The sequence below is a fragment of the Saccharopolyspora elongata genome (assembly GCF_004348985.1).
GTDB classification, from domain to species: domain Bacteria; phylum Actinomycetota; class Actinomycetes; order Mycobacteriales; family Pseudonocardiaceae; genus Saccharopolyspora; species Saccharopolyspora elongata.
Genome location: NZ_SMKW01000038.1, coordinates 1 through 91,653, shown reverse-complemented (window position 1 = coordinate 91,653; position 91,653 = coordinate 1). Strand labels below are relative to the sequence as shown.

Genomic DNA, 91,653 nt, shown 5'->3' with positions numbered 1-91,653 from the left:
CTCGACCAACCGCCACCGCGCCACCCGCCACGACGTCGGACGAATCCTCGCCACCGGCCAGGCCTACCAACGCCCCACCCACCACAAGACAGGCACCAAACCCAGGCGCAAGGGTTAAAGATCAAGCTGAGGCCGTCATCCCGCAGGATGGGGGCGACTACGACTCAGGTCTGACCCGAGGTCCAGACGCTGGGTCGATGCGGGCGCACGGGGCGACCGGGCACCCTTTGTGGTGTGGCCCGGTTGGGCCGCGGCATTGTCGGCTTACAGGAGTGATCATGATCGAGGCGATCGGCCTCACCAAGCGCTACGGCCCGAAAGTCGCGGTGAACAACCTGTCGTTCACCGTGAAGCCCGGCCGGGTCACGGGTTTCCTCGGCCCCAACGGGGCAGGCAAGTCCACCACCATGCGCATGATGCTCGGCCTGGACCGGCCGACGTCCGGTGAGGTGCGCATCGACGGCAAGCCCTACCGCGAGCTGAAGAACCCGCTGCGCACCGTGGGCGCGCTGCTCGACGCGAAGTGGGTGCACCCCAACAGGTCGGCGCGCACCCACTTGCTGTGGTTGGCGAAGTCCAACGGCCTGCCCGCGAAGCGCGTCGACGAGGTCCTCGGCATGGTCGGCCTGGAAGAGGTCGCGAACCGCAAGGCGGGCGGCTTCTCGCTGGGCATGTCGCAGCGGCTCGGGATCGCGACCGCCCTGCTCGGCGATCCGAAGATCCTGTTGTTCGACGAGCCGGTGAACGGGCTGGACCCGGAGGGCATCCACTGGATCCGGCGGTTCATGCAGGGCCTGGCCGCCGAGGGGCGCGCCGTGTTCGTCTCCAGCCACCTGCTTTCCGAAATGGCCCTGACGGCCGAGGAACTCGTTGTGATCGGCCGCGGCGAGCTGATCGCGCAGTGCAGCACCCAGCAGTTCGTGGACAACGCAGGCACCCAGGGCGTGCTGGTGCGCTCGCCGGGGGCAGCACAGCTGCAGCAGCTCATGAGCGCGCAGGGACTGAGCGTGCGGTCGACGGCCCAGGACACGCTGGTCGTCGACGAGGCCGAGACCGAGCAGATCGGCGAACTCGCCGCACAGCACGGGATCGTCCTGCACGAGCTCACCGCGCAGCGGAGCTCGCTGGAGGAGGCCTTCATGCAGATGACCGGCAACGCCGTTGAATACCAGACCAATCTCGGCGCCGCCGCGTCCGCGCTGAACACCTCGGGGGTGGCCCGATGACCCTGCTCGCCGTCGAACGCATCAAGCTCTTCTCCACCCGGTCGCCGTGGTGGTGCACCTTCCTCGCGCTGGCGTTGACCATCGGCTTCACCACCCTGTTCGCGTCCCAGCTCGAGAACGAGATGTCGCTGTCGATGACGCAGGCCGGCTACCAGTTCGGCCTGATGGTGGTCCTCGTGCTCGCCGCGTTGTCGATCACCACCGAGTACCGGTTCGGCACGATCCGGGCGACCTTCCAGGCGGTGCCGAACCGGACCGCCGCGCTGCTTGCCAAGACCGTCGTCGTCGCGCTGGTGGCGCTGATCATCGGCGAGGTGGCCGCATTCGGCTCGTGGGGAGTCGCGAAGCTGCTGGCACCGGGCGCGGATCTCGCCTTCGCCACGAGCGACGACTGGCGCCAGGTCGCCGGGGTCGGCCTGGTGTTCGCGATCGGCGCGGTGCTGGCGGTCGCGGTCGGCGCCATGCTGCGGCAGACGGCCGGCGCGGTTGCCCTGCTGCTGCTCTGGCCGCTGCTGGTGGAGAGCCTGGTCGGACTGATCCCGAAGATCGGGGCCGACGTGCAGAAGTGGATGCCGTTCAACGCCGCCGCCCACTTCCTCTCGGGCACCGACGGGGTCGGCGACATGCCGTTCGGCCCGTGGGGCGCGCTGGCCTACTTCGCGGCCGTCGCGGTGGTCCTGTGGGTGATCGCTTTGATCATCGTTCGGCGGCGCGACGCCTGACCAGCGAGAACCGAAGCGGCTGTGGAACCTTTCATGATCAACTATAGAAATGCCCAGTTGGGCACGGGATAGCAAAACGTTACCCGGCCCGGCCGAGAGTCTGATCACGTCAACCGATAGGATCAGCGGCAAGATCGAGCCGCAGACGTCGCCTCCCGGTGCGTGCGGCACCGCAGGGTCCGCTGTGGACACCGCGCGAGGCTGACGACGGGGCCGACTGGCACAACCGAATTCGACCGACTGCAACAGCGCTCGGGGGCGCCGGCGGTCGGGACGGGGGAGGGCCCGGGCTGTCATTCGGGGGATGGCCCGGGCCCTGTGCTTTCCGGATGTCCGCGGCGGCTCCGACGGCCTCGCATCAGACGCTGGGGCGGACCACCAGGACCGGGCAGGCTGCGTGCCGGACGCATTGCTCGGCGACCGAGCCCAGCATCAGGCCCGCGAACCCGCCGCGCCCGCGGTGGCCGACGACCAGCAGGTCCGCTCCCCGCGATGCCGACAGCAGCGCCTGCGGCGACGGCGAGTGGACGACGTGTATGTGGACTGGGAGATCGGGATGTTCACCGAGCTTGTTGGCCACGATGCGTTCCGTGTCGGCCAGGACCGACTGCTGGAACTCGTCCATGCTCGGCACGACGTTCGGCGGGCAGTCCGCCGGGCGTGGTGCGGTCCGGAAGCTCCAGGCCCGCACGACGTGCAAGGGGACGCTGCGGCGCCGGGCCTCCTCGGCCGCCACGATCAAGGCGCGCAGCGACGATGCGGAACTGTCCACGCCGACGACGACACCGCCGTCGATCTCCACCTGTTGGATCGTCTGGTCTGGCACCCTCCCACTTCAACCGCATCCGGGTGACTTGTCGAGTCGACCTGCGGGGTCTCAACCGAACACGTTGTAAACATGTGACTTTTGACACAATCGACATGCTCGCGTCATTCTTTGTATCCGCTGTGGTAAGGCATGAGTAAGGGATGTCCCGAACCAGCGTCGCTTGGGGGCATGCGCTGGCCGAGGGCGAGTTCGTGGCTCGCAACTTTCTCAACAGCAGAAGGGTGGGCCGAGGGTGCAATCGAAGGAAATCCCGGCAGTTCCGGCGCAGCAGGACGGTGCGCGAGTTCGTTCGACGGACGACGTCCAGCTGGAGCCGGTGCCCAGGCTCGAATGGTCGCTGGCCACCGAAGCACACCCACCCGCGCTGGAGGCGGCGACACCAGCATCGCTGCGTCGGAGCTGGATCCACACCGCGCCCGAACACCAGGTGCTCGAACTGTTCCGCAAGCTGCACGGCGCCAAGCGCCGGCTGCCGGCCCCGTGGTGGCTGCGGGCGCTGGATCGCGGCGAGATCGAATCGCGGAAAACGGCGTTCGAGATCGAGGACGAGGCGCACGCGGTCCTCGGCACGCGACCGGGCTGGGTCTTCGTGCCCTGGGCCGGCATCGGCGAGGCCGGGTACTGGGAGTTCGCGCCGTCGGACCGGGCACCGATGCGGATGCCGACCACCGTGGTGCTGACCGACGAGCACCGGGGCTGGCTGAACGTGGTGCCGGCGCACGGCGAGACCGAGCCCGTTCCGGTGCCGGTCAAGCGGTCCACCGGCCTGGTGTCGATGCTGGGGCAGATCGAATCCTGGTGATCCACCGGCCCCGCCGCCCGGACGAGTGGGTTCGGTCGTCGGGGCCCATCACCGGTTTGCGATACTGAGTCCCCGTGAATGCCTCTGACCAGCAGGTTCCGTTTCGTCGTACCGTCGTCAGCTACGTCCAGCGCGGCGAGCGGATGACGGTGGGCCAGCAGCGCGCCTGGGATCGCCACTGGTCCGAGCTGGGTTCCGAGGTGACCGCGCTGCCCGAGGGCCCGCTGGACCTCGCGGCCTGGTTCGGTCGCTCGGCGCCGGCGGTGCTGGAGATCGGCTCCGGCATGGGCGAAACGACCGCGCAGCTCGTCGCCGCCCAGCCCGACGCCAACTACGTGGCGGTCGAGGTCTACAAGCCGGGGCTGGCCCAGCTCATGCTGCGGGCCGAGAAGCTGGAGATCACCAACCTCCGGTTGCTGCGCGGCGATGCGATCGTGCTGCTTCGCGAGCACATCGAGCCCGCGTCGCTGGCCGAGGTGCGCATCTACTTCCCCGACCCGTGGCCGAAGAAGCGGCACCACAAGCGCCGTCTCGTGCAGCCCGACTCGGTTCGGCTGATCGCGTCCCGGCTCGCGCCCGGCGGCGTGCTGCACCTCGCGACGGACTGGGAGAACTACGCCGAGCAGATGCTGGAGGTCTGCCAGGCGGAACCGCAGCTGCGCAACCGGTACGCCGACGAGCCGGGCGGTTGGGCGCCGCGGCCGGAGTGGCGACCGGTCACGAAGTTCGAGAACCGGGCGCACGAAGAGGGCCGCGAAATCCACGACCTGATCTTCGAGCGCGTCTAAGCGGTTCCGCGGCAGACCTCGGCGAGCTGCTGCCGCCCGGGATCGGTTGTCGTGTCGGATCTTTCTGCCACCGTGTGCTCGGAACGAGTTCTCTGAGCAGAGGGGGACGAGCGCGATGACCATTGACCGCCAGCGCGCAGCGCAGCCGGAGGACCTCAACCGGTTCGTGCTGGAACGGCTCAACGCCGGCGACGTCGACGGACTGGTGGCGCTGTACGAGCCCGACGCCGTGCTGATCGTCCCGACCGGGCGAGTTGTCGGGCACCGGGAAATCCGCGCGGCGTACGAGCAGCTCGTGGCGGCCAAGCCCGAGTTCGCGCCCGGCGAGACGCAGCCCGCGATCCGGAACGGCGACCTGGCGCTCACCTCGGTGCGGCTGGCCGACGGCGGCGTCACCGTCGAGGTGGCCCGCCGTCAGCCCGACGGCACCTGGCTCTGGGCTATCGACCAGCCCAACCTGCTCGGCTAGGCCTCGTCGCGCCGGTCGCCGGAAGGTGTTTCGCCGAGACCGTGCCGCTCCGCGAACTCCGGGGCCGTCACGCCCATGACCACCAGGTCGTGGTGACGACCGGCGAAGAATTCGTGTTCGCGCAGCAGGCCCTCCTCGATGAAGCCGAGCGTGCGGTGCAGCGCGAGCGACGCCTCGTTGTCGGCGTAGATCTGCGCCTCGCACTTGTGGTACCGGCGCTCGCCGAACATGAAGCGCAGCAGGAGCACGACCGCTTCGGCCGCATAGCCACGCCGTTGGTACTGGTCGTCGATAGCCACGCCGTGGGAGAACCGGCCGGTGCGCGGATCCGCGTCATGGGTCGAGACGGACCCGACCAGCGCACCGCTGTCCAGCGCCTCGATCACCAAGCGGAGCGAGTCGCCGACCGGTTGCGCGGCGGACTGCTCGGCCGTCCACGCGCGATATCCGTCGGCCGAGCGCGGCGGGTAGAGCGTGTCCGCCGATCGCTGGTGCTCGGAGTGCGAGTCCATCCGCATGAACGCTCGCCAGTCCTCGGGCTCGATGCCGCGCAGCCGAACGAGCCGGCCCGTCCAGAAGGAGCTCATCCGGCTATCCCAGCAAGCGTTTCGCCCTCGCGTCCAAGGCTTTTCCGCTCTCTGCGCGCAATGTCAACCGGCTTGGACGAGCGCTGGTCACGCGTTCGTGCAGGCTTCCGCGATCTCTGCGGTGTCCCAGTAGAACGGGCGGATGTCGCTGATCTGCCCGTCCTGGATCTCGATCGTTTGCAGGATGGGGAATTCGAGCCGGCGGCCGGTCGCCCGGGAGCGCGCTCGGACCTGGGTGAGCACCACCAGCGGTCCGGTCGTGTCGCTCGGCGTCAGGAAGTCCTGCGCCAGCATCTCGAACGATTCCCAGGTTCGGCTCATCTCGAGGAAGAACCGTTCCATGCCCTGGTGGCCTCGCCAGCTTCCGCCGTAGGGCAGCGCCTCGGCCTGGTGCAGGACGACCTGCGGCGAGAAGAACTCGGCGAGCGGTTCGAAGCTCGCTTCGCCGGGCCCGCCGGCCGCCAGGTACTCGGCCTCCGCCGCGTACATGCCCTCCAACACCTGCATCTTCGTTTTCATCGCCGTCACGCGTCCAGCTTTGCCGCGCGGGAGGCCGGATGCTGGCGGTGATCAGACACCGCACTTGGTCTGGCCATCCACGACAAACAGCAAGTTGTTCACTCAATTGGGCGATCAAGCGTCGCGACCTGCGCGTCGATAGGAGTCACGATGAGTGGGTTGCCGCGCGATCGTGGTGTTGTGAATTCACCGAAAAGAAGAATGCTCATGTAGTGACGAGTGAGCGACGATCGCGACTACCTTCCGGCCCGTGACGGATATCCGTGATGAAGTCATCCCGACCCAGCAGCGCCCGCCGGGCACCGGTGGCGAATACGCCACCAGCACGAGCCGACTCGTCGCCGATCGGCCCGAACCGACCACGGATATCTCGGCGGCCGAGCAGTTCCTGCGGGCCTTCCACGACGCTCATCCCGAGGCAGGCTCCCTGTCCCAGCGCCTGGCCGAGGTGCGCCAGGAGTTCGCCGATACCGGTACCTACCGCCACACCAGCGAGGAACTCGCCTACGGCGCGCGCGTCGCGCTGCGCGACAGCGGGTGGTGCACGAGCGGTGTGCCGTGGCGCCGGCTGAAGGTCCGCGATCTTCGCGGCCTGCGCAACGCCTCAGCGATCGCCAGCGAATGTTTCGAGCATCTCCGGCTGGCCACCAATGTGGGCCGGATCCAGCCGCTGATCACGGTTTTCGCCCCGGACTCGCCGGATAGTCCCGGCCCGTGCATCTGGAACGAACAGGTCGTCCGGTACGCGGGCTACGCGTTGTCCGACGGCGGCGTGCTCGGCGACGCCCGGTACAGCGGATTCACCGCCGAAGCCCAGCGCCTCGGTTGGAAACCGCCGACCCAGCGCGGGCGCTTCGACCACCTGCCGCTGGTGGTAGAGACCGCCCACGAAGGCCCAAAACCGGTGACCGTTCCGCGGGACGTCGTGCAGGAAGTCCCGTTGGAGCACCCGGAGCTCCCGTGGTTCGTCGAGCTGGGCCTCCGTTGGCACACGGTGCCCTTGATCAGCAACATGCAGCTGCTCATCGGCGGCATCCGGTACCCGGCTGCGCCGTTCAACACCTGGTTCGTGGGGACCGAGATCGGCACCCGCGGCCTGGCCGACGAGAACGCGTACGGCGTCACCCGGCACGTGGCCGAACGGCTGGGCATGGACACCTCCACCGAACGAACCCTGTGGCGGGACCGGGCGATCGTCGAGATCAACCGGGCCGTGCTGTTCTCGTTCGACTCCGCGCGCGTCACGATCACCGACCACCACAGCGAGGCACTGCACCGGCTGGCCTGGTTGCGTTCCGCGCCCCGGACCGGTGCCTCCCGGCCGATGTTCACCGTCACCACGGAAGCGACCCGGCGTGCCCGGCAGGGAGCACCGAGTGGCTTCCGGTCCCCCGAACCGAGCCGACCGCGGTACGACGTGCTGGCCCGGATGAACCGGCGTTGCCTGGGAACCGGCCTGCCCGAGGACTGACCCGCGCACCGGCCTGCGACGCACCTCTCCGGGCCGCGACGCGATCCATGATCTCGGGGAGAACCGAGCTGAGCGACATGAGCAGCAGCACCGCGAGGGCGATGAAGGCTCCGATTCCAGAAACGATGTTGGCGAGCATCTCTGACCTCCCTGGTCTTTCCTTCCGACTCTTCAAGCATCACGTTCGGGACAGGTTCAGCGGATCGGTCATGTGGTCGGCCCCGGATGGCCATCCGGCCAGTCCCGCGCGGGCGGAACTGGCCGGATGGTCGCTGGCGGGGCGCTCGCCCACTACTCGTCGGCGATGGGTTCGCTGCTGATCCTGCGCAGCATCGGGCCGCTGGTAGAGGCGGCGAGGACCGCGACGGCCACACCGATCACGACCGGCGCGAAGATCCAGCCGCTGATCACCACCGGGGTGTCATCCCCGAACAAGGTCAGCATCGAGGCCCCGATCGCGATGCCGCCCGCACCTGCGGTCAGCGTCGCGACCAGCGCGGGCAGCGCTGCCTCGGTCCGCAGAGCGCGCCCCAGCATGCGCACGGGGGTCCCCGCGGCGATCAGCGCGCCGAAGGTGCGTCGGCGATCGACCACCGACGACGCGGCGGTGATCGCGGCGCTGCTGCCCGCGATCAGGGACGCCAGCCCCAGGCCGATCGCGGTCACGCGCTTGAGGTCGCCCAGCATCGTCTGCTGGTCCTCCAGCCGCAGCTCACGGCTCAGAAAGGTCTCGGCGGGCATTGCCGCGGCCAGCGCGGTCCGCACCTTCTCCCGGTCGGCGTCGGTCGCCGGGTTCACCACCAGCGTCGACTCGCCGACGTTCGCGACCTCCGGCACCAGCTCGGGGTCGATCAGCACCGAACCGCTCAGCTCGGGGTCCTGGCCGCCGAGCGGCCGGGTCACGACGTTGGCGGGCAGGTCGAACGTCTTCGGCTCCTCGTTGGAGCCCACGGCCGGGTAGGCCCGGAGGCGCAGCCCAGAGGTCTGCAGCCGAGTGGCCGGATCAGCGCGGATCGCCGGCGGGCCCGCGCACACGCCAACGGCCATCCGGGTCACGGCCGCGGCGTCCGGGCAGCTGATCACCAGGCCGGCGTACGCCCCTCCTTCGGAGGTCTCGAGGATGACCTGGTTCGCGCTCACGACCGTGGCGTTCGCACCGCGGCGCTCCAGCTCGCCGACGATGCGCTTCTCCTGGTCGGCCACGGTCGCGGACGGAACGTCCACGTACAGCACGGAGTCCTTGAAGGAACGGCCGCCGCCCGCGAAGGTCTCGAAGCTGGGCAGCAGCGTCAGCGCCATCGACCCGACGAACACCGCGAGGACGATGCCGGACACGGATCGGTAGGCGGCCTTCGGATCGCTGCGCAATCGCCGACCCGCGAGCAGCATCGCCGGCCGCCGCCACATGGTGGCGAACAGCTTGCCGAGCGCGCCGGTCAACCACGGCCCGACGACCGAGGCGGACACCAGAACCGCTGCGAGCGCCGCGAGCATTAACGTCAGGCCACCGGTCTTTTCGGCGGTGGCGAGCCCGAACGCGAAGAACACCGCTGCCGCGGGCAACGCGAGCAACCGCCACGCCTTGGGTGCCTTCCGCGACTGGTTCATCGCCGCGCCGACCGGTGCCTGCACGACGCGGCGCAGACCCAGCACCGCAGCCAGCACGACCAGCAGCGGAATCACGACCGCCACCGCGACGACCGTCGGCACCGACGGGGTGAAGTCGCTCGGCAACCAGGTGCCGCCACCCCACGGGATCTGCGCCCCCGCGAACCGCAGCGGCCAGCTCAGCAGGAGGCCGAGGACGGTTCCCGCCGCCGCGGAGATGGTGGTCTCGGCGGCGACGGTGCCGACCACCTGCCCCGGCGTCGCACCGGCCAGCCGCAGGGCCGCGAGCCTGCGCTCCCGCCTGGCGGCGGTCAGCCTGGCCGCCGATGCGACGAGCACCAGGCTGGGAATCGCGAGCAGCACGATCCCCACCCCCGCAAGGAACGTCAACAGGAAGTCGTCGGTACCGACCGCGATCCAGCCCGATTCCTCGGCCTTGACGGCGTCCAGCGTGCCCGGCTCGTGCCCGACCACCGCGACGAGCTGCTCCGGGAACTTCAGCGAGGTCTCGTCCAGAACTCCGACGACGTTGCCGTCGAAGCGGTTGGCGAGCTCTTCAGGCGGGTGCTGCTTCGCCAGCTCGGCCAACCGCGGCGAAAGCAGGACCTCGCCGGCACCGGGGAAGCTCGGCGCGCCGTCCACCGCGGGCCGGTCTCCCGACACGTCGAGCCGGATGATCTTCTCGTTCTCGAAGAAGTCCAGGCTGGCCTGCGAAACCGCGCCGGAGGGATCGGCGGCGCCGCGCTGCCACGCCGCCCGGTCCATTCGAGCATCCGTCGCGTTCGGCAGGGTCGCCAGGAACAGGACCAGCGCGGTGGCGACCGCAACCCCGGCGGCGGTGAGCAGCGCCGACAGGCGGCTGCGCGAGTCGACGCGCAGCACTCGCAGCGCCAGCTGCACGGGATTCATCCGACCATCACCCCGCCCGCGATCAAGCCGTCGCGGATCTCCACGATCCGCCCCGTCTTGGCGGCCAGATCCCGGTCGTGCGTCACGATGACCACGGCCGCCTGGGTCGCCGCAGCGGCGGCGAACAGCGCCTGCGTGGTCTCCTCGCCGGTGCGGGTGTCCAGGGCGCCGGTCGGTTCGTCGGCGAAGATCACCTTGGGGCTGTGTGCGAGTGCCCGCGCGATCGCCACCCGCTGCGCCTGACCGCCGGAGAGCTCGCCGGGCAGCCGCTTCTCCAGCCCGCCGAGGCCGAGCCGGCCCAGCCAGTCCCGCGCGCCCGCCAGCGCCTGGTTCCGGTTCGCACCGGCCAGCAGCAGCGGCAGCGCCGTGTTCTCCTCCGCGGTCAGCTCGCCGACCAGCATGCCCTGCTGGAAGACGAAGCCGAACTCGTGCCGCCGCAGCGCGCTGCGCTTGGCCTCGCCGAGCTGGTCGATGCGGTGCCCGTCCAGGAGCACCTCGCCGCCGTCCGGGCGCAGGATTCCGGCCAGCACGTGCAGCAGCGTCGTCTTGCCGGAGCCCGACGGCCCGACGATCGCCATCACCTCACCGGTGTGGATCGCGAGGTCCACCCCGGCCAGCGCCCGGTAGGAGCCGTAGTTCTTGACCAACCCGCGCCCCACCAGGAACGGCTCCCCGGGCCGCCGGTCGACGATTGAAGCCGACATCTTCCTTCCTCCTGCTCGTTTCGCGCCGCTAACGCCGTTCGTCGCCGTGCTGGCCCGTGCTCGCCGTGCCTGCGGTTGCTCGTGTTCGGGCCGCGGTCCGGATCTCGGGGCCCCACCGGTGCGGGACCTGCTGGATTCGAGATTGGCGGTCGGCGGCGGATTCCGGATCGGCCTCGGGGCCGCTGATCGACGCGCGAGGGTCGGCCGATCGGCCAGGGCATTCGAACCATTCGGCCAAGGTGTTCGAATCGGGCCACCGGTTACGGTCGAGCCGTGAGCAACATCGCGACGAGCCCCGGACCCGGGCCGACCGCCCCGTGGTGGCGCCGGCTCGGTGATCTCCTGCGCGAGCAGTGGATCTTCGCCGGGCTGCTCGGGTTGATCTGGCTGGGGAACACGCTGGGGTTGTTCGAAGACGACATCGTGCTGATCCCAGGGATCACCGCGATGGCGCTGCTGGCGATCCTCGGTCGCCGCGCGCCAGTCTGGTGCGGGCTCGCGGCCGCGGCCGTGCTGTGCGGCAACACGGTGGTCGGCCGGCTGAACGGCGCGTACTTCCACTCCCTGGGGCTGGAGAAGATCACCCCGACCGAGAACCTGGCGGGCCTCCTGCTGGTGCTCTACCTGTTCCGGTTCCGCCCGCTGCGCAAGGCCATCCCCGTCACCGCGGCGCTGGTGGTGGCCTGCGTCGCATCGGTGCTGGTGCGCCTCGACTCGTCGTGGGCCTACCCGGGGATGGTGTTCGGCCAGACGCTGAGCTTCGGCTTCCTCCAGCTGATGCTCACCGCGGGCACCGGCATCTACCTGCGCAGCCGACGGTCCGCGCCGGAAGAATCCCGGGAAACCCCGTTGCGTGCGCTGGTGCGCCGGCAGTGGCCGGTGATCGCGGTGCTGGGCGCGCTGGTCTTCTTGGAATTCACGAAGACCGGGTACGACTCGCTGATCAGCGGCGTGGTCTTGCTGCTGTGCGGTGTCGTGATGTCGGTGCTGGCCGTCGTCGGGCCGGTCCGGCCGTTCGAAGCGGCGGTGCTCGGAGCCACGGCGCTGGCGCTGACCGCGTTGATGATGCGCTTCTGGGGGCTCGCGGCCGACGTCAGCATGATCGGCGGTATCCCGCTCGCCTCCACCGGAGCGGGAATGCTGCTGATGACCTACGCCACCAGGCACGCGGAGCCGCAGCGCGCGTTGCTGGCGGGCGTCTCGCTGGTCGGTTCGGCGCTGTTCGCCCTGTTCGTCATACCGGTCGACTCGTCGTCGCTCAACGAATTCAACGACTACCTGCAACCGGTCTTCATGGGCGGGTTGCTGCTGGTCATCTCCGTCGGCACCGGGCTGTACTTCCGCGCGCGTGACACGGAGCGCGCGAAGACCGTGCGCAGCGCGGTGTCGGATGCGCAGCAGGCCGAGCGGATGGCCTTGGCGCGGGAACTGCACGACGTGGTGGCGCACCACGTCACCGGCATCGTGGTGCAGGCCCAAGCAGCCCAGATGGTCGCGGAGAAGAACCCGAAGGCGGCGACCGACGCATTGGCCCGCATCGCCGACAGCGGTACCGAGGCGCTGACCGCGATGCGTCGGCTGGTCGCGAGCATGCGCGGCGCGGAACCGGCCGGCGCGTCGACGGCCACCGAGCAGGCCACCACCGACCTCGAAGCGGACCTCGAAGCCCTCGTGAACGCCACCCGGCGGGTTCCGGTCGGCGACCACCGGCCGACCACTGTGGACCTGCGCATCGACCTCGGCCGGGAGATCCCGCCGGAGGTCGCCCGGTCCACCCTCCGCGTGGTGCAGGAATCCCTGACCAACGCCGAAAAGCACGCGCTCGACGCGAGTTACGTGCAGATCGACGTCCACGCCGACCCGGTGAACATCTACGCGCGGATCACCGATGACGGCACGGCGGTACGCCAGCAACCGGTCGGCGGCTCGGGCGGATACGGTTTGGTGGGGATGCGGGAGCGGATCGAGCTGCTGGGCGGCCGGTTCCGGGCCGGTCCCGGAGACCACATCGGTTGGTGCGTCGAAGCAGTTCTGCCGTTGGCGGAGCAGAGCGGGGAAGTGGGACAGCGATGATCCGGGTGTTGATCGCCGACGACCAGGAGCTGGTGCGCGCCGGTTTCCGGATGATCCTGGAATCCCAGGACGACATCGAAGTGGTGGCGGACGTCGCGAACGGCGTGGACGCGGTCCGGGTAGCGCGGGAGAAGCGGCCGGACGTGTGCCTGATGGACATCCGGATGCCCGGGATCGACGGGTTGGAGGCCACCAAGCAGCTGGCCGGCCCCGATGTCACCGACCCGATCAAGGTGGTCGTCGTGACCACCTTCGATCTCGACGAATACGTCGACAGCGCGTTGCGGAACGGGGCGAGCGGCTTCCTACTCAAGGACGCCGGCCCGACGCTGCTGCTGGAGGCGATCCGGGCGGCGGAGCGCGGCGATGCGCTGGTCTCGCCGCAGATCACGGTGCGCCTGCTCAAGCACTTCTCGCAGCCCCGGGTGCAGCGCCGCGCGGTGCAGGCGCCGACCGTGGACCTGACCGAACGCGAGCTCGACGTCGTGCGGGCGACCGCGCGCGGCCTGACCAACGGCGAGATCGGCCAGGAGCTGTTCATGTCGCTGTCGACGGTGAAGACGCACCTCGCCTCCGCGCAGGGCAAGATCAAGGCCCGCAACCGGGTGGAGACCGCGGCTTGGGCCTGGCGCAGCGGGCTCATGGACGAATGATCTTCGCCGCGGCACGCGTTGGCGCGGCTTAGCCGGCCAATTCCGGGCGGCGCGTGCGCCGCGTTTGTGTGCCACGCCGTTGGTTTCTTGCGGTGGAACAGCATTGCCCGGCGAGCCGCGGCGCTGTTCCACCGGCGCTGCTGCACGGCCGAACCCGCCTGCTGCGCCTACCCGTTCGGGGTCGGTCGACCGGTCGGCTGGGACTGACCGATCGAACGAGGTCGACGGGCCGATCAGCCGAGGTCCAGGGGCCGGAGTCCGGCGATTCTGGAGTCATGACGAGGCGCACGCAAGACATCTTTTTCATGGCGGTGCTGGGCGGTATCGCGGGGCTGGCGGGGGTGATCATGTTGCTTGTCATAAGCACGGTGGGCGGCGGATAAGCGTCGGGCAGAATGCGGGCATGTCGATCGCACTGCGCCTGCACGCACCGATGGTTCTGCCCTGCGATCCCGGCTGCTCGATGATCCGGGACGCCGTGGTGGACGTCGACGGCGAGGGTCGCATCGTGTACTGCGGGCCGCGGGTCGGGGCGCCGGAACGTCCGAACGACGCGACCGTCCGGGAATGCAGCGGAATCCTGCTGCCGGGCCTGATCAACGCGCACGCGCACAGCCCGATGACACTGCTGCGGGGGATGGGTGGCGGCCTGCCGCTGCTGCGTTGGCTGCACGAGGTGATCTGGCCCGCCGAGGCTCGGTTGCGCCCGGCGGACGTCCGCGCCGGGATGGAGCTCGGGTGCGTCGAGATGCTGCGGGCCGGCGTCACGACGAGCGCCGAGATGTACTTCATGGGCGAGTCGGTGGTGGAGGCCACCCTGGCGGTCGGTTCGCGCGTGGTGTTCGCATCAGCGGTGATCTCCACGCCGGCGCTGGAGAAGCTCGGCGGCTGGCAGGGCATGGTCGACGGGATCAACCGGTGGATCGACGCCGACGGCCTCCGGTTCGGCCCCGGTGACCGGGTGGAGCTGGCGTACGGACCGCATTCGGCTTACACGCTGCCGCCGGAGGCGCTGCAGACCATCGGCGAGTCCGCGCAACAGCGCGCCGCCCTGGTCCACACGCACGTGGCGGAGAGCGCCGCCGAAGACGCCGAGCAGCGCAAGCAGTTCGGTTCGGTGCCCGCGTTGTTGGAGAAGCTCGGCGTGCTCGACGGCCGGGTGCTCGCCGCGCACGGTGTGCACCTGTCGGACGGCGACATCGAGTTGTTCGCGCGCCGCGGGGTGGGCGTGGCGCACTGTCCGGGATCCAACGCGAAGCTCGCGTCGGGGACCGCACGGCTGGTCGACATGCTTGCCGCCGGCATTCCGGTGGGACTGGGCACCGACGGGCCGTCCAGCAACGACGATCTGGATCTGTGGGAGGAGGTGCAGTTGGCAGGACTGTTCGCACGGACGGTCACGGGCGATGCGACGGCGCTGAGCTCGCGGGCGGCGCTGCTCGCGGCGACGCGAGGCGGGGCCGAGGCGCTGCACCGCGACGACGTCGGTGCGCTGGAACCCGGACGCTGGGCCGACATCGTGCACCTCGACATCGACAACCCGGCGTTCGCCACGGGCCTGGACGCGCCGGACGATCAGGTGTTGGCCAACGTGGTGTGGGCCGCCGGTTCCCGGTGCGTCCGGGACGTCTGGGTCGCGGGTGAAGAAGTGCTGCACGAGCGCGAGCCCACGCGGGTGGACCGGCGCACCGTGCAGGCCACGGCACGCAAGTCCGCGCAGCACATCCGGGGCTGAACCGGGACCACCTGCTCGGACCGGATGCTTCGACCGGTCCCGGTCCCGGTCCCGGTCCCGGGGCAGGGCGCGCTTCGCGAGGCGGCGTCAGCCGCTTGCGGCATGCGGTGCTGCTCGGACTGCGGTGAGGTCGTCCGGCTGGGACGGCTCCGACGTAGCGGCCAGGGCTTTCGCCACGCCGGAGCGGCCACAGCGAGACTGCGGCTCCCGCACAGGGCTTAGGTACCCGCGTCGGCTCATGCGGGCCGGCCCTTGCGGAACGGGCCTCAGGACGGCCGGATGACGATCTCGGTGAGGTGTGCGTCGCCGGTCGCCCGCACCGCGGACACGATCGGCGCGGCGACCGACTCGGGGCGCAGGTAGTGGTCCGGCTCGAACGCCCCGCCCTCCTGGTCGCGGACGGTGCGCTGCATGTCGGTGGCGGTGCGCCCCGGGAACACCGAGGTGACCCGCACGCCGTGCCCGGCTTCCTCGGCGCGGAGCACGTCGGCGAAGGCGCGCAGCGCGAACTTGCTCGCGGCGTACGAACCCCAGTTCGGCTTCGCGGACAGGCCGGCGCCGGAGTTGACCAGCACCACGTGGCCCTTCGCGGCGCGCAGCGCGGGCAGCAGCAGGCGCGTCAGCTCGGTGACGGCGAAGAGGTTCAGCTCGAAGGTGCGACGCCAGGAGTCGCTGGAGGCTTCGGCGACCGAGGCCAGCTCGACCAGGCCGGCACTGTGCACCACCACGTCGAGCCGTTCGATGTCGGCGACCGCAGCGGCCACGGCGTCGTGGTCGGTGAGTTCCACGGGCCACGATTTGGCGCTGGGGAGCTCGTCGACGAGCTCCTGCAGCGCGTTGGCGTCGCGCCCGCCCAACAGCAGGTCGTGCGTGTCGGAAAGCGAGCGGGCGACGGCGGCACCGATGCCTCGCGAGGCGCCGGTGACCAGGGCAATTGGGCGTTCGGGCATGTCCTAACGGTATCGCCGTACGGTTTCGGCCCGGCGACCGGCCGTCCCAATCAGCGGACTCCCCCTTGACCCTTTGGGGGTACGAGGCTTAGGTCACCTGAGTGAGCAGTGTCGACGCCGCCCCTGCCGGTGCCCAGAACCGCATCCTCCGCAAGGTCGCGGTGCGGTTGATGCCCTTCCTGATCTTGCTCTACTTCGTGAACTACCTGGACCGGGTCAACATCGGCTTCGCCGGCCCGAACGGCATGAACGACGAGCTGGGGCTGACCGCGACGGCGTTCGGTTTCGCGTCGGGCATCTTCTTCATCGGCTACCTGGTGCTGGAGGTGCCGAGCAACCTCGCCCTGCACCGCTTCGGGGCGCGGAAGTGGCTCGCCCGCATCATGATCACCTGGGGCGTGGTCGCGACGGTGATGGCGTTCGTGCCGAGCCCCACCGCGCTGATCGTGCTGCGGTTCCTGCTCGGCGTGGCCGAGGCCGGGTTCTTCCCGGGCATCATCCTGTACCTGACCTACTGGTTCCCGGCGGTGCAGCGGGCGAAGGCGGTCGCGCTGTTCATGACCGCGGTCCCGGTGTCCAGCGCCATCGGCGCCACCGTGTCGAGCGCGCTGATCAGCACCGGGCACGGGGTCTTCGGCCTGTCCGGCTGGCGGTTCATGTTCCTCGTCGAGGGCATCCCGGCGATGCTGCTGGCGGTGGTGACCTGGTTCTACCTGACCGACCGGCCGTCCCAGGCGAAGTGGCTGTCGCCGCAGGAGCGGGCGTGGCTGACCGAGCAGCTGGAGGCCGAGCGCGCGCAGACCGAGACGGCGCACGGCTGGCCGCTGCGGAAGGCGCTGACCCATCCGCGGATCCTGGCGCTGGCGTTCGTGTACTTCGGCATCGCGTACGGGCTGTACGCGCTGGGCTTCTTCCTGCCCACCATCATCAAGGGCTTCGAGCAGCAGTACGGCACCGACCTGTCGACGATGGAAACGGGGTTGATCACGGCGGTGCCGTACGTGATCGGCGCGGTGGCCATGGTGCTCTGGGCCGCGCACGGCGACCGGACGCGGGAGCGCGTGTGGCACGTCGCGCTGCCGATGCTGCTCGGCGGCATCTCCATCCCGATCGCGCTGTACCTGGGCAATCCGTTCAGCGCGATGGTCGCCGTGACGATCTGCGCCGTCGGTGTCTGCGCGGCGCTGCCCACCTTCTGGGCGTTGCCGAGCAACTTCCTTGCGGGCGCGGCAGCCGCGGGCGGTATCGCGCTGATCAACTCGCTGGGCAACATCAGCGGGTTCGCGGCGCCCTACATCACGGGAGCGCTCAAGGACGCGACCGGCTCGCAGAAGATCGGCCTGTGGGTGGTGGGCATCGTGATGGTCGCGGCGGCGATCACGGTGGTCGCCCTCCGCGCGGCGCCACGCGGGGAGCAGCGGGAATCGACCGGCAGCCGATCCGAAAGCTGACGCGCGGCATCCAAAGTGGACGCCACAGCGCGCTTCAGGAGCGAGCAGCGGCGTACAGCCGCAAGAACGCCCGCACACCGCTCACGATGAGCTCGTCGGCCTCGGCCTGCGGAATCGGCATCGAGCCGTAGAACGTCCGCTGGAGCACGGCGGTGATGGTGAGCAGGTTGAGGTGCATGGCTGCCCGCTCAGCGTCGTCGAACTCGAGCAGGCCGTTGTCGGCGATCTTCCGGAGGTACGGCGCGAGCCGCTCGTGCGCCGACTGCGGGCCCGCGGCCAGCCACTTCTCCAGCACCGCCGGGGGGATCCGGGTCACCTCCGCTTCCAGCGTCCGGACGAGCGCGAAGTGGTCCGGGAACTCCGCCACCGCCGCGACCCGGTCCCGGCAGAAAGCGACGAGGTCTTCCTCGAGGTCGACGATCTTGCGCAGGTGCAGCTCCATCAGCCGCGCGATGGCGTCGGTGACCTCGTGCGCCCCGTCCAGCGCGACCGACAGGAAGAGCTGTTCCTTGTCGGCGAAGTGGTTGTAGATGGTGCGCTTGGACACCTGCGCTTCTGCGGCGATCGCGTCCACGCTGGCCCGCGTGTAGCCCTCGCGGCCGAACACCTTGCGCGCCGCCTGCTCGATGGCGCGGCGCTTCTCCGGTCGGCCGGTCGGTGACACCGGAGCCCCCTTCCAGCAAGCTGCACTACTCCGTGCAGTCTACGTCGGGCCCTACCGGGAGTTGCCGCTCTTGGGGCCGGAGCGCAGGTCGGTGAAGTAGCTGTCGTGCTCCACGAAGAACCGCTCTCTCTCGGCGTCGCTCAAGGCCGCGATGTGCCCGACGCCTTCGAAGTACTCCTCGCGCGGGGCACCCGGCGCGAACAGCATCAGGAACGACACCGGCTCGTCGGACTCGTTGTAGAAGGAGTGCAGTCCGCCCGGGGGCACGTAGAGGAAGTCGCCCTTGGTCGCTTCGCGCCACTTCGCCCCGTCGTAGACCTGCAGCGATCCGTCGGTGACGAAGAACGATTCGGACATCGCCTTGTGGAAGTGGGTGCCGGTTCCGGCGCCGGGAGCCAGGTCGACCACGTGGTAGAGCCCGAATTCGCCGTCGGTGGCGATGTCGTGGGTCCGGCCGGTCGGTTTCCCGGTGGCCAGGTAGTAGGTCCTGGTGCCGGACGGGTTGACCAGCTCCGGGTCGGCGTCCGCCGGGCGGAAGGAAGCGCTGATCTCGCCGGCGTCGCCCCGGTACCGGTCTGGTGGGTAGGACATGGTGATCCTCCTCTGGGTCTCACCACGAAATTACACTCACCAGTGCACTAGCTCAACTACTCCGTACAGTTTACCGCCTGCGGCGATGCGGTGGGCCCACCCGCCAGTCGGATCCGGCTCACCGATGCGGTGAAAACCCCGCGGCAGCAAGCCATCCGCCGTCTCGGGCCGACCGCGCAGCACTGCTTTGCACGCCCCGAGCGCGTTCATCGCCGCGCTCTCCGGTAGCGACCAGTCGGTGCCGGATAGCCTGCGGAACGTCGGCGTCGAAGGCGTGCGACGCGGCCCATAACTGCAGGTCGAGCCGCCAGAACAACGGCACACCGCGAAACCGCGCGAAGACCAACCGGTGCAACGCGGATCGCTGGAACTCCGGAGCCGACCGCACGGACGCGACCTCGGCGACCGCACCGAGCGCCGCGCCCAGCCGATCGGCTGCACTCGACACCGCACCGCCCGGCACCACCCAGGCGAGGTCGATATCGCTCGGTACCGGCCCCCAGCGACCCGATCAACGGCACCCGCGAGCCCGGCATCGCATCGACGAGCGCGGCTGATTGCCGTGGCGAAAGCGCGCTGGCCCGAAAACACCGCCACAGCACGAGGTTAGCCGTGCTGGTGGTCCTGCGACCGGCAACCCGCGCGCCTGCCCAGGAACGCAACGAGGGCCTCCGGACCTGCCGGAGACCCCCGCGCTCGCAAGGTGGATCAGCGTCGGCCGATCTCACCGCCGTCCTTGCGCCAGACCGCCACGACCGACGGACGCGGCTGCGAGTCGCCGCCGTCCGGCCAGTGCGAGGCCGGCTTGTCCGCGCTCGCCCCGTCGAGCTCGCCCGGGTGCTGCACGGACACGGTCACCACGGTGTCCCGGACCACCGGGCCGCAGGTCTCCGCGCCGTGCGGCACCGTCAGGAACTGCTTGACCCGACCGCGCTCCGGGCCGTCGACCGGCACCGCGAACAGGCCGTCGTTGCTCTTCAGCGCGTTGCCGTCGGTGGAGATCCACAGGTTGCCGTGCCGGTCGAACGCCACGTTGTCCGGGCACGAGATCGGGCTGACCTGCGACTTGTCGAACCCGCCGAAGTAGGTGCCCGCGTCGTTCGGGTCGCCGCACACCAGCAGCAGGTCCCAGCGGAACTTGGTGCCCGTCGCGTCGTCGTCGACCTCCAGCACGTGGCCGTGCTTGTTGCCGACCCGCGGGTTGGCCTCGTCCGGCGCCGCGTTGCCGGTCGAGCCGCGGTTGGAGTTGTTGGTCAGCGCGCAGTAGATGCGGCCGTTGACCGGGTTCGGCTGGATGTCCTCCGGCCGGTCCATCTTCGTCGCGCCGACCTTGTCGGCGGCGAGCCGGGTGAAGATGTAGACCTCTTCGGCGGTGAAGCCGGGCACGAACGACTTCTTGCCGCTGGCCAGCGGAATCCACTCGCCGGTGCCGTCGAAGGCGCCGTCCGACGGCAGCTTGCCGGTGCCGTCGATCTCGCTCGCCGGGCTGTTGCCGGTGAACCGCGCGACGTACAGGGTGCCGTCGTCGAGCAGCGTCATGTTGTGCCGGCGGGCGTGGGCGCTGTTGCCCCGCTTCACCTTGCCGTTCGACACGAACTTGTAGATGTAGTCGAAGCGCTCGTCGTCGCCGGAGTAGGCGACCACCCGGCCGTCGTCGGCGATCTTGACCGCCGCGCCCTCGTGCTTGAACCGGCCGAGCGCGGTGTGCTTGACCGGCGTGGAGTTCGGGTCGTGCGGGTCGATCTCGACGATCCAGCCGAAGCGGTTGGCCTCGTTGGGCTCCTGCGCGAGGTCCCAGCGCTTGTCGAACTTCTCCCACTTGCGGGTGCTCGCGGCGCCCTTGATGCCGTAGCGGGCGTAGCGCGCCTTGGTCGCCGGGTCGGTGACCGAGTCGGCGTTGGCGAAGTACTGGTTGAAGTTCTCCTCGCCGGAGAGGATCGTGCCCCACGGCGTCAGGCTGCCCGCGCAGTTGTTCTGCGTGCCGAAGACCTTGGTGCCGGTCGGGTCGACCGACGTCTTGAGGTAGTCGCTGCCCGCGGCCGGGCCGCGCAGCTCGAAGGGCGTGTTCAGGGTGATGCGCCGGTTGTACCGGCTCGGCTTCGGCTTGAGGCCGCCGCGCCGCTCCCGCTCCACGTACACCACCGAAAGGCCGTGCGCGGCCCAGGCGATGCGCACCTGCTCCTCGGTCGGGTTGTTCTCGTCGTAGCCGACGAACATGTGCGTTTCGGTGGTGTACTCGTGGTTGACCACCAGCAGGTTCCGCGTGCCGCTGCCGTCCAGCGGGACCAGTTCGGCGAAGTCGTTGTTGTAGCCGAACTGCTTTTCCTGCGCCGCAGCGGTCTGCTTGTTGAAGTCGAACTCGGGCGCGCCCGCCACCACCGGGTCGCCCCAGCGGATCACGATGCCCTGGTCGTAGCCCTCGGCGATGACCACGAGGTCTTCGGTGTTCGGGGCGACCGGGGTGAAGTCGGTGCCCGGGACGTTCCCGCGGCCGGGACGGACCGGCGGCGCCGGGGCCGCGGTCGCGGTTCCGGTGAGCGCCGCTGCGCCGCCGACGGCCAGCGCGATCACGCCGCTTGCCTTCAGCGCGGACCGGCGGCTGAGCACGCTCTCGACGATGTCGCCGAAGTAGGCGTTGGCCGAGGTGTTCGGGGCCTCGTGCGCGCACGCGTTGCCGCAGCGGTACTTGCAGGTGACCGAGGCGCGGTTCGCGGAGTGGTGGGAAAGCAGGGGGAGCGGGATTACCCGCCCGCTGTCCGGTCGGGAAGGCAAGCGGACCTCCAGGTGCTCGTCGGGGAACATCTGGAAGTTAGGTCGATCAGGCGATGGTTCCTGGACGCGAAGGTGAACGGGGCCTGAACAAGCGACGCAGAGTTATCAAAACGGCGCCGGGGCAACCGAAAAGGCCCAACGCACCGTATCCGGACGGACACGGATCATCAGCAGTAGGGCCGCTGGTCGGTGAGCGAAGCGGCCACGTTCAGCCACACCCGGAACTGCCGGTAGACCTCCGGAACGGGGCCGCTGATCGCGACGGTGCGGTCGTCGCGGCCGGTGACGCCGGGGAGGTTCAGCAGCGAGTCGGCCACCGAAGCCGACTGCCAGCGCACCGCGAGCGTCGTGGTTTCCGGCGCGGGCCGCGGAGCCGGGAGTTCGCCGGTCAGGGCGGCGGCGGTCGCGTCTTCGATGGCATCGCGCGCTTCGGCGAGCGGCAGCAGTTCGGCGGCGAAGCGGCCGCGCGCGTACTTCACCACCGCGGTCCGCACGCAGGAATCCCATTCGGCCATCTCCGCGCACGCGGTGTCGTCGCCGGAGAGCAGCACCACCGGGACACCGAGCGCGGCGGCGGTGGCGTGGGTGAGGCCGATCTCGCCGGTGGGGCGGTCGTCGAGCCACATGTCCTCGATCTCGTGGCCCATGAAGCTGTGGCTCAGCACGCCCGACGTGCCCGCTCGCGAGTGGTAGCCGATGCAGAGCGCGGCGTCGAAGGTGTCGTCGAGCCCTTCGAGCATGCCCATGCGCTTGGGCTTGCCACGGATCAGCCGGGCCGACGGGTGCAGCATGTCGGAGCGCAGGTTCCGCATCGGTCCGTGCGCGTCGTTGACGGTGATCTCGGTTGCCCCCGCGGCGATCGCGCCCCGGACCGCCGCGTTGACGTCCTCGGCCATCATCTGCCGACCGTGCTCGTAGTCGCGCCCGGCGGGCTGGACGTCTTGGGCGTCGACGAGGCCGCTGACGCCTTCCATGTCGACGCTCAGGTAGATCCGCATCCGCCACCTCCGAAGATCACCGATCACCGCATGGTTTCACGCGACCGGGTGCTCAGCGAAGAGGATTGGCCCGCAGCCAGGTCAGGACCTGCTCGGCGTGCTCGTTGGGCGGGAAGATCGGGTAGTGGACGTGTTCGATCACGCCGTCGCGGATGATCAGCGTCAGCCGCTTGTAGAGCGTCATCCCGCCGGCCTCGAAGGTGGGCAGGCCGAGCGCGTCGGCCAGGCTCAGCGCGGGGTCGGAGAGCATCTGGAACGGCAGGTGGAGCCGCTCGACGACCTCGTGCTGGTAGTCGGTGGACTGGCTGGACAGGCCGAACACGCGGGTCGCGCCGGCGTCGTGCAGGTCCTCGTGGTGGTCGCGGAAGCTGCACGCCTCGGGGGTGCAGCCACGCGCGCCGGGGATCGAGTCCCAGCCTGCCGGGAGGTCGGTGCCGGGACGACCGGTGAGCGGGTAGATGTAGAGCACCGCGCGGCCCGGACCGAGCGCGTCGACGCGGACCGTCTCGCCTGCTGTGCTCGGGAGTTCCAGGTGCGGCATCCGCATCCCGGGCAGGTGGTCCGCCGCGCCGTCGTCCTCGGGCACGGGCAGGTCGGCGGGCAGGTTCAGGTAGTCGTTCATCGGGTCCTCTCCACTGGTCGCGCAACTGTTGCGATGGGCGGCTTCTTGCAGGTGCGCGATCAGCACCGCGCGACGGGAGGTGAGCGCTTCGATCCGCTCGGTGAGCTCGTCGATCGCCTCCCGGTACCCGGCGAGCGAGGCCGGGCAGTCGTCCGCGTGCTGCCGCCCGGCCACGAGGCAGTCGAGGAAGGGCCGGGTGCGCTCGACGGGGATGCCCAGGTTGCTGAGGGCCTTGACCTCCCGAACCAGTCGTACGTCGGCCTCGTCGTAATCCCGGTAGCCGTTGGGCAGCCGTCCGGGTGCGATCAACCCCAACGATTCGTAGTAGCGCACCGCTTTGGTCGTCACGCCTGCCCGCCGGGCCAGTTCGCTGATCCGCATTCCTGTCACCTCGACGAACGCTAAACCCAGCCCCCGGGGGCAAGGTCAAGTCGAGTTGCGGTATTCCCCTCAGACCATGCCTCCGGGGGCTGCCGATTGAATGGTGCGGAGAAAGGGAGTGCGGCATGAGCGAAGACGTCCTCTCGGTCATCCCGGCCGATCCGCGCTGGCAGCCGGACCGGGCTGCGGCCGACCGTGCCGCCGCGGTCGCGGCGCGCCTGGCTCCGGGGACTGCCGGTGGCGCTTCGGTCGAGATCCGCGTGACCTGGCACGACGAGATGACGGCCATCGACTGCGGCGACAACCTGGAGCGGATCGGCTGCCCGCGCTGCGGCGCGTCGATCGACCTCGCGTGGTGGTCGGGCTTGCTGGAAGTCCTTCGCGGGGCGGGTTTCGAGACGCTCGCGGTGCAGGTGCCGTGCTGCCGTGCCGAAGCGTCGTTGGACGAGTTGGACTTCGACTGGCCGTGCGGCTTCGCCCGCTTCGAGATCGCCATCTGGAATCCGGAGCGCATCTGGTTCGACGAGGCGGAGCTCGCCGCCCTCGCCGCAGCGCTCGGACATCCGGTGCGTCAGATCCGCGCCCACCTCTGACGGGCGGGGTGCCTTGGGCGCCTGGACGAGGTGAACGGCCCGTTCGCCTCGCCGGATGCTCTCGCTACGCGCCGCGTAGTGGCTCGACTCAGGGAAAAAATCGGTTTCACCGGCCTGGCGTGCATTGCTACGTTCCCACGCATGGCTTGTTTTGCTATCGCCGTTTTCATGCGGCTGCGTTCCGCCTAGGCGGCGCCGGGTCTTCTGAATTCGCGCCGCCGTCCGCGTCCGGGCTCTCGTTTCCCGACGCGCGGTTCGTCGTGCGGTGATTCCACGCTGACCTGCGCTCGCGAGGGCCCGGTTCCGACCGGTCCACGAACGCAGGAGCAGCCAACATGCCTTCCCGCCGGAATTCGGCGCGCGATCGTGCGCGCCGCGAACTCGGCCAGAACTTCTTGATCGACCGCGACGTCGCCCGCCGCATGGCCGATCTGCTCGATCCGTCGCCGGTTCCCGTGGTGGAGCTCGGCGCGGGACGTGGGGCCATCACCCGCGAATTGGCCCGCACCGGACGACCGATCACGGCCGTGGAGCTCGACCCGCACTGGGCCGACGAGCTCCGCGGCAAGTGGCCTCGGGTGCGCGTGATCAGGGGCGACATGCTCGAATTCCGCTTCCCCGACGCGCCGCACGCGGTGGTCGGCAACCTCCCGTTCGGCATCACGACCGCGGTGACGCGACGACTGCTGGACACCCGGTGCTGGTCGGAGGCGGTGCTGCTGGTGCAGTGGGACGTCGCCCGGAAGCGCGCCGCGGGCGGCAACCAGCTGACCGCGCAATGGTCGCCCTGGTACGAATTCCGGCTCTGCGGCAGGGTTTCCGCGCGTTCGTTCCGGCCGGTGCCGGCGGTCGACGGCGGCGTGCTGAGGATCCTGCGCCGCGCGGGTCCGCTGGTGCCCTTCGGTGAACTCGGGCGCTACCAGCGGTTCGTGGAGGCGGTTTTCACCGGCCGCGGGCGGGGCCTGGGCGAGATCGTCCGCAACGTCACGGGATGCCGGGTCCGCGACCTGCCCGCGCTGCCCCGGGATCTCACGGCCGAAGGCTGGGCCCGCCTCTACACCGAAACCACCTGACCGCAGCCCGGTTTGGAGTGAACGGACCGTTCGCCCCGATAAACGAGGCGAACAGGCCGTTCACTTCAACGCTCGTCTCTCGGGCGCGTTGGGTCAGGACTGGCGCTGCAGGAACTCTTCGAGGGTTTGCAGCGACGGGTGCTGTTGGCGCAGGGACGGGATGTCGGCCTGGTAGCCGCTCTCCTCGAACCACTCGAACATCCGGTTCCGGCCTTCGAACGGGGCGGGTTCGTAGCGGGTCGGGGTGCCCGTGACGCGCTGGATCGCCTCCGCGACCTGCCGCAGGGTCCGCTCGTCGCCCGCGATCTCGATCTGTTCGCCGAGGTAGCGCTGCGGGTCGTCCAGCACATTGGCCGCGAAGAAGCCGATGTCGTCGGGAGCGATCATCTGCACCGGCATCGCCGGATCCAGCGGCATCGACAGGACCTGCTCGCCACCATCGCCGGTGCTGGTGATGCCGACGAGGTTGGTCATGAAGAACACCGGGCGCAGCACGGTGGCGGGCACGCCGATGCGCCGGATGTGCTCCTCGATGGCGAACTTGCTCTCGAAGTGCCCGATGCCCGAGTCGCGTTCGGCGCCGCCGACCGAGCTGTAGACCAGGTGCGAGACGCCCGACTCCAGCGCGACGTCGGCGACCGTCGAGCCCTGGCGGACTTCGGCTGCCAAGCCGGCCTCGTCCAACGCCAGCGCCTGGACGCTGAACACCGCGTCCACCCCGGCCATCGCCGCGCGCAGCGAATCGGCGTCCTCCAGGTCGCCCCGGACCAGCTCCGCGCCGGAGCCCTGGAGCTCCCGCGCTGCGGGCTTTTCCGGATCGCGCACCAGTGCGCGCACCCTCCAGCCGCGTACCAGCAGGTGGCGGGCGGTCGCGCCGCCCTGGTTTCCGGTGGCACCGGTAACGAGAGCGGTCCGGCCGTCGGTCATGAGAACTCCTATGTCGTGGCCCCCGAGATCACCCCAACTCTCGAACTTCGACTTCACTCGAGCTCAATTCAGTGTGACGCAGCGCACAACATGCGATCGACGGGAGTGGCCGGGCGCCGGGTCGGGGCGAAAGCGCCCGGCCACCATGCGGCCCGGCGAGGGGAGGGGGTTCGCCGGACCTGGTCTCGGGGTCAGATGCGCAGGCGCGCGAGGGTTTCGGCGTTGAGGCAGTGCCGCCCGGTGGACTCCGCTTCCCGTTGTCGCTCGGCCTCGACCTCTTCGATCAGCTGCCACACGTTCAACGCGCCGTCGCCTGCGCCGGCGTGCTGCGCGCGCGGAGCGCGGACCAGCAACATGCTCGCGATCAGCACGTTCACCAGAACCAGAGTGCTCACCTGAAGCCAGAACATGGTTACTCCCTACCGTTGAAGTTGACGTTTCCGCTGCTCAGGTCTCGTGCGCACTTTGGATCGCCATAGCGCTCCAAAACACTCACGAACCCGGGGCCCACCGGCCGCTGACGCGCCGCCAGCAGTCCATGCAGGTGTCCTCGTTGATCCACTCCAGCTCCCGAGGCAGCCGCTGCACCTGCCACGCTTCGACCTCCACGCCGCAGAAGGAGGTCACCGCCGCATACGGCTCCGCCCGCTTCGCGGCCACGCCGAACGCATGCCGCCCAACCCCCACCGGCCGCCAAAACCAGTCCACACCAGCACTTTCGAACATCCCCGCCTCCCAGTTTGATGCAATCCCACTTTACTGTGATTGAAGTGGATGTTGTGATGCAAGCCAATCGCCATGGCGCCACGCGAAAGGGTGTAAGCAGCAAAATCAAGGGCAGGTGCGATGCTCTAGACATGCCAACACCGACCGTGCGGCGACTGCTGGTAGGTCATCTGCTGCGCCATGTTCGGGAGGAAACCGGACTGGATCTCGATGACGCGGGCAAACTCATCGGGAAGACCAACAGCACGATGAGCCGCGTTGAGCGCGGCCACACCGCGCTTCCTCAGCATGTCCTGCAAAAGCTCCTGGCTGCCTACGAAGAGAGCGCTCCAGGTGTGATCGACCGCGACGAGATATTGGACCTCGCGCGCGGCAGCCAAGATCGCGGTCGATGGTCGGGCTACCGCTCGGTGTACTCCAAGTACTTCAGGATGGCGGTCGACCTCGAAGCCGACGCATCCGCGATTTTCCAGTACCAGAACGAGATCGTCCCAGGTCTGCTCCAGAGCGAGGAGTACATCAGGGCGCTGTTCACGACCGCCCAGCTCCAGCTGAGTGATCAATCCACCGAGGACGCGCTGGAAGCACGACTAGAACGTCAAGCCGTGCTGACGAAACGCAATGCCCCGCATGTGAGCTTCGTGCTCTCCGAATCATCGATTCGACGAGTGATCGGGAGCCGAGAGCTGATGGCGAACCAGCTGCGCCACTTGGCCAGCATCGCGCGGCTACGCAACGTGCAAGTCCAGATCTTGCCCTTCGATGCAGCCACCGCCCCGCGTGCGACACACGATTTCAACCTGTTCCGCGTTCCGTCGCCGGGCAACGCCGGCCCCTTGGAGTTCGTCTACGTCGAGGACTTCACGGACGGCCGCTACCTGGACAGACATGACGATGTGCACGCATACACTCTGCTGTGGCAACAGCTTGTCGCGGCTGCGCTTGATCCGGTGGAATCTGAAAAGTTCATCGCGCGAGCCGCAGACGAGTTCGCTCGATGATCAGCGAAGAGGGCACGATGCGCAGCACAGAACCGATCAACTGGCGCAAGTCCAGTCGCAGCCCCAACAACAACAATTGCGTCGAAGTTGCCCGTCTTGGCAACGAGGCCGGAGTACGCGACAGCAAGGACCCGGACGGTGGGCACTTAGCCGTGCCGGTGCCGAGCTGGCACCGGTTCATCGGCGCCGTCAAGGGCGGCACCTTCGACCGATAGCGGGGTGGCGAGGGACACCGTTGACCGACTATGGAGCCCGCCCCGCTGCGCTGCGGGTCGGCCACCGAGCGTTGCGATCGGCGCCCGGAGATGACCAGGTCCTTCATCTACGGAACCCACGCCCTCTACCCTGCGTCCTAGGCGTTGCAGTTGATCGGCGGCTGAGAGGTTGCGGACGTGTACATCGAGGAGACCGGCGCGGGAGACGGTGACATCAAGGTCACCGTCGAGGGCGAGGAGTACACCGCCGAGGCCAACTACGACCTCGACGGCGATGGCGTCGACGAGACAGTCGCCGTGATGACCGACGACGGCTACGTCGCGTACATCGACGAGAACGGCGACGGCCAGGCCGACGTCATGCAGTCGATCAACAGCGATGGCGTGGTCGTCGAGCAGGCCCGCTTCGACGCGGAGACCGGCGGGTGGGCCGGCGAGGCGCCCCAGCAGCACCCGGGCGGCGCCGACCCGGAGGACCAGCAGCACGGCCGGGCGATGGTCATCGACACGCCACAGGGCGACATGCAGGTCGGCCCGGCCACCGAGGACACCAACCAGGACGGCATCGCCGACACCGCGGTCGTGGAGACCGAGGCCGGCGGCACCATGCTGGTCACCGACGTCGACGGCGACGGGTCCGCCGACCAGGTCGTGGAGATCAGCCAGACCGGCGACGTGACGATCTCGCACCACACCGGCGACGGCCAGTGGACCGTGGTCGAGCAGGGCAAGATGACCGACGACGGCCACTACGCCCCGAACCAGGCGACCGGGGCGACCGACGACGCGGCCTGGACCTTCGACGACGCGGCTCAGCCGCACGCCGCCAACGTCGACACGCACAGCGGCGGAGCCGGCGGTGGCGCGGGCGGTGGCGCCGGCGGCACGGGCGGCGGACAGCGCGGCGGAGCGGGCGGCAAGGCCGACTCCGACGAGGTCTGGGGCTGACCTCTCGACGCGATTCCCACCCCGCCCGATGCTCATCGGGCGGGGTTTTTCACGTCCGCGGCGGGGAGCAACCGCCATTCGGTCGATGCCTGCGCGTAACCCGGTGTTCGCGAACGCGTCCGGTTCGCCGGAAATTCTGGATCCAAGCGATCCCGGCACGGCGAGATTTTCGTCCAGACCACTACTCAGGTCGCTTCTGAATCGATTCCCTTATCGTTCTTGTGAGAGAACGAACATGGCTGATCTCCATTGCGCGCCCGATCCGCCGTTAGCCTCGGTGCATCCCTTTTTCACTTCGCCCGGTCTTCGGGGCGGGCGAAGCTTTCCCTGTAAAGGCCGACGGGAGACCCCGTCGGCGAATCCGGGCTGTGGCGCCCAGTCAGGAGACGCGGAGCGATGACCGCATTGACCATCCCAGGGCTCGATCAGGCACCGACCACGCACGAGCGCCTGCTGTCGTGGGTGCGCGAGGTCGCCGAGCTGACCACGCCCGACCAGGTGGTGTGGTGCGACGGTTCGCAGCAGGAATGGCAGCGGATGACCGATCGCCTCGTCGAGGCGGGCACCTTCACCCGCCTGGCGAACAAGCCGAACTCGTTCTACGCGGCTTCGGACCCCTCGGACGTGGCGCGCGTCGAAGAGCGCACCTACATCTGCTCGGTCGAGGAGAAGGACGCCGGGGTCACCAACAACTGGATGGACCCCAACCAGATGAAGGCGACCATGACGGAGCTCTACCGGGGCTGCATGCGTGGTCGCACCATGTACGTGATCCCGTTCTGCATGGGCCCGCTGGACGCCGAGCCGCCGAAGCTGGGCGTGGAGATCACCGACTCCGAGTACGTCGTAGTGTCGATGCAGATCATGACCCGGATGGGCGCGAAGGCCCTGGAGCGGCTGGGCGAGGACGGCGACTTCGTACCCGCGCTGCACTCCGTGGGCGCGCCGCTGGAGCCGGGGCAGCAGGACGTGCCGTGGCCGTGCAACGACACCAAGTACATCACCCACTTCCCCGAAGAGCGGATGATCTGGAGCTTCGGCTCCGGCTACGGCGGAAACGCGCTGCTGGGCAAGAAGTGCTACTCGCTGCGCATCGCCTCGGCGATGGCCCGCGACGAGGGCTGGCTGGCCGAGCACATGCTGATCCTGAAGCTGATCTCGCCGGAGGACAAGGTCTACTACGTCGCGGCCGCGTTCCCGTCGGCCTGCGGCAAGACCAACCTCGCGATGCTGCGGCCCACCATCCCGGGCTGGAAGGTCGAGACCCTCGGTGACGACATCGCGTGGATGCGCTTCGGCGAGGACGGTCGCCTGTACGCGGTGAACCCGGAGGCCGGTTTCTTCGGCGTCGCGCCGGGCACCAACTGGAACACCAACCCGCACGCGATGGAGACCATCGAGAAGGGCAACTCGCTGTTCACCAACGTGGCCCTCACCGACGACGGCGACGTCTGGTGGGAGGACATGGAGGGCGACCCGCAGCACCTCACCGACTGGAAGGGCCGCGACTGGACCCCGGACAACGGGGAGAACGCCGCGCACCCGAACTCGCGGTACTGCACGCCGATGTCGCAGTGCCCGATCCTGGCGCCGGAGTGGGACGACCCGAACGGCGTGCCGATCTCGGCGATCCTCTTCGGCGGCCGCCGCAAGACCACGGTCCCGCTGGTGAACGAGGCGTTCGACTGGCAGCACGGCGTGTTCATGGGCGCCACCCTGTCCTCGGAGAAGACCGCCGCGGCGGCCGGCAAGGTCGGCGACGTGCGGCGCGACCCGATGGCGATGCTGCCGTTCATCGGCTACAACGTCGGCGACTACTTCCAGCACTGGGTGAACGTCGGCAAGTCCGCCGACGCCACCAAGCTGCCGCGGATCTTCTACGTGAACTGGTTCCGCCGCGGTGACGACAAGCGCTTCCTGTGGCCCGGGTTCGGCGAGAACTCGCGCGTGCTCAAGTGGATCGTGGACCGGCTGGAGGGCAACGCCGCCGCCGCCGACACCGCGATCGGCCGGGTGCCGTCGGCCGAGGAGCTCGACCTGACCGGGCTGGACACGCCGAAGGCCGACGTCGACGAGGCGCTGAAGGTCGACGTCGAGGAGTGGAAGGCGGAGCTGCCGCTCATCGAGGAGTGGTTCGACACCGTCGGCGACTCGCTGCCGAGCTCGATGCGCGACGAGCTGGAGGCCCTGAAACAGCGTCTCGGTCACTGACCGAGCGACCCCCGGACGGGTGGATTCGCGAAGCGACGTGGGAAGCTTCGCGTCCACCCGTCCGGCGCGGAGCTCCGGCGCAGTGTGCGCATTCGTGCGGCGTTTCCCCAAGAGAGCTGAAGCTCTTTCGGGGAAACGCCGTTTTCGTTTTCGCCGACAGGTGGATCTACGCAGCCCGGGGGAGCAGATCCGGGGATTTCAAACGATCAGCAACCCAGCGGACACTGTGTGCGTCCCAGTGATTACCGCCGAAAACGGCGCGCCGATACGAGGGGGTGTGTCATGGCTGATCTGGCCATGTTGGCGTTGTCCCTGATCGCGGTCGCTGCGGTGTTCGTTTCGCTGCGCAGGGAGGACGCCGAAGTCGACGAGCAGTCGGAGGCCGGTGAGATCGACCGGCTGCACCGGGACACCATTCCGATCCGGAGGAGGCCACAACTGCGATGAGTGCAAGGCGTCTCAACGGCCCGCGGGCGGCGAGCGGATCGAATCCACTCCCCGCCCGCGAGCTTTTTGCGCTACGCCAAGCCTTTTTCCGAGATCAGCCGAGCACGCCCGACAGCCGGTCCAGCTCGTCCAGCAGGCTCCGGCCGCCGGACTCGAGGCTGCGCGTCCCCGCCGGCTCCGGCGCCGGAGTGCCCTGACAGGTCAGGTCGCGCCCGGGCACCACGCCGTCGAGCAGGTACGCCGTGGTCGCGTCGTCCACGCAGGCGTTGCCGATGCCGAAGACCCCGTGGTCGCCTTCGCCGCGGACGGTGATCATCCGCGAGCCCTGGAACTTCCGGTGCGCGACCTCCGCGCCTTCCCACGCTGTCGCCGGGTCGTTCTCCGACTGGAGCATGAGCACCGGCGGGAGGCCCTTGCCCGTGGGCTTCGGCAGGTTCACGTCCGGGCGCTCCCAGAACACGCACGGCTGCACGATCGAGTAGTAGCCCATGGTCGGGAACAGCCGCCCCTCGACACCGGACCGCGCCACCACCGACTCGGGGGAGCCCCGGAACTGCGTGTCGTTGCAGCGGATCGAGTACAACGTCGCCGCCATGCTGTCGTTCGGATCGGCCTGCATCGGCATGGTGCGGGCCCGCGCCTGCGCGAGCACCGGGGCGACCTCGCCCGCGCCGTCCCGCAGCGCCGCGAGCGTGCCGCCCAGCCGCGGGAACGCGAACTTCGAGTACATGCTCTGCACCACCAGGTTGTCGAGCGCGGCGTGGTCGACCGGCGGGCCGTCCGGCGACGGCAGCGGATTCGCCTTCAGCGCCGCGCGCAGTTCGTCCACAGTGGCCTGGACCTGCTGCGGATCGGTGCCCAGGTGGTAGGTCGCGTCGTGCGCGGCCAGCCAGGGCAGCACGTCCTCGCGCCAGCGGCGCTCGAAGGCCATCGGCTGCCAGCCGAAGACCTCCTGCCAGTTGCCGGTGAACTCGGCGTTCGAGTCGAGCACCACCTTGTCCACCGACTGCGGGAAGTAGGTGGCCAGGTAGGCGCCGAGCCAGGTGCCGCCCGAGACGCCATACCAGTTGATCTTCTCGCGCTGCTCGACCTGGCGGAGCAGGTCGAAGTCGGCCACCGTCTGCTCGGTGGTGACGTAGCGGCCGAGCTCGCCGCTGTGCTCCTGGCAGTCGGCGGCGAGCTGCCGGGTCATGTCCATCAGCGCCCTGATGCTCTCCGGGCTGCGATCCCGGACGTCCATCCCGGGCACCGCCTCCTGCGGTCCACAGGAGACGGTGCTGCTGTTCCCAGTGCCGCGCACGTCGATGCCGTAGACGTCGAAGGCGTCCATCACCTCGGGGATGCCCATGGTGAGCATCGCCAGCGGCATGCCGAGGCCCGCGCCGCCGGGTCCGCCGGGGTTGGTGAACAGCGCGCGGTCACTGGGGCCGTCGGCGGGCGACAGCTGGGTGACGGCGATGCTGATTTCCTTGCCGTTGTTCGGGTTGTGCCAGTCCATCGGCGCGGTCATGGTGCCGCACTGGAGTCGCTCGGATCCCGGCGGCAGGTCCGGCGGGAGTTCGGGCGGGAAGCACGGTGCCCACTGGATCCGCTGTTGCGCGAATTTCGCCGGCACCTCGAACGGCGGCTGGGGTGGCGCCTGCTGGGCGAGGGCGGGCTGAGCGGCGACCAGCAGCACCCCCAGGGCTGCGGTAACCCCTAACGCGCGCAAGGATTTTCGCATCGGGTCCCCTCTCACGTTGCGTTCACTTAAAGCTGCAAGATCATTCGATCAGGTGAACACAAGAGCGGGGTACTGCCGCTTGTCGAAACTATCCGTGACAAATGTCAGGAGCTTCCGGCCGCAGGAACGCAATTCCTCGAGAAATGTACGTTCACGCCGATGAACCTCGATTTCTCGGGAAATCACACCCCGGCTTCGAAAGGTGATCCGGATCACCTGGAACTCGGGGGTCGCCGCGGACAGGACTGGGCGCGGGAGAGACATTGCGCAGCCGGGTGCGAGCCGGGGATCCGGCCGCATTCGCGCGGCTATTCGACGGCGGCGGAACCCGCGACCGCAGCCGGACAGGAAGGGGGTGGACGCCCGATGGCGTCCCGTTCGCCTTCGTGGAGACGAAGGCCGTGCTGGAGCGGGGCGTGGTCGACGGGATCGGCCAGGTTCCGGGCGGGCGGTAGGAGCTCCGGTGGCGGCGGTTTCGCGCGAAACCGCCGCCACCCCTCACGAGATCCGCCGGTTTCGCGCGAAACCGGCGCGGTGCCGCTCCCGATGGCAGGGGAGCTCGGCGTCGAGTGCTGGACAAAATATGTAGACCGGTCTAGTTTTTTCCGCATGGTGATCGAGAGCGGTAGGACCGACAGGGCGCCGGACACGGTGGTGTTCGGCGCGACCGGGTTCATCGGCCGGTGGACCGTGCTGCACCTGCTGGACCAGGGCCGCACGGTCGCGGCCGTCCTCCGGGAGCGCGGCGGGATGAGCCGGGAGGCGGAGTTGCGCGGGTGGCTGCGCGATCGCGGCGCGGCCGACGACCGGCTCGTGGTCGTCGCCGGTGATCTCACCGGTGGTCCCGGCCTGGGGCTCAGCTCAGCCGACGACGAGCGACTCGCCGGTGTGCGGGACGTCTTCAACACCGCCGCCCTCTACCGGTTCGGGCTGCAGCGCGAGGAAGCCAGGGCGGTCAACGTCGAGGGCGCCCTCAACGTGCTGCACTGGGCCGCCGCCCGCCGCGATCTGCGCAGGCTGGTCCACGTGTCGGGCTATCGGGTGGGGCTGGACCGGCAGGCGCGGTATCCCCTCCCCGAGGCCGAACTCGCGGCGCTCTACCGGGACAAGGGCGCTTACGAGGGCTCCAAGTTCGAGGCGGATGCGGCCGTGCGCGTCGTCGCCGCCCGGCTGGCGGTCCCGCTGACGGTGGTGAATCCCAGCAGCGTGATCGGCCACTCGTCCACCGGCGAGGCCGGCCAGTACATCGGCCTGGCCGAACTGGTCCGCCAGCTGTGGACCGGGCGGCTGCCCGCATTGCCCGGAACCGCGCGCACTTTCGTCCCCGTCGTGACCGTGGACCACTTCGCGAGGTTCATGGCCGCCGTCCCCGAACACGACCCGGAGCCCGGCGGCCGGCACTGGGTGCTCGACGCGGACACCCCGGGCCTGTCCGACGTGGTCCGGATGCTCGCCGACCACCTGGGCGTGCGCGCACCGCGGACCCGCGTGCCGGTGTCCCTGGTCCGCCGCCTCCCGACCGCGCTGACCGGCGCCGACCCGGAAACATTGGACTTCCTGGTCGAGGACCGCTACGACACCGCTTCGGCGGACCGGGTCGCCGAAGCCGCCGGACTCCGGCAGCCACCCGCCGGGACCGCACTGCGCCGCTGGGCGGACCGGCTCGTGGCGGACCGGTTCGGCGCGACTTCCGCCGCGCTCCCCGGCGGCTTCCACGACATCGCAGGCTCCCGGACCTACCTCGCCGGCGACTGGACCTCGCCCGATTTCGTGCTCCTGCACGGGCTTCCGCTCGACGGCGAGTCCTGGCGGGGCGTGCTCGGCGAGCTGGGGGACTCTCGCGCCCTGGTCCCCGACCTGCCGGGCCTCGGCCGCTCGGCCCCGACCGGAGCCACGCCGCCGGACTGGCTCGCGGACCTGTTGGCACCCGTGCGAACCCGGCCCGTGATCGTCGCCCACTCGGCGGCCACCGCGCCGGCACTGCGCTTCGCCGCCGCACATCCCGACCGCATCGCAGGCGTGCTCCTGGTTTCGCCCTACTTCCTCCAGGCGGAAGCCTCGAAGCTGCTCCGCGCGCTCGCCGCGCCGCTGCTAAAGCGGATCTCCGTCCCGCACCTCACGGCTGCGCTCCTCGGCGTCGCCCCGCCCGCCGAAGCCCGCCAAGCCGTTGCGAGCGCCGTCGCCCAGCTGCGGCGACCTGGCGTCGCCCGCCGCACCGGCCGCTGGCTCAGGGACGCGAACCGGCCTGAGGAACGCGCCGCCCTCCGCGCCCTGCTCAGCGACGCCTCGGTCCACATCGTTGCCGGGCAACAGGATCCGCTGATCAGCGCCCCGGGATCGGCCACCGTCACCACCATCCCCGGCGCTGGGCACAACCCGCAGCTCACCCACCCAGCCGCGGTCGCCGCTGTCATGCGGCGGGTCGGTGCTTGACGGTCCCGCCAGGCATCGGCGCCGCCCCCTTCCCGCAATTTCCATTGAAATTGAACCTTCGATTTCAATGGAAATTGCGGCGAACGGATCAGTGCTTGATGGCTCCTGCCAGGTTGAAGGCGCCGCCGAGGGTTCGGCCGACGATCACGTACAGGGCGATCACCGGGGCCGTGTAGAGGATCGAGTAGGCCGCCAGCTGGCCGTAGGCGATCAGGCCGCCCTGGCCGAAGAAGGTGAACACGCCCACCGATGCGGGCTGCTTCGCCGGGTCCAGCAGCAGGACGAACGGCACGAAGAAGTTGCCCCACGCGGTGATGAACGTGAAGATCGCGACCACCGCCATGCCGGGCACGATCAGCGGCAGCACCACCGCGCGCAGCGCCTGCATCGCCGACGCGCCGTCCACCCACGCCGCCTCCTCCAGCTCGATCGGGACGCCGTCCATGAAGTTCTTCGTCATCCAGATCGCGATCGGCAGCGACGTCGCCGCCAGGAACAGGGTGGTGCCGAACATCGAGTCGATCAGCTCCAGCCGCACGAACATGCTGTACACCGGGACCATCACCGCGGTCATCGGCAGGCCGGAGGCGAACAGCACGACGTACAGGAAGGGCCGCCGGAACCGCAGCTGGTAGCGCGACAGCGGATAGGCGCACAGCACCGCGGCGACCACCGAGATCAGCGCCGCACCGCCGCTCATCAGCAATCCGTTCCACAGTGGACGAACGCTGGTCTCCCAGTCGAGCACCTGGCCGAAGTTGTCCAGGGTGAGCGCGGCGGGCAGCTGCGCCGCCAGCGGCGCGTCGGCGTCGAACGCGGCCGTGACCAGCCACAGCAGCGGAGCCAGGAACGCCAGGGCGATGGCCGCGAGCACCAGGTTGACCACAGTGGACACCGAGCGCCGCCGGGCGGAGGTCACCGAGGCCATCAGGCACCTTCCCGCCAGTTTCCCGGCTCCCTGAGGCTCTTGGCGTACACGACCGCGAACAGGCCGCCGATCAGCAGCAGCACCAGGGAGATCGCGGCGCCGTAACCGATCTCGTCGAACTCGAACGCCGAGTCGTACATCAGCAGCGGCAGCGTCTGCGTCGCGGCGCCCGGGCCGCCGGCGGTCAGCACGTAGATCATCGTGAACAGCCCGATCGTCTGCAGCGTGATGAGCATCAGGTTGGTCAGCACCGACCGCCGGATGATCGGCAGCGTGACGTGCCAGAACCGGCGGAACACCCCGGCGCCGTCGACCTCCGCAGCCTCCACCAGGTCGGTCGGCACCTCCGACAGCGACGCCTGGTACACCAGCATCGAGAAGGCGGTGCCCCGCCAGACGTTGCCCAGGATCACCGCCACCATCGGCGCGCTGTAGAGCCAGTCCTGCGCGCCGAGCCCGAGCCCGGTGAGCAGCCTGTTCAGCGTGCCGTCGGCGTTCAGGAACGCGTACACGGCGAAGGCCGCGACGAGCTCCGGCAGCACCCACGCCGACACCACGACCGTGCCGACCGCGCTGCGCACCCAGCGGCTCCGGTGCTGCGTCAGCACGGCGATGAGCATGCCCAGGCAGTTCTGCCCGATGACCGCCGAGCCCACCGTGAAGACCACCGTCAGCCAGGCCGAATGCCACAGCGCCGGATCGGTGAGCAGCCGCCGGAAGTTCTCCAGCCCGATGAACTCCGGCGCGGTCGCCGCGGCCCCGGTCAGCGCCGCGTTGGTGAGCGAGACGTAGCCGCTCCACAGGATCGGACCGGCGACGAACAGGCCGAGCAGCAGAAGCGCGGGGGCCATCGGCACCAGCCAGCGCCCCACCCGCGCCGCCATCAGCCCGGCCGGGTGTTCGCCGGCTGCACGATCCGCGACACCTGCTCCGACCAGCGGTCGGCGACCTCGGCGGGCGGCTTGCCCGCCACCACGTCGAGCACCGACTGCTGGATCGCCTCGGAGACCTTCGGGTACTCCGGCTGGGCGGGCCGGTAGTGCGTGTTGTCCAGCAGCCCGATCCAGAACGCGTTGAGCGGGTTGGCGCCGACCACCCGCGGATCGGCGGCGGCGTCCGCGCGGACCGGCAGGTTGCCGCTGGCTGCCGTGTAGGCCACGACGTTGTCCTTGGTCATCGCCTGCTTGATGAACTCGAACGCGTCGTCCTGCTTGCGGCTGGACGAGCTGATCGCCAGCGTCCAGCCGCCGGAGAGGGTGACCGTGCCCGGCGGCTGCCCGTGCTGGGTGGGCATCGGCGTCGCCGCCATCGTCCGGCTCCAGTCCTGCCAGCCGGAATCCACCCAGTTCCCGGAGGCGAAGCTGCCGTCCAGCCGGATCGCGACCTTGCCCTCGCGGGTCAGGTCGTCGCGGAACACCTTGTCGTACTGGGCATCGGCGATCTGCGCTCCGCTCTGCGTCAGTCCCTCGGCCAGCGCGGTGGACAGGAAGCCCATCGCATCGGCGAAACCCCTGCTCGGCGCGATCCACTTCTGCTGCCGGTCGTCGTAGAGGGTGCCGGTTTCGGTGCCGTACAACAGCATTTCGACGGTCTGCATGCTCACCGACTCGCCCTCGGCCTTGCCCAGCGCGAGGTCCATGGCGATGACGTCCGGGCGGCGCTGCTTGACCTGCCGGGCGGCGGCGAGGACGTCGTCCCAGGTCCGAGGCCGCCAGTCGGCGGGCAACCCGACCTCGGCGAACAGCTCGCGGTTGTACCAGAGGCCGCGGGTGTCGGTGTCCAGCGGAACGCCGTAGGTCTTGCCGTCCTGCGCCCGGCCCGCCTGCTTGGTGGTGTCGATGTAGCTATCCCAGTCGGGCCACTGCGCGAGCCGGTCGTCCAGCGGCGCCAGGTATCCGGCCGCTACGTCGGAGTTCACGTTGAAGCTGTCCTCGTAGAGCACGTCCGGTGCGGTGGACGGCGAGCGCATCCGCAGCTGCAGCTTCGACAGGTACTCGCTCTCCGGCGCGACCACCGGATCCAGCTTCACGACCTTGCCCGGATGCGCCTGCTCGTACTGCTGCTTGACCCGCTGCATCCACTGGTCGACCTGCAACGTGTTGCCGTACCGGTGGTAGGCGACGCTGATCGTGTTGGGGTCGTCGGCCGCACCTCCGCCGCACGCGGCCAGCACGACGACCAGGGTGGTGGTGATGAACGCGGACAGCGCCTTGCTCCGACGCATCGCGGCCTCCCGCCGGCAGTGGTTGCGCCTGACCTGAGATCCGGATCACACTCTGGGCAAGATAATTCCATTCGATGGAACAAGTCAACGATCTTGCTGCCCCAGACGAGGAGCGTCGATGGCGAAAGCGTCCTGGCAGGGCACGAATCTGCCGCGGGTGGGCGGGTTCAACCGTGCGGTCGTGCTCGACGCGATCCGGCAGCACGGCGAGGTCAGCCGCGTGGAGCTGGCGCGGCGCACCGGGCTGACCGCGCAGACGATGTCCAACATCGTGCGCGCGCTGATCGACGACGGACTGGTCACCGAGAACGGCCACGCGCCGTCCACCGGGGGAAAGCGCCGGGTGCTGCTGAAGGTCGTGCCGGACGCGTACTCGGCTGTCGGCCTGCACCTCGATCCGGAGCGGATCACCGGCGTCCTGCTGGACCTGGCGGGCGGTGTGCGGATGCGCAGCCGACGCCGCGTGCCCGACGACACCTCGCCCGAGGCGGTCGGGGCGGCGCTGGCCCGCACCTTCCACCAGCTGGTGCGGCGTTCCGGCATCGCCGACGGCCGGGTGCTCGGCGTCGGACTGGCGGTGCCCGGTCCGCTGGACGCGGCGAACCGGCGGGTGCTCGGGCCGCCGAACCTGGCCGGGTGGGCGGATGTTCCGCTCGCCGACATCGTCGAGGGCCGCGCCGGGCTTCCGGTGGTGATGGACAACGACGCGACGGCCGCGGCGATCGGCGAGCGGTGGACCGGCCGCGCGGACCGCGCGGGCTCGTTCGTCTACGTCTACCTGGGTTCCGGAGTCGGCATCGGCGTGGTGCTGGGCGATCAGGTGCATCGCGGGGTCAGCAACAACGCCGGCGAGATCGGCCACGTGCACAGCGGCGGCGGGCGCGAATGCCATTGCGGCAGGAAGGGATGCCTGGAGGCGTACTGCTCGATGCGCGCTATCGTCGCCGACTGGCGGGCGGCGACCCGGGAGGAGCCGAACGGGGAACCGGTCGCGGCGACCTACGAGAGCCTGTGCCGCTCGGCGGCCGACGGCGACGCCACTGCGACCCGGGTGCTGCGAGTGGCGGCGACCCGGTTGGGCCAGGCGTTGGCATCGGTGGTGAGCGTGCTGGACGTCGATCGCGTGGTGCTCGGCGGGCCCGCGCTCCGGCATGTGGCGGAGCTGGTGCGGGCCCGCGTGGCGAAGGTGGTCGACGCGCAGGTGTGGGCGCCGAAGGTGCGGCCGGTGCGCGTCGAGACGGCGCTGATCGGCGACGACGCCGGGGCGGTCGGCGCGGCGTCGCTGGTGCTCGACCACGCCTACTCGCCGCGCCTGACCACCCTCCTCGGCTCCTGAATCCCGGAGCACCACAGCGAGAAGGCGTCTGAGGTTCCGCTACCCGCACCGCCACGCAGAACGAGGTTGGAAAAACCTCACTAGAACTTCTTGAACATGTCGCCGTACTGGTTGTCCCAGACCGACTGCTTCTTGGTGCCCGGGTAGCAGTGGTAGCTCACGTCGTTGGAACCGCCGCTGAAGTTGCCCGACACCTGGTATCGGACGCCATCGACGCTCTGCGCCGGATTGGCGCCCTCGTAGATCGATCCGTCCGGGCGCCTGAAGCCGTCGTGGCTGATCTTGTCGAGATCCTTGCTCGCCTTGTCGTCCGCCTTCGCGGCCTCCTGGTAGCGGTCGTTCGCAGCCTTGTACTCGGCGTAGGACTTCTCGCCCTTCCGGAGGTCCTCCCAGGCCTGATCCCGCTCCCGCTTCGCCTCGAAGCGAGCGTCGGCGGTGCCCCCGTCCTTGTAGGCCTCCAACTTCTCCTGGCGTTTGAGGTCCGCGATCTCCGCGGCGTTCTTGCCGAAGTAGTCCTTGTGCGCCTGATCGCCGACGTTCTCCGGGAACTTGTTGGCGCCGGAGTTGCTGACGTTCTTGTTGTCCATCCCGGTGATGTGGGTGGTCTGGTGCTTGTTCTGGTGGGCTTCGACCTCGACGTTGTACTTCTTGCCGTTCACGTCGTACGTCCCCACGGGCTTCTGCTCGAGCGCCTTGGGCTCCGGCCGGTCCGTGTTGCTGCCGCCCTGGTTCGAAGGGCCTTGCCCGTTGTTCCCGGTCTCCGGCGTGTTCGGGGCCCCGTGCTTGCGCCCGGTCTTGTCCTTCGACCCCGCGGTGGCCCCCTGGCCCTGGCCGCCCTTCCCGCCGCCCTTCTTCGGCATCAGCCCCAGCGGGTCCTTGGCGCTGTGCGGGTTGCCGACGTAGGCGACGGGGTTCGGGGCCGGGGCGAGCCCCAGCGGGTCCTGGCTGAGGTAACGACCGGTTGCCGGGTTGTAGTAGCGGTAGACGTTGTAGTTCAGGCCGGTTTCGAGGTCGGCGTACTGGCCGGGGAACCGCAGCGGCGTGCCGGCGGCGGCTGGCGGGGCAGGCAATTCCCTGCCCCACAGGCTGTTTCGGCCGTGCCAGGTGAGCATTCCGCTGGGATCGACCAGATCGGTCGCCGTCCCCACCTGGTCGGTGATGACCGAGTGGAACCGCTCCTGCGCACCCGCGCCGCGCTCGAGCTGGGCGACGGGCGCGTCGTCGTCCGGATGATGCGCCCAGGTCGTCACCGTGCGGCGGCCGCCGGCGTCGGTGTGCACCTGCTCGATCAGCGTCCCGCCGTCCCAGACGAAGTCGGTCTGCTCGGCCACCGTGGACAGGTCGGGAGCGAGTCGCTGCTTGGCGATCCGCCGGCCGACCGGGTCGTACCGGTACCGCCAGATGACGCCCTCCGGGGTCGTCACCGCGACCAGCCGGTCGTAGGAATCCCACGCATAGCGCCAATTCCGGCCGGTGTTGTCGGCGCGGAGGACCAGCCTGCCCTGCGCATCGTGCTGGAAGGTGACCGCCCCCGCGGCGATCAGGCTGTTGCCCGCATAGCGCCGCGGACCGGTCTCGGCATCGTTGAGGCCGTTGGACGCGACGACGTTCCCCGACCCGTCGTACCGGTAGCTCTCCCGCCGGTCCGGTGCGATGACCTCGACCACCCGGCCGGACGGGTCGATCTGGTAGCGAATGCTCCCGGAGAGCCCGTCGTCGGTGCCGATCAGCTTGCCGTCGGGTCGGTAGAGGAACCGTCGCCGCAGCACTTGCCGACCCGAGCGTTCCGTGACCGCCTGCGAGGTGAGCCGCTGCTCGCCGTCGTACGACTGCACGAGGGTCACCGCGCCGTCGATCGAGCGGTTGATCTGCTGACCGGCGGCGTCGTAGCCGAAGTTCAGCGAATGCCCGGCGAAGGACAGGCCGGTCGCCCGGCCGGCGGCGTCGTAGTTCCAGGCGCTGGCCACCCCGGACGGCGTCTGCCGCCGGATCACGCCGTGCTCGCTGTCGTAGGCGAACGTGACCGACCGGCCGTTGATGGTCTCCGCGGTGATGCGTCCCTGGTCGTCCCGCTCGAACTCGAGGACGGCGTCGTCGTTGGTCGCCCGGATCAGGTGGCCGACGGGTGAATAGGCGTACTTGGTGACGCCCGAGGGAGCCCGCCACTCGACCAGGTTGCCGAGCGCGTCGTAGACGTATTCGGTCTCCTCGCCCGCACCGTTGACCGAGCGCACGAGCTGTCCCGCCGGGTCGTAGGCGTAGCGCAGCACCCGGCCGTCGAAGTCGTGCTCCTCGACCACCCTGCCCGCGAGGTCGTAGACGTAGCGCCAGGTCTGGCCCTGCGGATTCGTGACGGAGGTCAGCCTCCGCTCGGTGTCGAAGGTGCGCGTGGTGCGCGCCCCGGTCTGGTCGACGCTGGCCAGCTCGACCTCGAACGGGCCGTACTCGGTGGCGGTCACCCCGCCGATCTCGTCGACCTGCGCGATCTGGTTGCCCTCGGGGTCGTAGCGCCACTGCACCCTGTTGCCCAGCGAGTCGACGCGCCAGGAACGACGGCCTTCCACGGTCCAGCCGAGCTGGATCCGCCCGCCACCCGGCGTCGTCGTCTCCCGGGGGCGTCCGAACAGGTCCAGCAGCCGGGGGTCGGCGGGCTCGGTGAGTTCCGGTTCGGTGGTCTCGGCGCGTCCGGATCGGATGCTCTCGACGCTGAGTCGCGGTGCTGCGCCGACCTTTCCGCTGAACGGGTCCAACGCCTCGCCGTCGTAGGCACGCGCCCAGGTGCGCTCACCGTCCTTCACCTCGATCGAGGAGACGGTGCCGTCCTCGGCGAGGTACAGCCGGACGGTGCTTCCGTCCGGGCGCGTGATCCACCTCGGCTTGCCCAGGCTGTCGTACTGGTAGTACGTGGTCCGGCCCAGCGGATCGGTCCGGTCGAGCAACCGGTCGTAGCGATCCCACGTCGACAGCGTGGTGTTGCCGAGCGCGTCGGACTCCCGCACGAGCTGCTTCGCGTCGTTGAACTCGAATTCCTTGACGCCGCCCAAGGAATCGGTGTACCGGGTGATCGACTCGTCGTAGGTGAAGGTGGAGTCGAAGAAGCCCTTGTCGCCCACCGTCCGGACGCAGCGGCCGTGCTCGTCGTAGATGTAGCGGAACCAGAACCCGTTGCGGTCCTGCCACTCCGTCAGCCTGCCCGCGCTGTCGTACTGGAACAGCAGAGCCTTGCCCGAGGAGTTGACCACCTCGGCCAGGCGGCCCTTGGCGTCGTAGCCGTACCGCATCACCAGCACGTCGAGGTCGCGTTCCGGGTCGACCACGCGGAGCGCGGTGATTCGCTCCTGCTCGCTGTCGATCTCCACCCGGTACCCGTCGGAATGCTGGATCGCCTTGGGCGGGCCGAACCGGCGGTGCTCGACGTCGAGCCGGCGACCGTCCTCGTCCTCGACCGACAGCAACGGCAGCACCGGGTCGCGCCCGGTCGGCGGGCCGAATCGGAGGATCTGGTTCAGCTGCGCGTTCTCCAGGCTGTAGCCGCCGTCCTCGTCCAGGTGCAACGGCCACCGCGGGCCTTCGACCGGCAGCACCGGGGCTTCCGCCGACGGCAGTGGGTAGACCAGGATCATCCCGTCCGGGGAGAAGTAGCAGACGTTCTCCGCGTCGACCTCCAGCCGCTGGTCCAGCGTCGAGGCCCACGACTGGCCGAACCAACGCCCCGCCCGGTACGACGAGACGTACATCCGCTGCAGCACCAGGCTCAGCGGGCCCTGGATCTCCAGGTCCTTCTCGGTCATCACCATGTGACCGGTGGCGAGGTCGACCGGCTCGGAGCCCCCGGTGCAGATGTCCTCACCCTTGATCGACCGGTCCCTGGGGTTGTCCGGCTTGTTGCTGGAACCATCCGGCTTGTTGTTCGACCGCGTCGAAGCCGGGGAGTTGTTGCTCGGCGACTGGGAGCGGGAATTCGAGCCGGGCGTGGGCGATCCGTCGTTGCCGCCGAGCGAGCGGTCGCCGCCCTGCGAGCCGCCGTTGCCCCCGGACCGGTTGGACGACCCCCCGTCGTAGGAGGTCGAGGAGGTCTGCGACGGGCCGTTGTCACCGGTGTTCCGGTTCGGCGTGGAGTGGTCGCCGGAACCGCCCCTGGAGCCGTTCCCGTCGTTGCCCGTCGAACGGGTCGGAGCGGGGCTGTCGGGCTTGTTGCTGGAGCCGCCCTTGTCCTTCTTGATCTTGTCGAGGGCCTTCTTCGCATCACCGAAGCCGTCACCCAGCTTCTTCATCAGCTTGCCCAGCGCCTTCATCGCCTTCACAAGCTTGGTGGTGACATCAGCGATTTTGGCCACCGTCTTGGCCACCGCCGTGACGACCTGAGGCACCACCCAGGCCATCGCGATACCCAACGTGGCCAGCACCTGCAACGCCCACGACACCAGATGACCGACCAGCTCGGCGATGATGTCACGCACCAACGTGCGCACCGCCGCCACGACCTCACCCGCCGTGCCGACGCCTTCCGAGGCACCCTCAGCGGCCTTCTGCGCCGCCTCGATCAGCTTGCCCGTGTCCTCACTGCGCTTCCGATAGGAATCCGCCGCATCACCGGCCCAGTCCGCGACATCACTGTTGACCATGTTGGTCATCTCGGTGTTGATCTCACCGAGCTCGGCGGCGACGTTCTTCCACGTCTCCGAATGCGCCTTGATCTGATCCGCATCACCGGTCAACGCATCCAGCGCGTCCGACAACGGACCCACGTGCTCCATCAACCAGCCGACACCAGCCGCGAGGATCGACCCGAACGGATCCAACGCCATGCCGAGCGCGTCCAGACCGGTGCCCACCGCACCCATCACACCGGACGCCCAGTCCCCGGACTCGATCGCCTTCTTCGTCTCATCAACGGACTCCATGATCGGAATACCGCTGAACGACTCCGTCGAATCCTTGCGCTCCGCCACCAGCGGATTCGTCATGACAACACTCCAGGAGAAGATCAGGTCGAGGGCACGTCAAGACCGACGTCACCCGCTGAGGTGAGCCAGGCCGGGTGCCGGTGCACTGGGCGGCAGGAAGTCAGTCGCGCAGGGGGTCGAAGTCGGGGCCGAACTCGTCGTCATCGTCCTCGAAGTTGGGCCGCTTCTTCGGCGCTGCGGGCGGGTTCGACGCAGCCGGGGGTGCCGGCGGGGGAGGCGGCGGAGCCGCTTCTTCGTCCGCGGGGGCGTCCCACTTCGAGGAGACCTCGGGCTCGTCGGACTCGTCCTCCGGCTCTTCGGGGAAGCGCTCGCGGAGGTTGTCCAGCATCATCGTGCGCGTTTCCAGGTCCTCGTCGCCGAGGTGGGCCGACATCGTCGCGCCGACCTTGTTGGCGATGTCGGACTGCGCGCGGTGCATCGTGGACAGGATCTGGCTGGCCAGCTCCGACGGCGGCAACGAGCGGACCTTGTCGGTGAACTCCAGGTCCGTCACGCTGCCGTCGGCGCGCACCGTGACCTTGATGTGGCCGCCGTCGCTGGTCGCGGTCAGCCGCAGCTGCTCGGTCTCGGCCTGCATGGCCTGGTAGCGCTGGGCCTTCTCCTCGAAGCCCTTCGCCCACTCCTGGATCCGCCGCTCCGCTTCGTCCGGGTCGGCCCCGATCGCAGCGAAGCCGCCCTGGTTCTGGCCCGGCATTGCACAACCTCCAAAGAACTCTTCATCTGCGAACCGCCTGCGCCCAGGTGCGGGCCGGCAGCACTCCCGGCCGCTGAGCGTCGTCCGTCATCTGCTTCGGCTCGTACCGCTGCGACGGCTCCACCTACTGCGTCGGCGGCGTCCTGTACTGCCGCGGTTCCCCCTGCTGCGACGGCTCGAAGCGCTGCACCGGCTCAGCCGTCTGCTTCGCCTCGAACGTCTGCACCGGCTCGGCCATCTGGAACGGCTCCGCCCGCTGAGCACCTTCTGCCTGCTGGAACGGCTCGGCCATCTGCTTCGGCTCCGCCTGATGCATCGGCTCAGCCATCTGCTTCGCCTCGAACGTCTGTACCGGCTCGGCCATCCGGAACGGCTCCGGCCGCTGAGTACCCTCCGCTCGCTGGAACGGCTCCGGCCGCTGCATCGGCTCCGCGTACGACGCAGGCGTCACCTGCTGCTTCGCCTCGAACTGCTGCGCCGGCTCAGCCATCTGCTTCGCCTCAAACCGCTGCATCGGCTCGGCCTGCTGGAACGGCTCCGGCCGCTGAGCGCCTTCGGCCATCTGCTTCGGCTCGAACCGCTGAGCACCCTCCGCCATCTGCTTCGGCTCCATCGGCGTTCCCTGCTCCGCCGGGTAGCTCGGTGCCGACGCGGGGATGGTTCCCTGCTTCTGCGCGGACGACTCGTCGTCGGAGTTCATCACCGGGCCGGATGCCGAACGTCCCGCGAACTCCTGCGGCATGCCCTGGCCCGCACCGCCGGACTGCGCGTTGTACCCGGACGGCGTCGTGCTCTCGTCCGAGCCCGACGGGACGCCCGCCGAACCGGATCCCGACACCCCGCCAGCCGACGCCGGGACGCCGAGCTGCGCGACGGCGGATTCCTTGACCCGCACCGCGTCGTCGAACTTGCCGAAGTTGTCCGCGCCCGCCTCGTCGGTCTCCTGGTACTCCTTGGCCGTCTGGCGCACGTTGTCCGCCGTGGTGGCGACGCCCTCCTTGGCGGCCTTGAGCGCGTCCATGCCCTCCTCCTCCATCGGGTTGATGATGGGTGGGAGGAACGAGCACAGCAAACCGTAGGCATCGTCGGACATCGCCTGCTCAGCAGCGGAGATCGCGGTGTCGAAGCGGTCCGCCAGACCATCCAGGTGGCTGGCGTGCGCGGTCAGGTCCTCGGCTTCGACCTGGAACGTCATGGCTGTACCTCTTCAGCTCGTCAGTCGAGTTTGCCCAGGACTTCGGCCAGACGGTTTTCGATGCGGCGGTTGTCTGCCGGGGCGATGCTCAACCAGGCGCCTTCGCTGACCATCAGGTAACGGCCCTCGTTGGTGTCGAACCAGGTGACCAGCGTCGACGACCGCTCCGAGCGGTGCGTCACACCGAACTGCCCGCCACCGATGCGGGTTTCGGACAGCTCGGCCAGCGCCGCGGCTTCCGATCCGGACAGACCTGCCCGGACCAGCGCGGTCTCGTCGTCGTAGTCCCCGCCGAACGGGTCGTCTTCATCCTCTTCGAGCGCGCTGTTCAGCTGCTCCTTGCGCAGCGACAGCGTGCGCTTGGTGCCGGGTTCGCCGGGCGGCAGCACGCTCACCGCGGCCAGGGCCAGCGCGGTGGGCCGGATCTCGGTCAGCAGCAGCTGGTCGCCGGCCAGCTGGGCCAGCACTCCGGAGCGGTGGGTCGCCGCCGCGAAGGCCTGCACCGGTGCACCGAGGTGACCGACCGCGTCCACCGAGGTCTCGTGCTCCACCAGCAACCGGAGCATCGCCACCAGGTCCTCGTCGAGCTCATCGCCCTTCGCGAGACCGCGGCCGGCCAGCGAGCGGAACGCGTCGGCGGCGAGGTCGGCGCGTTCCTCCATCGTCCGGCCCAGACTGGGCACCTGCAGCGGGAACTTCGGGCGACCGAAGCCGAGTGCGCCGTTGACCAGGTCGTACTCGGCGGCGGTCAGCACGAAGTTCGGTGCTGTCGTGGTCGTCATTCGTTGTCCTGCCGCTTCTTCCGCTTGCCTTCACCGATCACCGGCGGCGGCAGGTCGGCGCCGGGCACCTCGACGATCTGGCCGCCCTGCACGTACTTCATCCGGCGTTCGTTGTCCTCCTCGCCGCGGCCGCGCTGACCGGCACCGGCGCCGCCCATCGGGCCGGCACCCATCCCGGCCGCGCCGGCGGAACCGGGCGCGCCAGGCGCACCGCCCATGCCCCGGCCGCCGAAACCGCCCTCACCCGGACGTCCGGTACCCGAGGTACCGCCGGCGGTCATGTTCGAGCCGCCACCGGCACCGCCACCAGCGCCACCGCCGCCGAAACCACCGGCGCCGCCGGCTCCCATGCCCGGGATCGGCGGAACCGAACCGCGGAATCCGCCGCCACCGCCACCGGGACCGGTGCCCACAGGTCCGCCACCGACGGGGCCGCCACCGGGGATCGGGCCCGGGCCCCGCCACGGCTGGTTGCTGCCGGGCTGGTTGTTGTTGCCCGGCCCGCCGGGACGGTTACCGGGCCAGTTGCCGCCCGGCACGGGCGGAACCTCCTGGCCGAACGGCCGCGGCTGGTACGTGTGATCGCCACCACCTGGCCCACCGGGCAGGGGCGGCGGCTTGAAGCTCTGCGGGCTCGTGCCCTGCGGCGTCGTGCCGGAGACATCGCCCAGCGGCGGCATGTTCGGGCCGCCGAACTTGGGCATCGGCATCGCCTTGGTCGGACCGTCCATCCCACCAGGGCCGCCGAACTTGGGCATCGGCATCGCCTTGGTCGGACCGTCCATCCCACCGGGTTTCCCGGGTACGCCACCAGGACCACCGGGAACCCCGCCCAGCGGCGGCATCTGCCCACCGGGGGCACCAGGCCCACCGGGCACACCACCGGGACCACCGCCAGGACCGCCGGGAACACCACCGGGCATGCCCGGGCCACCGGCAGCAGCCGGGTTCGTGCCCTCCGGCGTGGTGGGGGTGGGCGGCATCCCGCCGGGGCCGCCAGGCGCACCGGGTCCACCCGGCGCTCCAGCGGGCACCGCGTCCCCCGCCGGGGTGCCCTGCTCCTGCGGGGTGCTGGCGGGCAGCGCGCGCTTCGCCGTGAACGCCTGCATCTGCTCCACCGGGTTCGGCGGGGGCTCGAAGCTCGGCGTGTCCTTGTCGATGTTGCGGGACTCGTTCTCCATCCAGTCCATGACCTGGACGGCGCGCTCGTGCGAGCTGGCGGCCTTGGCCTCCTGGACCTGCAGGTCCGCTGTGGCCTGCATGAAGCCTGCGAGATCGCCCGCGGTGTAGGTGCTGACCAGCGTCACGGCCAGGTTTTCCTTGCCCTTGACCGGCTCGGGCATCTCGGTCTTGGCGACCTCCATGATCCGGCCCTGGGTGGCGATCCGTTCCGACAGCGTGCCTGCGGCCGAACCCGCGTCGCTGTTCCAGTCGGCCAGTTGCTGGATCGCCGAGCGGGCCGCGTCGGCCGCCTCGCCCTGCCAGCCCGCTTCAGTGGAGCGCAGCTGCTCCGACATCCGCTGCGAGGACTCGTCGATGTCGCTGCTCAGCGAGTTCCACTCGTCCGCGAGCTGGCCGACCCGACCGGGGTCGTTGTTGTTGTGCACCGCCGCGTAGAGCTCTTCGTGGCTGCGCGACGCCCAGTTCTGCGTCTCCGTCAGAACGACGTCCTGACCCAGGCCACCCTGCCTGGCTTGCAGCTCGCCGCCCTGCTTGGCTTTCAGCTCTGTCATCTCAGGCTTTCATCCCCTCGGCTGCGGCAGGTGCGCCCCCGCAACGGGCCATCACATGGGGTTCCGGATCGCGTCATTGGCGATCTTGCGGAACGACTCCGCTGCTTCCTCGTCGGCGCGCTCGTAGGTGCGCATGGCCGCTTTGATCGCGTCCCGCGCTTCTTCGAGGACCTCGCGGTACGTCCTCAGCGCATCGTTGAACGAGCGCCCGGTGCCCTCGGCGCGATTGGCGAACTTCGCCGCCATCGCCTCGCCGACCGGGTTCTCCCCCAGCGGGGCCTTCCCGGTGAGACCACCCGCCCTGGACACCCAGGAGTCCACTTTGGACATCTGGTCTTCCAGCGCGGTGCGGATCTGCTCGCCGGCCTCCGGGTCCAGGCGCAGCTGCTGCGATTCCACCGCTTGGCGCAATCGCTTCACCCCAACGACGGAGCGCTCCAGGTTACGGGCCGCCTGGAATTCCTCGGGTTCGCTCATGAATCCCCCAGACACAACATCACCTTGGCTATGATCACAGACGTCGCCAACGTCATCCCAACGCCCGACCAACTCCCGTTGGCGGCGGCCGCACTCGCCCGACGAACGACTCGATCGAAAAGCGGATGCCTTCTCCGAGAACCCGACCGCAACTGCGGATTCGCTTGCTGGGCCCGATGGAATTGCTACGAGCAGATGGCGGCGCAGCCGCTATCGGTGCCGCCAAACGGCGCAATGTGCTTGCTGCTCTTGCCATCGATCTCAACCGCGTCGTCTCCGCGGACCGGCTGATGGACATCGCCTGGGACGGCCACCCGCCGCCCACGGCCAGGGCCTCGCTGCAGGGCCACATCGCCCAGCTGCGCAAGGACCTCGGCGACGGCGTGGAGCTCGTCACCCGTTCCCCGGGTTACCTGCTGCTCGCGCCCCGTGCGCTGCTCGACGTGACGCGGTTCGAGGATCTGGTCGCGGCCGCCAGGGACGCGTCCGACGCCGACGCGGTCGAGCTGCTGCGCGACGCGCTGGCCCTGCGCCGCGGCCCGGCCCTGGTCGACATCGAGGCGGAGGCTCTGCGCCGCGACGCCTCGGACCGGCTGGACGAGTCGGTGGTCACCGCGGTGCACGAGCTGGCCAGGCGGCTGAACCGGCTCGGTCGCGCCGCCGAGGCGATCGAAGAGCTCCGGGAGGCCGTCGCGATGCGGCCGCTGCGCGAGCCCCTGGTGGAGCTGCTCGTGCTGAGCCTGCACCAGGCCGGTCGACAGGCCGAGGCGCTCGACGTCTTCCACGACACGCGGATCCGCCTCGCCGACGAGCTCGGCGTCGCCCCCGGAACCGGCCTGCAGGAGGCCTTCCACACCGTGCTCAGGGCCGACGGCGAGCGACCGCCGGCTCGCGTTCCCTCGCAATTGCCCAGGGAGAACCGGGGTTTCGTGGGCCGTGGCGCCGAACTCGCGCAGCTGGACGCGGCGCTGGACGACGACGGCCCGATCCGGATCCTCACCGGCCCGGCGGGCGTCGGCAAGACCGCGCTCGCGCTGCGCTGGGCGCACCAGGTGGCGGCGGACTTCGAGGACGGCTGCCTGTTCGTCGACCTCCGCGGGTTCGACGACGCGGATCCGGTGGCGCCGGCGCAGGCGCTCAGCGGTTTCCTCCGCGCGCTCGGGGTGCCTGCCGCGCGGATCCCCGACGACCTCGACGAACGCGCCGCGCTGTACCGCTCGGTGCTGGCGGACCGGCGCCTGCTGGTGGTCCTCGACAACGCGCGGTCGGCCGCGCAGGTCCGCCCGCTGCTGCCCGGCAACTCGGGTTGCGTGGTGCTGGTGTCCAGCCGGAGCCGCCTGGACGACCTGGCGGCCACCGAGGGAGCGGTCCGGCTGTCGCTGCCGGTGCTGGACCGGCAAGCGGCGGTCGCCGTTCTGCGGCTGCTGCTCGGCTCCGAGCGGGTCGCCGCCGAGCCCGCCGCGGCTGCCGAGCTGGCGGAGCTGTGCGACCGGCTCCCGCTGGCGCTGCGGATCGCCGCCGCCCGCGGCGCCAGCCATCCGCACTTCACGATCCGCTCGCTGACCGACATCTACTCCGACGAGCGCCACCGGCTGACCAGGCTGTCGCTGCCGGACTCCGGCGGGAGCATCCGCGCCGCCCTGACCACCAGCTATCGGCGGCTCGACGACGCGTCGGCGCGACTGTTCCGGCTGCTGGGCGAGCACCCCGGCGCCGAGGTCGACTACTTCGCGGCCGCCGCGCTCGCGGGCACCAGGCTCCGGGACAACCAGGCCCGGCTGGAGAGCCTGGTGGCGGTCAACCTGCTGCACGTGACCGGCCCCGGCCGGTACGGGCGGCACGACCTGGTCCGGCTCCACTCGGCGACCCTCGCCGCGGCGGAGCCCGCGGCCGACCGGGACGCCGCGATCACCCGGCTGCTCGACTACTACCTGCACGCCGCCGAAAGCGGCCTGCGCGCGGTCGAAGGTCCGGCGCGGCGGCCCGGGCAGCAGGCCGCGCACCCGCTCGCCGAGCTGCCCGACCTGCCGACGGCGCAGGCGGCGCTGAACTGGTTCCGGACCGAAGAGGACAACATCCAGCACGCGCTCGCGCTGGCGACCGCGCGCGGCCAGCACGACCGGGCGTGCCAGCTCGGGCTGTACCTGGACCGCTTCCGCCGCCACCTCGGCGGGCCCGGCCCACGCGAGCTGGGCGAAGCGCTGGCGCAGGCGTTCTTCCCGGGGCACATCTGGGGGAACTCGGTCTTGTAGCAGCAGAAAGCCCCCGCAGGTGCGGGGGCTTTCGGGGTCATGTCAGGACCGGATGTGCTGCACGGCTGCCGCGACGGTTCGGCCGAAGACCTGCATGCCCTTGGCGTTCGGGTGCAGCGGCGCCGCGACCGACGTCGGGACCAAGCCCTCGTAGTACTTCTCGGCCGGGGCCGCGCAGACGTCGTGGCCCTCGCTGACCGGGCCGAGGTCGACGAACTGCGCGCCGTGCGCCGCTGCCCTCTCGCCGAGCATCGCGCTCAATTTGTCCACACTGGACTGGATGTAGTCCGCGTCGCGCGCCCAGACCAGCTCCTTCGGGTAGCAGCCGCCCGGCCGGAGGTAGGTGCCGTAGCCGACCACCACGATCTCGGCGTTCGGCGCCCGGTGCCTGATCTGCGCGAGCGCGTCGTCGAAGCGCGGAACGAGCGCGTCGATCCGCTCCGCGAGCTCGTCCCCGCCGCCCGCGGTGAACTCGTCCGCGCAGGACGTTCCGAGCGGATCCGGGAGCAGGTTCACGCACGAAACCGCCGCCCGCACCAGCGATACGTCGTTGCCGCCGATGGTGACCGTCACCAGGTCGGTACGGTCGCTGAGCGCGGCGTACTGCGGGGCCATGACGCCGTGCTGCCTGCCGGAGAAGTCCTCGATCTTCGCGCCCGAGCAGGAGACGTCGGTCAGCTTCGCGCCGATCAGCCGGGCCGCCACCCGCGGGTAGTTCTCCTTGGAGCGGAAGCAGAGCAGGTTCGGGTCGGGGTTCGGCGTGAGCGGCCCGGCGGCCGCCGAATCGCCCATCGCCACGTATTCGAACTCGTCGGCCGCGTGCGCGGTGGGCGCGAGCAGCGCCCCCGCCACGGCGAGGGCAGAACCTAGTTGGGCGAGACGACCGAGCTGAGATCCCACGCGGGCCTCCTGCATGAGCTGGGCACTGGCCAGCTTGATCTAGCACGGCAAGATCGTCACGGCGCGAGAATTCACCCGATCGTCGAGCGCCCCAACGTGTCCTGCCGCAATTTCAATGGAAATCGAAGGCCCGATTTCCATTGAAATTGCGGACCCCGAGGGGCACGGCCACCCAGGGGCGGTCCTGGAACTGCCTGAGAAGGTCGTTTCAGGAGGGCGTGCGGGCACGCGTGAGGCGTGGGCGCCCGGATCGCTGGGCGCCGGTTTCGCGCGAAAACGGCACTCCGCGTGAGGGCTGGGCGCCGGTTTCGCGCGAAACCGGCGCTGAAACGGTCCCTAGAGCTCTCGGTGGAGGGCTCTGGTGATGCCCGCCGCGACCGTGGTCGCGAGGATCCAGCCCGAGGCGATCAACACCACCGTGATCCACTGCGAATTGCCGTGCGCCTGCCACATCACGTCGTGACCGAGGTTGATGATCGGCACCAACTGGTCCACTGTGTACAGGAACGGGTTCCACACCGGGTGGTCTTCCTCGTTGATCGGGACCAGCGGGTGGTGGTCGAACCAGGTGGTGCCCGCCGCGGTCAGCAGCACCAGCCAGATCAGGGCGCGCAGCGGGCGGTAGCCGTAACTGACCGTGATCAGCTGCAGCATGCTCCACAACCGCACCGGCCACCGGAACGCGGGCCGGGTCGCGGCCGCGATCGCCTGGTAGCGGCGACGCTGCTTCTCGATCAGCACCAGCACCGCGTGCTCTTCGTTGCCGTTGCCGCGGAAGACCCGCGCCAGCTGGTCGTACGGCCCGGGCTGGTAGCGGCCGCCCGAGTTGTCGCGCAGCCAGCCGAGCCGCTCCCGCACCGCGGCCTGATCCGTCGGCTCGATGGTGGTGGTGAAGCTGTCGTACCCGAAGTCCTCGACGTCGACGCCGCCTGACGCCGCCCACAGCGACGCGCTGTCCGCAAGCAGCTCGCACTGCGCCTGCCGCAGCATGATCCGGCCCTGCGGTGCGGTCTCCGGAACCAGCGTGAGCTCCTGCGCCACCAGGCCGAAGGCGTTGATCGCGTTGCGGCTGGTGCCGTCGCCGAGCCGGCAGCCCCAGAAGTTCGCCTGCCGCCCGATCTCGGCGCGCCGCAGCTGCACCTCGCCCTCGGCGAGGAACGGCCGGCTGCCCGCCGCGCACACCAGGTCGCGCGCGATGCGCGCCGCGCGCAGGTCCAGGGAGGACTTGTAGGACATCCGGTGGCGATGCCACGCGGGCTTGGTCAGGTGCGCCGAGCGCAGGTCGACGTTGGCGCCGATCTGGGCACCCTGCAGCTGGATCGAGCCGACGACGTCGGTATCCCGGCAGTCCAGGTTGCTGCCGACCACGAGCCGGCTGGCCTGCAGCACGTCGGTGCGCGGGCCGTGCAGGCACGCCTTGTTCAGCTGGAAGCTGCCGTGCACCCGGACGTCGATCATCCGCACCTGGCCGTACAGCTCGACCCGCGACGCCTCCAGGTTGCCGAGGATCTCGGTGCCGTCGATGTGCACCGAGCGCAGCGGCTGCTCGACCGACGCCTTCTTGGAGCGCGACCAGCTCAGGTCGATGTGCGCGCCGGACATCCGCAGGTCGCCGCCGACCTTCGCGCTCACCATCCGGATGGTGCCGCCGCTGCGGAAGCCCTGGTCGATCTGCACGTCGCCGCGGATGTCGCCGCGGTCGATGACGAGCGTGCTGGTCGGGTCGTCGTACTGGGATTCGCCGCGCTGCGAGGGCGCGACGCCCGGTTCCAGCACCGCGTCGCGCAGCCGCAGGTCGCCGAAGATGTGCGCGCTGGGCAGGAACATCAGCCCGGCGACGGTGAACGGCCGACGCGTGAGCGGGTCGACGTCGCAGCGCAGGCTGCCGCCGATCTGGATCCCGTTGGCGTTCAACGCGTATCGGCCCCGGTTGCGCAGCGCCCCGCCGGAGAGCGTGAGGTTGCCGCCGACCTTCGCGCCGGGGATGCGGATCTCGCCCGCCACCTGCAGCCGCAACCCGAGCAGCGCACCGGAGACGGACAGCCGGTCGCCGTAGATCGCGCGGCCGCCGGGATTGCGCAGCTCGCTGTCGTTGAGCAGCAGGGAACCGCCGAGCTGGGCGTCGGCGAGGTCGACGATGCCGCCGATGCTCGTGCAGTTGCGCAGCACGGTGTCGTTGCTGGTGTTGAGGTTTCGGGCGTCCATGCCGGGGAACCGGCAGTGCCAGAGCACCAGGCCGGCGATGTTCGCCTGCCGCAGGTCGGGCGCGTGCTCGAACCGGCAGCGGACGAATTCCAGCAGGTACGGCAGGTCGGTGGCGCGCAGGTCCAGGTGCCCGGTGATCACCGCGTCCTCGACGGCGATGACCTGCTGCTGGCCGCCGCTGCGCCGGGAGAACGGCCGCCAGCCGGGTTCCTCCAGCGACTCGACCAGCCGGCGGGCGAGGTACTCGCCGCGGATCTCGCGGTCCTGGGAGTGCCGCACGGCGTGCACGTCCAGCGGCGGGACGGCGCCCGGGGTCACGCGGTCGGCTCTTCCCTGCCGGAGCAGTTCCTCGAACCGCTGCTCCGCAGCGGTGAGCGGACCGTTGCTATCCCACGGCTTGACGACCGGCACCCTCGCCCCCGACCTAGTCCCCGACCAGCTGATCAACTTGATCACCCGAAAAGGTAGTCGATCAACTACCTGTAGAGGTTGTCTTTGAAGCGGCGCAGCCGCTTGGCCCACCTACGCAACTCGCACCGCCGCGGGTTCTCAGTGCCCACCCCCCGGGGTTCTCCCAGCGAGGACAGCCCCGACGCGACGTATTGGACATACGTGTGTCGGGGATCCCGGAGTCGAGAAGGGCTCTGAGGTTCCGCCACCCGCACCGCTACGCAGAACGAGCCTGGAACATCCTCTATAGAACTCCGACGTGTGATCACAAGGCTTGGTTGCGATGCGCTGCGGAGTGCAGCCGGATGGCCTATTCGGTTCCACGTGAAACCTCGGCTCGGCCTGGAACGAGCGAACGGCCCGTTCACCTCGCGGTACGAGGTGAACGGGCCGTTCGCGCAATCCTGCCTTCAGATCACTCCGGGGCGGGGTGGGTGTGGGTCGGGTCGAGGACGCGGGCGAGGAAGGTGCGGGTGCGCTCCTCCTTCGGCGCGCCGATCACCTCGGCCGGCGGACCCTGCTCGATGATCCCGCCGCCGTCCATGAACAGCACCCGGTCGGCCACATCGCGAGCGAACTGCATCTCGTGGGTGACCACGAGCATCGTCATGCCCTCGTCGGCGAGCTGTCGCATCACGCCGAGCACGTCGCCGACCAGCTCCGGGTCCAGCGCCGATGTCGGCTCGTCGAACAGCATGACCTTCGGGTTCATCGACAGCGCCCGCGCGATCGCGACCCGCTGCTGCTGGCCGCCGGAGAGCTGCGCGGGCATGGCGTCGGCCTTCTCCGACAGCCCGACCCGCTCCAGGTTCTCGCGCGCGATCTTCTCCGCCGTCGCCTTGTCCCGGCCCAGCACCTTGCGCTGCGCCACGGTCAGGTTGTCCAGCACGTGCAGGTGCGCGAACAGGTTGAACTGCTGGAACACCATGCCGATGTGCCGGCGGGCGCCGTCCAGATCGGTGTCCGGGTCGGTGAGGTCGGTGCCGTCCACCACGACCTTGCCCCCGGTCGGCTCCTCCAGCAGGTTCACGCAGCGCAGCAGGGTGGACTTGCCGGAGCCGGACGGGCCGATGACGCAGACGACCTCGCCGCGCGCCACCTCCAGGTCGATGCCGCGCAGCACCTCCAGGGAGCCGAACGACTTGCTCAGCCCGTTGATCTCGATCATCACGTCGCTCATGCCTTGGCCCCCTTGGTCCGCGCCCCGCCGCCGTACTTGCGCTCCAGCAGGTCCGAAATCCGGGACAGCGGAATGGTGATGATCAGGTAGCACAGCCCGGCCACCAGCAGCGGCGTGAGCGATGCGTACTCGTTCAGCGCCGCCCGGCCGAACTTCGCCAGCTCGTACTCGTTGGCGGCCAGGCCGAGAAGGTAGACCAGCGACGAGTCCTTGGTCAGCAGGATCAGCTCGTTGGTCAGCGGCGGCAGGATGATCCGCAACGCCTGCGGCATCACCACGGTGAGCATGGTGCGGGTCGGCGACATGCCCAGCGAGCGGGCCGCCTCGATCTGCCCCTTCGGCACCGCCTGGACGCCGGCGCGGATGGTCTCGGCCATGTAGGCGGCGCCGACCAGACCGAGCGCCAGCATCACGGTGGAGTAGATGTCGAACCGCAGCTGGAAGGCGATCGGCACGCCGAAGCCCAGCGCGATGAACACCAGCAGCGCGGGCAGGCCGCGGAACAGCTCGATGTAGCCGGTGGCGATCCACCGGTACGGGCCGACCGGCGACATCTTCATCAACGCCAGCACGATGCCCAGCCCGAGGCCGAACCCGAAGCCGAGCGCGGTGTAGATGATGGTGTTGACCAGCGCCGTGGTGATCACGGCGGGGAACTGCGCGATCGCCACGTCGACGTTGAAGAACGCCCGCGCGATGGAGCCCCAGTCCGCGACCACGGCCACCACGATGGCGACCACGATCAGCACGGCGTACTGGATGCCGCGGTTGAGCCGGGCCTTCTGCCGCCGGCCCAGCCCCGACTTGGGCCGCTCGGTGTCGGTTGTCATGAAGTCTCCTGATCAGTGTTCGGGGCCGGCGGTGGAGCACCCGCCGACCCCGTCCGTTGGCATTGGAGCGCTATGCCCCGCAGGCGATCACTGCGGCTTCTTGCCGAACCACTTCTCGTAGATCTTGTCGTACTCGCCGTTTTCCTTGAGCTTCTTCAGCGCGGCGTTGACCCGGTCCTTCAGCGCCGTGTTGCCCGTCGCCATGCCGATGCCGTACTGGTCACCAGTGGTGAACTCGTTGGTGATCTCGACCTCGGGGTTGTTCTTGACGAAGTCCGCGAGCACGCTGTTGTCGTTGATCGCCGCCTCGACCTGGCCCGTCTGCACCGCGGTCACCGAAAGCGGCAGGTCCTCGAACTGGATGACCTCGTACCCGTTGGCGCCCTTGTTGTCGTTCGCGTACTGCTCACCGGTGGTGGACAGCTGCACGCCGAGCTTCTTGCCGCGCAGGTCCGCGAGGCTGCGGATGCCCGAGCCCTTCTTGGTCAGCAGCGCCTGAGTTGCCTCGAAGTAGGGGTCGGAGAAGTCGAAGTTCTCCTCGCGGGTGGGCGTGATGCTCATGGCCGCGGCGGCCACGTCGCAGCGCCGCGTGTTGAGGTCCTCACCGGACTGGATGCCCTCGAACGGGGTGTCCACGATCTCCTGCGTCAGGCCCATGTCCTTGGCGATCGCGTCGACCAGGTCGACGTCGAAGCCGACGATCTTGTTCCCTTCGTGGAACTGGAAGGGCTTGTAGTCCATGTGCGTGCAGGTCGTCAGGATCCCCGGCTTGATCACCTCCACGCCGCCGTCCGCCGTGCCACCACCGCCGGTGGTGGACTCGGCACAGCCCGCCGCGACAGCGGTGGCCAGGGCCAGAGCGGGCAGCAGAGCCATCGCTCGTAGTGTTCTGCGACGCGCCACGATGTCACTCCTAGTAGGTGAGAACGCGAGTGTTCGAATGGTGCCACTCGTTCGGGCGTAATCCCAATGCCGAGTGTTGCGAAGCCATCAAGTTTTCGGTCCGCGCCCGGTCCCGGGTCGGCCGGCGATCGGAAACCTGCCAGCGGACCGGGGCGAAGACGAAAGATCTTCCGCCGAACCTCCCCTGTTCGTGCGGGTTGTCGCCCGCTACTGCCGAATGGCACTCAGTCTCATGTGGTGTGTGCCACTGGTCAACAGGGAGTGCTCGACGGGCTCCGGAACGCGCTCGCGAGGCGCCTGCGGACGATCACTGCTCGTACACGCAATGTGTCCGGACGGGTGCACTTGACGAGAAGTCGCCACTACCCCATCCGGCGGTCGAGCGGATATTCGCTGGTGAGCAGACTTTCGACGGGTGCCGAGCCCGCGGCGCCTAGAGCCCTGAGGAGGTCCCGATGAAGCGTGCCGGCCTGCGCCGATCGGCCGCGCTGTGGATCGCAGCGGCATTGGCCGCGCTCGCCGCCGTCGCCGTCCCGGTCGCCCAGGCGCAGACCACGGCGGCCCAGCCGTTCACCGTGCTCCAGCTCAACCTCTGCAACAGCGGCTTCGCCGACTGCTACGCGGAGGGCAAGTCGGTCGACTCGGCGATCGCCGCGATCCAGCAGCGCCGACCGGACGTGGTGACGATCAACGAGGTCTGCGCCCCGGACATCACCCGCATGACGCACGAAACGGGCTACCGCTGGGCGTTCGCCCCGGTCGGTGACAAGGCGACCGGCAGCCCGTTCGCCTGCAAGGACGGGCGCGGCGACTACGGCGTCGCCATCCTGACCAACCCCGATCTCGGGGCCGCGGGCGAGGCGGTCGAGCGGCAGTACGCCGCGCAGGACGGCGGCAACGAGCAGCGGGTGCTGCTGTGCGTGCCGTACTCCAAGGTCGCCGCGTGCACCACGCACCTGTCCGCGAGCGACGGCCAGGTCGCGGCCGAGCAGTGCCGGGAGCTCTCCGGCGTCGCGACCGCGCTCGGCGCCGAGTCGGTGATCGGCGGAGACCTGAACCTGGTCGCCGGCGGCAACCCCGACGTGCAGGGCTGCGTGCCCGCCGGCTGGTACCGCACGGACGACGGCAGCGTGCAGCACGTGCTGGCGATGGACGTGTTCCGGTTGGAGCACGCCGAAACGATCCCGATCGACGGCACCGACCACCCCGGCCTGCTCGTCGCGACCACCCGCTGAAACGCGAGAGCGGTCGCCCCGGGAGACCGGGACGACCGCTCATCGGCGACTCGCCGTCAGCGCGGCGGGGCGGGCGGTCCGCCCGGCGGCGCGCCGCAGTGGATGATCGGCTGCGGGTTGTAGACGGTGTGCTGGGTCTCGGTGCGCACCTGGCCGGTGGTCACGTCCTTGATGGTCCGGGTGTCGTTCACCGAGAAGCCCGGCGTGCCCTTGCTCGGGCTGCACGGCTCGCCCGGCGGCACGACCTTCTCCTGCGGCTGCGTGGGGTTGGTCCGCTCGCCGGTCTGCGAGGACACGTCGAACTGCTTGGTGCCCCACAGCGTCACCGTGATCGACGACGGAGTCCAGCGGGTGGTGATCATGATCCCGCTCTTGGCGACGTTCTTGAACTTGACGTCGATGATGCTCGCGCCGCTGGGGCTCTGGAACACGGTGGCCTCGCGGCCCGCCGGGTAGCGGCTGATGTAGTAGCTGTGCGCCTTGTGCTCGACGTTCTGCATGCCGGCGAAGTACGAGGCGTTGTACAGCGTCGTGGCGAACTGCGAGATGCCGCCGCCGACAGCGCGGCCCGGGCGGCCGTTCTCGATGATCCCGGACTCGACGTAGCCCTGCGGAATCCCGCGCGGCCCGGTGTGCCCGTTGAGGCTGAAGACCTCGCCCGGCTTGATGATCGCGCCGTTGACCTGCTCGGCGGTCCGCCGGATGTTCACCCCGGACGCGGCCTCGAACCCGTTGGTGGTGAACTCGCCGACCACCTCGCGGATGCCCATCTGGTTGGCCTGCTCGGTGGTGAACTTGGCGGGTTCGTGCACGTAGATAGCCTGCACCGCGCGGTCCTGCGGCCTGCGGAGCACCTCGTCGATCCGCTCGAAGCTCTTGTTCCAGTCGACGCCGATGCCGTCGGTGGACGGCCGGACCACCGGCGCGCCGCCTTCCAGGACGATCTCGGCGTCCTTGCCGGGCTTGATCGTGTCGGCCAGCTGCGGTTCGACGCTGGCGATCGCGGCCGGCAGGTCCACGTGGGACTTCAGCCCGCCGGCGCCGTCCGACTCGAACCGCAGCGCCGCCGCGATCGCCGCGGGCGCCAGGGTCGCGTCCTTGCCTTGGCCGCGCACGGTCACCGGCGCGGACACCGCGGGCTGCGCCACCTCGCGCAGCGCCCGCTGCACGCCCTCGCTGGTCGTGCTGACCGGCTGCTCGGTGAAGGGCACCTGCACGGCGACGTCTTCCGCCCAGTGGGTGAGCACCTCGTCGGTGGCCCGCTGCACGTCGATGGTCTGCCCGGTGATCGGGTCGACGGCTACCGGCTTGGTGCCCTCGAACCGGATGGCGCCTTCGGCCGGGGCCCGGTCCAGCTGCGGCCGGACCTGCTCCAGCGCCTGGACCAGCTGCTCGCGGTCGCCGTGGCTGACCGGGGCGACCTCGCGCGTGGTGAACAGCGAGGCGATCCGGGTGAACGGGTTCAGCGGCTGGCTGCCCGCCTGCTGGACGGTCGCCGCCCAGTCCATCTGCAGCCCGGCCTGCTCCGGGTTGATCGTGGCGGTGCGGTCGCCGACCCGCAGCTCGACGGGCTCGTCGAGGCCCGGCCCGAGCTTCTCGCGGAGCTCCGTCTCGGCGGCGGTCTCGTCCAGGCCGCCGATGTCGACGCCGGCCACCACCGTGCCGCGCGGCACCTGGCCGCTGGTGAGGACTAGGTCGCCGACGTAGAGCAGCACCAGCGCGCCGACCACGGCGCCGGCGGCGATGCCGGCGCGGATCAGGCCGCGGCGCTTCTTATCGGCGTCGGACGGCGGCGGGGTCGCGGCGGCCCAGCCGCCGGACTGGGCGCCGACCTGCGGGATCGCCTGGGTCTCGCCGATGCGGAAGGTGGAGAAGTCGCCGGGCACCGCGGCGATCTGGGCGGTCCGCTCGGTGTCGGACTCCGGTGCCGGCTGCTGGGCTTGCGGCTTCGCGGCGCCCGACAGGTTGGGGCGGGTGCGTTCGTCGAAGTCGGCCTGCACCGGTGGGATCCGGGTGGTCTGCTCGACGCTCGTCTCCGGCTGGGCCTCGCCGGAACGTTCCGGGTCGGTGCGCATCCGTTCGGTCGACGGCTCGGCACCGCTTCGATGATCGTGGTTTTCCGGCACCGCTTCCCCTTCTCGTGTCGGTCGTGCGGTGGGGCGCGTGACGATATCGGCGGCCGGCTCCGCGAGGGAAGGCCGCGTCGACTACAGGTACAGCCCGGTGCCCTGTTCGGTGCGTTCGCTGGCCACGGCGTGCAGGTCCCGCTCCCGCATCACGAGGTAGGCCTGGCCCTGGACCTCGACCTCGAACTGCTCGTCGGGGTTGAACAACACCTGGTCGCCGACCTTCACCGTGCGCACGTGACTGCCCACGCCGAAGACCTCGCCCCACAGCAGCCGCTTGGCCACCTGGGCGGTCGCCGGAATCACGATGCCGCCGCTGCTGCGGCGTTCACCGGATTCCGGGGAGATGCGCACCATGACCCGGTCGTGCAGCATCTGGATTTCGAGCTTGGCATCGGTCACCCGAAAAGTTTACTTGCCGCCGCCGGGCGACCAACCGGCCAGGGCACAGCTTTCCCGCCCCGCCACGGCGGATCCACCGGTGCCACCAACGGTTTCCGCTGGTCAAGTACTCGTGAGCGGTTTGGAGTGCCATAGCGCTCCAAACCGCGCACGAGCATCTACCTGCGGAAATGCGAGCACGCGCCGTGCCCGGCGGCCCCTGTCAACACCCGGTGCGGTGGCCCACCGGGGCCGCGAGATCACGCCTCGGCGTCAAGGCCGCCCATCACCAGCGGCAACCGCTTCGGCCCGGCTACCGCGATCTTGATCGGCACGCCCCAGTCCTGCCTGGTCAGGCGGCAGGCCGGGTGCTCGACCGACGGGTCGTCGTCGCAGCTGGCGGCCTGCGCCACCACGTGCAGCACGCCCTGCTCGATGCCCTCGGCCAGCACCAGGCGACGCGTCAGATCGGTGCCCACGCCGGCGCCTTCGACCAGCAGTTCCGCCGGCGACGAGGTGATCTCCAGCCGGGTCGACGGCCCGTAGCGCTCGTCCAGCTTGGTGCCCGGCGGCGGCGTGAACACCACGGCGAGCTCGACCGCGCCGCTGCCGATTTCCGTGGCCGGCCGCTTGACCTGCTGCGACGCCCCCTCGACGAGGCGCGCCGCGACGCCCGGCGGGACCGGCCGCTCGAGCCGGTGCGCGGCGGAGGCGACCACGACGAGCTCCCCGTCCACCACGGCCGCGCCGGAGGGCTCCGCGACGTCGGTGGCCAGCGTCGACACCTCGCCGGTCGCCGGCTCGTAGCGTCGGACGGCGCCGTTGTAGGTGTCGCAGACCGCGACCGAGCCGTCGGGCAGGACCGCGACGCCGAGCGGGTGCTGGAGCAGCGCCTTCTCGGCGGGGCCGTCGGCGTGGCCGAAGTCGAACAGCCCGGTGCCGACGGCCGTGCGCACCTCGAAACCATCGCCCGTGGCCTCGACCCAGCGCAGCGCGGAGGTCTCGGAGTCGGCCAGCCAGAGCCGATCGCCGCCGTCGGCCAGCCCGGACGGCTGCGCGAAGAACGCCTCGTCGGCCGCGCCGTCGCGGAGGCCCTCGACCGTCGTCCCGGCGAACCGCCGGAGCTGGCCCGGGACCGGGTCGAACAGGCCGAGCGTGTGGTTGCCCGCCATCGCGATCACCACGCCGCCGGCCGGTTCCCACCAGGCGACGTCCCAGGGGCTGGTCAGCGGCGTCTCCAGGGCGGATCCGCCGTCGGCGCCGTCGCGCCACTGCTCGCCGGTCCCGGCCAGGGTGGTGACCTCGCCGTCCGCGAGCCGGACGCCGCGCAGCAGGTGGTTGACGGTGTCGGCGACCACGACGTCGTAGCCGACCCGCTCGGCGACGTGTTGCGGCAGAAGCGCGAGACCGGCGGGTTCGGAGAACTCGGCGGCAGCGCCGTCCGCGCGACCGCGCCGACCAGCGCCGATGCGGCGCACCACGGTCTCGCCGTCGGCGGCGAACTCGACCAGCGAGTGGTTCGCGGAGTCCGACACCAGCAGGTTCCCGCTCGGCAGGGCGATGACCTTGCCGGGGAAGCGGAGCGTGGTCTCGGGCGCCTCCGGCGGCACGTAAGGGCCGTTCCCCCGGTGCAGCGTGCCCTTGGCCTCGTGCTCGGCGATGATCTCGGTGATCACGCTGCGCAGGGCCTCGACGTGCCCCTCACCAGCGGCGACGTGCACGACGTAGCCCTCGGGGTCGACGACGACCAGCGTCGGCCAGGCCTTGACCGCGTAGTTCTGCCAGGTGGTCAGCTCCGGGTCGTCGAGCACCGGGTGGTGCACGGCGTAGCGCTCGACGGCGGCGACCAGCGCATCCGGATCGGCCTCGTGCTCGAACTTCGGCGAGTGCACGCCGACGGTGACGACCTCCTCGGCGAACTCGGCCTCCAAGGGTCGCAGCTCGTCGAGCACGTGCAAGCAGTTGATGCAGCAGAACGTCCAGAAGTCCAGGACGAGGACCTTGCCGCGGAAGTCGGCAAGCTTGAGGTCCTCGCCGCCGGTGTTCAGCCACTGGCGGCCGATCAGCTCGGGGGCGCGGACACGGGCACGGCGTTTCTGCTGCTCAGCACTCACGTCCGCAGTCAACAACACACCGCCGCGCGGTGTTCCGACGGGTGGCTCTCCCGAGTCGATCGTCACGGTTCCGAATCGACTGCGTCTTGCACTCCTTCGGGCAGTGCTGCTTCCACGTTCCGAATAGCTGCGGACTGGCGCGAGCGCGCGCGAAGCGAGCTCGATGGCACGGCCGCGGTACTGCGGGAAACCCTCGCGACTCTGGTCACCTGACGCGCACATCTCAGCCCGGGCGGAGACCGGTCAGCCCCGGGTCCAGGAGGGCCACCACAGCTGGACGTGGTCGGCGCACTCGCCGAGCTGGGCCGGCTCGGCCCAGTAGTAGTACACCGCCCCGACCTCCACGTAGAACGCCACCGCGACGACCAGCGCGATACCGGCGACGGCCGCCGTCCGCGGGTGCCGGAGCCGGCGCGCGGCGGAGCAGATCAGCGGGAAGGTCACCCCGAACACGACGATGTTGAGCACGAACAGCACCGGCACCGACAGCATCAGCGCGGCCCCGTAGCGCTCGGTGTCGGTGAGGCAGGCGGCCCACGCCGCGCCGACGACGAAGTACTCGGCCGCCGTCATGAGCGGCACGAGAATCGCAGCTGCGAGCAGGCCTGCGCCTTTCCCGGACCTGCGCTCGGGAGCGCGCTGCTGATCAGCACTCACGCCCGCAGTCAACAGCACACGGTCGCGCGGAGTGGGCGGATTGGACCAACCCGCCCGGCCACTGTCAGAGGCGGTTGCGATCGCGGACGTAGAAGGCCGTGGCCGCCAAGGTGGGGACCAGGGCGCCGACCAGGACGATGACGGCTTCCATTCGCGACTCCCTTCGCGCGCGACGACGGTTCACCGGGGGACCCGGGAATAACGCCGGGTTCGGCTGGTTTCAGGTGGTGGGGTGGGCGAGATGCCCGATACCGGCGGAGTGCCGGAATTGGAAAGCCCCGCGATGCTGCCAGGTCGGGGGTCCGACAGCACCGCGGGGTCATCCTGCATATCGACGCCCGACGGCTTCCCGTTACACACATGTCGACATGTGTCTCAGGTCACCCCGATCCGACCCGGATCAGCGACGCCATCGACCTTTATACAGCTCTCTAGCAACTGATCTAGATATGCCTAGAAAGACGTAGTGGCGGGTCGGCCCCACTAGAGGACATCTCCGGGAGAACGTCCGATGAGCTGCGGCGATCCACGCAGCACACTCCGAGGTGATCACCTCTCGGAAGGGGCCGACCGTGCGCGAACAACCCGCCGCCGTGCGGAACTCGATCCTGCTCTGGCTGATCGCCGTGGGCGCCGGCGTCCTCGAAACGCTGATCCACGTCGTCCAGGCGCCGTCCGGCCCACTGCGTGCTGGCCGTGCTGCTCGGCGGCATCGGGATGCTGAGCATGGTCGGGCCGCCGCTCGCCTCGGCGCTGACCGGCGGCGGGATCGCCCCACCCTCGGACGCCTGGCAGCTCGCCTTCGTCCTGGTCCGTGCGCTGCACGTGATCGCCGTGGCCGGCGCGCTGGTGGCGATGTTCCGGCCGAGCGCCAACCGGTTCTTCCGGGCTATTCCTGCGTGAGCAGGTAGCGGCCGAAGTGCGGGACGGTGAACGCGATCAGGCCGCGTTCACCCGAGTACACCAGGCCCTTCTTGATCAGGCTGTCGCGCGCCGGGGACAGCGAGGACGGGCGGCGCTCCAGGTACTCCGCGATGGACGCCGTCGGCGCCGGTTCGTCGCGGCCCTCGACGAGCTCCGCCATCGCCCGCAGGTACTCGCGCTCGGCGGGCGTGGCCCGCTCGTAGCGGGAGCCGAAGAAGCCGACCGCGAGCTCGGTCTCCGCCTCCGGCGCCGCCAGCCGGACGTCCTCGTCGCTGATCTCCGCGCGCACCGCCGCGTCCCAGGTCGCCTTGCCGTAGGACTGCACGAAGTACGGGTAGCCACCGGAGATCGTGAACAGGGCGTCCAGGGCGGCCGGGGTGATCTCGGCGTCCTCGCGCTCGATGGGGGCGACGACGGCGCGGTCGGCGTCCGAGCGGGCGAGCCGGTCGATCCGCACGTAGCGGAACAGCCGCTCGGAGTAGGACTTGCTCGCCGACAGCACGGCGGGCAGGTGCGGCAGCCCCGCGCCGACAACCACCAGCGGCGCGCCGGACTGGGACAGCTCGTGGCAGGCGGCGCACAGCGCCGAGACGTCGGCGGGCTGCACGTCCTGCATCTCGTCGATCAGCAGCGCGATGCCGGTGCCGACGTCCGCGGCCAGCTCGGCGACCTCGGTGAACAGCTCGACCAGGTCGATCTCGATGTCCCCGGAGTCGGCCCGGCCCTGGGCGGCGGGCACGTCGATGCCCGGCTGCCAGCGGTCCCGCAGCTTCGCGCCGTCCGGATTCGCCTTCAGCGCGAACGCCTTCAGGACGGCGAGCACCTCCTCGACGCGGTCCGGGGCGCGGTGCCGGACCGCGAGATCGCGGATCGCGCGGTGCAGCGCGCCGGACAGCGGGCGCCGCAGCCCGGCCTCCGGGCGGGCCTCCACCTTGCCCGCGCCCCAGCCGCGCTTGACCGCCATCGAACGCAGCTCGCCGAGCAGCACCGTCTTGCCGACACCACGCAGGCCGGTGAGCACGAGGCTGCGCTCCGGGCGACCGCGCGCGACTCGTTCGAGCACGACGCCGAAGGCGTCGACCTCGCGATCCCGGCCGGCCAGTTCGGGCGGCCGCTGTCCGGCGCCGGGGGCGAAGGGGTTGCGGACCGGGTCCATTCCTCGGACTTTATCCAGTCGTCTAGCGCTGATTCGATATTCGGCGAGAAACCGCGATGGGTGTGTTGGCGCCGGCTCGACGGATATTCGGTTGTCTAGGGAAATCGCTAGACCAAGCGATACTCCGGAATCCGGGGCCTGTGATCTTCGACTGGACCTGCTGCGGTGGCCGCTTCGAGCACCGAGGATCTGGCCATGGAGCCCTGGCTGAACCCGTTGTCGGAAGCGCTGGGAACACTCGGGGTCGATCGCGATCCCGCCGAGCTGGCCGTGACGGGCGACCTCGGGCACCTCGGATCGCGGCTGCCGGTGGAGGAGACCGCGATCGCCTGCGTCGGCGCGGCACTGCTCGCGGCGACCCGGCGACCCGTCGAGCTCGCGACCGGGCACGTCGCCGCCGCGATGCGCAGCGAGGCCCACCTCCGGCTCGACGGCGAGCCGCCGCTGGACGGCTTCGCGCCGATGTCGCGGTTCTGGCGGGCCGCGGACGGCTGGGTCCGCACGCACGGCAACTACCCCTGGCACCGCGAAGCGCTGGTGCGCGCGCTCGGCACGCCCGATGACGTCGAGGCCGTCGCGTCGGCGATCGGGGAACTCCCGGCGCGCGAGGTGGAATCACGCGTGGTCGAGGCCGGCGGGATCGCCGCCGCCGTGCGCACTCCGCAGGAATGGCTGGCCGAGCCGCCGGGGCGGGCCGTCGCGGCGCAGCCGCTCGTCGGGACGGACCGGGTCGGCGACGCCGCGCCGCGGAGTCGGGGAGACCGGATCCGGGTGCTCGACCTGACGCGGGTGATCGCCGGGCCGGTGTGCACACGCTTCCTCGCGGCGCTCGGCGCGGACGTGCTGCGAATCGACCCGCCGCACCGTCCGGAACGCCCTGGCAGCTACGACACGCTGCTCGGCAAGCGCACCGCCGTGCTCGACGCGGATGAGCCGGAAGGCCTTGCGCTGCTTCACGAACTGCTGGCCGGGGCCGATGTGCTCGTGCACGGCTACCGGCCGGGCGCGCTCCGCCGCTTCGGGCTCGGCGCCGAGGAGCTCGCCGAACGGCATCCGGGCCTGGTGGTGGTCTCTCTGTCGGCTTGGGGAACGGCCGGGCCGTGGGGCGAGCGGCGCGGTTTCGACAGCATCGTGCAGGCCGCCTCCGGAATCGCCACCGTTGAATCCACATCGGACGGACCGGGCGCGCTGCCCTGCCAGTTGCTCGACCACGGCACCGGCTACCTCTGCGCGGCGGCGGTGCTCGACGGCCTGCGGCGGCAGTCCGAGGCCGGCGGCACCTGGCTCCGCGAACTCTCCCTGGCCCGGACCGCGCACTGGCTCCTCGGTCGACCCCGCGCGGAACGACCGCCGGCCTCGGCGGACGCCGAACGCTGGCTGACCGGACTCGACTCCCCGGACGGCCGGATCACCGCGGTCGCCCCGCCCGGCCGGATCGACGGAAAAGCCCTGACCTGGCCCTTCATCCACGCCTACGGCACGGACGAACCCCGCTGGTGAAGCCCCGCGAAATCGCCCAATTTCGCCTAAAATCGGGAAACTCCAAGCCCGCCCGAGGATCCAAGCAGGCGTCCCAATTTTGCCTATGAGGTTCGCTTCGGAAATGGGTGCGGGCGCGTGTGAGACGTGCCCGCCAGGCACCGGCCCCTTCGGGGCGAGCTTGCCCCGCTGAGGGCTCCCAATTTTGCCTAAAATTGGGGACCACCAGGGCTTCTGCGCCGTTCCGGGGCGGGTGGGGTTCCGATTTTGCCTAAAATTGGGGGCTCTCGGTGCCCGGCGGGGTGGTGTCCGGGTCAGCGTTCGAGGATTGCCGTCATGCCCTGGCCGCCCGCCGCGCAGATGGAGATCAGGCCCCGGCCCGAGCCCTTCTCCGCGAGCAGCTTCGCCAGGGTCGCCACGATCCGGCCGCCCGTTGCCGCGAACGGGTGGCCCGCCGCCAGGGACGAGCCGTTGACGTTGAGCCTCGCCGGGTCGATCTCGCCCAGCGGCTCGGCCCGGCCGAGCCGGTCCTTGCAGAACTCCGGGTCCTGCCAGGCCTTCAGGGTCGCCAGCACCTGCGAGGCGAACGCCTCGTGCACCTCGTAGAAGTCGAAGTCGCCCAGCTCCAGGCCCGTCCGGTCGAGCAGCTTCGGCACCGCGTAGGCCGGGGCCATCAGCAGGCCGTCGTCGCCGCTGACGTGATCGACCGCGCCGGACACCACCTCGCCGAGGTAGGCCAGCACCGGCAGCCGCCGCTGCTCGGCCCACTCCTCGCTGGCCAGCAGCACGGTGGACGCGCCGTCGGTCAGCGGCGTCGAGTTGCCCGCGGTCATGGTCGCGCCCTCGCCGCGGCCGAACACCGGCTTGAGCTTGGCGAGCTTCTCCGCCGAGCTGTCCGGCCGCAGGTTCTGGTCGCGGGCCTGGCCCTGGAACGACGTGATCAGGTCGTCGAAGAAGCCGCGGTCGTAGGCGGCGGCGAGCCGCTGGTGGCTGCGCGCGGCCAGCTCGTCCTGCTCCTCGCGGCCGATGCCCCAGGCCAGCGCGGTCTTCGCGGCGTGCTCGCCCATCGAAAGCCCGGTGCGGGGCTCAGCGTTGCGCGGGATCTCCGGCACGACGTGCTGCGGCCGGACACCGGCCAGCGCCTTCAGCCGGCCGGCCGCGGACTTGGCGTGGTTGGCCCGCAGCAGGACGCGGCGCAGGTCCTCGTTGACCGCGATCGGCGCGTCGCTGGCCGAGTCGACGCCGCCGGCGATGCCGACGTCGAGCTGGCCGAGGGCGATCTTGTTCGCCACCGACACCACGCTCTCCAGCCCGGTCGCGCAGGCCATCTGCACGTCGTGGGCGGGGGTGCGCGGGTCGAGCCGGGAGCCCAGCACGGTCTCGCGCGCCAGGTTGAAGTCGCGGCTGTGCTTCAGCACCGCCCCGGCGACGAACTCGCCGAGCCGCTCGCCCTGCAGCCCGAACCGCGCGATCAGCCCGTCCAGGGCCGCGGTGAGCATGTCCTGGTTGGAGGCGTGGGCGTAGGGGCCGCCGGACCGGGCGAACGGAATCCGGTTGCCGCCGATGATCGCTACTCGCCGAACGGTGGCCATGGCCTGACTCCCTAGTTGATGCGATGCTCTCCCTGGCAACCTAACCTACCCGTGGGTAGGTTTGACGTCGAGCGAACTTCGCGCCCCCAAACCCGCGGGAGTGTCCACATGGCCGACCGGTACCAGCAGTTCACCCTGTCCCCGATCGGACGGCAGGTCGTCAAGCGGCTCGGCCTGCCCGCACCGACGCCGCTGCGCCGCTACCGCCCCGGCGATCCCGTGGTCAGCGGCCCGGTGCTGGTCGGCGCCGCGCCCGGTGGGCGGCTCGGCGACGCGATCGCGGCGACGATCGACGACGTTCACACCAAGGTCCACCAGACCCCGGCCGAAGGCGAACGCTACTCGGCGCTGATCTTCGACGCGACCGGCATCGAGAGCAGTGAACAACTACGCGAGCTGCGCGAGTTCTTCGGCCCGACGATCCGCCAGACCGACCGCTGCGGCCGGGTGATCGTGCTCGGCGCGCCGCCCGAAGAGCAGCGGGACCCACGCGCGCACACCGCGCAACGTGCTCTCGAAGGCTTCGTTCGCACGGCGGGCAAGGAGCTCAAGCGTGGCGCGACCGCGCAGCTGGTCTACGTCGCCAGGGGAGCAGAGGACGCGCTCGACTCGACGCTGCGGTTCCTGCTCTCGTCGAAGTCCGCGTACGTCTCCGGGCAGGTGGTCCGGGTCGGCCCGGCGGAGGTGCCGGAGGTCGACCGGGAAAGCCCGCTGCGCGACAAGATCGCCCTGGTCACCGGCGCATCGCGGGGTATCGGCGAGGCGATCGCGGAGACCCTCGCGCGCGATGGCGCGCACGTGGTGTGCCTGGACGTGCCCGCGCAGGGCGGCGACCTCGCCAAGGTCGCCAACCGGATCGGCGGCTCGACGCTGCAGCTGGACATCACCGCCGACGACGCGCCCAACCGGATCGCGGAGCACTTCGCGCAGCGCCACGGCGGGCTGGACGTCGTGGTGCACAACGCGGGCATCACGCGGGACAAGACGATCGGCCGGATGACGTCGCAGCAGTGGGACGCGGTGCTCGCGGTGAACCTGACCGCGCAGGAGCGGATCAACGAACTGCTGCTCGCCGACGGCTCCCCGCTGCGACCCGGCGGGCGGATCATCGGCGTCGCCTCGATCAGCGGCATCGCGGGCAACGTCGGGCAGGGCAACTACGCGGCGTCCAAGGCCGGCGTGATCGGGCACGTGCGATCCACCGCCGGGATCGCGGCGAGCCGCGGGGCCACCATCAACGCGGTCGCGCCGGGCTTCATCGAGACCAAGATGACCGCGGCCGTCCCGCTGTTCGTGCGCGAGGCGGGCCGCCGGATGAACAGCATGTCCCAGGGCGGGCTGCCGGTGGACGTCGCGGAGACCATCGCCTGGTTCGCCGACCCGGCGTCGGCCGGGGTGAACGGCAACGTGGTCCGGGTCTGCGGCCAGAGCCTCCTCGGCGCCTGATCCCCGAACCAGTCGACGGAACGGAAACCCGCGATGCCGGAACTGAGCACTGCACCGAAGCTTTCCGCGCTGTACCTCAAGGCGGTCGCGACCGGGCCGGCCCGGCGCGGCGACGGCCTGCCGGACACCGAGTACCTGCGGCGCGACATCGAGATCGACCGCGATCAGCTCGCCGAGTACAACCGGGTGTGCGGGTTCGGGCTGCGCGACGAGCTCCCGATCACCTACCCGCACGTGCTGTCGTTCCCGCTGTCGGTGCGGCTGATGACCGATCCCGGGTTCCCGTTCCCGCTGGTCGGGCTGGTGCACGTGGCCAACACGATCCGCCAGGAGTGCCCGCTGCTGGTCACCGACGTGCTGACGCAGCGGGTCCGGGTGGCCGACCTGCGCCCGCACCCGAAGGGGCGGCAGTTCGACGTCATCACCGAGACCAGCGCGGGCGGCGCGGTGGTGTGGCGGGAGACCAGCACCTACCTCCGGCGCGGCGGCGCGCCCGAGCAGGCGGAGCGCGGCGAGGCACAGGCGCGGGACGCAGCCGGGGAGCCGGCGAGGCAGCCAGGCGAGGCGACGCCCGAGCGCGACGAGGCGTCAGGGCAGCCGGCAGCGGCGGCGGAGCTGGGCGCGACGGGGGAGCCGACGGCGACCTGGCGGGTGCCGGGCGACACCGGGCGGCGGTACGCGGCGGTTTCCGGGGACCGCAACCCGATCCACCTGCATCCCCTGACCGCCAAGGCTTTCGGGTTCCCACGGGCGATCGCGCACGGCATGTGGTCGAAGGCCCGCTGCCTGGCGGCGTTCGCGGAGCGGCTGCCGGACGCGTACTCGGTCGACGTCGAGTTCCGCAAGCCGCTGCTGCTCCCATCCACAGCGGACTTCACGATGAGCAGGCAGGACACCGGCTGGAACTTCGCCCTCCACGCCCGCTCCGGCAAACCCCACCTGCTCGGCGAGGTCCGCTGAGACGAGGTGACCGCAGTTTCAATTGAAACTGCACCCCTTCGGCGTGTCGGGACCACGACACACCGACACCTGTGGAGAACTCCCGGTGGCTGTGGAGAACTTCCGCAATTTCAATGGAAATCGGACATTCGATTTCCATTGAAATTGCGGTCCACTAGGGGCTCGGGGTCCAGGAGCGGCCTTCGACGAGGTCGCCGAAGCCCATCCAGACCATGTTCATCAGTCGCATCGCCATCCCCTCGGCGGCGTGCTCGGGATGCTGGAACCACCACTCCACCAGCGACTCGCCGGCCCCGACCAGGGCCACCGCGAACGGCTCGGTCTGCTCCGCCTGCATCGGCTGCGCCGATCCCGCGGTCGCCTGCGCCAGCAGCGCCGCGATCAGGCTGGTCGCCCGCTCCCGCCACTCCACCAGCTCCGAGACGAACGGCTCGCCCTGCAGGTTCGCCTGCCGGTGCAGCACCGTCCAGCCCGCCTGGTTTCGGTGCACGTACTCGAAGAACACCTGGAGGCCGCGCCACAGCTGCTCGTCCGGGCTGAGCCCGGCTTCGACGGCCGTGCTGATCGCCTCGATCAGCCGGGCGGCCTCCCGCCGGATGCAGGCCACGAACAACTCGTCCTTGGCACCGAGGTAGGCGTAGAGCATCGGCTTGGAGATGCCCGCGACCTCGGAAATCTCGTCCATCGACGCGGTGTGGAAGCCGTGCGTGGCGAACACCTCGACCGCGGCGTCCAGGATCTGCCGCTCGCGAACCGCCCGCGGCAGGCGCCGCGACCGGGGGCGGCCGTTGTCCTGACGATCGACCATCTCACCTCTTACGCTGGTCTTTTCCGGTCAGGCTAGATCAGATCCGATCCGCTGCGCCCGCTTGCCTTCGAACCTACTCGAACGTAGTCTTACTCACGAGTAGGTAATGGAGGTGGCACCGATGCCCCAACCCGAGACCGACCCGATCGCGGCCCTCGGCGAGGTCGACCCCAAGAAGGTCGGCAAGGAAGAGTTCGTCGCGCTGCTCGAAGCCGCCTCCGAGATCGCCGGCAGCGGCACCCCGGTCGACCTGAGCGCGCTGCGGCCGGAGCAGTTCGCGCGGCTGATCTCGCGCGCCTCCGACGCCCAGATCGAAGCCGTGATGGAACGCCCCGAGCTGCGCGAACGCATCCTCGACGAGGTGTTCCGGCGGATGGGCGAGCACTACAAGACCGAGAAGGCCGGCTCGATCAAGGCCGTGGTGCGGTGGCGGATCGGCACCGAGGACGACCTGCTGCGCTACGAATGCGTGCTGGCCGACGGCCAGTGCACCGTCAGCAAGGACCCGCAGCACGAGCCGCGGGTGACGATCACGACGCCCCCGGCGGATTTCCTGAAACTGGCCTCCGGCAACGCCTCGGCGCCCATGCTGTTCATGAAGGGCAAGCTCAAGGTCGCCGGCGACCTCGGCTTCGCCGCCGGGCTGACGAAACTCTTCCAGATCCCCAAGGCCTGAGGCTCACACCGCGCAGCGGTGCCGGTTGCGAGGACGAAGAACCAGAGCCGAGGCCGAACGACACCGACAGGACGGCGATGACTTTCTCCCTGGAACTGAGCGAGGAACAGCAGGAGCTGCGCGACTGGGTGCACGGCTTCGCCGAGAAGACCATCCGGCCGGCCGCGCGGGAATGGGACGAGCGCGAGGAAACCCCCTGGCCGATCATCCAGGAGGCCGCCAAGATCGGGCTCTACGGCTTCGAAACGCTGGCCACGTTCTGGGCCGACGACACCGGCCTGTCGCTGCCGATCGCCAACGAGGAGCTGTTCTGGGGCGACGGCGGCATCGGCATGGCGATCTTCGGCACCACCCTCGCGGTCGCCGGGATCTTCGCCGCGGGCACGCCCGACCAGCTCGCCGAGTGGGTGCCGCAGTGCTACGGCGACGCGGACGACCCCAAGGTCGCGGCGTTCTGCTCGTCGGAGCCCGGGGCCGGTTCCGACGTCGCGGCGATGCGCACCCGCGCGGTCTACGACGAGGCCACCGACGAGTGGGTGCTCAACGGGCAGAAGGCGTGGGCCACCAACGGCGGCATCGCGAACGTGCACGTCGTGCAGGCGGTCGTGGACCCGGAGCTGGGCTCCCGCGGCCAGGCCGCGTTCGTGGTTCCGCCGGGCACCAAGGGCCTGGAGGCGCCGAGCAAGATCCGCAAGCACGGGCTGCGCGCCTCGCACACCGCCGACGTGTTCCTGGACGACGTGCGGGTGCCCGGCAACTGCCTGCTGGGCGGCAAGGAGAAGCTGGACGCGCGGCTGGCCCGCGCCCGCGAGGGCGGCAAGGCCAGCTCGCAGGCGGCGATGAAGACCTTCGAGCTCTCCCGCCCGACCGTCGGCGCGCAGGCCATCGGCATCGCGCGGGCGGCCTACGAGACCGCCCTGGAGTACGCGCAGCAGCGGGAGACCTTCGGGCGGCCCATCATCGAGAACCAGTCGATCGCGTTCACGCTGGCCGACATGCGGATGGAGATCGACGCGGCGCGGCTGCTGGTGTGGCGGGCGGCGTGGCTGGGCCGCAACGGCGGGTTCACCGCGGGCGAGGGCTCGATGTCGAAGCTCAAGGCGGGCCGGGTGGCCACCTGGGCGACGGAGCGGGCGATCCAGATCCTCGGCGGCAACGGCTACACCCGGGAGTTCCCGGTGGAGCGGATGCACCGCGACGCCAAGATCTACGACATCTTCGAAGGCACCGAGCAGATCCAGCAGCTGGTGGTGGCCCGCGCCATCTCCGGTCGTCACATCGCCTGAGCCCGCCGGGCCGTCGCGGGTTCCCGCGGCGGCCCGATCTTCGAAAGCCGCTCCCACAGCCAGATCCTCGGCCAGCTCCGCTAGCGGCCCCACCCGGAAAGCTCGGTTGGCAATGGTTTGCCCGGGTTGCGGAGTGGCGCTCGCCACGGTGCGGAATTGCACAAAGTGTGCGCGGGTTGAACAGGAGCGGTGCACCATTTCGTGGGCCCGTGCATCGGCGCCACGCGGCAAGTGCACCATGGGACTGGTCCAAATGGATGAATGTCGCCGGCGGTGGAGTCATCATCCGCCTCGGCGCGCGTCACACCGACGTGGAACGGGCACCTCGCGGTGTCCGGCTGCGCCGGGCGAGCTCCGCGGGGAGGGCTCGGACGGGACGCGGTGGGCGACGACGTCGCGCGCGGCGGCCCGGCCACAGCTTCGAGAGTGAACGGGAGGGCGAAGCGGTGAAGAAGACCACCCCTGACCTGGAGACACCGATCTTCCGGGAACTGAACAACGAGCTCGGCGAGCTGCCCGAGATCGACATCCACGACTTCGACAAGCACGCGTTCGACTTCCTCCGCGAGTACGACGAGCAGAAGTCGTCGGCGGACGAGTCCGCGGAGGCGGCGGAGCCGGTGGCGGCGTCGGCATCGGCGGGCGGCGGATCCCGGCGCGGCGGGCGGCGCCGCAAGGGCGACTGACCCGATTCCGGTTTTGCTGCGAACGGCCTGTTCGCCTCGCACGACGAGGTGAGCAGGCCGTTCGCCGCATCCCACGCGTGTCGGTGCCGCCTGCCAACATGGCGCGCATGACGTCGTGGCAGGAATTCGCGGAACAAGCGCCCGAACTGGCGGAAAGCGTCCGGGCGCGGTTGGAGGAGGCCAAGCACCACGTGCTGGCCACGCTGCGCCGGGACGGTTCGCCGCGGGTCAGCGGCACGGAGGTCGGTTGGCGCGGCCCGGACCTCACGCTGGGCTCGATGCCCGGCGCCAAGAAGGCTCTGGACCTGCGTCGGGATCAGCGGTTCGCGCTGCACGCCAACCCCGGCGACGGTTCGATGGCGGCTCCGGACGTGAAGATCGCCGGCCGGGCGGTCGAGGTCACCGGCGACGAGCTGCGGGCCTGGGTCGAGGAGGCCAAGCCGCCGAGCGAGGACTCACACCTCTTCCGCCTGGACCTCACCGAGGTGACCACCACCGGCCTCTCCGACGACCGGACCCACCTGGTCATCCGGCACTGGACGCCGGCCGAAGGCATCCGCACCTTCAAGCGCGCGTGAGGAGGCGCCTTCCACCGGTGCTGCCGGCGGAAGGCGCCTCCTCGGAACTGATCAGTACGTGATGGCCATGCTCGGGTCGGCCAGGAGCGCTCCGACGTCCGCGAGGAACTGGGAGCCCTGCTGGCCATCGACCACCCGGTGGTCGAAGCTCAGCGCCAGCTGGCAGACCTTCCGGGGCACCACCTGGCCGTCCACAACCCACGGCATGTCGCGGATCGCGCCGAGCGCGAGGATCGCGGACTCGCCCGGGTTGAGGATCGGCGTCCCGGTGTCGACGCCGAACACGCCGACGTTGGTGATGGTGATCGTGCCGCCCACCATCTCCGCCGGGGTCGTCTTGCCCTCCCGCGCGGTCGTGGCGAGCCGCTCCAGCGCCTCCGCCAGCTCCTTCAGGGACATCCGGTCGGCGTCGCGGACCTTGGGCACCACCAGGCCGCGCGGCGTGGCCGCCGCGATGCCCAGGTGCACGTAGTCCTTGTAGACGATCTCGCCGGCCGCCCCGTCCCAGGTGGCGTTGACGTCCGGGGTCCGGCGGGCCGCGAGGCACACGGCCTTCGCCGCGAACGCCAGCGGCGTGACCTTGACGCCGCGGAACTCCGGGTGCGACTTCAGGCGTTCCCGCAGCTCCATCATCGGCGTGACGTCGATGGTGAGGAACTCGGTGACGTGCGGGGCGGTGAACGCGCTGTCCACCATCGCCTGCGCGGTCGCCTTGCGGACGCCCTTGATCGGCACCCGCCGCTCCCGCCCGGCCGGCGCTTCGGCCGCCGCGGGCAGCCCGACGGTCGCACCGCCCGCGGCGGACTGCACGTCCTCGCGGGTGATCACGCCGCCGGCCCCGGACCCGCTGAGCGCGGTCAGGTCCACGCCGAGGTCCTTGGCCAGCTTGCGCACCGGCGGCTTCGCCAGCGGCACGTAGCCGCCCTGCTGCGCCACCGGCTCCACCGCAACCGGCTCGGGCACCGGCTCCACCGCAACCGGCTCAGGCACCGGAACCTCCACGACCTGCGCGGCGGCGGGCACCCGGCCCTTGCGCGGGCGACGCTTCGCGCTCGCCGTCCGCGGGCCGTAGCCGACCAGCGTGGCGATGCGGCCGTTGGACTCCTCGCCGATCTTGCCGGCCCCCTCGGCGGGGGCGGCTCCACCGGCCGAGCCTTCGAGGTCGATCGCGATGATCGGCGACCCGACCTCGACGGTCTGCCCCGGCTCGACGAGCAGCTCGCGGACCGTGCCGGCCCACGGGCAGGGCAGCTCGACGGATGCCTTGGCCGTCTCGATCTCGACGATCACCTGGTTGACGGTGACGGCGTCACCGGGCTGGACGCGCCAGCCGAGGATTTCCGCTTCGGTCAGCCCCTCGCCGACGTCGGGCAGCGGGAAGTGCTTCAGTGCCATCGAACGACTCCCTCAGAGCCTGTTGGCGAACTCGGTCTTGATTTTGTCTTTGAAGCGGCGCAGCCGCTTGGCCCACCCTCGAAACTCGCACCGCCGCGGGTTCAGGCGTCTTCTCGCGAGGACACCCCGACGTCGGCATTCATGATGTCGGGGATCCCACGGCGAGAAGGCGACCGTGATTCCCGCAGGGGCCGCTACCGGCACCGCCGAGCAGCGCGAGTTCGGAGACGGGCCTGTCAGTACGCCAGCGAACGGTCGACCGCGTCGAGTACCCGGTCGAGGTCGGGCAGGAAGCCCTCCTCCAGCTTGCTCGGCGGGTAGGGCGTGTCGAATCCCGTCGCGCGCAGCACCGGGGCCTCCAGCGAGTAGAAGCACTCCTGCTGCACCCTCGTGGCGATCTCCGAGGTGACCGATGCCTCCGCCGGGGCCTCGCTGACCAGCACCAGCCGGCCGGTGCGGCGCACCGACTCGAACACCGGGTCCAGGTCCAGCGGCGACAGCGTGCGCAGGTCGATGACCTCCAGCTCCAGCCCGTCCTCGGCCGCCGCGGCCGCCGCGTCGAGGCAGGTGCGGACCATCGGCCCGTACGCCGCCACGGTCACCGCCGAACCGGCGCGCGCCACGCGCGAGCTGAACAGCGGGATCGGCGGCGTGCTCGGGTCGAGCTCCGCCTTCTCGTAGTAGCGGCGCTTCGGCTCGAAGAACAGCACCGGGTCGTCGCACTCGATGGCCTGCTGCAGCATCCAGTAGGCGTCCACCGGGTTCGAGCAGGACACCACCTTCAGGCCGCCGATGTGCGCGAACAGGGATTCCGGCGACTCCGAGTGGTGCTCGACGGCGCCGATGCCGCCGCCGAAGGGCACCCGCACGACGACCGGCATCTTCAGCTTGCCCTGGCTGCGGAAGTGCAGCTTGGCCAGCTGGGAGACGATCTGGTCGAAGCCGGGGAAGATGAAGCCGTCGAACTGGATCTCGCACACCGGGCGGTAGCCGCGGATGGCCAGCCCGATGGCGGCGCCGATGATGCCGGACTCGGCCAGCGGGGTGTCCAGCACGCGGTGCTCGCCGAAGTCCTTCTGCAGGCCGTCGGTGATCCGGAAGACGCCGCCGAGCTTGCCGACGTCCTCGCCCATCACCAGGACCTTCGGGTCGCGTTCCAGCGACGCGCGCAGGCCCATGTTCAGCGCCTTGGCGATCGTGACGGTCTGGGTCCCCGCCGTGGCGGTCGGGCGTTCCAACGCGGGCGCTGCCATCAGCGCACACCTCCTGCCATCGCGTCGTCGGCGAATCCGGCCAGGTATTGCAGGTAGTCCTCGCGCTGGGCGGCCAGCTGCGGGGTTTCCTCGGCGTAGACCTCGGAGAACATCCGTTCGGGTGGCGGTTCGGGCATGTTGAAGCAGAAGTCGCGCAGCCGGGCGGCGAGCTCGTCGGCCTCGGCGTCGACGCCGTCGAAGAAGCCCTGGTCGGCGATCTGCTCGCGGACCAGGTGCACCCGCAGCCGTTCGATCGGGTCCTTGAGCTTCCAGGCCTCGTGCTCGTCGGCCAGCCGGTACCGGGTCGGGTCGTCGGAGGTGGTGTGCGCGTCCATCCGGTAGGTGAACGCCTCGATCAGCACCGGGCCGTTGCCCTGGCGGCACTCGTCCAGCGCCCACTTGCTGACCGCGAGGCTGGCCAGCACGTCGTTGCCGTCCACCCGGATGCCGGGGAAGCCGTACCCGCTGGCGCGCCGGTAGAGCGGCACGCGGGTCTGGCGCTCCAGCGGCTCGGAGATCGCCCACTGGTTGTTCTGGCAGAAGAAGACCACCGGCGCGTCGTAGACGGCCGACCACACCATCGCCTCGTGCACGTCGCCCTGGCTGGTGGCGCCGTCACCGAAGAAGACCATGGTGGCCTCGCCGTCGGGCTCGCCGACCTTGCCGTCGAAGCGCTGGCCCATCGCGTAGCCGGTGGCGTTCAGGCACTGGTTGCCGATGACGATCGTGTACAGGTGGAACCGGGTGTCGACCGGGTCCCAGCTGCCGTGGTCGGTGCCGCGGAAGATGCCCAGCAGGTCGGTCGGATCGATGCCGCGGCACCAGGCGACGCCGTGCTCGCGGTAGCTGGGGAAGGCCATGTCCTGCGGCTGCAGCGCCCGGCCGGCCCCGATCTGGGCGGCTTCCTGGCCGAGCAACGGCACCCAGATGCCCAGCTGGCCCTGCCGCTGCAGGGCGTTGCCCTCCCGGTCGGCGCGGCGCACCAGCACCATGTCCCGGTACAGGTCGCGCAGCTGCGCGTCGGAGACGTCGATGTCGAAGTCCGGGTGTTCGACCCGCTGACCTTCTGGGGTGAGTAGCTGAACCAGGTCAGCTCCACCTTCGCTCGTGGCGCGCAAACCGGCGATCACCTGCTCCCGTGTGGGTTTCGCTGCGACAGCGGCAGGGGGGCCGGTGGTGCCTTCGGTCTCGGGTCGCGTCCATTGCTCGGGGGACATGCGTGATCTCCTCGTGTCGCGCCGGCCCACCCGCTTGTGGCGGCGTGGCCCGACTGCCCCGGTCGAAACCGCAGGTGATCTGGTGGATCGCCCGGCGTTCCGGTCGGAGCGGTTGGATCGCTCCCCGTCATCCTGGCACGAAACCGGCCCTTTTCGTGAGCCCTGCCACAGGGATTCGACACGACCGCGGTCCGGTCGGCTTCCTCCCGCGTGATCACCGTAGTTCGCCGCCAGAAAAGGCAAAACCGCAGGTCATCGAAGTAATGGAGGTCCGACTAATGCCTTCCGGACCATCGCGGTACCGATATTGCGAAGCCGGTGTCTCCGGCGGCAAAAATAGGACAAACTGGACTCGTGGCCGAGTTCCCCAACCCGCTCGCGCTGCCCGACGAGTTCGTCCTGCTGCTGCACAAGGACAACGGCACCTACTTCGTCAGCGCGAACCCGAACACGGCGACCGCCGCGGCCGAGATCGGCGAGCTGGTCCTGCGGGGCCGCGTCGAGCTGACCGGCACGGCGGTGCGCCTGATCGACTCCGGTTCGAGCGGACTGCCGTGGATGGACCGGCTGTTCGAGGACTTCCGGCAACGCGCCGGACGACCGAACCGGCCGATCGACCTGAGCTGGTGGCTGGCGGGGCGCACCGGCACGTTCGCGACGCATCGCCAGGTACTGGTCGAGCACGGGTTCCTGCGCCGCGAGCGGCGGAAGTTCTTGGGCGTGCTGCCGGACGACCGCTACCACCCGGATCGCGGTGTCCGCGGCGCGCTGCTCGCCGAACTGCACGAGCTGGCCGCCGGCCAGCGGCCGGTCGACGAGCGGTTGGCGCTGCTCAGCGCGGTGACCTACCGCAGCGGGCTGGTGTACCTGCTCGATTTCGACCGCGCGCAGCGGAACCGGCTGAAGTCGATCGCCGAGACCGAGGACCTGGGCAACGCCGTCAGCGCGGCGGTCTCGGCGGCGATGGCGGCGATCACGGCGGTCCCGGCGATAATCGTGGCGGGGGGCGGCTGATCCACTCGGCTGGCTATGTTGGGAAGCGACCGGATCCCGGAGCAGGGAGCGCTTCCATGGCCGAGCCCGCTGAGCACCCGCACGACACCGAAGACCTGGTGCGGCTGGTGCGCGTAGTCCGCCAGGAACAGGGCTGGACGCCCGCCAAGCTCGCCGAGGCGGCCGGTGTGCCGGAAGGCGAGGTCGCCCGCTTCGAGGTCGAGGAGATCGTGCCCGCCGAGCCGCTGGCGATGCGCTTCCTGGCGGCGATGGGCCGCGTCTAGCCGGTCCGATCCGGCCGCGTCGGCCGCGATTCGCTGCGAGACTGGGCGGCATGACCACGCTGACCCTGCCCGAAGAGTTCGCGCTGCTGCTCCAGAAGGACAACGGCTCGTACTACTCGATGTCCGACTACGCCGGCGCAGCGGAACTCGGCGAGCTCGTGCTGCAGCACCGGATCGACTTCGTCCGGATGAAGATCCAGGTGCTCGACGCGAGCCCGAGCGGCATCGGCTGGCTCGACGACTGCATGGGATACCTGGTCAAGAAGGCGGGGTCGGCGAACAAGCCGGTGGCCGCGCACAGCTTCATCCAGCACCGCAAGAGCGCGCGCAAGGTGCACTGCGCCGCCCTCGCCGAACGGGGCCTGATGCGCCGCGAGGAGAAGTCGGTGCTGTTCATCCCGTACGACAAGTACCTCCCCGACACCGGGGCGCGGCAGGCGCTGATCGCCGAACTGCGCGCGGTCGCCCGCGACGAGATCGCGCTGGACAACCGCCGGGCGCTGCTCGCGGCGATGGTGCACGCGACCAACCTGGTCCGGTCGCTCGGGCTGGAGCGGGCGGAGCGCAAGCGGCTGAAGGAGATCAGCAAGGGCGAGCAGCTCGGCAAGGCCGTGGAAGCCGCGGTCGCGGCCGCGACCGCGGCGATCAGCGCCGGAGCCATCGCGGCCACCACCACCGCGGCCGTGACCAGCAGCTGACCGCAGCGGGGTGCGCGTCGGCCGTGAGCATTTTGTGTCGCTACAACAGCACGAAACGCACACGGCCCCGGTGCTGCGGAACGTCGCTCGGGCGGCTGTTTGAGCAGTTCCGGCCATTGGCGACGTCCCGGTCGGCGCGGGCATAGGATCGCGGCGTGGATCGTGCAGCCGTAGCCAAGACCGTTGACCAGGCGTGGGACGAGTCCGTCCTGCCGAGCCTCTCCGAGCTGGTGAAGATCCCGGCGATCTCGCCCTCCTTCGACTCCGAGTGGGTCACCTCCGGGCATCTCGACGCCGCCATCGAGCACCTGCGGGCGTGGGTCGCGGCGCGGCACATCGCCGGCGCGAACATCGAGGTCGTGCGGCTGCCGGAACGCACCCCGCTGCTCCTGGTGGACATCCCGGCCAGCGAGGGCACGCCCGACGAGACGGTGCTGCTCTACGGCCACCTCGACAAGCAACCGCCGGTCGGCGGCTGGTCCGAGGGCCTCGGGCCGTGGACGCCGGTGGTCCGCGACGGCCGGCTGTACGGCCGCGGCTCCGCCGACGACGGCTACGCCGGGTACGCGGCGATCACCGCCATCGAGGCGGTCCGCGCGCACGGCGGCGCGCACGCGCGCTGCGTGGTGCTGCTGGAGACCGGCGAGGAGTCCGGCAGCCCCGACCTGCCCGCCTACCTGGAGCACCTGTCCGGCCGGCTCGGCGCCGTGTCGCTGGTGGTGTGCCTGGACTCCGGGGCGGGCGACTACGACCGGCTGTGGCTGACGAACTCGCTGCGCGGCATGGTGCAGCTCGAGGTCAAGGTGCAGGTGCTCGACAGCGGCCTGCACTCCGGCATCGCCAGCGGCATCGCGCCCAGCTCGTTCCGGGTGCTGCGGGAGCTGCTGGACCGGCTGGAGGACTCCACGACCGGCGAGGTCCTGGTGCCCGAACTGAACGTGCAGATCCCGGAGAACCGGGTCGCCGAGGTGCGCGCCGCGATCGAGGCCGTGCCCGGCCTGGTGCGCAGCGTCGTGCCGTGGCCGGAGGGGTTGCGGCCGGTCGACGACGACGAGGTCGAGCTCGCCCTGAACAGCACCTGGCGGCCGACGCTCTCGGTGATCGGCGCCGACGGGCTGCCGAAGCCCGCGGACGCGGGCAACGTGCTGCGGCCCTTCACGACGCTGCTGCTGAGCTTCCGGCTGCCGCCGACCGCCGACCCCGAAGCCGCGATCCGCGCGGTCCAGGAGCGACTGACCACCGACGTGCCCTACGGCGCGAAGGTGACCTTCGGGCACGCCGAGACCGGGCTGGGCTGGAACGCCCCCGACCTCGCGCCGTGGCTGGCGGCGGCGCTGGACCAGGCGAGCGACGAGGTGTTCGGGGCGGGCTGGCGGACGATGGGCCTCGGCGGCTCGATCCCGTTCATGGGCCTGCTGCACAACGCCTACCCGGACGCGCAGTTCGTGGTGACCGGCGCGCTCGGCCCGGACAGCAACGCGCACGTGCCGGACGAGTCGCTGCACCTGGCCTTCGCGGCCAAGGTCACCTCGGCCATCGCCTACGTCCTCGACGCCCACGCCCGCCGCTGACCGCCGCAATTTCAATGGAAATCGAACCTCTGATTTCCATTGAAATTGCGTCCCTCCGGGTGTCCGCGCACCGGAGGACGACTTCCGAGGGGTTCTGACGTGGTGGTGCGGGAGCTTTCGGGCGTCACCAAGCGCCATGGGGCCCGGTCGGTGCTCCGGGGCGTTGACCTCGACGTGCCGACCGGTGCGGCCGTCGGGATCCTGGGCGCCAACGGTTCCGGGAAGTCGACGCTGCTGCGGATCCTCGCCGGGGTCTCCCGGCCGTCCGGCGGCACCGTCACCGGTCGGCCGCGCATCGGGTACGTGCCGGACCGGTTTCCCGCTCGGCAGCGGATGAGCGCCCGCGCCTACCTCCGCCACCTGGGCCGCATCAGTGGATTGTCCACTGTGGAGGCAGCCACTCGGGCCGACGGCTGGCTCGACCGCTTCGCGCTCGCCGGCGGCCCGGACACCCCGCTGCGCGACCTGTCGAAGGGCAACGCGCAGAAGGTCGGGATCGCGCAGGCGCTGCTGTGCGATCCCGAGCTCCTGGTGCTGGACGAACCGTGGTCGGGCCTGGATCCCGATGCTCGCGACGTGCTCACCGAGGTGATCGGCGAGGTCTCGGCGGCGGGCACGGCCGTCGTGTTCACCGACCACCGGCCGGAAGCGGTGCGGGCGCTGGCCACCCGCTCGCACCGGCTCTCCGACGGGCGCCTCGAACCGCTCGAAGCCGAGGTCGAGACTTGCCGGATCGTGTTGCGCGACGGCGAATCCGTCGACTGGGCGGCGCAGCCCGGCGTGCAGGCGGTGCGCCCGGGACACCTGGACGTGACACTGGTGGTGACCGTGGAAGCTCGGGAATCCTTGCTGCTCAAGGCGATCCAGCAGGGTTGCGCGGTGCTCTCGGTGGCCGCGCGGTGATCCCGCTGATCCGCTACCAGCTGGCCATCCTCGGCCACTCGCAGCGCTACCTACCGCCGGTGCTGCTCTACATCGCGTTGCTGGCCATCTTCTACAGCAACAACGACGGCCCGGCGCTGCCCGGCTTCGCGGTGACCGCGGCGGGATTGCTGATCGTGGCCGGCTGGATGACGATCGCGCTGGTCGACGTGGAGGACGTCGTGCAGCGCACGGTCACCCGCGCGCACGCCGGATCGATGGCCCGGATGCTGGCGAGCGTCGTGCTGGCGGTGCTGTGCTGCTCGATCGGGCTCGCGGTGCTTTCCGTTGCCTGGGCGGAGATCTCGCACGGGCTCGACCACCCGCCGGGCGATCTCGGCATCGGCCTGCTGGCGCACGTCGCGTGCGCCGCGTTCGGCATCGCCGTCGCCCTGCCGTGCTCCGGACTGGTCGTCCGCCGCATCGGGTACACGGTGATCGCGGCGGCGGCGCTGTTCGCGATCGCGTTGCTGGCGAAGTGGATTCCGCTGGCGTTCCCGCTGTTGCTGGCGCTGAGCGCGGACGCGACGAGCGCTGCGCTGCTCGTGCGGTCCGCGCTCGTCGCCGCCTTCAGCCTGGCCGCCAGCACGCTGCTGGTCACGGCCTGGTGCGTCCGCCGCGCCTAGCGCGCGAGCGGTCAGCGCTTCGGCATCAAGACCCAGAGCACGATGTAGATCACGAACTGCGGGCCGGGCAGCAGGCAGGACAGCAGGAACAGCAGGCGGACGGTGAACGGCTTCATCCCGAACCGGTCGGCCAGACCGGCGCACACCCCCGCGATCATCGCCTTGTCGCTCGGCCGGGACAGTGCCATGCGGTACGTCGTCATGCCTCAATGCTCGCCGAGGCGGCGCCGCGGTGCGTCAGGGAACGACCCCGAGATCCCCCTGAACCGGATCCGCCCGCGGACTGACGCCCAGTCCGCCCGCGGGCCTACCCCGGACGCGCCGGTGCCCGCCCGGCGGGGGACCCGGGCGGGCACCCGCCTTCGGCGGGTCGATCAGCAGCGGGCGTGGTAGGTGCGGTTCGCCAGGATCTGCCCGCCGGAGGCCACCACGACCTCGGTCGCCTCCTCGTTGGTCAGCGGGACCTGCGCCGAAACCAGGCCGCCGCGGCCGACCGTGCCGATGGCCCGCCGCTCGCCGTCGACGGTCACCTCGAACGGCGCGAGCCCTTCCGTCGCGCGGCGGATCTCGTAGCGGACCAGCGGCGACGCGCTCAGATCACCGGGGAAGAACGGGCTTAACCACGGGAACGTCGCGGTGAGCGGCGACAGGTCGTGGCAGGTCACCTCGCCCAGGCGGACTTCCAGCGCACCCGGCGGCGTCTCGGCCGACGCGGTCGCGGTGGGCGCGGCCAGCGCGGCCGCCGCGGTGAGCACCAGGGTGAGGGATCGTCGGCCGACCATCAGCGAAGCACCTCCATCAGTGGCGGAAGATCACCGCCTCGACGCTAAGGTGCGCGTCCCCTGTCCCGGCCGTTCCTTACCCCAACGGGCGACACCGGGTAACACGAATCGGTCTCGTGTGCCGTCCAGGAAGCCGCCGCACGGGTCGTCGATCGCGCCCGGCTCCCGACCGCCCCGCATCGCGAGCGCCGCGCGGATCTTGTCCCGCTCCGGCCGCACGATCTCCCGGACGACCAGCACGCACAGCGCGACGACCATCGCGTCGCGGATAACCACCGCGCCCAGGAACCAGCCCTCCGGCAGGCCCTTGTTGCCGGTGCCGAGGTAGTAGTACATCCGCGGCGCCCACACCGCGGCGTCGACGACCATCCAGGTCAGCAGCAGCCGCCAGCGCGGAATCGCCAGCACCGCCAGCGGCACCAGCCAGAGCGAGTACTGCGGGCTCCACACCTTGTTGGTCAGCAGGAACGCCGCGACCACCAGGAAGCACAGCTGCGCCAGCCGCGGCCGGGTCGGCGCGGCCAGCGCCAGCCACCCGATGCCGAGGCAGGCGACCAGGAACAGGGCGAGGCTGACCGCGTTCAGCACCGTCGGCGTGGCGCCGTCCCGCAGCGGGCCGTCAAAACCCGCCCAGCCGGTGAAGTACATCAGCACGTTGTAGAGCGAGTCCGGGTCGGCCGGGCGTTCGTTGTTGAGCCGGAAGAACTCCCGCCAGCCCTCCGGGTAGAGCACGAGCACCGGCACGTTGACCACCAGCCAGGCCAACGCGGCGGCCAGCACCGTGCGCAGCGCGTCCGCCATCTTCCCGGCGCGCCAGGCCAGCACCAGCAGCGGGCCGAGGAAGAACAGCGGGTAGAGCTTCGCCGCGCCGCCGAGCCCGATCAGCACCCCGGCCAGCACGGGCCTGCGCCGCGCCCACGCGAGCAGGCCGGCGGTGCCGAAAGCCGTGGCCAGGGCGTCGAAATTGGTGAAGGCGTGCACGAAGACCAGCGGCGACACGGCGGCCAGCGCGGCGTCCCAGACCCGCCGGCGGCACAGCAGCACCAGCGCCCAGATGGTCACCAGCCAGGCCGCGGCCAGCCAGAACGCCGAGATGTTGAAGTACAGCACGCTGGTCAGGCCGCCCGGCAGCCAGCCGTGGCCCGCCAGGGTCGCCCAACCGTCCGCGGCCCGCGCGTTGATCCACTGGAACACGCCGGTCAGCACCGGGTACTCCATGTACCGGACCTTCTCCTGCGGCGTGTCGGCGTTCTCCAGCCAGGCCGTCTTGTACGGGAACGCGTCGTCCGGCGCGAGATCGCCCATGCCGTAGCGCGGGATGATGTCGGTGTAGCACATGGCGGTGTACTGCTTGCTGTTCCGCCAGTCCAGCTGCGGCCCGTCGCCGGTGTCGTAGGTGACCTGGCAGGGCGCCTTGAACAGCCAGGCCGCGGCCAGCACCAGCACCGCGAAGAACAAGATCACCCGCAGCGGCGTCCAGAACCACTGGCGCCCGACCTGCGCGTGCCGCCCGAGCCGACCGCCGAAGGGCCGGCTGAGCTTCTGCGCCAGCGGCTCCGTCCAGGTCGGCGCGACGCGGTCGGCGGGGCCGAGGGAATCGCTGTCCACCGCCGAGCTCGCGCGCTCGCCGGGGGTCGGCGCCGGTTCGGTGCTGGCGGGCTCGTTCGAGGTGGACACGCCCGGATGCTACTTGGGCCGAACAACGCGGAGGGGCACCCGCCGCTCGCGGGTGCCCCTCCGGGTTTGCTGCGGCGTCCTAGCCGGATGCCCTTGTTCTCGTCGGTGCGACGTTCGGCGGTCCGTCGCCGGAATCACCGCCACCGTTGTCGTCGCAGTTCGGGTCGAGCCAACCGCAGTGGCCCGGCCGCTCCTTGCTGGTGGTCGGCTCGTCCGGCTCGCTGGTCTGGGTCTGCGGCGCGGTCGGCGGCGCCGACGTCGGCGGCGGCGGTTCCGACGTCGGCGGAGGCGGCGGCGGGATGTCCGCGAACTGCCCGATCGTGTCGCCCTCCTGGAACTCCTCGACCTTCTTGCCCTGCAGGTAGGAATCCATGAACTTCTTCCACACCTTGGCAGGCCAGTTACCGCCGTAGAAGCTTTCGCCGCTCGAGTCGGCCAGCGGCTTCGGGCCGCCGTCGTCGTTCTGCATCGCCACCGCGGTGGAGATCTGCGGGACCGCGCCGATCATCCACGCGTTCTTGTTCTTCGTGGTGCTCAGCCACTGGTGGGTACCGGTCTTGGACACCACGGGCCGGTTGCCCGCCAGCGGGACCTTCGAGTGCTCGGCGACCTTCAGCATCGACTGCGAGACGTTGTAGGCGATGTCCTTGCTCTCCGTCGCGCTGCCGAAGGCGGGCTTCGGCTCCGGGATCTCGAGGTCGAACGGCCCGGTCTCGGGGCTGATGGCCTCCTTCACGAAGTGCGCCGGAACCTTGTTGCCGCCGTTGACGAACGAGCCGTACGAGGCCGCCATGTCCTTCGGGAGCACCTGGTACATGCCCAGCGCGATACCGGCCTCGACGGCCCCGTTGGGGCTTTGCAGCTTCGTCGAATCCGGAATGCCCGCCGCGTGGGCGGCCTCGGCCACCTTCGTGGGCCCGAACTGGGCCGCCATGTTCACGAACACGGTGTTGACCGAGTTGGTCATCGCCTCGCGGACACCGCAGTGCGTCGGAACGTCGCAGTGCACGCCGGGCGAGTTGTCGAACTTGTGCCCGGCGATGATCTGGTCCCCGCTGCCGTCGTAGTACTCGCCGATGCCCTTGCCCTTCTCCAGGCCGGCGATCACCGCGAACGGCTTGAACGACGAACCCGGTTCCTGCGGCGTGCTCGCCCAGTCCAGGTCACCGTTCTGCTGCTTGGATCCGTAGTACGCCTGGATCTCACCGTTCTCCGGGTCGACCGCGACCAGCGAGGTGCGGAGCGTCTTCGGCTGGGAGCCCATCACGTCCTGCACGGCCTTCTCGGCCTTCTGCTGCGCGTCCGGGTCGATGGTCGTCTTGATCACGTAGCCGCCGCGGGACAGCTCGCTCTCGCTCAGCCCCTTGGGCTCCAGCTCGGTCAGGATGGCCTTGTAGATGGCGTCCTGCTCCGGCGTCAACCTGCTGTTGGTCTTCCACTCCAACCGCGGCAGGGTCTGCGGCATCGTCATGGACGACCGCTCGGCCTGGGTGATGAAGCCGTTCTCCGCCATCTGCCCGACGACGTAGTCCCAGCGCTTCTCGGCCTTCTCCGGGTTCAGGCCCGGGTCGTTGCTGTTCTTGCCGTAGGGCGTCTGCACCACACCGGCGAGCACGGCGGCCTCGGCCGCGTTGAGCTCGCTCGGCTTCTTGCCGAAATAGGCCCGCGCCGCGGCCGTGATGCCATTCGCGCCGCGGCCGTAGTCGGCCGTGTTCATGTAGGCGAGCATGATGTTGTCTTTGCTCTGGTTGTTCGTCAGCTTGAACGCCAGGACGACCTCTTTGATCTTGCGGATGTAGGTCGGGTCCTTCTTGAGGTCCTGGTCCAGCTTGAGGAACTGCTGGGTGATCGTGGAGCCACCGCCGACGCCGGAACCGGTCGCCAGGTAGTAGACCGACCGCATGATGCCGTTGAAGTCGAAGCCGGGGTTGGTGCGGAAGCTGGCGTCCTCGGCCGCCATGGTGGCGTTCTGCATCGCCACCGAGACCTCGCTGATGTCGTGCACGACCTCCGCCGAGCCGTCCGGCTCGATGCGTCCCATCGGCGAACCGTCCGCGTACTTCAGCTCGATCGGCCGGGTCTTGCTCATCACCGCAGCCTCGCTCGGCGGCTCCCAGACGATGTAGCCGTAGATGAACACGGCGGTCGGCACCAGGACGGCCAAGGCCGCGGCGACGTAGCAGGACCGGCGGACGCGCTGCCAGAGCCGACTGCGCTTCGCTTGGCGGGCGCTCATCTCGTCGTCCGGGTCGGGGATGTCGTCCGGGCCGGCGTCGAGGTCGTCGTCGCGGTACCGGTCATCGCGATCGCCGGAATCGCGATCGTCGAAGTCGTCGCCATTCCGATCATTCCCGTCGTACCCGCCGTACGGGTCGTCGTCGTAGTCGTCGTCGGCGTAGTAGTTGTAGTTCCCCTGCTCCTGGTGCGTGAGCAGCTGCGGCTCGGGGGCTACGCCCCCGCCGCCACCGGCACCGCCCTTCGGGCCACCGGCGGCTCCCGCCGCCGCGCCTGCGGCGCCCATGGCTCCACCGGCCGCGCCTCCGGCTCCGGCCGCGCCCGCGCCGGCGGCGCCTGCGGCGCCCGCCATCCCGGCGCCTGCGGCTGCCCCGGCGATCCCGCCTGCGGCGGCTCCCGCCGCGGCAGCACCACCGGCCCGGCGTCGATCGCTGTCGCGATCGCCCGCCGGGGTCTGCGGGATGTTCTGCGTCGGCTGCTCACCGGGCGGCTGCGGCGGCCGCCCTGGCGGCGGGGGCGGCGGTGGGCCTTGCCGACCCTGCTGCGCGCCTGGCGGCGGCGGTGGCGGCCCCTGCCGTCCGGCGTTCGGCGGCGTGGGGGTGTACGTGGTCGGCAGGTCGAGCTTGCGCCCGCCGCCGTTGTCCGGTTCGCGCGAGTCCCCGCTGAGCCGCTTGCCCAGCGGCGAGTCGTCCTCGTCGTCGTCGAACGACGGCGTCCACGCGCCGGTCTGCTCCTGCGGCGGCTCCTCACCCGGCCACTTCATGTGCTGGCCGGGCGGCGGCACCGGGGCGTTCTGCTGCGTTTCCTCCGAGCTGCGGTCCGCGCCCGGCCACCGGTTGCCCGGCGGGTTCGGCGGCGCCGGCCGCTGGCCGGGGCCGCCCGGTCGCGGCTCCTCGCCCGGCCATGCCGGACCGCCCGCACCTGTCTCTTATACCTGTCTCTTATACACCTCTGACTCCGCCGACGAACTCCAGGGTGTTGATCTATCATTGATAAAAGACACACAGTAAGAAGGTCAGA

At 70.2% G+C, this 91,653-nt stretch carries 79 protein-coding genes; 36 read left to right on the top strand and 43 right to left on the bottom strand.

What is annotated here, in order from left to right:
* The first annotated feature begins 278 nt into the window (after positions 1–278).
* Together E1288_RS26275 and E1288_RS26270 are read left to right on the top strand one after the other, a co-directional pair.
* Complete coding sequence (locus E1288_RS26275) at positions 279–1,226, top strand: ABC transporter ATP-binding protein (RefSeq protein ID WP_132489528.1); 948 nt, start codon at positions 279–281, stop codon at positions 1,224–1,226.
* Positions 1,223–1,948 (top strand): hypothetical protein, encoded by a 726-nt coding sequence (locus tag E1288_RS26270; protein ID WP_132489527.1) that lies wholly within the window; start codon positions 1,223–1,225, stop codon positions 1,946–1,948. Before E1288_RS26275 ends, E1288_RS26270 begins: the two co-directional genes overlap by 4 nt.
* Before the next feature lie 358 nt (positions 1,949–2,306).
* Here E1288_RS26270 and E1288_RS26265 read toward each other — a convergent pair whose 3' ends face one another.
* A complete protein-coding gene (locus E1288_RS26265) occupies positions 2,307–2,774 on the bottom strand; it encodes a universal stress protein (RefSeq protein ID WP_235883813.1) in 468 nt (155 codons plus the stop codon).
* 235 nt (positions 2,775–3,009) lie between these two features.
* On the opposite strand from E1288_RS26265, the gene E1288_RS26260 reads away from it, so the two are divergent.
* From E1288_RS26260 to E1288_RS26250, 3 genes are all read left to right on the top strand, one after another.
* The gene (locus E1288_RS26260) at positions 3,010–3,579 is read left to right on the top strand and encodes a hypothetical protein (protein ID WP_235883812.1); all 570 of its coding nucleotides are present in this window, start codon (positions 3,010–3,012) and stop codon (positions 3,577–3,579) included.
* A gap of 143 nt (positions 3,580–3,722) precedes the next feature.
* Complete coding sequence (trmB, locus tag E1288_RS26255; RefSeq protein ID WP_235883815.1) at positions 3,723–4,367, top strand: tRNA (guanosine(46)-N7)-methyltransferase TrmB; 645 nt, start codon at positions 3,723–3,725, stop codon at positions 4,365–4,367.
* 115 nt (positions 4,368–4,482) lie between these two features.
* Positions 4,483–4,836, top strand: coding sequence for a YybH family protein (locus E1288_RS26250; RefSeq protein ID WP_132489524.1), 354 nt, complete (start codon positions 4,483–4,485; stop codon positions 4,834–4,836).
* On the opposite strand, the gene E1288_RS26245 is transcribed toward E1288_RS26250, so the two are convergent.
* Positions 4,833–5,423 carry a GNAT family N-acetyltransferase gene (locus E1288_RS26245; protein ID WP_132489522.1) on the bottom strand — a complete coding sequence of 197 codons (591 nt, stop codon included), beginning with the start codon at positions 5,421–5,423 and terminating at the stop codon, positions 4,833–4,835. The two genes, E1288_RS26250 and E1288_RS26245, sit on opposite strands and share 4 nt — an antisense overlap.
* Before the next feature lie 87 nt (positions 5,424–5,510).
* Complete coding sequence (locus E1288_RS26240) at positions 5,511–5,942, bottom strand: nuclear transport factor 2 family protein (RefSeq protein ID WP_235883814.1); 432 nt, start codon at positions 5,940–5,942, stop codon at positions 5,511–5,513.
* Positions 5,943–6,192: 250 nt separating this feature from the next.
* Between E1288_RS26240 and E1288_RS26235 the strand changes: the two genes are divergently transcribed.
* Positions 6,193–7,413 (top strand): nitric oxide synthase oxygenase, encoded by a 1,221-nt coding sequence (locus E1288_RS26235; RefSeq protein ID WP_235883811.1) that lies wholly within the window; start codon positions 6,193–6,195, stop codon positions 7,411–7,413.
* A 291-nt stretch (positions 7,414–7,704) separates the two neighbouring features.
* On the opposite strand, the gene E1288_RS26230 is transcribed toward E1288_RS26235, so the two are convergent.
* Both E1288_RS26230 and E1288_RS26225 read right to left on the bottom strand, forming a co-directional pair.
* Positions 7,705–9,930 (bottom strand): FtsX-like permease family protein, encoded by a 2,226-nt coding sequence (locus tag E1288_RS26230; protein WP_165968266.1) that lies wholly within the window; start codon positions 9,928–9,930, stop codon positions 7,705–7,707.
* Positions 9,927–10,634, bottom strand: a complete 708-nt coding sequence (locus E1288_RS26225; RefSeq protein WP_132489520.1) for an ABC transporter ATP-binding protein — start codon at positions 10,632–10,634, stop codon at positions 9,927–9,929. The genes E1288_RS26230 and E1288_RS26225 overlap by 4 nt, the downstream gene beginning before the upstream one ends.
* Positions 10,635–10,907: 273 nt before the next feature.
* Between E1288_RS26225 and E1288_RS26220 the strand changes: the two genes are divergently transcribed.
* From E1288_RS26220 to E1288_RS26210, 3 genes are all read left to right on the top strand, one after another.
* Positions 10,908–12,707 carry a sensor histidine kinase gene (locus E1288_RS26220; protein ID WP_132489518.1) on the top strand — a complete coding sequence of 600 codons (1,800 nt, stop codon included), beginning with the start codon at positions 10,908–10,910 and terminating at the stop codon, positions 12,705–12,707.
* Positions 12,704–13,360, top strand: coding sequence for a response regulator transcription factor (locus E1288_RS26215; protein ID WP_132489516.1), 657 nt, complete (start codon positions 12,704–12,706; stop codon positions 13,358–13,360). The genes E1288_RS26220 and E1288_RS26215 overlap by 4 nt, the downstream gene beginning before the upstream one ends.
* A 403-nt stretch (positions 13,361–13,763) precedes the next feature.
* Positions 13,764–15,095, top strand: a complete 1,332-nt coding sequence (locus tag E1288_RS26210; RefSeq protein ID WP_207954557.1) for an amidohydrolase family protein — start codon at positions 13,764–13,766, stop codon at positions 15,093–15,095.
* Positions 15,096–15,361: 266 nt separating this feature from the next.
* On the opposite strand, the gene E1288_RS26205 is transcribed toward E1288_RS26210, so the two are convergent.
* Positions 15,362–16,045, bottom strand: coding sequence for an SDR family oxidoreductase (locus tag E1288_RS26205; protein ID WP_132489514.1), 684 nt, complete (start codon positions 16,043–16,045; stop codon positions 15,362–15,364).
* Between the two features lie 101 nt (positions 16,046–16,146).
* Between E1288_RS26205 and E1288_RS26200 the strand changes: the two genes are divergently transcribed.
* Positions 16,147–17,496 carry an MFS transporter gene (locus E1288_RS26200; RefSeq protein ID WP_132489512.1) on the top strand — a complete coding sequence of 450 codons (1,350 nt, stop codon included), beginning with the start codon at positions 16,147–16,149 and terminating at the stop codon, positions 17,494–17,496.
* Positions 17,497–17,530: 34 nt separating this feature from the next.
* Here E1288_RS26200 and E1288_RS26195 read toward each other — a convergent pair whose 3' ends face one another.
* From E1288_RS26195 to E1288_RS26175, 5 genes are all read right to left on the bottom strand, one after another.
* Complete coding sequence (locus tag E1288_RS26195; RefSeq protein WP_132489510.1) at positions 17,531–18,160, bottom strand: TetR/AcrR family transcriptional regulator; 630 nt, start codon at positions 18,158–18,160, stop codon at positions 17,531–17,533.
* Positions 18,161–18,211: 51 nt separating this feature from the next.
* Positions 18,212–18,751, bottom strand: a complete 540-nt coding sequence (locus tag E1288_RS26190; RefSeq protein WP_132489508.1) for a cupin domain-containing protein — start codon at positions 18,749–18,751, stop codon at positions 18,212–18,214.
* A 708-nt stretch (positions 18,752–19,459) separates the two neighbouring features.
* Entirely contained in the window at positions 19,460–21,523 is a 2,064-nt protein-coding gene (locus E1288_RS26185; protein ID WP_235883810.1) for a PhoX family protein, read from the bottom strand.
* Positions 21,524–21,690: 167 nt separating this feature from the next.
* The gene (locus E1288_RS26180; RefSeq protein WP_132489504.1) at positions 21,691–22,521 is read right to left on the bottom strand and encodes a M55 family metallopeptidase; all 831 of its coding nucleotides are present in this window, start codon (positions 22,519–22,521) and stop codon (positions 21,691–21,693) included.
* A 52-nt stretch (positions 22,522–22,573) separates the two neighbouring features.
* Positions 22,574–23,524 (bottom strand): MerR family transcriptional regulator, encoded by a 951-nt coding sequence (locus tag E1288_RS26175; protein WP_132489502.1) that lies wholly within the window; start codon positions 23,522–23,524, stop codon positions 22,574–22,576.
* A 125-nt stretch (positions 23,525–23,649) separates the two neighbouring features.
* Here E1288_RS26175 and E1288_RS26170 point away from each other — a divergent pair, with 125 nt between their 5' ends.
* Together E1288_RS26170 and erm are read left to right on the top strand one after the other, a co-directional pair.
* Positions 23,650–24,117 (top strand): hypothetical protein, encoded by a 468-nt coding sequence (locus E1288_RS26170; RefSeq protein WP_132489500.1) that lies wholly within the window; start codon positions 23,650–23,652, stop codon positions 24,115–24,117.
* A 335-nt stretch (positions 24,118–24,452) separates the two neighbouring features.
* A complete protein-coding gene (gene erm, locus E1288_RS26165) occupies positions 24,453–25,190 on the top strand; it encodes a 23S ribosomal RNA methyltransferase Erm (protein WP_132489498.1) in 738 nt (245 codons plus the stop codon).
* A gap of 93 nt (positions 25,191–25,283) precedes the next feature.
* On the opposite strand, the gene E1288_RS26160 is transcribed toward erm, so the two are convergent.
* The 3 genes from E1288_RS26160 to E1288_RS26150 all read right to left on the bottom strand — a co-directional run bounded on the left by E1288_RS26160 (position 25,284) and on the right by E1288_RS26150 (position 26,843).
* Entirely contained in the window at positions 25,284–26,117 is an 834-nt protein-coding gene (locus E1288_RS26160) for an NmrA/HSCARG family protein (protein ID WP_132489496.1), read from the bottom strand.
* 191 nt (positions 26,118–26,308) lie between these two features.
* Complete coding sequence (locus E1288_RS26155) at positions 26,309–26,527, bottom strand: hypothetical protein (RefSeq protein ID WP_132489494.1); 219 nt, start codon at positions 26,525–26,527, stop codon at positions 26,309–26,311.
* 82 nt (positions 26,528–26,609) lie between these two features.
* Positions 26,610–26,843 (bottom strand): hypothetical protein, encoded by a 234-nt coding sequence (locus tag E1288_RS26150; RefSeq protein ID WP_132482157.1) that lies wholly within the window; start codon positions 26,841–26,843, stop codon positions 26,610–26,612.
* A gap of 131 nt (positions 26,844–26,974) precedes the next feature.
* Here E1288_RS26150 and E1288_RS26145 point away from each other — a divergent pair, with 131 nt between their 5' ends.
* The 5 genes from E1288_RS26145 to E1288_RS47170 all read left to right on the top strand — a co-directional run bounded on the left by E1288_RS26145 (position 26,975) and on the right by E1288_RS47170 (position 31,665).
* Positions 26,975–27,844 (top strand): helix-turn-helix domain-containing protein, encoded by an 870-nt coding sequence (locus E1288_RS26145; RefSeq protein ID WP_165968265.1) that lies wholly within the window; start codon positions 26,975–26,977, stop codon positions 27,842–27,844.
* Positions 27,841–28,059 carry a DUF397 domain-containing protein gene (locus E1288_RS26140; RefSeq protein ID WP_235883809.1) on the top strand — a complete coding sequence of 73 codons (219 nt, stop codon included), beginning with the start codon at positions 27,841–27,843 and terminating at the stop codon, positions 28,057–28,059. The genes E1288_RS26145 and E1288_RS26140 overlap by 4 nt, the downstream gene beginning before the upstream one ends.
* Positions 28,060–28,236: 177 nt before the next feature.
* Positions 28,237–29,007, top strand: a complete 771-nt coding sequence (locus E1288_RS26135) for a DUF6802 family protein (protein ID WP_132489490.1) — start codon at positions 28,237–28,239, stop codon at positions 29,005–29,007.
* Between the two features lie 396 nt (positions 29,008–29,403).
* Positions 29,404–31,218, top strand: a complete 1,815-nt coding sequence (locus E1288_RS26130) for a phosphoenolpyruvate carboxykinase (GTP) (RefSeq protein ID WP_132489488.1) — start codon at positions 29,404–29,406, stop codon at positions 31,216–31,218.
* 282 nt (positions 31,219–31,500) lie between these two features.
* Positions 31,501–31,665 carry a hypothetical protein gene (locus E1288_RS47170; protein ID WP_165968264.1) on the top strand — a complete coding sequence of 55 codons (165 nt, stop codon included), beginning with the start codon at positions 31,501–31,503 and terminating at the stop codon, positions 31,663–31,665.
* Positions 31,666–31,759: 94 nt separating this feature from the next.
* On the opposite strand, the gene E1288_RS26125 is transcribed toward E1288_RS47170, so the two are convergent.
* Positions 31,760–33,388 (bottom strand): alpha/beta hydrolase, encoded by a 1,629-nt coding sequence (locus E1288_RS26125; RefSeq protein ID WP_132489486.1) that lies wholly within the window; start codon positions 33,386–33,388, stop codon positions 31,760–31,762.
* 263 nt (positions 33,389–33,651) lie between these two features.
* On the opposite strand from E1288_RS26125, the gene E1288_RS26120 reads away from it, so the two are divergent.
* Both E1288_RS26120 and E1288_RS26115 read left to right on the top strand, forming a co-directional pair.
* On the top strand, positions 33,652–33,843 hold the full coding sequence (locus tag E1288_RS26120; RefSeq protein ID WP_132489484.1) for a hypothetical protein: 192 nt from the start codon (positions 33,652–33,654) through the stop codon (positions 33,841–33,843).
* 154 nt (positions 33,844–33,997) lie between these two features.
* Positions 33,998–35,821 carry an alpha/beta fold hydrolase gene (locus E1288_RS26115; RefSeq protein ID WP_132489482.1) on the top strand — a complete coding sequence of 608 codons (1,824 nt, stop codon included), beginning with the start codon at positions 33,998–34,000 and terminating at the stop codon, positions 35,819–35,821.
* Between the two features lie 88 nt (positions 35,822–35,909).
* Here the strand turns inward: E1288_RS26115 and E1288_RS26110 are convergent, their stop codons facing one another.
* The 3 genes from E1288_RS26110 to E1288_RS26100 are packed head-to-tail and all read right to left on the bottom strand — an operon-like array spanning position 35,910 to position 38,973.
* A complete protein-coding gene (locus tag E1288_RS26110; protein WP_132489480.1) occupies positions 35,910–36,749 on the bottom strand; it encodes a carbohydrate ABC transporter permease in 840 nt (279 codons plus the stop codon).
* Complete coding sequence (locus E1288_RS26105; protein WP_235883808.1) at positions 36,749–37,600, bottom strand: carbohydrate ABC transporter permease; 852 nt, start codon at positions 37,598–37,600, stop codon at positions 36,749–36,751. Before E1288_RS26105 ends, E1288_RS26110 begins: the two co-directional genes overlap by 1 nt.
* A 32-nt stretch (positions 37,601–37,632) precedes the next feature.
* Positions 37,633–38,973, bottom strand: coding sequence for an extracellular solute-binding protein (locus E1288_RS26100; RefSeq protein ID WP_132489476.1), 1,341 nt, complete (start codon positions 38,971–38,973; stop codon positions 37,633–37,635).
* Between the two features lie 118 nt (positions 38,974–39,091).
* Between E1288_RS26100 and E1288_RS26095 the strand changes: the two genes are divergently transcribed.
* The gene (locus tag E1288_RS26095) at positions 39,092–40,309 is read left to right on the top strand and encodes an ROK family transcriptional regulator (RefSeq protein ID WP_132489474.1); all 1,218 of its coding nucleotides are present in this window, start codon (positions 39,092–39,094) and stop codon (positions 40,307–40,309) included.
* 80 nt (positions 40,310–40,389) lie between these two features.
* On the opposite strand, the gene E1288_RS26090 is transcribed toward E1288_RS26095, so the two are convergent.
* From E1288_RS26090 to E1288_RS26065, 6 genes are all read right to left on the bottom strand, one after another.
* Positions 40,390–45,276 (bottom strand): DUF6531 domain-containing protein, encoded by a 4,887-nt coding sequence (locus tag E1288_RS26090; protein ID WP_207954556.1) that lies wholly within the window; start codon positions 45,274–45,276, stop codon positions 40,390–40,392.
* Between the two features lie 100 nt (positions 45,277–45,376).
* A complete protein-coding gene (locus E1288_RS26085) occupies positions 45,377–45,970 on the bottom strand; it encodes a YbaB/EbfC family nucleoid-associated protein (protein WP_132489472.1) in 594 nt (197 codons plus the stop codon).
* 124 nt (positions 45,971–46,094) lie between these two features.
* Positions 46,095–47,165, bottom strand: a complete 1,071-nt coding sequence (locus tag E1288_RS50450) for a type VII secretion target (RefSeq protein WP_132489470.1) — start codon at positions 47,163–47,165, stop codon at positions 46,095–46,097.
* A gap of 20 nt (positions 47,166–47,185) precedes the next feature.
* Positions 47,186–47,947 carry an ESX secretion-associated protein EspG gene (locus E1288_RS26075; RefSeq protein ID WP_132489468.1) on the bottom strand — a complete coding sequence of 254 codons (762 nt, stop codon included), beginning with the start codon at positions 47,945–47,947 and terminating at the stop codon, positions 47,186–47,188.
* A complete protein-coding gene (locus E1288_RS26070; RefSeq protein WP_132489466.1) occupies positions 47,944–49,680 on the bottom strand; it encodes a WXG100 family type VII secretion target in 1,737 nt (578 codons plus the stop codon). The genes E1288_RS26075 and E1288_RS26070 overlap by 4 nt, the downstream gene beginning before the upstream one ends.
* Positions 49,681–49,731: 51 nt before the next feature.
* Positions 49,732–50,157 carry a hypothetical protein gene (locus tag E1288_RS26065; RefSeq protein ID WP_132489464.1) on the bottom strand — a complete coding sequence of 142 codons (426 nt, stop codon included), beginning with the start codon at positions 50,155–50,157 and terminating at the stop codon, positions 49,732–49,734.
* A gap of 176 nt (positions 50,158–50,333) precedes the next feature.
* On the opposite strand from E1288_RS26065, the gene E1288_RS26060 reads away from it, so the two are divergent.
* Positions 50,334–52,409 carry an AfsR/SARP family transcriptional regulator gene (locus tag E1288_RS26060; protein ID WP_235883807.1) on the top strand — a complete coding sequence of 692 codons (2,076 nt, stop codon included), beginning with the start codon at positions 50,334–50,336 and terminating at the stop codon, positions 52,407–52,409.
* A gap of 42 nt (positions 52,410–52,451) precedes the next feature.
* Here E1288_RS26060 and E1288_RS26055 read toward each other — a convergent pair whose 3' ends face one another.
* The 5 genes from E1288_RS26055 to E1288_RS26035 form a co-directional block, all read right to left on the bottom strand.
* Positions 52,452–53,309: an SGNH/GDSL hydrolase family protein gene (locus E1288_RS26055; RefSeq protein ID WP_235883806.1), complete on the bottom strand. Its 858-nt coding sequence runs from the start codon at positions 53,307–53,309 to the stop codon at positions 52,452–52,454.
* Between the two features lie 336 nt (positions 53,310–53,645).
* The gene (locus E1288_RS26050; protein ID WP_235883805.1) at positions 53,646–55,970 is read right to left on the bottom strand and encodes an oxidoreductase; all 2,325 of its coding nucleotides are present in this window, start codon (positions 55,968–55,970) and stop codon (positions 53,646–53,648) included.
* Between the two features lie 409 nt (positions 55,971–56,379).
* The gene (locus tag E1288_RS26045; RefSeq protein WP_132489460.1) at positions 56,380–57,144 is read right to left on the bottom strand and encodes an amino acid ABC transporter ATP-binding protein; all 765 of its coding nucleotides are present in this window, start codon (positions 57,142–57,144) and stop codon (positions 56,380–56,382) included.
* Entirely contained in the window at positions 57,141–57,974 is an 834-nt protein-coding gene (locus E1288_RS26040) for an amino acid ABC transporter permease (RefSeq protein WP_132489458.1), read from the bottom strand. The genes E1288_RS26045 and E1288_RS26040 overlap by 4 nt, the downstream gene beginning before the upstream one ends.
* A gap of 87 nt (positions 57,975–58,061) precedes the next feature.
* A complete protein-coding gene (locus E1288_RS26035; RefSeq protein WP_165968263.1) occupies positions 58,062–58,850 on the bottom strand; it encodes a basic amino acid ABC transporter substrate-binding protein in 789 nt (262 codons plus the stop codon).
* 482 nt (positions 58,851–59,332) lie between these two features.
* Between E1288_RS26035 and E1288_RS26030 the strand changes: the two genes are divergently transcribed.
* A complete protein-coding gene (locus E1288_RS26030) occupies positions 59,333–60,112 on the top strand; it encodes an endonuclease/exonuclease/phosphatase family protein (protein WP_132489456.1) in 780 nt (259 codons plus the stop codon).
* Between the two features lie 56 nt (positions 60,113–60,168).
* On the opposite strand, the gene E1288_RS26025 is transcribed toward E1288_RS26030, so the two are convergent.
* From E1288_RS26025 to E1288_RS26005, 4 genes are all read right to left on the bottom strand, one after another.
* Positions 60,169–62,238 carry a VanW family protein gene (locus E1288_RS26025; RefSeq protein ID WP_132489454.1) on the bottom strand — a complete coding sequence of 690 codons (2,070 nt, stop codon included), beginning with the start codon at positions 62,236–62,238 and terminating at the stop codon, positions 60,169–60,171.
* 81 nt (positions 62,239–62,319) lie between these two features.
* On the bottom strand, positions 62,320–62,640 hold the full coding sequence (locus tag E1288_RS26020; RefSeq protein ID WP_093260968.1) for a GroES family chaperonin: 321 nt from the start codon (positions 62,638–62,640) through the stop codon (positions 62,320–62,322).
* A gap of 239 nt (positions 62,641–62,879) precedes the next feature.
* Entirely contained in the window at positions 62,880–64,733 is a 1,854-nt protein-coding gene (locus E1288_RS26015; protein ID WP_132489452.1) for an NHL domain-containing thioredoxin family protein, read from the bottom strand.
* A 243-nt stretch (positions 64,734–64,976) separates the two neighbouring features.
* Positions 64,977–65,390, bottom strand: coding sequence for a hypothetical protein (locus E1288_RS26005; RefSeq protein ID WP_132489450.1), 414 nt, complete (start codon positions 65,388–65,390; stop codon positions 64,977–64,979).
* 687 nt (positions 65,391–66,077) lie between these two features.
* Between E1288_RS26005 and E1288_RS26000 the strand changes: the two genes are divergently transcribed.
* Positions 66,078–66,293 carry a hypothetical protein gene (locus tag E1288_RS26000; protein ID WP_132489448.1) on the top strand — a complete coding sequence of 72 codons (216 nt, stop codon included), beginning with the start codon at positions 66,078–66,080 and terminating at the stop codon, positions 66,291–66,293.
* Here the strand turns inward: E1288_RS26000 and E1288_RS25995 are convergent.
* A complete protein-coding gene (locus tag E1288_RS25995) occupies positions 66,280–67,470 on the bottom strand; it encodes an ATP-binding protein (RefSeq protein WP_132489446.1) in 1,191 nt (396 codons plus the stop codon). The genes E1288_RS26000 and E1288_RS25995 overlap by 14 nt on opposite strands.
* Before the next feature lie 195 nt (positions 67,471–67,665).
* On the opposite strand from E1288_RS25995, the gene E1288_RS25990 reads away from it, so the two are divergent.
* A complete protein-coding gene (locus E1288_RS25990; protein ID WP_132489444.1) occupies positions 67,666–68,970 on the top strand; it encodes a CoA transferase in 1,305 nt (434 codons plus the stop codon).
* A 293-nt stretch (positions 68,971–69,263) separates the two neighbouring features.
* On the opposite strand, the gene E1288_RS25985 is transcribed toward E1288_RS25990, so the two are convergent.
* On the bottom strand, positions 69,264–70,541 hold the full coding sequence (locus tag E1288_RS25985) for an acetyl-CoA C-acetyltransferase (protein WP_132489442.1): 1,278 nt from the start codon (positions 70,539–70,541) through the stop codon (positions 69,264–69,266).
* Between the two features lie 108 nt (positions 70,542–70,649).
* Between E1288_RS25985 and E1288_RS25980 the strand changes: the two genes are divergently transcribed.
* Entirely contained in the window at positions 70,650–71,987 is a 1,338-nt protein-coding gene (locus E1288_RS25980; protein WP_132489440.1) for a 3-oxoacyl-ACP reductase, read from the top strand.
* Positions 71,988–72,020: 33 nt separating this feature from the next.
* Entirely contained in the window at positions 72,021–72,947 is a 927-nt protein-coding gene (locus E1288_RS25975; RefSeq protein WP_132489438.1) for a MaoC/PaaZ C-terminal domain-containing protein, read from the top strand.
* 154 nt (positions 72,948–73,101) lie between these two features.
* On the opposite strand, the gene E1288_RS25970 is transcribed toward E1288_RS25975, so the two are convergent.
* A complete protein-coding gene (locus E1288_RS25970; protein WP_132489436.1) occupies positions 73,102–73,755 on the bottom strand; it encodes a TetR/AcrR family transcriptional regulator in 654 nt (217 codons plus the stop codon).
* Between the two features lie 121 nt (positions 73,756–73,876).
* Here E1288_RS25970 and E1288_RS25965 point away from each other — a divergent pair, with 121 nt between their 5' ends.
* The 4 genes from E1288_RS25965 (at position 73,877) to E1288_RS25950 (ending at position 76,981) form a co-directional block, all read left to right on the top strand.
* Positions 73,877–74,431, top strand: a complete 555-nt coding sequence (locus tag E1288_RS25965) for an SCP2 sterol-binding domain-containing protein (RefSeq protein ID WP_235883804.1) — start codon at positions 73,877–73,879, stop codon at positions 74,429–74,431.
* A 77-nt stretch (positions 74,432–74,508) separates the two neighbouring features.
* A complete protein-coding gene (locus E1288_RS25960; RefSeq protein ID WP_132489432.1) occupies positions 74,509–75,717 on the top strand; it encodes an acyl-CoA dehydrogenase family protein in 1,209 nt (402 codons plus the stop codon).
* 446 nt (positions 75,718–76,163) lie between these two features.
* Entirely contained in the window at positions 76,164–76,403 is a 240-nt protein-coding gene (locus E1288_RS25955; protein ID WP_132489430.1) for a hypothetical protein, read from the top strand.
* 107 nt (positions 76,404–76,510) lie between these two features.
* Positions 76,511–76,981, top strand: coding sequence for a pyridoxamine 5'-phosphate oxidase family protein (locus E1288_RS25950; RefSeq protein WP_132489428.1), 471 nt, complete (start codon positions 76,511–76,513; stop codon positions 76,979–76,981).
* A 51-nt stretch (positions 76,982–77,032) separates the two neighbouring features.
* On the opposite strand, the gene E1288_RS25945 is transcribed toward E1288_RS25950, so the two are convergent.
* The 3 genes from E1288_RS25945 to pdhA form a co-directional block, all read right to left on the bottom strand.
* Positions 77,033–78,376, bottom strand: coding sequence for a dihydrolipoamide acetyltransferase family protein (locus tag E1288_RS25945; RefSeq protein ID WP_132489426.1), 1,344 nt, complete (start codon positions 78,374–78,376; stop codon positions 77,033–77,035).
* Positions 78,377–78,612: 236 nt separating this feature from the next.
* Positions 78,613–79,629 (bottom strand): alpha-ketoacid dehydrogenase subunit beta, encoded by a 1,017-nt coding sequence (locus E1288_RS25940; RefSeq protein ID WP_132489424.1) that lies wholly within the window; start codon positions 79,627–79,629, stop codon positions 78,613–78,615.
* The gene (gene pdhA, locus E1288_RS25935) at positions 79,629–80,846 is read right to left on the bottom strand and encodes a pyruvate dehydrogenase (acetyl-transferring) E1 component subunit alpha (RefSeq protein ID WP_132489422.1); all 1,218 of its coding nucleotides are present in this window, start codon (positions 80,844–80,846) and stop codon (positions 79,629–79,631) included. Before pdhA ends, E1288_RS25940 begins: the two co-directional genes overlap by 1 nt.
* 354 nt (positions 80,847–81,200) lie before the next feature.
* Here pdhA and E1288_RS25930 point away from each other — a divergent pair, with 354 nt between their 5' ends.
* The 6 genes from E1288_RS25930 to E1288_RS25905 all read left to right on the top strand — a co-directional run bounded on the left by E1288_RS25930 (position 81,201) and on the right by E1288_RS25905 (position 85,939).
* A complete protein-coding gene (locus E1288_RS25930) occupies positions 81,201–81,860 on the top strand; it encodes a GOLPH3/VPS74 family protein (RefSeq protein ID WP_165968262.1) in 660 nt (219 codons plus the stop codon).
* A 56-nt stretch (positions 81,861–81,916) separates the two neighbouring features.
* On the top strand, positions 81,917–82,123 hold the full coding sequence (locus E1288_RS25925; protein WP_132489418.1) for a helix-turn-helix domain-containing protein: 207 nt from the start codon (positions 81,917–81,919) through the stop codon (positions 82,121–82,123).
* A gap of 50 nt (positions 82,124–82,173) precedes the next feature.
* On the top strand, positions 82,174–82,821 hold the full coding sequence (locus E1288_RS25920; RefSeq protein ID WP_132489416.1) for a GOLPH3/VPS74 family protein: 648 nt from the start codon (positions 82,174–82,176) through the stop codon (positions 82,819–82,821).
* Positions 82,822–82,976: 155 nt separating this feature from the next.
* Positions 82,977–84,392: a M20/M25/M40 family metallo-hydrolase gene (locus tag E1288_RS25915; protein ID WP_132489414.1), complete on the top strand. Its 1,416-nt coding sequence runs from the start codon at positions 82,977–82,979 to the stop codon at positions 84,390–84,392.
* Between the two features lie 105 nt (positions 84,393–84,497).
* Positions 84,498–85,295 carry an ABC transporter ATP-binding protein gene (locus E1288_RS25910; protein ID WP_132489534.1) on the top strand — a complete coding sequence of 266 codons (798 nt, stop codon included), beginning with the start codon at positions 84,498–84,500 and terminating at the stop codon, positions 85,293–85,295.
* Positions 85,292–85,939 (top strand): hypothetical protein, encoded by a 648-nt coding sequence (locus E1288_RS25905; protein ID WP_132489412.1) that lies wholly within the window; start codon positions 85,292–85,294, stop codon positions 85,937–85,939. The genes E1288_RS25910 and E1288_RS25905 overlap by 4 nt, the downstream gene beginning before the upstream one ends.
* Before the next feature lie 11 nt (positions 85,940–85,950).
* Here the strand turns inward: E1288_RS25905 and E1288_RS25900 are convergent, their stop codons facing one another.
* The 4 genes from E1288_RS25900 to E1288_RS25885 all read right to left on the bottom strand — a co-directional run bounded on the left by E1288_RS25900 (position 85,951) and on the right by E1288_RS25885 (position 91,417).
* A complete protein-coding gene (locus tag E1288_RS25900; RefSeq protein ID WP_165968261.1) occupies positions 85,951–86,142 on the bottom strand; it encodes a PspC domain-containing protein in 192 nt (63 codons plus the stop codon).
* 171 nt (positions 86,143–86,313) lie between these two features.
* Complete coding sequence (locus tag E1288_RS25895) at positions 86,314–86,721, bottom strand: hypothetical protein (RefSeq protein ID WP_165968260.1); 408 nt, start codon at positions 86,719–86,721, stop codon at positions 86,314–86,316.
* Positions 86,722–86,751: 30 nt separating this feature from the next.
* Positions 86,752–88,398 (bottom strand): glycosyltransferase family 87 protein, encoded by a 1,647-nt coding sequence (locus E1288_RS25890; protein ID WP_235883803.1) that lies wholly within the window; start codon positions 88,396–88,398, stop codon positions 86,752–86,754.
* Positions 88,399–88,477: 79 nt separating this feature from the next.
* Complete coding sequence (locus E1288_RS25885; protein WP_132489408.1) at positions 88,478–91,417, bottom strand: transglycosylase domain-containing protein; 2,940 nt, start codon at positions 91,415–91,417, stop codon at positions 88,478–88,480.
* Positions 91,418–91,653: the final 236 nt, after the last annotated feature.

Excerpts from the sequence above, each read along its gene's own strand:
- E1288_RS26275 (WP_132489528.1), top strand. The coding sequence starts at position 279 with ATGATCGAGGCGATCGGCCTCACCAAGCGCTACGGCCCGAAAGTCGCG.
- E1288_RS26270 (WP_132489527.1), top strand. The coding sequence starts at position 1,223 with ATGACCCTGCTCGCCGTCGAACGCATCAAGCTCTTCTCCACCCGGTCG.
- trmB (WP_235883815.1), top strand. The coding sequence starts at position 3,723 with ATGACGGTGGGCCAGCAGCGCGCCTGGGATCGCCACTGGTCCGAGCTG.
- E1288_RS26250 (WP_132489524.1), top strand. The coding sequence starts at position 4,483 with ATGACCATTGACCGCCAGCGCGCAGCGCAGCCGGAGGACCTCAACCGG.
- E1288_RS26245 (WP_132489522.1), bottom strand. The coding sequence starts at position 5,423 with ATGAGCTCCTTCTGGACGGGCCGGCTCGTTCGGCTGCGCGGCATCGAG.
- E1288_RS26240 (WP_235883814.1), bottom strand. The coding sequence starts at position 5,942 with ATGAAAACGAAGATGCAGGTGTTGGAGGGCATGTACGCGGCGGAGGCC.
- E1288_RS26230 (WP_165968266.1), bottom strand. The coding sequence starts at position 9,930 with ATGAATCCCGTGCAGCTGGCGCTGCGAGTGCTGCGCGTCGACTCGCGC.
- E1288_RS26225 (WP_132489520.1), bottom strand. The coding sequence starts at position 10,634 with ATGTCGGCTTCAATCGTCGACCGGCGGCCCGGGGAGCCGTTCCTGGTG.
- E1288_RS26215 (WP_132489516.1), top strand. The coding sequence starts at position 12,704 with ATGATCCGGGTGTTGATCGCCGACGACCAGGAGCTGGTGCGCGCCGGT.
- E1288_RS26210 (WP_207954557.1), top strand. The coding sequence starts at position 13,764 with ATGTCGATCGCACTGCGCCTGCACGCACCGATGGTTCTGCCCTGCGAT.
- E1288_RS26205 (WP_132489514.1), bottom strand. The coding sequence starts at position 16,045 with ATGCCCGAACGCCCAATTGCCCTGGTCACCGGCGCCTCGCGAGGCATC.
- E1288_RS26190 (WP_132489508.1), bottom strand. The coding sequence starts at position 18,751 with ATGTCCTACCCACCAGACCGGTACCGGGGCGACGCCGGCGAGATCAGC.
- E1288_RS26180 (WP_132489504.1), bottom strand. The coding sequence starts at position 22,521 with ATGCGGATCTACCTGAGCGTCGACATGGAAGGCGTCAGCGGCCTCGTC.
- E1288_RS26175 (WP_132489502.1), bottom strand. The coding sequence starts at position 23,524 with ATGCGGATCAGCGAACTGGCCCGGCGGGCAGGCGTGACGACCAAAGCG.
- E1288_RS26170 (WP_132489500.1), top strand. The coding sequence starts at position 23,650 with ATGAGCGAAGACGTCCTCTCGGTCATCCCGGCCGATCCGCGCTGGCAG.
- erm (WP_132489498.1), top strand. The coding sequence starts at position 24,453 with ATGCCTTCCCGCCGGAATTCGGCGCGCGATCGTGCGCGCCGCGAACTC.
- E1288_RS26160 (WP_132489496.1), bottom strand. The coding sequence starts at position 26,117 with ATGACCGACGGCCGGACCGCTCTCGTTACCGGTGCCACCGGAAACCAG.
- E1288_RS26155 (WP_132489494.1), bottom strand. The coding sequence starts at position 26,527 with ATGTTCTGGCTTCAGGTGAGCACTCTGGTTCTGGTGAACGTGCTGATC.
- E1288_RS26150 (WP_132482157.1), bottom strand. The coding sequence starts at position 26,843 with ATGTTCGAAAGTGCTGGTGTGGACTGGTTTTGGCGGCCGGTGGGGGTT.
- E1288_RS26145 (WP_165968265.1), top strand. The coding sequence starts at position 26,975 with ATGCCAACACCGACCGTGCGGCGACTGCTGGTAGGTCATCTGCTGCGC.
- E1288_RS26140 (WP_235883809.1), top strand. The coding sequence starts at position 27,841 with ATGATCAGCGAAGAGGGCACGATGCGCAGCACAGAACCGATCAACTGG.
- E1288_RS26130 (WP_132489488.1), top strand. The coding sequence starts at position 29,404 with ATGACCGCATTGACCATCCCAGGGCTCGATCAGGCACCGACCACGCAC.
- E1288_RS47170 (WP_165968264.1), top strand. The coding sequence starts at position 31,501 with ATGGCTGATCTGGCCATGTTGGCGTTGTCCCTGATCGCGGTCGCTGCG.
- E1288_RS26125 (WP_132489486.1), bottom strand. The coding sequence starts at position 33,388 with ATGCGAAAATCCTTGCGCGCGTTAGGGGTTACCGCAGCCCTGGGGGTG.
- E1288_RS26115 (WP_132489482.1), top strand. The coding sequence starts at position 33,998 with ATGGTGATCGAGAGCGGTAGGACCGACAGGGCGCCGGACACGGTGGTG.
- E1288_RS26110 (WP_132489480.1), bottom strand. The coding sequence starts at position 36,749 with ATGGCCTCGGTGACCTCCGCCCGGCGGCGCTCGGTGTCCACTGTGGTC.
- E1288_RS26105 (WP_235883808.1), bottom strand. The coding sequence starts at position 37,600 with ATGGCCCCCGCGCTTCTGCTGCTCGGCCTGTTCGTCGCCGGTCCGATC.
- E1288_RS26100 (WP_132489476.1), bottom strand. The coding sequence starts at position 38,973 with ATGCGTCGGAGCAAGGCGCTGTCCGCGTTCATCACCACCACCCTGGTC.
- E1288_RS26095 (WP_132489474.1), top strand. The coding sequence starts at position 39,092 with ATGGCGAAAGCGTCCTGGCAGGGCACGAATCTGCCGCGGGTGGGCGGG.
- E1288_RS26090 (WP_207954556.1), bottom strand. The coding sequence starts at position 45,276 with ATGACGAATCCGCTGGTGGCGGAGCGCAAGGATTCGACGGAGTCGTTC.
- E1288_RS26085 (WP_132489472.1), bottom strand. The coding sequence starts at position 45,970 with ATGCCGGGCCAGAACCAGGGCGGCTTCGCTGCGATCGGGGCCGACCCG.
- E1288_RS50450 (WP_132489470.1), bottom strand. The coding sequence starts at position 47,165 with ATGACGTTCCAGGTCGAAGCCGAGGACCTGACCGCGCACGCCAGCCAC.
- E1288_RS26075 (WP_132489468.1), bottom strand. The coding sequence starts at position 47,947 with ATGACGACCACGACAGCACCGAACTTCGTGCTGACCGCCGCCGAGTAC.
- E1288_RS26070 (WP_132489466.1), bottom strand. The coding sequence starts at position 49,680 with ATGACAGAGCTGAAAGCCAAGCAGGGCGGCGAGCTGCAAGCCAGGCAG.
- E1288_RS26065 (WP_132489464.1), bottom strand. The coding sequence starts at position 50,157 with ATGAGCGAACCCGAGGAATTCCAGGCGGCCCGTAACCTGGAGCGCTCC.
- E1288_RS26060 (WP_235883807.1), top strand. The coding sequence starts at position 50,334 with ATGGAATTGCTACGAGCAGATGGCGGCGCAGCCGCTATCGGTGCCGCC.
- E1288_RS26045 (WP_132489460.1), bottom strand. The coding sequence starts at position 57,144 with ATGAGCGACGTGATGATCGAGATCAACGGGCTGAGCAAGTCGTTCGGC.
- E1288_RS26040 (WP_132489458.1), bottom strand. The coding sequence starts at position 57,974 with ATGACAACCGACACCGAGCGGCCCAAGTCGGGGCTGGGCCGGCGGCAG.
- E1288_RS26035 (WP_165968263.1), bottom strand. The coding sequence starts at position 58,850 with ATGGCTCTGCTGCCCGCTCTGGCCCTGGCCACCGCTGTCGCGGCGGGC.
- E1288_RS26030 (WP_132489456.1), top strand. The coding sequence starts at position 59,333 with ATGAAGCGTGCCGGCCTGCGCCGATCGGCCGCGCTGTGGATCGCAGCG.
- E1288_RS25995 (WP_132489446.1), bottom strand. The coding sequence starts at position 67,470 with ATGGACCCGGTCCGCAACCCCTTCGCCCCCGGCGCCGGACAGCGGCCG.
- E1288_RS25990 (WP_132489444.1), top strand. The coding sequence starts at position 67,666 with ATGGAGCCCTGGCTGAACCCGTTGTCGGAAGCGCTGGGAACACTCGGG.
- E1288_RS25985 (WP_132489442.1), bottom strand. The coding sequence starts at position 70,541 with ATGGCCACCGTTCGGCGAGTAGCGATCATCGGCGGCAACCGGATTCCG.
- E1288_RS25980 (WP_132489440.1), top strand. The coding sequence starts at position 70,650 with ATGGCCGACCGGTACCAGCAGTTCACCCTGTCCCCGATCGGACGGCAG.
- E1288_RS25975 (WP_132489438.1), top strand. The coding sequence starts at position 72,021 with ATGCCGGAACTGAGCACTGCACCGAAGCTTTCCGCGCTGTACCTCAAG.
- E1288_RS25970 (WP_132489436.1), bottom strand. The coding sequence starts at position 73,755 with ATGGTCGATCGTCAGGACAACGGCCGCCCCCGGTCGCGGCGCCTGCCG.
- E1288_RS25965 (WP_235883804.1), top strand. The coding sequence starts at position 73,877 with ATGCCCCAACCCGAGACCGACCCGATCGCGGCCCTCGGCGAGGTCGAC.
- E1288_RS25960 (WP_132489432.1), top strand. The coding sequence starts at position 74,509 with ATGACTTTCTCCCTGGAACTGAGCGAGGAACAGCAGGAGCTGCGCGAC.
- E1288_RS25950 (WP_132489428.1), top strand. The coding sequence starts at position 76,511 with ATGACGTCGTGGCAGGAATTCGCGGAACAAGCGCCCGAACTGGCGGAA.
- E1288_RS25945 (WP_132489426.1), bottom strand. The coding sequence starts at position 78,376 with ATGGCACTGAAGCACTTCCCGCTGCCCGACGTCGGCGAGGGGCTGACC.
- E1288_RS25940 (WP_132489424.1), bottom strand. The coding sequence starts at position 79,629 with ATGGCAGCGCCCGCGTTGGAACGCCCGACCGCCACGGCGGGGACCCAG.
- pdhA (WP_132489422.1), bottom strand. The coding sequence starts at position 80,846 with ATGTCCCCCGAGCAATGGACGCGACCCGAGACCGAAGGCACCACCGGC.
- E1288_RS25925 (WP_132489418.1), top strand. The coding sequence starts at position 81,917 with ATGGCCGAGCCCGCTGAGCACCCGCACGACACCGAAGACCTGGTGCGG.
- E1288_RS25920 (WP_132489416.1), top strand. The coding sequence starts at position 82,174 with ATGACCACGCTGACCCTGCCCGAAGAGTTCGCGCTGCTGCTCCAGAAG.
- E1288_RS25900 (WP_165968261.1), bottom strand. The coding sequence starts at position 86,142 with ATGACGACGTACCGCATGGCACTGTCCCGGCCGAGCGACAAGGCGATG.
- E1288_RS25895 (WP_165968260.1), bottom strand. The coding sequence starts at position 86,721 with ATGGTCGGCCGACGATCCCTCACCCTGGTGCTCACCGCGGCGGCCGCG.